The sequence below is a fragment of the Bacteroidia bacterium genome (genome assembly GCA_023228875.1).
Taxonomy (GTDB): domain Bacteria; phylum Bacteroidota; class Bacteroidia; order NS11-12g; family UBA955; genus JALOAG01.
Map to the genome: position 1 here is coordinate 1 of JALOAG010000008.1, position 110,320 is coordinate 110,320.

Below are 110,320 nucleotides of genomic sequence, written 5' to 3' on the forward strand. Positions count from 1 at the left end.
ATTGGTCGAGTCCCTGATAGTCCATTCGTGCTGATAGGTACCTTTATACCAGAAAGTATCTTCTGGCACACTTTCAAGTTTCCATTTACCGCAATCACCCTCGATGAGTTTACGTTCTGCATAAGCTTTACGCTTTACTCTGACAGAATACCCACGAGAAGTTACAGCATTTCTCGGACACGCTTTGTCTCTGGCTGTGATAGTGAAAAGATACGGAGCCTCCCGACCATCCCCAACTTTGGTTTGCCAACATATTTCAACTTCCCTGACGGCAGTTAATACACCATTTTGGAAAGTAAAATAGGGTGTCCCGACTTTAAAAGAAGCACCGGGCAATCCATTATTCCATGATAAATCAATGGTGTCTTTCCAGGGTTGAGAACCACTACTCCCGGAGAATTCTTCATCTTCAGCGGTGAATTGCATGCAAATCTTATCTCCTTCACATACAGATTGACTCTGCATGTCATTCAAAAACGGAGGGTTGTTATTGCTGCAATTTACTACCCTGATTTGCATGTCGCGTTTGGTGTATCCGATATACAACCACTTTGAAGCGGTCGAATCTAAACGGAATTGTTCCATCTTGATACAAAGGATTCCTGATTCATCGCAATCAATAGGGCGAAAAGAAAGGTCACCTGTTTCAGGGTCAAAACAAATACCTTCTGTGGGTCTATTGGTATTGCCTACTCTACAATTGCAAGGTGCTGTTTTTTTACAAAAACCTGTCATTGGCCATGTAGTAGGATTAAACGGAGAGTTGTATTTTACGCTAACTCCTACTTGTTGTTGACACATAACAAGTGAAAAAGCTATAGAGTCACCATCTGCATCAATAACTCCATTGTTAAAGTAAAATTCTTGGTTACAACAAATAAAGCTGATTGGAGGGTTTTTTAATGAAGGACTGTCATCACATCCATTCTTGATTGAATTATCAATATTGCAAATGTCAATTTCTGCATCAGTTGTAAAGTCGTTCCAAGAACCACCGGTTGTAATATAATCACTCCTGCAACATTCGTTGAAAACAAATCTGAACCTACAACAACCGGCATCGCGCATTGTCTTTAATGTGCCTGAATTAAAATCTACTATTCCTGTAAATATATGTTCTTCTGTACCCTTGCCTGTGTATGCAGTATTAGGGGGCGAACAAGGACCTTTTACATCAGCACAATTAGGTGTTACATCTCTAATGGAAACTCCGTTTAGATTGAAAGAAGCAGTTCCGCTGCCACCTTTTGAACACTCAATTCTGATTGTTTTAGAACCGGATACTGAAATACCCATACAGTCCCTATAAAAGACTAATGAAACTTCATACTTATAATTACCTACACATTTCCACACCAAATCAGAGCCCATTACGTGGTCTGCTTTTGACCGCTGAAAAGTTAGGAGTGTAATGATGAGGGTGAGTCCCAAAAAGACTATCCTCTTAGTGATCAAGCGATGAAGGTGATAAATGATATTCATTAATTTGTTGGACTTGCAATCTCTATAAATAGACAACACATAGCCTGTCAATGTTGCCTTACAAACTAAAGTTATTTTCCTTGAAGTGCGTTGGTTTCTTTTGACTTTTTGTCGAATGTCTAAGTTTTATGGAAGTTCAAACAACTCATAAAAACAAAATTTTTAAATAAATATCGCTAATATTTGATTGATATAGTGCCACTTTGCACTTCACTTTACTTAAAATTGTTCCAGAGTTGTGCTTGCGGATAGGGTGCTCGTACTTTTACAACTTCTTCTTTTGTAGGATGGCTAAATTCAATAGAACGTGCATGCAGACATATTGATTTGTCAGGATTGGGTTTCTTTGCACCGTATTTTAAATCTCCGATGATGTAATTTCCATTCTTAAAAAGTTGTGCTCGGATTTGATGAAATCTCCCTGTTTCGAGTCTTATTTCTAACAAACTGTAAGTGTTAATATGACCTAAGAGTTTATAATGCAGAATAGCTGGTTTTGTGTTGCCCTTAGGAACATTACTTAAAATGGCTATATGTTTTACCCCATCTTTCCGATGATGGTGAGAGAGCGTGCCTTCTTCGCCATTGGGTATGCCATTGACAATAGCATGGTATATTTTTTTGATTTGCCTTTCCTTAAACATGACAGTAAGCCGGGTCAATGCCTTGCTTGTTTTTGCTAATACTACGATACCTGATACAGGTCTATCCAGTCTGTGGACTAATCCCAGAAAGACATTGCCGGGTTTTGAATCACGTTCTTTTATAAACTCTTTTACAATATCTAAGAGACATTCATCACCGGTTTTATCTGATTGAACAGGAACGCCTGAAGGCTTATTGAAAACAATAAGATGATTATCCTCATACAAGATTCGTTTCTTTATTTCTTTGAATTCCATAGGTTAAATAATGTTTACCTCCGGATGAATCTCTATTCCAAATTTGTCTTTTACGGACTGTTTAATTTGTAAGGCAAGAGCATAAATTTCATTGCCGTTTGCGCCTCCATAGTTAACCAGAACCAAAGGTTGGCGAATATGACTACCACAATTTCCAACTCTTTTTCCTTTCCATCCACATTGCTCAATTAGCCAAGCAGCAGGAACTTTAACGAGTTCGTCTTCAACCGGAAACCCTTTGATATCAGGATATTTGCTTTGAAGTTCGTTGAAATGCTGTTGGGTTATATAAGGATTTTTAAAAAAACTACCGGAATTTCCTAACTCACTAGGATTGGGAAGTTTTGATTTTCTAATGGTTATTACAGCATCACTGACTGCTTTTGTAGTGAGATTGTTTTGATTTACTCCCATTTCAGCTAAAACTTGCTGTATGTCCCCGTATTGTGTATTGAAATGAGGTTGCTTGTTAAGTTTAAGAGTTACTGAATAAATGAAGTATTGGTTTTTATGTGTGTTCTTAAAAATGCTTTCTCTATATCCGAATTTACATTGTTCTTTATTAAAATTCTCAATCTTTCCTGTTGCCAATTCAATCGCCTCAAGAGATTCAAACACATCTTTTAGTTCAACGCCATAAGCACCAATGTTTTGCATAGGAGCCGCACCAATCGTGCCTGGAATTAATGACATGTTTTCTATTCCTGACCAACCTTGTGTAATTGTCCAGAGTACTGATTCATGCCAGACTTCTCCTGATAAAAATTTCACCCATACATGTTCGTTGTCTTCATGTATGATTTCCTTTCCTTTTATCCGGTTAATTATGACTAATCCTAGAAAGTCTTTTGTAAACAAAACATTGCTCCCTCCACCCAGTATTAGTTTGGGTTGTTCTTGGAATGCAGGATTTTGCCATGCTGATAGAAATTCTTCTTTAGTTGAAACCTTTGTCAATGCCTTTGTGGTTACATCTATACCAAATGTTTGATAGGATTTCAGAGAAGCATTGAGTTCGGTTTTCATGTTAGCAAAGATGTATGTTATTTGTGTTTTTTTAATGATGAGTCGCGTTGTAATTGTTCAATTGCTTTGGCAATTCTTCGCATTCGGGTTTCTTGCTTTTTTGCACTTTCAATCCATTCTAAATATGCTGATTTATGAGAAGGCGGCAACATTTCAAAAAAGGCATTTGCTTCAGGTGAGAGTTGTAATTGCTCGTTTAAATCAGAAGGAATATTGATTGAATTCATTTTTGAATAATGTTACAGCTTTTAATAAACATTGCTGTTATATTACATTTAACCAAAACGATGTTCTGTTTTATACAGATCTTCTTTGCTAAGTGTCTTAAAATATTCAAATGTGCGTTTTAACCCTTCAGAACGGTGAATAGTAGGTTCCCAATTGAGTAGTTTCTTAGCTAATGTTATATCGGGTCTTCGTTGTTTAGGGTCATTTTCAGGGAGCGGTTTGTACACTATTTTGTTTTGTGCTCCTGTTAATGCAATAATTTCTTGAGCAAAATCATTAATCGTAATCTCATCAGGATTGCCAATGTTGACAGGAGAAGCGTAGTTACTCATTAAGAGTCTGTATATGCCTTCTACCAAGTCGCTAACATAACAGAAAGAGCGAGTCTGAGTGCCATCCCCAAAAGCAGTTAAATCTTCGCCTCTTAATGCTTGTCCGATAAAGGCGGGCAATACTCTGCCATCATTAAGCCTCATCCTTGGACCATAAGTGTTAAAAATACGGACAATACGTGTTTCAACTCCATGAAAAGTATGATATGCCATAGTGATTGCTTCTTGAAATCTCTTTGCTTCATCATACACTCCTCTTGGACCAACGGGATTAACATTTCCATAATAGTCTTCAGTCTGAGGATGTACCATCGGGTCGCCATATACTTCAGAAGTAGAGGCAACCAGAATACGTGCATTCTTTGCTTTTGCTAATCCAACAAGATTATGAGTGCCTAATGAGCCTACCTTAAGCGTCTGAATAGGAATTTTTAAATAGTCTATTGGACTTGCAGGTGAGGCAAAATGCAATATGTAATGAAGTTCTCCGGGCACATAAACGAATTTTGACACGTCATGATGATAGAATTCAAAGTTGGGTAATTTGAACAGATGTTCAATATTGCGTAAGTCGCCTGTAATTAAATTGTCCATGCCAATGACATGATAGTCTTCTTGGATAAAACGATCGCACAGATGTGAACCCAAAAAGCCGGCAGCTCCGGTGATTAATACTCTTTTACGATTCATTTTGATGCTTGATTTTTTGATACAACTTCGCGTCTTCCAATGGAGTAGTAGCTAAATCCAAGTTCTTCCATTTTGTCAACATCAAACACATTGCGACCATCAAAAATAAGATGTCTGTTGAGTGAGGACTTAATTTTGTCAAAATCAGGATTCCTAAATTCTGACCATTCCGTTGCAATTACTAACACATCTGCATTTGTCAATGCTTCATACATGTTAGATGCAAATTTTATTTTGTCTCCTGCAATGCGTTGTACATTAGCCATAGCTTCAGGATCAAAAGCAGCAACTTGTGCATTGCGCTGTAAGAATTGCTCAATTAATACTAAAGCAGGAGCTTCGCGTATGTCGTCAGTATTGGGTTTGAATGCAAGACCCCAGAGTGCTATTTTGAGTCCTGACCAATCACGTCCAAGAACTGCATCCATTTTGGGTAATAAAATCTTTTTCTGTATTGCATTTACTTCTTCAACTGCATTTAAAATTTTGAAGTCATAATGAATCTCTTTGGAAGATTTAATAAGTGCTTTTACGTCTTTTGGGAAGCAGCTGCCGCCATAGCCTATACCGGGGAATAAGAAACGTTTCCCGATACGACTGTCAGAGCCCATTCCTATACGAACCATATCAACATCCGCTCCCAGTAAGTCGCACAGTCGGGAAATTTCATTCATAAAAGAAATTTTTGTAGCTAAAAAGGAATTGGCTGCATATTTGGTGAGCTCTGCAGATTTTTCATCCATATAAATAATGGGGTTTCCTTGTCTTACAAATGGAGCATAAAGCTCTCCCATAACTTTTCGTGCCCGTTCGCTGCTAACGCCAATCACCACACGATCCGGTTTCATAAAGTCATCTACCGCCACTCCTTCGCGCAGAAACTCGGGATTACTTACTATGTCAAATTCAACTTTTGCGTTCTTAGCAACAGCAGCCCTTACTTTTTCGGCAGTGCCAACAGGAACAGTACTTTTATCAACGATGACTTTGTAATTGGTGATTATTTTTCCTAATTGTTCTGCAACTCCCAGAACGTATGAGAGGTCTGCAGAACCGTCTTCGCCAGGAGGTGTTGGCAATGCAAGGAAAATTACTTCTGCTTTGTTTATTGCATAACCTAAGTCTGTGGTAAAATGGAGACGACCATCTTTTAAGTTTCGTTGAAATAATAACTCCAATCCGGGTTCATAAATGGTAATCTTGCCATTTTTAAGACTGGTAACTTTATTTTCATCAATATCTACACATATTACATTGTTGCCTGATTCTGCAAAACAGGTGCCTGAAACAAGCCCAACGTATCCTGTACCTACTACTGCTATTTCCATTCGAGTTGAATTTTAGCCTGCAAAAGTAACTTTGTCAGAATGATTATACAAATGATGATTTGTTGCTTTTTGAATGGTTGAAAAGTTTATTATTTTTTTATCCGAATTATTTTGCGTTTTGTGGAAGAAATTTATTTTTGCAATGATAATTTAGAGTGGTTCTGTTTCAATCTTGTTCTTGTTTTCAGTGAGCATATCTTCAAAAATACGCAGAATGTCTTATTGTGAAACAAGCCGGATGATTGCACTTTTGCCACTTTAAACTAAAAAACCAATTTATAAATATAAAATGAAAAAGAAACTATTAATGCTTGTATTTGCTTTTATTGCAATGTCAACCGCTGTGAAAGCTCAAGTAACTTTTACTTGTTACTATCGTGAGTATTGCGACTGGAACTCTTATTCCTCAAAATTCGAGAATTGTAAGGGCTATGAGGAATCTTCGATGTTTGTGATGAACGAAAAAGAAACGATGTTTACACACACTATCGAGAGTATGAAATCTACTTATTACGTGGATAGTAAAGAGTATGACTCTAAAAATGATGTTTATACCTATGAAGTAACCAGCGATGTAGGTAATAAATATTATTATGTTTTTGACCCAAAGAACAAAGAAATTAGAGCTTTGTATGTAAAGGACGGTGAAACTGTGATGATCCGTTTTTATGTTAAAGCAATGTTCTAATCTAATTAGCAACAAAATATTTTGAAAAGACAGCATGTGTACTCATGCTGTCTTTTTTTATGTTCTCTCATTGATTCCGTATGATGTATTTTGATGTTTATTTGCAACAGTAGATTTTCAATTATTAGCACTTGAAACAACTTGTTGTACATACTAAATTCATTGCTCCAAGGCTACATTATATTGTTGTGCAGTTGTTTGAAAAATGGTATGGACTTAAAGTTGATTTTATTGAGAGCCAAAACATAGCCCCTGATGAATATGCGCTCTATAATCATGAAGGGTTACTGCTGTGCAGCAATAAAAGTAAAATACTATTTTCAACTGAAATTCAACATCATGTTGAATTTGACTGGACAAGAATCAGAAAATTTGACTTTAATGTGGATTGGTTAGGTGCTGCTTTTTTTCTGCTCTCTCGAATGGAAGAATATTATACCCCTAAAGATGCTCACGGACGTTTTCGATATAATAACAGTGTTGCATTTCAAGAAGGATTCCTTCGAGAACCGTTAGTAGATAAAGTGGTATTCCAATTTGTTAAACAATATTTTCCTGAGAAAATTTCTTATTTCAATAAACTTCAGATTATCCCAACGCTTGATATTGATATGACACATGCATTCTTAGGTCGAAATGTTTTCAGGCAATGTGGTGCGATTGTGAAAGATTGGCTTAATGGAACGGTCAAAGAGAGAATGAATGTTTTACAAGAAAAGGAGGAAGATCCCTACAATAATTTTGATTATCAACTTGAGGTATTAGAACGTAACCGATTGCAAGCACAGTATTTTTTTCAAGTGGGCAGATATGGTAAATTTGATAAAAATATTTCTCCTTCCCATCCTCTCTTTATAGAAGTGCTCAACCGGGTTAAGGACTGTAAAATCGGGCTGCATCCTTCTTATAATACTATGATAACCCCGAAGCTTTTGGCACAAGAGAAAGCAATTTTGGAAAAACTTATTCCGCATCCGGTAACTGTTTCACGTCAACATTTTTTAAGATTCTCTTTGCCGGACACTTATCGTTCATTGATAAATATAGGCATAAAAGAGGAGCACAGTATGGGCTTTTCAGAAATAACCGGATTTAGAGCAGGAACAAGCAGGTCTTTTTTATGGTTTGATTTAGGAAGCAATAGTGTAAGCAATTTGTTGATTCAACCTTTTGCAGTGATGGACGTTGCGTTGGAGTATTTTCAGCATTATTCGGTTGAACAAGCCATACTTGAGATTAGAACAATCAAGGAAGAATTGCGAATACTCAATGGTACATTTGCTTTCTGTTTTCATAATGAGTCTTTGAGTGAACGCAATCAGTGGAAAGGGTGGCGAGTCGTTTTTGAAGAGGCATGTAAGCAAAATAAATGAAAATTCGCTTTATCAAATATCGCAAAATTGACCGTGTGAAATGGGATGCACTCATCAGACAAAGTCCTCAGGCTTTGTTTTATGGTCTCAGTATTGTGTATGATACGATGTGTAAGCGATGGGGCGCATTGGTCTTAGGGGATTATGAAGCAGTGATGCCTCTGCCGTATAGGCGCAAGTTTGAAATGTTGCCCTATATATATCAACCTTACTTTGTCCAACAAAGTGGCGTTTTTGCAAAAAGTGAAATCAGTAGGGAATTGCTTGAAAAATTTATCAAAAGAATTCCTAAAAGGTTTGTCAGAGTAAATTATCACTTGAACTATGGCAATAGCCTTGAGGGTACAAATAAAGATTGGATTATTACCCAACGAAAAAGTTATCAAATTGATTTAAGTAGTGGATATGAAGTTATTAGAAGTCATTATAGCAAGGATTGTATTAAGAATTTGAAGAAGATTGATAACCCTGAAATTATTGTTACAGACGATATCCAAATAGAGCAAGTAATTTCTACATACAAAGAAGCTTATGGGCAGTTAAATGAAAAAATTTCTGATAATAAATATGAACGTTTTGCACTGTTAGTCGGGTTGTTAGAAAAACTCCAAAAGGTGGAAAAACTTGCCATTTATCATCAACAGACATTACTTGCGTGTGGTATATTTGTGAAAGCTTTCGGAAGGATTCATTATTGTTTAGGTGCGCCAACAAAAGAGGGAAGAGCATGGAGCGCTACGCATTTGTTGATAGATGCTATGATTAGAAAATACGCTTCTCAAAATTTCTATTTTGACTTTGAAGGGTCTGAGATTCCGAATGTGGCTGCATTTTATAAAAAATTTGGTCCTGAAGAAAATCACTTTACTATGATAGAGAAGGGAATAGTCTGATTTTATTCCATCTGTACTTCTAAAATGCCAAATTTATTGTTTATCAATTTTGCTTTCATGTTTTGAGGAACAGAATCAAGCAGCATAGGTTGCAACATAAAGATCTTGTCGCCCTTCTCCCATTGGTTCGCACGTTTTCTTGTTACTGTCTGCCCTTGTTCTCGTTTGAGTTTTTCAATGTAAAATAAGGGAGTTGCGTAATATTTAAAGCCGGTCGCCCAAGCATAGCCTGAGAAATCACGTCCTTCTTGTATCCCCGAATTGACTAATTCTCCAAAATGATTTGACTCAATACAATATTCGCAAGTGGGAATGGGGGTGTTCATAATTCTGATGATTTTAACACTTGATATTACCACAATGAATACCAAGGCTAATGTTACATATTTCTTATTGCGATAAGGAAATCTGCGTGAAGTATAATGTCTGGAAATGCCCGCAAACAATAAGCCTAAGGTAAATGCAATCAGAGGAAACATTGGAAAGTCATACCATTCAATCTTTGTTTTAGCAGTACTGATAAAGAATAACCAACAGATTGTAAGTAATGAGAAGTACAAAATGGGTTTAGAAAAAATTCTGTCTGTACGCAATTTATAAACCCAAAACAAGAGCCCTAAAGGATATAGAAGAATCCAAGGTGAAGCGCGGTTGGAAAATAATGCCGAAATATAGTAATTCCATTCTCCCCTGTGCCCTTCTACTACCTTGCCAAATCGGCCCCCGAGTTCATTGTCATAAACTGCAAGTAAATAGCCGGGGTTGTGAATGTTTCTGTACAAATAATAGAGCAAAATTGTTGATGCGCTCACCAAAATAGTTGCCCAAAAGCGTTGTGAAGATAGAATCCTCAATAATTTACCTTCTAATGCTAAATATATAGCCAATCCGGGTGCAAACATGAGTCCGGCCACACCTTTACTTAGTACGGTAAGCACCAGAAACAACCCAAACCAATGAAGGTATTTTTGATTGTTTGATTCAACATAAAGAAAAAATGCAATGAGGTAAGCCGTTGAAAATAATGCTAAGAATCCTTCAAAGTCCCCTGTGCGAACGCCATGATAGCCATTATAACCACTAAAAGACAGTAAGACAAATACCGCAACAATTCCACCCAAAACACTTTTGAATTGAGAAACAAAAAAATGGAAAATGAATAAACAAAGTATTACTGCTGACAATGCTGTGGGTAGCCTAAGCGCAAATTCATTAATGCCAAATATTCGCATGGAGAGTGCTTGTGTTGCTGCCAACAATGAAGGCTTGGTGTTCCACAAATCAACTTCCCCCTCAAAAGTAGTAATTAAAGGGTTGCCGTGGTCGCTCATTTCAATTGCGTTTATGGCTTGTCTGCTCTCATCCCAGCAGGCTAATGGACTTGAACCTAAGTTGTAGAAAACAGAAAATGAAGCAGCCAAAAGAACAATGAAATAAGAGACAGAAAGTGCAAAAGTAGTCTTCATTTTATTCACAGCAATATTATGAAGTTTATGCTGAAATAAGCATTGGTTCTATGTCAATCATTCTTAATAAAGATTAACTTTGCCACCCTTAGAACAAGCAAATAATATGTCAGATAGTAAATTACAGCAGGATGCGTTGAATTATCATTCAGAAGGTCGTCCCGGAAAAATTGAAGTTATACCGACAAAACCATATTCTACAAAGAGAGACCTAAGTTTGGCATATTCACCTGGTGTTGCCGAACCTTGTATAAGAATAGCAGAAAATACGGAAGATGTATATAAATACACAGCCAAGGGTAACTTAGTTGCTGTGATTTCAAACGGAACTGCTGTTTTGGGTTTAGGTAATATTGGTGCAGAAGCATCTAAACCGGTGATGGAAGGAAAGGGGCTTCTCTTTAAAATTTTTGCAGATATTGATGTGTTCGATATTGAACTGAACGTAAATTCTATAGATGAATTTGTTAACTGTGTCAAAGCTATGGAGCCAACGTTTGGTGGAATCAATCTGGAAGATATTAAATCGCCCGAATGTTTTGAAATTGAACGCAGACTACGCAAAGAACTCAATATTCCAATAATGCATGATGATCAGCACGGGACTGCAATAATCTCAGGCGCAGGCTTGCTTAATGCACTTAAGATTGTAAATAAGGATATTGACAAAGTCAGAATGGTAGTAAATGGTGCGGGTGCATCTGCTATTTCTTGTTCTAAATTGTTTGTGTCTTTAGGTGTTAACAAAGAAAATTTGATTATGTTGGACAGCAAAGGCGTAATACGAAAAGATAGATCAGACTTGGATGAAAACAAACTCTACTTTGCAACCGATCAAAACTTTAATCATCTCGAAGATGCATTGGTAGGTGCAGATGTTTTTGTTGGATTATCCAAGGGCAATATTCTGACTCCTGAAATGGTGCTGAGTATGGCTAAAGACCCGATTGTTTTTGCATTGGCAAATCCTGAACCGGAAATAGACTATGAACTTGCCGTCAACACCCGTGCAGATATTGTAATGGCAACAGGTAGGAGCGATTATCCTAATCAAGTAAATAATGTTTTGGGTTTTCCTTTTATCTTTAGAGGTGCACTCGATGTTAGAGCTACAGAAATCAATGAAGAAATGAAGTTGGCTGCTGTTCGTGCATTAGCAGCACTCACTTTAGAGCCTGTGCCGGAGGCTGTAAGTATTGCTTATAAACAAGAGGGGCTGTCTTTTGGACGTAATTACATCATTCCCAAACCGTTGGATCCGCGATTGATTGAAGTGGTAGCACCCGCTGTTGCACAAGCAGCAATGGATAGTGGGGTTGCTAAACGACCTATTACCAACATGGAAAGGTATAAACAAGAGTTGAGAGATAGATTAGGCTTGGATAATAAGTTTATGAGAAGAGTAAACTCTATGGCACGTAAGAACCCTAAAACTGTTGTTTTTGTTGAAGCAGATAACTTTAAAATATTGAAAGCTGCTCAAATCAGCTTGGAAGAAGGAATTGCGCGCCCAATTTTATTAGGCGATAAAGTAAAGATTAATTCACTTATTGAAGAATATAAATTAGACTTACAAGGGGTGCAAATGATAGACCCTTGGGAAGAAAGTGCAAAGCGTAGTCAATATGGTGAAATTCTATATGCAAAACGTCAACGTAAAGGACTGACGCTCAATGAAGCTAAGAAGTTAATGAAAGATCGTAATTACTATGGAATGATGATGTTGGAAACAGGCGCAGCCGATGCGGTAATCTCCGGTTTGACAAAAAATTATTCTAATACCATACGTCCGGCATTGCAAGTAATAGGTAAGGAGGAAGGTTATTCGCAGGTTTCTGGCATGTATATTATGATGACCAAGAAAGGACCGTTCTTCTTTGCAGATACAACAGTCAATATCAATCCAAACTGGGAAGAACTTGTTGAGATTACAAGGCAAGTGCATAAGAAGGTGCTTGATTTTGGAATAGAGCCAAAGATTGCAATGCTCTCTTATTCAAACTTCGGTTCTTCTAATGGCGAAATACCAAGTAAAATGCAAAAGGCAGTCGCTTATCTACATAAAAATCACCCTGAAATAAACGTAGATGGCGAAATGCAAGCAACATTCGCGCTCAACCGTGAATTGCTGTCAGAAAACTTTCCTTTTAGCACATTGGCAAATAAAGAAGTAAATACCTTTATTTTCCCTGAACTGGCTTCAGGCAATATAGCTTATAATTTTGCCAAAAGCTTTGGAAAGGCTGAAACAATGGGACCAATTTTAATGGGACTTAAAAGGTCTGTACATATTCTGCAGTTAGCAAGTAGTGTTCGAGAAATTGTGAACATGGTAGCTGTTGCTGTTATTGATGCACAAGGCAAAAGCGGTGCAACTTCGCAAGTTGTTTCTCGTAGTGCCGGAGAATAAGCCTACTACGTTCGGGTTTGGCAAAGGATATGATTTTTAAAACAAATGTTGATGTGGAGCACTAAATCTCCATTATTGCAACACCGGTGTAGCTGTTGTAACAATCTCCTCTAAAATCCTGATCAACCAAGCTTTTAGTTAAAAAATGACTTCAAAAGATGCCGTGATTGGAGAGGAGGGAGATAGTGTGGGGGTAAAGAAAGAAATAAAAAATCGTTATTCATCGTTTTTACCTCTTTTTACCACCTTTACAGCCTGCATTCTTGATGTAACGTGTAACTTGCTGTATATTTTAGTAACGTTATTTCTAACAGTATTCGGGCTTAAACCCAATTCCTGTGCTATTTCTTTATATTCCAATCCGTCCACCAATAACGTTAAAATATCTTTTTCCCTTTCAGTAAGGTTGTATTCGTTTTCCTGTTCGGATTTTACTTCTTTGTTGAATTTATGTTCCGTATTCGTGAGCAAATTCAAAACTTTTCTTGCAATGCTTGGCGATAATGGCGCACTTTCGCCATTCATTAAACTGTCAATCGCTTCTTTAATTTTTTCAACAGGTTCGTCTTTCAGCAAATAACCGTCTGCGCCTGCTTTTATGGCGTTGAATATTTTTTCGTCCTCGTCAAAAATCGTCAGCATCAGGTAACGTGTTTTCGGGAAACGTAATTTGCCCTCTGCCACAGCTTCAATGCCGTTCATTATTGGCATATCAATATCCATTAACACCACATCAGGCTCAATGGCGTTTCTTGCTTCCCGCATTTCTTTCAGAAAATCTTTTCCGTTTTCAGCAGTAAACAGTACTTCATAATTGGGGACATTATTGAGTTTATCCTTTAATGTAAGACAAATATTTTTTTTATCATCAACGATAGCAATGTAAATCATCTTTTCAATTTTCTTTCAAAAATATAACCGAAAAAAGCGCAGTGAAATAGTACACTTATACTAACAACACATACTTTGTTCCTCTGTTTATTTCCGTTTCCAACGTAAGCGTTACGCCAAACTCTGTCGCACGTTTTTTAATGTTTTGCAGTCCGTATTGTTCCTTGCCATGCGGTGAGTCTGTCGAATCGTTTTTTTGTGCGGCATCAAAGCCAACGCCATTATCGCTAATCATTATCAACAGTTTTTCTTCTTCGCACTGTACGTCAATTTTTACTTCGGTGGCAGCAGCATATTTGAAAGCGTTGTTTAGAATTTCCTGACATATACGGTAAAGGCTCAGACCTAACAAAGCATTGAGTTCTTTTTTAGAGGTAATGTTTTCGGTAAAACTGATTTTTGTGCTGCTGTGCTTAAACAAATCTCTTGCAAACACTTTCAGCTTATCCGAAAAATCCTGTACGTTGATATTTGCATCGCTGATTGCCCAAATCGTTTCACGCAGACTACTAATAACACTTTTTACAGATTGGTTGATACTTTCTGTTACTTCACTGCGCTTTTCTTTGTCCTCATCATTTATGCCGTCCAATGAATAAATAATATACGAAAGCTGCCCGCCAACATTATCGTGCAAATCTCTTGCTATTCGTTCTTTATCTTTTTGCAAGGTTTGCAGCATCTGTAGTTCTTGTTGTTTTTTCTTTAAACGATTTCTGTTGAATAACCACAATGCCACTGCAACGAAAAGCAGGAATACGATTACGACAATCACAAGTATCAACTTATGTTGTTCGTTTTTCTCATGCAAAATTTTGTTCTCGGCTTCTTTCTTCTCGGTTTCATAGAGTGTTTCAAATTTTGCGATGTTCTCTGCTTTCTCTTTTTGCAATATTGAATCTTTGAAGTGAAACCATTTCCACATATACGTTCGTGCAGAAGTATCTCCTAACATAATCAAACATTCTGCTTTGCCTCTGTAAGCGTTTAAAATTGCTTCGCTGTTTCCCGTTTCCAAATAGAGTTTTTCAGCTACGTTGATATGCTCTAACGCCTCTTTGTAATCCTTTTTAAAGAAGAAAGCATAATTGTAACGTTTGCTTTTTGCAAAAGCCAGCATACCTTTGTCATTTGACAATTCGGCATACTTTTCGGCTTCGGCTATCATCTTTTCAATTTTCGCAGGATTTTTTGAAGTGTTCAAGTACAGTTCGGCAAGAGTGGAATAAGTTTGCGATAAATGAGCAAAGTCGTTTTCCTTTTGCATTAGCTCAATCGCTTTGAAAGCATATTTTTCGGCAGAATCAACCTTTTCGTCTTCGATGTACAAAACACCCAAAAAGTAATATGCCTGAGAAAGCAAGGTGTCAAGATGATTTTTTTCAGCAATATACAAAGCATTGTAAGACCATTTGAAAGAAGCAGTATGGTCGTACAAAAAGTAATGACATCGGGCAAGTGATAGTGAAGCACGAGCCATAGCAGTAGGATTGTTTTCCTTTTCTGCCTGCTTCAAAGCCTGTAAATATTTTTCCTGTGCAAGCGGATAGTTATTCTGTTCGTAAAGTTGTTTGGCTTGTTGCAGTGTTGTTTCAATTGATTGGCAATATGAATTTGCTGCACTAAGTATGCACAAGCAAAGAAAATAAAATTTACGTAGTTTCTTATTCATATTATGGACTTACAAAACTATCAATATCTGTCATCACAACGCTTAGTACATCTGTACTATTACTTGCCTAAAAACCTGTTGCTATGAACTTAAAAACTCGTGGGCGGGAACAAGTTTGATACTGAAACCGTCTTTTCCAAATTCATCTTTTTGCTCCATTGTTACGATTGTTCCTTCCTTTTTGCCGAAAAATTTCATCGCTTCCAACAAACCGTTATATTCTCGTTCAAAGTTTTGGTCATTGATGTGGTAACACACCTGCATAAGTTGCTGAATTTTGCCATTTTCAAAAACCACAAAATCACATTCGCCTTTTTCTTTGAAAAAAAATAATTCCTTGTATTTCCTTCTCAAGTACAGATAAATCATATTTTCGAATTTGTGTCTGTTATCTTCCGAAAAGGAAAGCGAAACCGCATTGATAAAGCCCGTGTCAATAGCATATACTTTTTTGGGATTTCGTGCCTGAGCTTTCAGCGAATAACTGAATTGAGGCAAAAAATCAACTAAGTAACTATCGCGGCAGTAAGCGAAATATTCCAGCATTGTTGTAGCAGATTTTATACCAAACATTCCCGTGAGCTTATTTGCCGACAGTGGTTTCCCTACATTCGACATCAAATACACCACTAATTGCTTTAAAGGGTAGGTGTCGCGTATATTATGCCTTACGGCTATGTCGCGTATCACAATATCTTCCGTCAAAGCATTCAGAATAAGCGGCTGTTTGTTTTTTACAAATTCAGGCATTTCGCCACTTTGCAGATATGCAGCTACGGTATTTTTTGATGCTTTTATTTTGTTATACCTCAAAAATTCCGGGTATGAGAAAGGAAATAATTCCATAGAAAGATGCCTGCCCGTGAGGTGCGTTCCCATTTCCCTGCTCAGTAGCGAAGCATTGGAACCGGTTACAAAAACTGTATAATTTTCGTTCAACAGTTGATGTATAAAAATTTCCCATTTTTCAACCAATTGTATTTTGTCAAAAAAAAGTGCCTTTTGCTTTTGACGGTCTATTTCATTTTTCAGGCGGACAAAATCAGAATGCTCAAAACCCGTAAGGCGGATGTCTTCAAAATTGAGATACAAGGCGCTTTTGTAATTTTTTTTGAGCAACTGCAACAACAAGGTGCTTTTGCCGCATCGCCTGATGCCGGTTATGATAGTGGCAAAATTTCTTGCTATGGGCATATCTGCCAAAGCAGTTCGCAACAGGGATAAATCTTTAGTTGAAAAGCTTTCCTTTTGTGCAGCTATTACTACCTGTTTTTGCTCCTGACGAAGCTTCTCCTTAGAATTTTTACGCTGAAAGTATAAAATATTATCCATTGATAACGAAAATCTTTATCCATCTTCAATGAAAAATATACATCTTATGGTACACCTGTACTATTTCCTGCCTCAAAACGATTGGTGAGTTATGCACCATTAAAAACGTAAAAGTTATGAGAAAAAAAATACTAAAAACAATCGCAATCGTAGCAAGTGTTATGGTTGCTGTAAATGTAAGTGCGCAAACTCCTACTTGGACCTGGATAGGTAGTGGAAGCACAGTTGGAGGAACTACTGTTCAAGCTGACCATATTAAGGTTGACGCAGCCGGTAATAGTTATGTTGCCGTAAGACATGATGCAAAAATAGGAATCCAAAAATATTCACCCGGTGGTACTATGATTTGACATACCTATTCTGTGGAAGGAAAAGCAACAAACAGTATTGCAGATTTAGTTATAGATAGCGAAGGAAACTCGTATATTGTTGGAACATTCTACGATACCTGCACTTTTGGTTCTACCACCTTAGTTGCCGAATCGGGCATTGCAGCTTATTTTGCAAAGATTGATTCTGCTGGAAATCAAATTTGGATTACACAATCAGAGGAATATGCGGTGGGCACTGCTATTGCAGTTTCTACAACAGGGGATATCATAGTAGGAGGTTATACATTAGGCGATCCGGGTACACCTTTTAGTATTGGATCTGTAACTTTAACCCGACCAAATTCCAACAAACATTATTTTTTGTCTAAACTAGATGCTTCAGGAACCGCACAATGGATTAAAATGTATGAGACGGCTTACCATTTCTCTACCAAAGCATAGATTAAGGGCTTGTCAGTTGATGCCTCAGGCAATATATATGGTACAGGATTGGTTAATACCGGTAGTTCAGGGTCGCTCGATTTTGGCGGAATATCCTTGCCTTCAAATGGTTCCGGTTCGGGTGAATCTGCAATTACTTTTAAAGCAGATAGTAATGGCAATATGATTTGGGTAAAACAAAGCAGCAATTCAAATCTTAATGAAAATATTAGTGGTTATGGTATTGGGTTAGACGATTCAGGTAATGTATACTCATTCGGATGGGTGCGGGACAGTCTTATGTTTGGATTATTCACGGTGAGCACCAATGCCAGCCAGTATCTATATGGAGAATCTGATCTATATGTAGTAAAATACGACAATTTAGGAAACGAATTATGGGCGAAAACTATAGTGCCTGCACAAGCTGATAAAAATTCCATTTTGTATAATAAGATGGGGATGGCAGTATCTAATGATGGAGCTATTTATTTGACAGGAACCTGTAAGCCCTATGGAATTCCTACGATTGATTTTGGAAACGGAGTAACCGTAAGTACCAGTCCTACTAGTAATAATCTTTATGTAATCAAGTTAAATACAAACGGAATTGCCCAATGGGCAAAATGGACAAGCCCAAGTTTTAGCTTCGATAATTTTTATGATGTAGATATTGATCCAGCAGGAAATTGTTATGTTGCCGGGTATTGGATAACCGGTACCGGTTTCGATGGCTTACCTGCACCAACCGGAGGTAAAAATTTTGTGTTAATATTAGGGAACAGCCCTTTATCGGGTATAATGGATTTGAGCAATAGTGCTTTCCAATTCGATTTTTATTCTAATCCTGCTCAAGAGAACGTAACAATCAGTAATCTGCCAAGCGGCTCAACCCTAAACATTGCAGACATTACAGGAAAAGTTGTTTACAGTTCAGTATTCAATAAAGAGCAAACCACAATTAATACCACCGATTTTGTAAACGGAGTTTACATCATTCGGGTTGAGAATAATGGCACAGTAGCTAACAGGAAACTGGTGATAAGCAAGTAACACATCTCACAATCATCATACAAAAGAGTCAAAATGTTTTCCTTTTCCCTTTTAAATTTTTCGGCAGACACGCAACGAATCAAGACAGACAGTGCACGACTAAAAGCCGCTTGCCACTAACAAAGGTAACTATTGTACAACTTCTTCCAACACTCTGTCAAACCAAGTTGTTAGGTAAAAAATAACTTCAATATATGTCATAAGTAGGGAAGAGATAGGGCCGAATACTCTAAATATTCCTACGTAAAATTATTGAATTTTCTTTTCATTTGTCGTTGTGCGTTGGTAATCTTAGTGTTGCCAATAACAAATTTATGAAGATGTTTCTATAACAATTTATCTGCAATCTTTCTGTCGTTGCTAAGGCGCGGTAATTTGTTTTGACCACCTAGCTTGCCTTCTTTTTTCATGTATTCAACAAATGTGTTGGGAGTCAGGCTCTTGATGACCAATGGTTTTAAAATGTTTCCTGTGATTAAATCTTTGTAGTAAACATTTTTGTGTTGAAGGTTTAAATCAATCTCTTGGGCAAATGCTTCTAAGTTTTCAGGGACTTGCTCAAATTCTATAAACCATTCGTGATAGGGTAGTCCTTCTTTAGGGTTGACTTGGGGTGCAACGGTAAACTCACTGATGCGGCAAGGGTGTTTTGCTACCGCTTCTCTCAAAGCCGCTTCAACCTCTTCTCCAATTACATGCTCTCCAAAAGCAGAGATGAAATGTTTAATCCTGCCCGTTACCACAATTCTGTGAGGATATTTACTTACAAATTTGACAGTATCTCCAATGGAGTAACCCCATAAACCTGCATTTGAATTGATTATAACTGCATAATTCTTATTGAGTTCTACATCATGAATGGAAAGGCGAGGAGGATTGTTGTCAAAGTAGTTTTCAGCAGGAATAAATTCATAAAAAATTCCGTGATTCAGTACCATGAGTAATCCTTCACCTGCTTCTCCGTCTTGATAGGCGATAAAACCTTCTGATGCAGGATATGTTTCTATGCTATCTACTTTTCTCCCAATGCTGTTTTCGATTTTAGCGCGATAAGGTTCATAGTTAACACCGCCATAAATAAAGAGGTTGAAATCGGGGAAAATCTCTTTGATATTTTGTTTTCCTGAACTTTCTATCAGTTTTTCAAAGTACATCTGAACCCAAGGCGGAATGCCACTAATTAATGTCATTCTTTGGTTCAGTGTTTCGTGTGCAATTTGGGTTACTTTTTCTTCCCAATCTTCAATACAATTGACTTCCCATGAAGGCATGCGATTTTTCAGCAAATATTGAGGGACATGATGAGCCACAATTCCTGAAAGTCGTCCGGTATTGATACCTGACTTTTGAGTCAAAATGGGGCTGCCTTGTAGAAAAATCATTTTCCCATCTACAAAATCTGTTTTGCCGGTTCGGTTGATATAGGTCAAGATGGCGTTTCGTGCTGAGTCAATATGATTGGAAATGGAGTCTTTTGTGATAGGAATGTATTTGGCTCCTGAAGTTGTGCCCGATGTTTTAGCTAAGTAAATAGGCTTCCCTTTCCATAATACATCTTGTTCGCCCATTACAACCCTTTCAATCCAAGGTTTTAAATCTTCATAGTCTCGGATTGGAATATTTTTTTTGAAATCTTCGTATGTGTGAATTTGGTCAGCGTGATGTTCAATGCCGAATTTTGTTTGCCTTAGCCCTTTGATTAGCTGCTGAAAAACAATGTTTTGTGTTTTTTCGGGTTCAACACTCCATTTCTTTATTTTGTTGACGATAAATCTGGCAAATGGTTTAGATAAGGCTTTTTTAATTGACATGCTTGCTCACTCTCTTGCTATGAGGGCAAATGTATGTTTTTATGATTAATTTCAGAAACTCAGTCAATCTAACTCCTGAAATGTTTAGCATAGTTTTTTTAGCATTTAATTGACTCTTATACTGCATGAACAAGGTGTAGCACTTTAGAAGTTTTTTGCTCTAACACTATGTTTTTACCATTTGTTAAAGAAGGAGGAATCCCGCTGTCAGCATGGTTGTATATACTAATCAGTCTTAGGTGGTTGAGCAACTTGACTTCAAAACTATAGCTCAAATCTTTTTCAATGTTCGTGAGTTTTCTTTCATCACAATCTACAATGGCTTTGAAACTGATTGCCGAGTTTTGCATTACGTTTACACGTACTTTATTTGCGGCAAGGATTCTGAAAATTTCTTGGAGGTTATTCTCGGCAACAAAAGAAAAGTCGCGAGTTTTGAGCGTAAGCAAGCATTGGTTCTCTTTGAAAATGTAGCATGTTTTTTCTGTTTTGTTTTCAGAACCTTCGCTTACTATTGTGCCGGGCTTGGAAGGGTCGATAAATGATTTTACGAATAATGGAATTCCTTTGCTCTTGAGCGGTTGTATTGTTTTTGGATGTATAACGCTTGCTCCGTAATAAGCTAACTCTATGGCTTGGTCAAAGCTGAGAGAGTCTATTTTTTCTGCATCATTAAATTTCTTTGGATCTGCGTTCATCACTCCGGCAACGTCTTTCCAAATGGTAACGGATTCAGCGTTTAGACACCATGCAAATATAGCTGCGCTGTAATCCGAACCTTCTCTCCCTAATGTGGTTGTGGCATTATTCCTGTCTTTGCCAATAAAACCTTGGGTGATAACCATGCTTCTTTCTGCAAATGGCTTGAGTTTTGAAACAATAATATGCTCGGTTTCTGTCCAGTTTACGTTTGCTTCTCTAAAATTGCTGTTTGTAAAAATGAAATTACGTGCGTCAACCCATTTGTTCTTGATTCCTTGTGAGAGTAAATATGCACTAATGATTTTTGTAGAAATCAATTCTCCTAAACTTACAATTTGATCATACACAAAATCAAAATCATCCTTCACTTCTTTCTCTGTCATACATTCTAATTCAAGAAAAAGATTGTCAAGCTCATTGAAAATCGGGTGGTTAGTATCTGCAAATAAGTCCTTACAAATTTTTATATGAAATGTTGCAAATTCTTTGATGGTATCATTCAAATCAGATTTTTTATTTAAAAAAGAATCTACTACGTGTTCTAATAAATTGGTTGTCTTTGCCATAGCAGAAATGACAACCAAGACTCTTTCTGAGGCGTAGATATTAAGAATGTTTGCTACGTTTCTAACTGAAGCAGCATCTTTCACAGAAGCTCCTCCGAATTTGAATATTTTCATCTGATTTTGTTCCAAATACTATTGTTATTTTTGAGGCGCGAAAATACAACAGAATTAGATGAAAAATGCAGTAACAACATTAGGTCAATTTATAATTGACAGACAAGAAGAAGTTCATGATGCTAAAGGAGCATTTTCAGATATTTTCAGAGCCATAGAACTTGCTTCAAAAATTGTCAATAGAGATGTGCGCAAAGCCGGATTGGTGGACATATTAGGCTATCATGGCTCAACAAATATTCAAGGTGAAGAGGTGAAAAAGTTAGATATGATTGCTAATGAGGTTTTTAAAAGTCATATAGAAAAGACAGGAGAAGTCTGTGCCATTATTTCGGAGGAAGAAGATGATGTGTATTGGTGTATCGATGCAAAAAATGCTAAGTATATATTTTGTATGGACCCTTTGGATGGGTCTTCAAATATTGATGTAAATGCTTCAATCGGAACCATTTTTTCTTTGTACAAAAGACAAGATTTGACTCAACCTTGTTCATTGAACGACATCTTGCGTCCGGGACATGAAATTGTTGCAGCAGGTTATATTATTTATGGCTCAAGCACTATGCTTGTTTATTCTGCCGGAAATGGCGTAAATGGTTTTACACTTGATGATTCAATACATGAATTTTGTCTTTCGCATCCCAATATTATCACACCTGAAAACGGCAGTATTTTGTCTGTTAATGAAGGAAATTTGCATGACTTTGAAGACAGGGTTCAGCAGTATATTCATCTATGCAAGGAACAACGTTTTAGTGCGAGATATATAGGCTCCTTGATAGCTGATTTTCATAGAAATCTTCTAAAGGGAGGAATTTACATTTATCCGGCTACCGAAAAAGCACCTAAAGGGAAGTTGCGCTTGTTGTACGAGTGTAATCCAATGGCGTTCTTAGTTGAAAATGCAGGAGGAAAAGCTTCTGACGGCACGCAAAGAATTTTGGACATTCTTCCTGAAAAATTGCACCAAAGAACCCCGCTGTATATTGGCTCGGCTAAAATGGTTGAAACGCTGTTAGGGTAGGGCTAAGTTTGTTTATATTTTGCCTGAATAGTGTTTTCGATACTTTTGGTTGTATTTTTGCAATCATAGAAATATGCGCTTAGCAACTCTCTTTATTATTATTATTTGTATGTTGTTTTATGGATTTGGAGTGAATCATACTACACAGATATTTGTGGAATTTCATAGATTGAAGGTAAGTAATGTTGTGTGCTTTTCTGCTGATAATCTTGGGAATATTTATACAGCAAATTCCAACGGAGATATTGTGAAATATGATAAAGAAGGGACTAAGACAGCTGTCGCAAATAATAAATTATTAGGGAATGTGTTCTCAATAGATGCCTCAAATCCGTTTGAAATCTATGTGTTTTACAAAGAACAGAATAAAGTAATATACTATGACAACCAGCTAAACATGCTTGGACAATCAAACTTGGAAGAAGGCGGATTCTTAATGTTAAGCACGTTGGCAAGAAGTTATGATGGAAAAATTTGGCTCTTTGATCAAAGTGATATGAAGTTGAAAAAGGTTAAGAAAGATCTAAACCTTGAATTAAGTAGTGGCAATGTACGTGATTATGCTAACAATCCGCAATTTGCACCTGTTTACATTGGGGATATGAATAATGCGATTTATTTGTTTGACAGCACCTCGGGACTTTACGAATTTGACAATTTCGGCAATTTTGTGAGAACAATTGAACTTACAAACGCCTCGCAATTTTTTGTTATGTCGGGCAAAATGTATTTCTTGAAAAATAACGCAATCTATTTATTGGATAAGACTTTTTTGCAAGAGAAATCTATCCCAATAGAGAACAAGCCGGAGCAAATTGCTGCCTTTACGCTTTCTCCGGACAGGATGGTGTTGCAAAGCGGAAATGAATTAATTTTGTACGCCCTTACAAATAAAAATAAATAATGCTCGATAAGTTAGAGGCGATTGAAGCGCGGTTTAAAGATCTTGAAATCTTATTATCAAGTCCTGAGGTAATTTCTGATATGAAGAAATTTACCCAACTCAATAAAGAGTATAGTGATTTACGCGAAGTAGTGGATGTAATAAAAAAATATAAGGTCTATTACAAAAACCGTGAACAAGCGAGAGAGATTCTAAAAAACGAAAAAGATATTGAATTAAAAGAGCTTGCCAAAGATGAGTTAGATGAAGCAGAATCAAAGTTGCCTGAACTGGAAGAGACTCTAAGAATCATGATGTTGCCCAAGGATCCACAAGATGAGCGCAATGCAATCATTGAAATCAGGGCAGGTACCGGAGGTGATGAGGCCGCAATTTTTGTAGGCGAGTTGGGTAGGATGTACATGAGATATTGCGAAGGCAGAGGGTGGAAAACAGAAATCATCGAATCCAATGAAAATGAAGCCGGAGGTTTTAGTAGGTTGTCTATATCTGTTGAAGGGAAAGACGTTTATGGGACATTAAAATTTGAGTCAGGAGTGCATAGGGTGCAGCGAGTGCCTGTTACCGAGTCGCAGGGGCGCGTACACACTTCTGCCGTATCAGTAGCTGTGCTGCCCGAGGCTGATGAGGTGGAGATTGAAATTAAGGATTCTGATTTGAAATATGAAACAGCGCGCAGTGGTGGTGCCGGAGGTCAGAATGTAAACAAAGTTGAAACGAAAGTGCATTTAACCCATTTACCTACCGGTATCGTGGTTACGTGCCAAGTTGAAAGAACACAGTTAGGTAATAAAATGCTTGCACTAAAGATGTTGCGTACTAAGCTTTTTGAAGACGCAGTCAGAAAACAAGAAGAAGCCATTGCATCACAAAGAAAAACTTTGGTTTCTACCGGAGATAGGAGTGCAAAAGTAAGGACATATAATTTCCCTCAAAGCCGTATGACAGATCATAGAATCGGCTTGACACTCTATAACCTTGCGGATGTAATGAATGGTGATATTGGTGAGATTATCAATAAGCTGCAACTTGCTGAGAACACTGAAAGGATGAAAAATCAGGAGCTAGCCTAAGTACACTATTTAAACTTTTCTAACTTTGCACAATAATATTAACTGAATCTCTTATGAAAAAACTATGGATTATGACTGCATTTGGTGCTTTGGGCATCATCTTAGCATGTAACAACAGACCACAACCTGTTACGGTTGATGAACCGCAAATTAACCAAGACTCTTTATTAATGGACTTAGCTAAGTCAACTTTTGGCACACTGCCGGAAAGAGCTGAAAACCCTGACAATGAAATTACTAATGACAAAGTTCTGTTAGGCAGGGTGTTGTTTTTTGATTCAAGACTTTCTAAGAAAGGGAATATTAGTTGTAACTCTTGCCATTCTTTGGATAAGTTCGGAGTGGATAATGAGCCTACCTCTCCGGGTGATGATGGAGTAAGAGGTGGTAGAAATTCTCCAACTGTGTTGAATGCAGCTTTGCATTTTATGCAATTTTGGGATGGCAGAGCACAGGATGTAGAAGAGCAAGCCGGTGGTCCTATTTTGAACCCTGTTGAACACAATATCCCTGATTCCGGATTTTTAATTAAGAAATTAAGCAAAATACCCATGTATCAGGATTTGTTTGCAAAAGCATTTCCCAATGAAAAAACTCCTATTACCTATGCAAATTTAACGAGAGCAATTGGAGCTTTTGAAAGAATTTTGATTACACCTTCGAGAGTAGATAAATTTATTGCCGGAGATGCAAACGCACTTACGCAAGAGGAGAAGGCAGGATTCCAAGTCTTTATGGATGCAGGATGTAATACTTGCCATAACGGACCTGCAGCCGGTGGTATGATTTTGCAAAAATTTGGTATTTATACAGACTATTGGAATGAAACAAAATGCGCGAAAGTAGATTCCGGACGCTATGATATTACAAAGAATGAGAATGATAAATACTTCTTTAAAGTGCCAACTTTGAGAAATGTTGAAAAGACATTTCCTTATTTCCATGATGGCGGTGTCACAGATTTGGGAGAGGCGGTTCGCATTATGGGTAAAGTACAGTTAAATAAAGACTTGACTCCTGAACAAATCGCGTCAATTGTAACATTCCTCAAAGCCTTTACAGCAGACATACCTGACGAATTAAAACATGCTCCGGAAGGATATTTATAAACTCAAATCTTTGTGTTTTCATTAACCCGAAATAATGGTTTAATTTGCACCGAAATTTTTACAATTCAATAATAACAGATATGAAATTTGATGTAGTAGTATTAGGAAGTGGTCCCGGTGGTTATGTGGCAGCAATCAGAGCTTCACAACTTGGACTTAAGACAGCCATAGTAGAAAGAGCCGAATTGGGCGGAATTTGCTTGAATTGGGGTTGTATCCCAACAAAAGCCTTGTTAAAATCTGCACAAGTGTTTGAATATATTCATAATGCCAAAGATTTTGGTATTACTGTAAAAGATTCAAAAGAGGATTTTGATGCTGTTATAAAGCGTTCCCGAGGCGTTGCCGGCACCATGAGTAAAGGAATTGAATTTTTGCTTAAAAAGAATAAAATAACAGTAGTAAACGGTTTTGGTAAGTTAGTTGCAAAAGGTAAATTAGAGGTTGATAACAATGGTAAGAAAGAGACTGTAGAAGGTACACACATTATTTTAGCAACAGGTGCTCGTTCTAAAGAATTGCCAAATATTAAGATTGATGGCAAGAAAGTCATTGGATACCGTGAAGCCATGGTGCTTGACAAAAAACCGGAGAGTATGTTAATCATCGGTTCCGGGGCAATCGGAATGGAGTTTGGATATTTCTATTCTACTATGGGAACTAAAGTTACTATTGTAGAATTTATGGACAGGGTGATGCCTGTTGAGGATGAGGAAGTATCAAAGGCTATCGAGAAGATATATAAGAAGAATGGCGTTGATATTATGACTTCCAGTGCTGTAGAAAAAGTTGAATCTACTGCCAAAGGTTGTAAAGTGAGTATCAAAACGGCAAAAGGTGTTGAAACTGTTGAATGTGATATCGTTTTGTCAGCAGCCGGTGTACAAACAAACATTGAAAATATTGGTATAGAAACGCTGGGTGTAAAGACTGAGAAAGGTAAGGTAATGGTAGATGAGTACTATAGAACAAATGTTGAAGGTGTTTATGCAATTGGAGATATAGTTCCCGGCCAAGCACTTGCCCACGTTGCCTCAGCTGAAGGTATTATTTGCGTTGAGAAAATCGCAGGTATGAATCCAGAACCTCTTGATTATGGTAACATACCGGGATGTACATACTGCCATCCTGAAGTTGCTTCAGTTGGGCTAACAGAAGCACAAGCAAAAGAAAAAGGATATGAAATTAAAGTTGGTAAATTCCCATTCTCTGCATCAGGAAAGGCTAATGCAAATGGGAGCAGAGAAGGATTTGTTAAAGTGATTTTTGATGCTAAATATGGTGAATGGCTTGGTTGTCACATGATTGGCGAAGGTGTTACAGATATGATAGCAGAGGCGGTTGTAGCTAGGAAACTTGAGACGACAGGACATGAAATTATAAAAGCTGTTCATCCGCACCCTACTATGAGTGAAGCTGTAATGGAAGCAGCGGCACAAGCTTATGGCGAGTGTATTCACTTGTAATAAAGAATAAAAGATAATTGGAAAGGGCTGCATTTTGCAGCCCTTTTTTGTTGTCTGTATTGATTGATTTTAGGATATTTTACTCCAGAAGTTGTCTTTGCTGTGAGCCAATAGATATTTTTTGAGTAAGACATTCTCCGGTTTGCTCAATGTGGGATCTTCTCGCAACACATAAGAAGCAGCTTGTGAGCCTAAAAATATGATATATTCATCATTTACCAAGTTTAAAAATTTGAAATCAGGTAAACCACTTTGTTTAGTCCCCAAAATATCTCCGGGACCTCTTTGTTTTAAATCAATTTTTGCAATCTCAAATCCGTCAACGTGTTTCACCATTGCATTCATTCTTTCTTTTGCAGTTTTGCTAATTTCATTTTCAGTCATTAAAATGCAATAGCTCTGCTCCGCACCTCTGCCCACCCTGCCTCTAAGTTGATGAAGTTGAGAAAGCCCGAATCTGTCAGCATTCTCAATGACCATCACACTTGCATTGGGAACGTTAACACCTACTTCAATCACAGTGGTTGCAACCATAATATGTGCAATTCCATTCTTAAAACGCAACATCTCTTTTTCTTTCTCTTCAGGACGCATTTGCCCGTGAACAATGGATAATCGGTATTCAGGTGTTGGAAAGAAACTTTCAACCATGTCATATCCATCCATTAAGTTTTTTAAATCTAAAGATTCACTTTCATTGATTAATGGGAATACAAAATATACTTGTCTCCCTTTTGTGATTTCATTTTTTATGAATGACATGAGCGCGATTCTGTTCTTTTCTTCTTTATGAGCAGTAACTATAGGCTTGCGTCCTGCAGGTAGTTCATCCAAAATACTGTGGTCGGATTCTCCATGTGCCGTCATTGCTAATGTACGGGGGATTGGCGTTGCTGTCATCACTAACATGTGAGGAGCGGGGTTCGATTTGAGCCAGAGTTTTGCCCTTTGTGCAACTCCAAAACGATGTTGTTCGTCAATGATAACTAAGCCTAATTTTTGAAAAACGACCCTGTCCTCTAAAATTGCATGTGTGCCGGTTATCAATGAAAGTTTGCCGGAGGCTAAGTCTTCGAGAATCAAATCGCGTTCTTTGGCAGGAGTGGAGCCGGTGAGCAGTGCTACTCGCAAGCCAAGCGGTGTTGCCCATTCTTGTAATGATTCATAATGTTGTTGGCAAAGTATTTCTGTTGGTGCAATCAGACAAGTCTGAAACCCATTGTCAATTGCCAAAAGAATTGAGATAAAGGCAATAATTGTTTTTCCGCTTCCTACATCGCCTTGCAACAATCGATTCATTTGTGAGCCATTTTTCATATCCGCCCATATTTCTTTAATTACTCTTTTTTGAGCTTCGGTTAATGAAAAGGGTAGGTGTTTACTATAAAATAAATTGAAAAAATAGCCCGGCTTGGTGATTTTTGGTCCAATTGAATTAGATATTCTTGTCAATCGGGTTCTTTCGCTGCGCAATTTGAAAAGAAATATTTCTTCGAATTTAAAACGTTCATTGGCTTTGCTTGCTTGGTCTAATTTGGTTGGGAAATGGATGTCAGCATAAGCTTTTGCGCGTAATGGGAATCCTGTTTTTTCAAGAATGCGTGCAGGTAGAAATTCAGGCATATCAAAGTTTACATGCTCTAATGCCGTTTTTGTTAATTCTGCTATAAACTTTGAATCTATTTTAGATGCTTTGAGTTTTTCAGTTAGAGGGTAAACCGGAATGTATCCCAACACTTCTTGCTGTTTTGCAGGATCATAAATTTGAAGTTCAGGATGTGAAATTGAAAAGACAGTTTTGAACTCACTGACTCTGCCAAATGCTGTATAGAACTGACCCACTGTGATTGTTTTTTTTACCCAAGGAATTGAGCGAAACCAAACAAGTTCCATGCAGCCGGTGTCATCACAAAATACAGCTTTGAGTCTTTGAGTATTACGCACTCCTAAAACTTCAATTGATTCAATTTTTCCACGCACTTGCACTTGTCCTGAATTGGGTTGAAGCTCTGCAATATTGATGTTGGCAGTCTTGTCAAGATACCGAATCGGAGTATGATTGAGTAAATCACCAATAGTGAGGATTCCCAATTCATTCTCAAGAAGTTTCAGGCGTGCATTACTAAAATTTCCGAGCGCACTAATACCTAATTTTTCAAATTCCGACAAGTCAGATTTCACGGTCTAAAATTATGAATAAACTTTCTATTGATAACCTGCAAACTAAATTACTCTGAACACAAATTATCCCTATTTTTGCGCTGCAAACAAAACATACTTTTTAAGAGTAAATACACATGGCGTTAGAAATAAAAGTCCCTTCTCCGGGTGAGTCCATCAGCGAAGTTACAATCTCCAAATTGCTTGTTAATGTTGGTGATTATATTGAATTAGACCAACCTATTATTGAGGTGGAGTCAGAAAAAGCAACACTCGAAATCAATGCAGAAAAAGCAGGTGTGCTTGAAAAATTTACTGCATCAGAAGGTGATTCTGTTAAGGTAGGGGATGTTGTTGCGCTGATTGATACTACTGCAAAAGCACCTGCAAATACAGTTAAAAAGGAAGAGAAAGCTGAAGCTCCAAAGTCTGCACCGGCTGTTGCAAAGCTAGAAGTGGCTCCGGTGAAGGAAACACCCAAAACAGAGACAAGTGCTAAACAAAGTGCTCCTTCTGTTCAACAAAATTATTCTGCGAGTCCATTGGCAGAACAGTTGTTGAAAGAGTATGGATTAAATCCTGATAAGGTGAAAGGAAGCGGTTTGAATGGCAGAATTACTAAAATGGATGTTTTGCAAGCGGCAGTTGAACAAGGTGGAAGCGGAAAAGGTGCCGGCTACTTGAAAGGAAGCGGAAGTAGAGAAGAAAAAAGAGAAAAAATGTCAAACCTGCGCAAAACCATTGCAAAACGGTTGGTAATGGCAAAAAATGAGACGGCAATGTTGACTACGTTTAATGAAGTAAACATGAAGCCAATCATGGATTTGCGTGCAAAGTATAAAGATACATTTAAAGAAAAACATGGAGTGGGGCTTGGTTTTATGTCATTCTTTACTCGTGCATGTGTATTAGCACTTCAAAAGTGGCCTGCAGTTAACTCTTTTATTGATGGAGAGGAAATTGTGATGAATGATTATTGCGATATTTCTATTGCTGTTTCCGGTCCACGTGGATTAGTTGTGCCTGTAATTAGAAATGCAGAGACTTTGTCACTTGCTGAGATTGAGAATGAGGTTAAAAGACTCGCAATCAAAGCTAGAGACAATAAATTGTCAATTGAAGAGATGACCGGTGGTACATTCACGATTACCAATGGTGGAGTGTTTGGCTCTATGATGTCTACACCGATTATCAATCCGCCTCAGTCTGCGATTCTTGGTATGCACAATATTGTTGAAAGACCTTGGGTAGAAAATGGTAAAATTGAGGTTAGACCTGTTATGTATATAGCCTTGTCTTATGACCACCGTGTTATAGATGGCAGAGAGTCTGTAAGTTTCTTATTTATGGTGAAAACATTGTTGGAGAATCCGGAAATGTTGCTTAATGGAACAAGCTCAGCAGAAAGTTTATTGGATTTATAATTTAATAAGATAGTTCTATAAAAAAGGCGAGTCTGAATGACTCGCCTTTTTTATGATTGGGACTCTTTAGTATTTTGCGTTGGCAGCAACAGGGATTCCCCACTTGTGCATGTCTGCATATTGGAAATCTAACTTGTATTTTTCAGGGATGATGCCTTCAGCCATAGAACCTTCTTTTATTGAAGGGAAAATTTCTTCATAAGTAAGCATTTCGTTTAAAGAAATACGTCTGTAAATATGTGAACGAGTAATGTTTTTAGCTTCATCTAAACCGGAAGCACCTAAAATTTCAACAAACGCTTTTACTGTTTCTTCATGATAGTTTGCTAAACGAACTTTCTTATCTGCCACATCAAGTCCCGCAGTTAATTGAGGATCATGAGTGGTAATACCTGTAGGACAGCGGTTTGTATTACACAATAAAGATTGGATGCAACCAATGGCAATCATCATTGCACGGGCAGAATTACACACATCCGCACCCAAAGCCATTGCTCTTGCAATATGGAAGCCTGTAGCAACTTTACCTGAAGCAATCAACTTAATATGTTTACGAATACCCAGTCCGGTCAAAATATTATGAACAAAATCAAGCCCGTCTAACAAAGGTGCACCAATATAGTTAGAGAATTCTTGAGGCGCAGCACCAGTACCGCCTTCGCCTCCATCAATAGTAATAAAGTCAGGATATGTATCCTGTTCAATCATTGCTTTACATATTGCAATGAATTCATTTTTGTGCCCTATACAGATTTTAAAACCAATTGGTTTGCCACCGGATAAATCTCTTAGTTGTTTAAGGAACTGCACCATCTCATACGGAGTATTAAATGCAGAATGGTAAGGTGGAGATGCAATCTTGGTGTGAGGTTGAACGTGTCTTATTGCTGCGATTTCTGCAGTGTTTTTAATAGCCGGCAAAATACCGCCATGTCCTGGCTTAGCACCTTGTGATAGTTTTAATTCTATCATCTTGACTTGGGGCAGTTTTGATTTTTCAGCAAAAAGTACAGGGTCGAATTTCCCGTCTTTGTCTCTGCAACCAAAGTACCCTGTTCCTATTTGCCAGATCAAATCTCCTCCTTGTCTTAGATGATAAGGACTGATACCTCCTTCTCCGGTGTTTTGCGCAAAATTACCAATCTTGGCACCACCGTTCATTGCTTCAACTGCTTGGGCACTCAATGCACCATAACTCATTGCAGAAACATTAAGGATGCTTGCTGAATATGGGTGTTTACAGTCTTTATTTCCAACAGTTACACGTGGGTCGTGATTGAGATGCTCAAAATCTTTAGGAGAGATAGAGTGACACATCCATTCGTACCCTTCAGCATATACATCTAGCTGAGTTCCAAAAGGAATTGTCTGAAGAGTCTTCTTGGAACGTTGGTATATGGTTGAACGATCTACTCTGTGGTAGGGGTGTCCATTGATGTCAGATTCGACAAAATATTGATAGAGCTTGGGTCTGAGATCTTCCATTAAATAACGAAGTCTGCCCAATAGTGGAAAGTTTCTTCTGATTGCATGTTTAGTTTGAACCATGTCCTGATAGCCCATAATGGTAAATACTAACAGAATGGCAAATAATACAAACCAATTATACCCAAGAAACCATGCTAATCCAAAGGTTACAATTAAAGTAATACTCGAGATAATTACAAATTTTCTACGCATTGCTAATGAAATTAAGATGTTTAGATTGTTGAGGAATTAAAAAACAAGGGTTGAAAGGATGGCAGAATTGTTTGCTTAGAAAGTTCCGTGTTTATTATATCAATGTTTAAAAGATACATAATCATTTCTTGCTTCTTTGACCTTGTTTCGGGGGCAAATGTACAAGTTAATTAATAAATTCAAAGACCAATAATCCACTATTTGGACAAGAATATGACTATTAAAAATGAATCAATCTGAATCTCGTTTTTGTAATACTTTGTTTATGGTGTAAAAAAGTACGTTCCTCAATTATTAATCATGTATTAGCCATAATATGCTTTTTATTTCCTTTTTTCGTACCCCTTTAATATGAGTATGAAATCAGGGTTGAGATCTGTTGTACTATTGCTATCATTATTGTTGGTACATGGTGTAAAGGCTCAAGATAAGGGGGAGGTGAAAGGGATAGTCCGAGATGGGGAAAAAGGAGATGCCATCATTTCTGCAAGTATATATGTCGTGGAAACAGGTACCGGTGCTGTAACCGACTTTGATGGGTTTTATACTATCAACAATCTGGCGTCCGGTGTCTATACATTGATCTGTACCTATGTAGGATATGATTCTACACAGTTTAAGGTTACAGTAAAATCGGGCCAAGCAACCGTGCAGAATATTTTCTTAAAAAGTACTGCAAGCACTCTCACCACTGCGGAAGTAAGCGGCAAAAAAAATGATAGAAGCATAGATCCTACGACTTCTAAAGTAACTGTGCATGCTAGAGATATCAAACGCCTTCCTTCAATGGGTGGCTCGCCAGACCTTGCGCAGTATTTGCAAGTGTTGCCCGGTGTGATTTTTACCGGAGATCAAGGTGGGCAGCTTTATATTAGAGGAGGTTCACCGGTGATGAATAAAATTTTGTTGGATGGGATAACTATTTATAACCCATTTCATTCTATTGGTTTGTTTTCGGTTTTTGATGCAGACTTAATTCAAACTGCTGATGTATATTCTGCAGGATTTGGAGCAGAGTATGGAGATAGGATTTCAGCTATTGTGGATATTAAAACAAGAGATGGAAATAAAACCAGACATGGAGGAAGCGTGAATGTTGGTCCTTTCTTATCTAAAATTTCTGTTGAAGGTCCTTTCAAAGCATTTGAACAAGGGTCAGGAAGTAGTTCGTATGTGATTTCAATTAAAAAGTCTTATTTAGAACAAAGTGCCCCCTTGTTCTATTCGTATACGAACTCCGAGAAGTTGCCTTATAATTTCACAGATATTTATGCTAAGACTTCCTTTCATTCTTCTAATGGAAGTAGTATAAAATTGTTTGGTTTTAGGTTTGACGATCAAGTTAATTTCCCGCAAAGTACTAATTATCATTGGGTTTCGAATGGTTTCGGCAGTAGATTCGTATTTATTCCCGAGTCAAGTAAAACAAAAATAGATGGTTTTTTAGCATATTCTGATTATTTGATGTCGCAAGAGGAGTCTGATGATAAGCCCAGAAAGAGTGGAATAGGAGGGTTTAATCTGGGGATAAATTTTACCTCATATATGAAGAGGGATGAATTTAGATATGGGCTTGAAGTAAATGGTTTTACTACTGATTTTGAGCTGTATAATTCAAATAATAGAAGAATAGTACAGAATAACATTAATACTGAGATTGCCGGTTATGTTTTGTATAAATACATCCGTCATAGATTCCTTTTTGATTTAGGATTGCGTTTTCAGGAATATGCCTCTTTAGGCAGCCGTACAGCAGAACCGCGTGTTTCTGCAAAATATAATTTCACAAGAAAAATTAGGCTGAAGGCTGCAGCTGGTATGTATTCACAGAATTTGTTAAGTGCAATTTCTGATAGAGATGTTGTGAATCTGTTTTATGGATTTTTATCCGGACCGGACAATCTTCCCGGTGAGTTTAATGGTAAATATGTAACCTCCAGGTTGCAGAAATCATGGCATTTTGTGTCCGGATTTGAGTTTGATTTATCAAACAAGGTGGAAGTGAATTTGGAGTTTTTCTATAAAGGATTTCCCCAACTTACAAATGTCAACCGAGATAAACTTTTTGATGATATCCCTGCATATTCTGATAAGCCGGATCGCGAGAAAAAGGATTTTATTATTGAATCAGGAAGTGCTTTTGGTGGAGATTTCTCTTTTAAATATGAAGATAAAAGGCTGTATATATGGGCTGTCTATTCGCTCTCTTGGGTAGATAGATTTGATGGAATTAATCATTACCCTACACATTGGGATAGGCGACATAATGTTAATACTTTGATTGCTTACACACTTGATAAGAAAAAGACGTGGAATATGAATCTGCGTTGGAATTTAGGCTCAGGATTCCCATTTACACAGTCTGCAGGATTTTATGAGAAGCTGGACTTTCAATCCCAAGGAATTGGCTCTGATTACCTTTCTGCAAACGGCACATTGGGCATTGTTTATGGACCATTAAACGGTGGTCGTCTGCCTTATTATCACAGATTAGATTTTTCGGCTGAAAAGGTTTTTTATAAAACTAAGAACACAAAGTTCTGGGCTGTATTCTCGCTCACCAATGTTTATAATCGCAACAATGTTTTTTACTTTGACAGAGTGCGCTTTACACGTGTTGATCAACTGCCGGTGTTACCTTCTCTAAGTATAAATGCGCAGTTCTAAGCGTTTGATTTTATTAAATTAAGAGTTTTTTTGTTTGCCAATGTGCTTATTTTTGAGGCGAAAAATAAGTGCATAACTCTATGAAAACTAATTACTCATTTCTGAAATTTCGCTCAGTATGCAAAGTGTTCTTAACTTTGATGTTTTTTCCGGTAATGCAAACACAAGCACAGTTGACAGCCGGTATCGGTTATACACTGGATAACACTACTGCTGCCAGTGCAACAAATTACACAAACTTACAATCTTTCTTTAATGATATATCGTCCGGCACAAGGTCGGATGGCGGACCGGTTCAAGGACCCGGAGTTACGGGCAGTGGGGATATAGTTCTAAATATTCTGAACTCTGTTGTCAACGAACAAATTGTGGTGCTGCCTCATCCTTCTCTGAATGTAAACAGACGTGTGGTGGTAAAAGGTAAGTATCCCTATTGGTATTACAATCCAAATGCTTCTTCAAAATATGTTTTATGGCTAAAAGGTGCGGATCATTTTGTTTTTGATAGTTTGCAAATTGTGAATTGGAATGCTTCCTGGTGTGAAACTGTGATTTTGTCAAATAATGCTGACTCAAATATTTTTCGTAATTGTAGTATCACAAATGATAATTATGATTATAACAAGATAACAGTGAATACAAGTCATACAGCAGATGAGTCTGTTGATAGGTCTAACTATGGGGATGCGGGTGCAATCATTGTTTTTGGCAATTCAATCAATAGTTTAAAACACAATGTCAGGGGTGCAAACGGGAGAGGGAATCTTTTTGAAAATAATAAGATTATCTGTGTGCTTGATGGGAATGGAAGAAGAGGTGCAACCTATGGAATATTTGAATTAGGTGATGGCACAGCCAACTCAGGTGGTAATATGTTTATTGGTAACAGAATCGTCAATCCTACAGGAGTCGGAATATATTCTTATGCATCCGGTGGAGGAAAGTATAACTATAACACAATCCTGCGCTCTACCACTGCTGCAATACAAGATGATAATGACCAAACTTGTCTCTATGGAATTCAACTGTATTATCCTTATTTATCTGCTTATCCTGATAAAGATATAGAGGTAATAGGTAATACAATTCGAAATATGGGTGATAGTTCCAGAACGAATAATGCAAAAACATTTTATGGTATTGCTATTTCAAGGAGTGAGGGTATTACATCGGACGCACATGCAGGCTATGCAGGAACTAATGTGATTAGGGTCGAAGGGAACAATGTCTACAATAATTATGCAGGAAATAAATATGATAACAAAGCCTATGTGTATCCTTTTGCTGCGTACTTAGCTCAAAATGTATTTTTAGTAAATAATGTGTTTGCCAACAATGTGGCTTATCCATCCATTTTGAATCCTATACGCGAAGCAAGAAGCTATATTGAATGGCAATATTCAACTGGCGATGTTGTAAATAATACTTTTTATAGGTCTTTTGATTATTCATTACATTCAGGTACTGTCAATGCTTATGACTATTTGAATGTATCTGGTTCTAAAATTGTTGCAGGTAATCCCAGTATTACCAGACAGATTCAAACCAATTTTTATAATAACATCTCTTATTATGATGTGAAAGCGACCAATTCATATAATAATGGACCCGGGTTTCTTTATTTGTATGATATAAAGAATAATTCTTTTTTCTATGATTCAATTCGTTCAAATAATAAAGCAGACATCAACTCAGTCAATTATTTAAGAGGTGTAAATAATCCACTCACTGCCATCAGTGTGGCTGATTTGAATAACCTGGGTGGTGCAGATAGCAACATTGTTGCAAACCCGGCATTTGTTAATCCTAATAAAAACAATTTCGCTTACCTCAATCCCGCTCTTAATGGTATGGGAAATTATTATACTTCATTCGCATATCCACATGGGATAACTAAAGACAAGTCAGGTTATGACAGAGATTCTACACACCCTGATATAGGAGCTGTAGAAGTCGATTTTGATTTTAAATTAGGTGGAGACTTCAATCAAGGTGATTATGATGTTTGTTCGAGTGTTCCAGCAAAATTTCAAGGCTATGTTATAAGCAAGTTTAATTTTGACTATCAATCCGGTCAAATTGGGTATGTGTTGAATAATCAACAGCCGGTTTTGATTGACTTTGATACAATACACGCTAATGATACCACTTTTTTTGAAATTGATAACCTGAATTTTAAGGGAGCCCCGGATAATTCCCGTTTCACAGTATTCATTGCCCATTTTGATGACAACCATGCTAACGACACTTTGCAATTTAATTTGAATGTTCATAGAGGTATAACCAATTCAAGTATTGGTGCTAACATCACGAGTAAGGGCTTGGAACTGGATTCCTCAAGAAGTTATTGGGTAACTATTCCAAATGATTCTATTGTGTTTGAAGTCCAATTTGCTTCACCTCCTCCAGCAATGGTGGTGAGCACAGTTGTTCTTTCAGCATCAGGAGATACGTTGCCGTTTGCAAGTTATTATCAACCGGTCAATACAGGATTTTGGATAATAAATCCAACCGATGACTATATAGATAGTATGGTGGAAGCGAGACTGATTCTGCATAACTCGCTCACAGGATGCGATTCGGTTATTGTGCGTAATGTTTTAGTTTCACCGTATGGCAGACCTGATTTTCTTGTAAAGAAAGCCTGTGTGGGAAAAGAGGTAGTTTTTGAAAATAAATCAACAGTTAAAAGCGGTAAAATTAAGTATGAATGGAATTTTGGTGATGGACAAACCAGTACCGCTGTCAATCCTAAGCATACTTATGCCTTGCCGGGATATTATCAAGTTACCTTGAAAACTACCACAGATTCGTTTGGATTTATAAAATCACTCACAAAGTCTGTAAAGGTTAGCAGTTTTCCGAATGCTGATTTTGCAGTAAGCAATCTATGTTTCGGACTCCCTATTTCCATCCAAAACAATACAACAAGCAGTTCAGATACCGTTTTGTATAGCTGGGATTTTGGAGATGGTAACACTGCAACTGATGCTGTGCCAACTCCTGTTTATCAGGATGCAGGCAATTATTCAATCAGATTGATTGCTGCATCAGAAGGAGATTGTGCTGATACCATTGTGCGACCTATTTCTTTGTATCCTACACCTAAAGCTGACTTCGTTTATACTTCACCCGCTTGCTTTGGTTCTCCTGTTGGATTTACTAATAAGACTACGATCCCATTTTCAACTTGGAATTGTGAATGGCAATTTGGGCAAGGAGAAAGCAAATCTCTTCAAACTAGCCCTAATTATATATTTCAATCCGTAGGAAGTAAGGATGTAAAGTTAGTAGCTTACACCAACGAAGGGTGTAGTGATTCAGTTGTTAAAACATTAGAGGTAAATCTTGCTCCGCAAATTTCTATTACTCATTCTGATGCTTGTATCGGATTACCTACAATCTTTAACAGCAATGTTGTGGTTCCATCGGGAAATACGGCTACCTACAAATGGGTGATAGAAAGCAAAACAATTATTGATTCTGTTCCCAAAGTTACATTTGCAACTATAGGATTGAAAACTATTTCACTGCAAGTAATTTTTTCATCAGGCTGTGCTAACAATGCTACAATCCAAGTTGGGACGGGGCATAAACCCAATGCTCAATTTACGCTCAATGATATGGTTTGTACAAAAGAGGTTCTTAAAATTACCAATACATCAACCATTAGTTTCGGAAGTGCAAAGTACAACTGGAACATGGGTGATACTGTTTACAATGATGTGTTTGTACCAAATCATGTTTACAAAACTAATGCGTCACAGAACTATCAAGTGATGTTAGTTGCTTTTGCTTCTACCGGTGTATGTTCAGATACAGCAGAGCAAAACGTTCGTGTTGGTGTTACTCCGGTTTGTGATTTTGTAATCAACCCTATATGGATACCCGGACATAGAGGCTATGAATTTGAAGTTGATGATTTTGATGCAACATACAAATGGGATTTTGGAGATGGAGAAGTTTCAAGTGATAAAAACCCTCAACACCAATTTAAAGAAGATGGTAAATATGATGTGAAGCTGTCTATAAGTACGGTTGAAGGATGCGAATGTGTAAAGACTGTTTCTCACACTGTAACCAACCTTAATGTCCGTGACGGTTTAAATGCGGCTTCATTCAAATTGTATCCTAACCCAACAACAGGCTTCATTACAGTCAAATTGCAGAATGTAAATGACAACGGAATAATAGAGGTGATTGATATGAAAGGAGCACGAGTGCTTTCTGTTTCTCATGCTGAACTTACAAGCAATGGCAATGTATTAGACTTGACTAATCAACAAGCAGGAATTTATATCATTCGCTATATCTCAGGAGCAGCAATAGCAATAGGAAAAGTCGAGCTTGTTAATTAAAGTCTGCAAGCGTTATGCTGCATGCAATTGTTTTTAATTGCATGCAGTTTAGTATCTGTATGCTTCGGATTTATAAGGTCCTTGTTGAGACACTCCTATATATTCTGCTTGCTCCGGTGTTAGTTTTTCTAACTTAGCACCAATATGCTCCAAATGTAACGCAGCTACTTTTTCATCAAGGTTTTTAGGTAAGGTATATACTTTGTTTACGTATTTATCCGCATGATTCCAAAGTTCAATTTGGGCAAGAGTTTGGTTTGAGAATGAATTACTCATTACAAAAGAAGGGTGTCCCATTGCACAGCCAAGATTAACTAAACGTCCTTCTGCCAAAATGATAACATCATGTCCGTCAACATCATAAATATCTACTTGTGGTTTGATATTTGTCTTTTTATGACCGTAATTTTTGTTTAGCCAAGCCATATCAATTTCATTGTCAAAATGTCCAATGTTACACACAATTGACTTGTCTTTCATATTCTTAAAATGTCTGTCCACAATGATTTTCATGTTTCCGGTTGCAGTAACAAAAATATTTGCTCTCTTAACCGCATCGTCCATGGTAACTACTTCAAAACCGTCCATGGCAGCTTGCAATGCACAAATAGGATCGATTTCAGTTACTAAAACTCGGCATCCTGCACCACTCAAGGATTGCGCACTTCCTTTTCCTACATCTCCATAACCTGCAACGACTGCTACTTTGCCCGCAAGCATTAAGTCTGTTGCACGTCTGATTGCATCAACCAATGACTCTTTGCAGCCATATTTGTTGTCAAATTTTGATTTAGTAACTGAGTCGTTTACATTAATTGCAGGGATTGGCAATGTGCCTTTTTGCTCTCTCTGGTGTAAACGCATTACTCCGGTAGTAGTTTCTTCACTGAGTCCTTTAATTCCTTTTGCTAATTCAGGGTATCGGTCAAAAACCATATTGGTTAAGTCACCGCCATCATCCAAAATCATATTTAACGGTTTACGTTCTTCACCAAAAAATAAAGTTTGTTCAATACACCAATCAAACTCTTCTTCTGTCATACCTTTCCAAGCATATACGGGGATTCCTTTTGCTGCAATTGCTGCCGCTGCATGGTCTTGAGTAGAAAAAATATTGCAAGAAGACCAAGTAACTTCTGCGCCAAGCTCAACCAAGGTTTCAATTAAAACAGCTGTTTGAATGGTCATATGCAGACAACCTGCAATACGTGCACCTTTCAGAGGTTGTTGATGCCCAAATTCTTTGCGAATGGACATTAATCCCGGCATTTCTGCTTCTGCAAGGTTGATTTCTTTGCGTCCCCATTCTGCTAAGGAAATGTCTTTAACTTTGTAAGGAATATAGGTGCTTGTACTTGTCATGTTCTGTTAATTTTATGAGGTGCAAAAATAAGATTTAATTATGAATTAAAAATAAGTAGCAGACGCAAGTAGTTTTAGTTATTAAGGATTGGTGAAGGAGTGGGTACTATCGTTTTTATTATAGCTTTGCAGGATTCAACATGCAAAATAAAATCACAGCACTTTTTGGCATCAAATATCCGATAGTTCAAGGGGGGATGATATGGAACAGCGGTTGGAGATTGGCTTCGGCAGTAAGTAATCATGGAGGGCTTGGGTTAATCGGTGCCGGGTCAATGTACCCTCATATTTTAGAAGAACATATTCAAAAATGTAAAAAAGCAACGGACAAGCCATTTGGTGTCAATTTGCCCTTGATTTATCCTCAAGTGGACGAACATATTGATATCATTATAAGAGAAAAAATTCAAGTTGTTTTTAGCTCAGCAGGCAACCCGGGCAAATGGACTCCCTTGTTAAAAGAACATGGTATCAAAGTAGTGCATGTTGTAGCGAATACAAAGTTTGCTCAGAAAAGTGAGCAATGTGGAGTAGATGCAATTGTGGCAGAAGGGTTTGAAGCAGGCGGACACAATGGTAGGGAGGAAACCACTACAATGGTGCTGATTCCTTTAGTAAAGAAAGTATGTTCGCTTCCGGTGATAGCAGCCGGTGGTATTGGAAGCGGTAGGGCAATGGCTGCTGCTATGGCTCTTGGCGCAGATGGTGTGCAGGTAGGTTCGCGGTTTGCTGCAAGTGTAGAATCTTCTTCTCATATCAATTTTAAAGAAAGAATTGTTGCATCAAGTGACGGGGATACAACATTGACATTGAAGGAATTGATTCCTGTAAGATTGTTGCATAACGGCTTTTTTGATCGTGTACAAGAAGCGTATAGAAATGGTGCAACACAAGAACAACTGGCAGAATTGCTGGGTAGAGGCAGAGCAAAGAAAGGTATGTTTGAAGGAGATTTAGAAGAAGGAGAACTTGAGATTGGACAGATTGCTGCCTATTTTGACAGTATTGAATCTGTTGAAACTATTATGCAATCTTTTGTGAGAGAATATAATAACGCAATAGGTGAATTACAGTCAAAAACTTTTTAATAAAGCGAGTAGGATAGAGGTGTTGGGTGAAAGTTTGATTTTCAAAACACTCTCAAATGGACTAAAGGTATTATACAAAAAAGTGGCACATTCTCATGTGGCACACTGTGGACTAGTAATCAATGCCGGCTCTCGTGATGATGATGGGTATATGGGTGCTGCGCATTGTATGGAACACATGCTTTTTAAAGGCACACAAAAGCGAAAATCTTTTCATATTCTTAATCGCATTGATTCTGTTGGTGGGGAAATCAATGCATATACAACCAAAGAAGTTACTGTACTTTATTCTACTGTTTATGAAGTATTCTTAGATAGAGCCGTGGAACTGCTTTTTGACGTTGCTTACCATTCAACTTTTCCTGTCAAAGAGTTGGCAAAAGAGCGCAAAGTCATCAAGGATGAAATCAGAATGTATGAAGATTCTCCTGATGACAATATCTTTGATGAATTTCAAGAACTCATATTCAAAGATAATCCACTTGCAGGGAATATTTTAGGCACTGAAAAGAGCTTAGATACCATTACTTCAAAAACATTGCGTGACTTTACTTCGGTTTATTATAAACCTGAAAATATGGTTTTTGTGGTGGTTTCAGATTTGCCTTCAGAAAAGATATTTAGAAAGATTGAAAAATATGCACTCCAACCGCCTTTAAAATCCGACAATAAATCAGGATTTAATCCCATTAGAAAAAAGAATCAAGATTTTAATGTGCAAACAGTGATTAAAGAAACAGACCATGTTCAAAGTTATGTGGTAATTGGCGGACAAGCGTCTCAATCGAATTCACCTGATAGATTAAAGGAAACATTGCTTCTCAATATTTTAGGTGGACCTGCGCTTAATTCACGTTTAAGTTTAGCAATCAGAGAGAAATATGGGTTTACTTATAATATTGAAGCAGGTACAACTCATTTTACCGATACTGGATTCTTCCATTGTTTTGCAGGTACTGATAATGCTCATCATAAAAAGACAATTGCGCTCATTCATAAGGAACTTGAGAAATTAAAAAACAAGAAATTAGGAGCACTTCAAATGCACAATGCACTCAATCAATTTACCGGTCAAATCATGCTTGCCGAAGAAAATAAACTTTCATCCGTTATTGCAATGGGCAGGCAGTGGGCACAAGGAGAAAAAGTGCTTACCCTGAGAGAAATTCTTGAATATGTCAATTCTATTACGGCAGTGCAATTGTTAGAGGTAGCAAACAGGTTATTCGAAAAAGACAAGTTAAGTTTGCTGTCCTATATTCCGTCCAAAGACTAAATAGTTTGAGATATTTTCATTCATTATTTGTTTCGGATTTTCTATAAATCCAATAAAATACTTGTGGCAGAACTTTTCTTAATTAATCCCATTTTACTCATCTTGTTGAAGCGTTCTTTACCTACTTTGTGATATTGTTTCTGTAGCACAACAAAAATGGATTTCACAATGACTAATGTTCCTTCTAATAAGAGTCCGAAGTCTAAGGTACCCATAGAAATAAGGTTTGCCGGCAACCCTTGGATTCTCAGCATTACTAAGGCAAATAAGAATGCAAGCGGGATGACTGTTGCTACAATCAGGGTGGTGCGCCAGTTGAATAAGAATATGAATACAATGAGTGAAACCAATTCGATTCCGGTGATTAAGTTTTCACTAACTGTCTTTACAGTGGTTCCGACTAATTCTGTTCTATCTATAAAGGGTTCAATATTGACATCTTTTGGTAAAATTCTGTTATTTAATTCATGGATTTTGTCTTTAACCCTAGCGATTACTTCATTTGGGTTTTCTCCCCTTAACATAATAACAATTCCTTCTATCAAATCATCTTCGTCTTGCAGTCCTACAATACCTAAACGGGGTTTGGCTGTAACTTTCACTTCTGCAATATGTTTTACTAATATTGGTGTAGTTCCTCTTATCTGGATTACAATATTCTCAATGTCAGCAACGCTTTCTAGCAAGCCAACTCCTCTGACAACATATGCTTGGTCGCCTTTTTCAATAACATCACCACCTACATTGACATTGCTTTTTGAAACAGCTTCAAATGCTTCTAAAGGTGAGAGGTTGTAATTTGCTAGTTCTGTTGGATTAATCTTGATTTCATAGATTTTTTCTTCTCCTCCAAAACTCACCACATCTGCCACGCCAGGCACCGCAGTCAGTTCCCTCTCAATAACCCAATCTTGAATAGCTGTTAGTTCTTTGATTGGTTTTTTACTTTTGATAACATAACGAAAAATTTCTCCTGTTGCCCCACTTGGTGGTTCAATGCTCGTTTGTACACCTTCTGGTAGGGGTATCCCATGCAAACGATTAGAAGTGTATTGCTGAGCATAGAAGTCTGAAACATCATCGTCAAAGATTACCGAAACTATAGATAGACCAAATAATGAAATTGAGCGAACGTTAGATTTCTTTGGTATAGTGCTGACTGCTTGAGTGATAGGGAGGGTTACAAATTTCTCAACCTCTTCTGCACTTCTTCCAGGCCATTGTGTAATAATTCTTGCGCGAACATTGGTAACATCAGGAAATGCTTCTATTGGGGTATGTATATAACTGACTATCCCTGCAACTAGTAATAATGCTGTTAAAAAGAATATTATAATATGATTCTTGAGAGAAAAGGCAACTATTTTTAGCACTAATCTTTTCATATTCAATTGGTAATTACTTCTAGTTAATTAATGCAAAAAGTTTTTTATTTCTTCATAAACCAATAACTGATTACGGGTAATTACCTTTTCACCTTCTTGTAATCCATGTGCAATAAAGGTTGTTCCGCTATATTGAGATAGAGTTTCAATTTTTCTAATTTCAATATCTGTTTGTGAGCGATACACTACCACGAAACTTTGGTTGTCATCAAACACAATAGCATCACTCGGAATACAGAGTTTTTCTGTGTTTACTTTGTTAAAAGCAATTGCCTCAATCATCATTCCCGGCTTTAGTTTCATATCAATGTTAGGTAGCACTACTCTCGCTTTTAATACTTTGGCTTGTTGGTGGTAGGCATCGGTGAGTTTTTTTATTTCAACTATTTGATTCTGATAAATATCGACCATACGCTCAAGATATGTTTGAGAATAAAGTAGTTTTCGAAATTGTAACTTTAGCGAACGTATCAGGTCTGCAAATCCTTCTTTTGTTTTATTCAGCTTTGCTTCCTCCATAGCCATGTTTTTCCATCTTTTTCCGGCAGTTATAATGAGTTGTTCAAAAGATAGACTCGCATTTTGATATTTTCCCACATGCCCCTTACCCCATGATGGAAGCTCTTGAGCAAAAACAGCCCTTTGTTTGGCTTCTGGATTCCAGAGATTTACATCTTCAATACTCAGCAAAGGGTTGGGCCATAACTTCGCTTGAATCAAATCCGCTTCTGCTTTGGAAATCTCGAATTGATGTGCCATTAACAGCAGATTCTCGTTTATAAACTTGGCTTCGCATTGATTATATGTGAGAGTCAGGGTATCATTTGCGTTTGTTTTTGTAATGGAAATAATAGAAATGATGATAAGCAGGGTATGCTTAAAAAATTGCTGTATTGCACTCATATTCAAAGTGCAAAGTTTCCTACTACTACCTTAAAATAACCTTAAAGTGATTAAATTTTGTCTTAGTGTTTAAAGCGTATGATTTTGTTTTTCAAATTCAATCGAAAAAACATTGAGCCCAGGAGTAGGTGCAGCATAAGAGATATTCCCATTGTGGAGGATAATTATTTTTTGGGATAATACCAGCCCTAATCCAAACCCGCTATGTTGTTTGCTGTTTGCTCCTCTGAAAAAATGTTGGAAAAGAAACTTTACTTCTTCCGGTGCCAGCGTTTTGCCGGAGTTTGTAATGTCAATTTTCAGTGAGTGATAATTTGTGCAGTCAATGGTAATCTGTGCTTTTTTGTTGTTAGAATATCGAATAGCATTTAACAGTATATTCAACAATGCTTGCTTAAGCAATTGCTCATTTGCCTTGATAATGAGGTCTGATTCTTTAAAAGAGTCAGGTTTGTATTGAAGTTCGAAACTAAAATCAGTATATAAGACTTTCAACTCATCCATTATGTCGAATAAGCACTCATCCATTCTGACATCTTTTTGAATTGTGGCTTGCCCTGCCTCCACTTTTGATATTTCAAGTAATGTGTTAATAATATCACCTAGCGATTTAGCTCGACATACTTGTTCGCCAAGTTGTTCATGTAGTTTCACATCTGAACTGATATTTTTGATGCGTTCTAGTTCAGATACTAAGACTGCAATGGGTGTCTTTAACTCATGTGAAATATGTTGAACCGCATTTTTCTGAAAAACGAAAGATTCATGGGTGCGAGTGAGCAATTCCTTAAATTGTTCTTGTAGGTAATCGATTTCTGTTGATGTTGTTCTGGTATTGCTTAATTCAAAGTGAGTTTTATTAATATTGATTTTTTTCATTTGGTCAGCCAATGCAGTTATTGGTTTTGAAATTATATTGGCGAGAAACAAGGAACCTAGAATCATGATTCCGGCTATTACAATAAAAATAATAATCAGCACATTCCGCAAATATTGCAGTTTTGAGTAACCAAATTCATCATACGCTTTTAGCACTGCATAAAATGCTTCTTTGTTTTTTTTCTATATAAACTCCAATCAAGTCATAATCCCCGTCCTTGGTCTCAATCCAGCGATTTGATGGTGAGAGTTGATTCGTAATTTCGTTTGCACTCTTGATAGGCAGGTCATTTATGCTTGAAAAAACTAGCTTCTTTTTGCTATCAAATACCAAAAGTTTTTCATCATAAAAGTCGTGGATATTTTGTTTGTCAATCAAATCCAATAGTTCTCTATTGCGTACTTGGTAATCTCCGATTAGCTCGATAGAATAATTTACTTTTTCGTTCATCCTCTCTTGAAATTCCTCTTCTCGGTATTCTGCAAAGAGAATGTAAATGGCTGAGAGGGTAAGAGCCGCTAAAATGATGATGGTAGTTGAAAAGTAAATGAGTATTTTATTTCTGATTTTCATTGCACCTCAATGTAGTAGCCATATCCCACCTTAGTCTTTATGCTTTTTTTGTTAAAAGGTTTGTCTATCTTGTTTCTAAGAAAGTTAATGTAAACCTCTATTGTATTTGTATTTGCATCAAAGGAGCGCCCCCAGATTTCTTTTATTAATTCAGCTTTTGACACAAGCTCTCCCGTAGTTCTGCTTAACCTAAGAAGTATTTGATATTCTCTTGGTGTTAAATTGATTTCATTTCCTTGTCTGGACACGGTTTTAGATAAAGTATTGATTGAAATATCTCCAACAATAAGCAATGCTTTTTCTGATTGCGCTGTTGGTGCTAATCCTGCTCGTTTTGATAAGGCATTGATGCGTATTATCAACTCTCTCATAAAGAATGGTTTTGTGAGATAGTCATCTGCACCACAGTCAAAGCCTTTGATTTTATCCTCTAATTCGCTAAATGCCGTAAGCATTAATACAGGTGTGGTGGTATCAAATGTTCTGAAATTTTGACAAAGAGTATAGCCGTTCATACCAGGCAGGTTAATGTCCAATACAACACAATCAAAATTTTCTCTTTTTAAGATTTTTTCTGCAAGTAAACCATCGTAAACGCTAGTAGGATAGGCTCCATCTGCTGTTAGTGCCTCGCAAATATTTCTCATGAGTTGGGTCGTCTTCGACAATCAAGACCTTCATAGTTGCAAAAGTAGAAAGTTATTCTTGGATAATCCGATATTGTCAGGAATTTACTCAATAATCAATTAATTTTGCGATTTCAAATTTCAACATGAGCGATTCTATCAAACACGAATGTGGTATTGCATTCATTCGACTGCTTAAACCTCTTGAATACTATAAAGAAAAATACAATGAGCCATTATGGGGCTTGTCTCGAATGAGACTCTTAATGGTTAAACAACTCAATCGCGGTCAAGATGGTGCAGGATTGGGGGTCGTAAAGCTCAATCCGGAATTTGGTAATAGATATTTAGCACGTAAACGCTCTATTTCTAAGGGAGCTGTCGCAGAAATATTTGAACAAATACATGAACAGTACAAGGCTTTTCCTGCGGATAAACAAGAAGATATTGATTGGCTAAAGGTAAATTTCCCTTATGCCGGAGAAGTGTTGCTTGGTCATTTGCGTTATGGTACAAGCGGGGGGAATAATATAGAGAACTTGCATCCCTTCTTGAGACAAAATAACTGGATGAGTCGTAATCTCATGATGGCAGGTAATCACAATTTGACTAATGTGGATGAATTGTTTGAGACTTTGATTCAGTTGGGACAACAGCCTAAGGAGATGAGCGACAATGTTACCATTTTGGAAAAAATCGGACATTTTTTGGATGAAGAAAATCAAGAGATTTTTAGAAAGTACAAGGACTTAGGTTTAACTAATGTTGAAATTACGGAGAAGATTAAACAAGAACTGAACCTTGTCAAGATTCTGAAAAGAAGTGTCAAAGATTTTGATGGGGCATACAACCTTGTGGGGATTGTAGGTCATGGAGATTCATTCATTATTAGAGACCCGAATGGTATCAGACCGTCTTACTATTATGCAAATGATGAATTTATTGTAGGAGCCTCAGAAAGAGCTGCAATTTGCACCGTTTTTAATCTTCAACCGGATGATGTGCAAGAGCTGGAACCGGGTCATGCATTAATTATCAAAGCAGACAAAAGTTGGATGATTGATGAAATTATTCCTGCCGGTGAAAAGAAAAGCTGTTCATTTGAAAGAATATACTTCTCCAGAGGAAATGACCGCGATATCTATAAAGAGCGGAGAATGTTGGGGCAGCTGTTAGCACCCGAAATATTGAAAAAGCTGAATTATGATTTTGAAAATACTGTTGTTTCTTATGTGCCCAATACGGCTGCTACTTGTTTTTATGGCTTAATTGACGGTATTAATGAGTGTAGAAAGGAACTGGAAATTGAAGAAATTCTAAAGAATAAGGAAACGCTGACTAAAGAATATCTTAAAAATGTTTTTAGAAACAATGTCAGAAGAGAAAAAGTGCTTATAAAAGACACCAAGATTCGCACATTCATTACAACTGAAAAAGATCGTGGAAACTTGGTAGGCTCAGTTTATGATATTACTTATAACTCCATAAGACCCCAAGTGGATAACCTTGTCATTGTAGATGATTCTATTGTTAGAGGGACCACCATGCGCGATAGTATTTTAAGTATTTTAGGCAGATTGAATCCTAAGAAGGTGATTGTTGTGTCTTCTTGCCCACAAATCCGCTATCCTGATTGTTACGGTATTGACATGAGCCGTATGAAAGAGTTTGTGGCATTTAATGCAGTATTGGAAGTGTTAAAAGATAAGAAAATGACACACAAATTGGATGAAATTTATCAGAACTGTAAAGCAGAAAACGAAAAACCTTTACATCAAATTCAGAATAGATTAAAAGACTTATATGCGTTGGTGAGTGAAGAAGAAATTGTTGCAAAAATTGCACAACTGCTTACTCCAAAAGATTATTCATCTGAAGTTGAGTTTGTGTTTCAGTCAATAGAGGGATTGCATAAAGCATGTCCAGATAATTTGGGTGATTGGTATTTCTCAGGCGATTATCCTACTCCGGGAGGTAATAGGGTTGCAAACCGCTCCTTCTGCTATTTTTACGAAAAAAATCCAGCCAGAGCTTATTAAGCGCAATGTTCAATGGTTGCATTTTCGTTGTCGAAAAAGAAATATCCCTCCAGTTTGTTCATGTGTGTTTGTGAAGGTGGCTAATAAATAGAATGTTTGGTTTGTTTTTAGTGGAAATGTGGATGAAACTAATGTTAAGTTTATATACTGTTGCCATTACTTCGCAGGGTGTTGAGGGTGCGAATGTCATTGAGTAACAATTCTAACCCTGTTTACCACGTTAAACTTATTTAATGCGGAATATCTTAAAACCAAGTGCGATCTGTTTAGTATTTGCTGTTGTAGCGATTTCATGGAGTGCTTGTAAAAATCGAAAGCAAATAGTTTCCGAAGATTTGTCTATTATTACTGCGGATAACTATGTGAAAGTATTGCAAGCAAAAGCATCAGGATGGACATTGTTTTCAAGTAAACTTAAGGTAGAATATATTGATGGTGGCTCAAGTATGACAGCCAATGCCTCATTGCGTATGAAACGCGATAGTTTGATTTGGATGTCTGTGTCTGTATTGGGATTTGAGGCTGCTCGAGTGCTTATTACACAGGATTCTTTTTTTATTATGCAAAAAATGCCGCAAAAGCATATAGAGGCAAATAGTATTGATGTGTTAGGTAATTATATTGGTACTTCTGTTTCATTGACTCAATTACAAAATTTATTACTTGGAAATACAATTTTAGAACCGCGCCAATATCGTTGGAGCGACTCACCGGATGAAGGTATATTTTACCTAAAGGGGCGTAAAGATTCAATCGAAGTTACGCATCGATATTATTTTAAAAACATTGTACCCATAGATGCCGTTATACGTAGTTTAACAGTGTATAACAAGGCTACCATTACTTACCAAGGCACACAGAAAACCAATCTTAAGGATGTGCCAGCTAAGTGTTCTTTCAAAATCGAATACTCACCGGAGAGTCAGCCGATTTCAGTAAATATTGACTTTCAATCACCGGAGTTCCCGAATAATTTAACATTCCCATTCTCTAAACCTACAAACAATGAATAATTTCTTCCTTAAGTATATTTTGCTTGTGTTTGTTGCAGTATTTGTCATTAATACAGCCCAAGCTCAAGATAGGAAAACGCTTGAAAGAAAGAAAATTGCGGCTCAAAAAGAAATTGATTTAACAAAGAAAATTCTTTTGCAAACCGGCAAACAAAAAACAGATAATCTGCACGCCTTAATGGCTATCAAAAATCTTATCAAAGCAAGAGAAAAACTCATTTATACGTTATCACAACAAGTAGATGAAGTTGCTAATGAGCTTGAAATTCAAAAGGAAGAATTAATTGTTCTGGAAAGTAGATTAGAAGCTGAAAAAGGTAATTATGCGAAACTCATTGTAAATACTTATAAAACACGCGGCACATACAATGAAGTTGCTTTTATTTTTTCATCAACAGGGTTCTTCAATGCTCTGACCCGTTTGAAATATCTAAAGATGTTCAGCAATGAACAAGACAGGCTGGTTCACTCAATTGAAGAAAAAAAGGTTCAGATACATGATGCCATTGTACGACTGGAAAAACTGAAAATTGAATTAGAATCTTTATTAGGACAAAGAGTTCAGGAGCGAGACAAACTGGAAGGTGATAAAGTTCAAAAGGATGAAATGGTAAAATCTTTGTCAAATAGAGAAAAAGAACTCAACGAAAAACTAAAAAAGCAACAAGCCGCTTATAACGAACTTGACAGGCAGATAAAGATTGCGATACAACGAGAAATAGAGGAGGCACGCAAGAAACGAGAAGCCGAGAATAAGAAGAAAGGTAAAACGGAAGAAAATAAGTCCAATGTGAATATTCTTACACCTGAAGCACAAGCTTTGTCTAATGAGTTTGCGGGTAACCGATTAAAACTGCCATGGCCCACAGAAACAGGATTTATAACCCAAAAGTTTGGAAATAATGCACATCCCACGCTTGCAGGCATTTACATCGAAAATAACGGAGTAGATATTGCCACACAAAAAGGAACAAAAGCCAGAGCAGTGTTCAAAGGTGAGGTTGTTACAATTTTTCAAGTGCCGGGTATGGGAAAAGCAATACTCATCAATCACGGTGAATATTATTCTGTTTATGCGCGTTTGGATGAGATTTTTGTAAAACAAGGACAGAAAGTGAATACCAAAGAATCTCTGGGAATTATTTTTACGGATGATAGCGGTAAAACCGAATTACATTTTGAAATTTGGAAAAACACAGACAAGCTGAATCCCGAGCAGTGGTTAATGAAAAGATAAATAGGTAGGTAAATTGTGAAAAAGAAGAAGTTCGACATTGTTCCTGCTGTAACCATAGAGCGTGCGGGTGGAGAAGGCAAGGCAATCGCCCATTTAGATGGGAAGGTGGCTTTTGTGAAGTATGCTGCAGTTGGCGATGTGGTAGATTTACGTTTGACCAAGGTCAAAGGGAAGTTTATAGAGGCTGAAATTCATAAATTAATTACACCGGGAAGTGCCAGGCTACAGCCTTTTTGCGAGCATTTCGGTACTTGTGGAGGATGTCAATGGCAACATGTGAGCTATCAAGAGCAACTTGCAATCAAAAATCAATGGGCTTTAGACTGTTTGAACAGGATTGGCAAGGTAGATATTGCAGAGGTTTTACAACCTATGGCTGCACCTGATTTAATTGCATATAGAAACAAAGTTGAATTTACGTTTTCTGATAAATGTTGGGAAGAACATTTTGATAAAAACAACCCTAAAGGCTTGAAAGGGCTTGGGTTTCACGTGCCAGGCAGGTGGGATAAGGTGCTGGATATTCGTTACTGTCATATTGCATCTGATTTAATGAACCAAGTACAGAACAGAATCAAAGCGATTGCAAAACAGCATGAGTTTGAGTTTTGGAAAACGCGAGAACAAGTAGGATGGTTGCGTAACTTGTTAATCAGAACTTCATCAACAGGCGATAACATGGTAATCTTGTCTGTGTTTGATGAGCGACCGGAAAGTATAACACTCATTTTTGATACATTAGCTTCTGAGTTTCCGCAGGTAAATTCTTGGCTCTATACAATCAATGACAAACGAAATGACAGTTGGACTGGGCTGGAACCTATTGTGTATAGAGGCAAAGGTTATATGGAGGAGCGAATGGAGGATTTGGTATTTAAAATCCGACCTTTTTCTTTCTTTCAAACTAATTTTAAACAAGCTTTAAATCTTTACAAACTTGCGCGGGATTGGGCGCAAATAACTTCTCAAGATACTGTCTATGACCTTTATTCAGGTACCGGAACTATTGCATTATTTGTGGCTAAGTTGGCAAAAAAAGTGATTGGATTGGAATATGTTGAGAGTGCTGTTTCAGATGCAAAAGACAATGCAATTGCAAATGGTCTTGATAATACGTTTTTTCAATCCGGAGATATGAAGGATTTGCTCAACACTTCCTTTTTTGAAATCCATGGCGTACCGGATATCATCATCACCGACCCACCCAGAGACGGAATGCATCCGGATGTCATTCAGGCAATATTGTCAGCATCCCCGAGGCGTATTGTTTATGTGAGCTGCAACCCTGCAACGCAGGCAAGAGATTTGACCCTGCTGTCAACAAAATATGATGTGATTAAGTCTCAAGCGGTAGATATGTTTCCGCATACAGCACATATAGAGAATGTTGCAATGTTAGAGCTGCGATAATTTCAGTTTTATTGAATAATATGTTGTAATCTCTGATTTGATTATCTTTGGACTGAGAATCATGAGATACTCTTTTTCTTTTTTGGAATTTAAAATAATACTTGTTTCCCTTATGTTGAGTGTATCATCATGTAGTAAAGAAATTAGAATAAAGAATGATCTTGTCGGCTTGTGGAATTTAGATATTGTTTATCAAAAAGGACGAGATGTTACCAAGCAGTTTTATGAATTTAATTATACCCTGTTATTAGAAAGCAATCAGCACTTTACTCTTTATATGGATAGCCAAAAGATTTTGGGTGAATGGCAATACAGCCGTTCAAAGAATCAAGTGTTTTTGACCAATGAAAACGGATTTGAGAAGACTTTCAATTTTGTGAATATTGATGCGTATGAGTTAGTGCTTAGCGAAATTGTTGATGACAATCTTCTCACAGTCATGTATTTTGTCAGACGCAGTTAAGCCCATTTTTTTAATCAAGAAAACTATTGCATTAATTTGAGTCTGTCTCCATAGTTACACTTTAGTATCTTTGCCGCCACAAATGAGTTTGCTTGAAAAGATAAATTCTCCTTCCGACTTAAAAAAATTAACCCAAGATGAATTGCAAAGCTATGCTGATGAATTACGAGGGTTTGTTATTGATACAGTCAGTAAAACCGGAGGACACTTAGCTGCGAACTTGGGTGCAGTTGAGTTGGCAGTAGCTATTCACTATGTGTTTAATACTCCTGAAGATAAGGTTGTCTGGGATGTTGGACACCAAGCATATCCTCATAAAATTATTACAGGAAGAAGAGAAGTCTTTAGCCAACTCAGACAGTTTCAAGGTATTTCTGGTTTTCCCAAAATGAATGAAAGTCAATATGACGCTTTTGGAACAGGACATTCATCCACATCCATATCCGCGGTTGTTGGAATGGCACAAGCAGACAAATTATTAGGAAAATCAAATTGCCATATTGCCGTTATCGGAGATGGTGCATTGTCTGCCGGACAAGCGTTTGAAGGATTAAACAATCTTGGCTTTTTGAAATTACCGGTCATTGTAATTTTGAATGATAACCATATAGGAATTGACCCGGTGGCGGGTGCACTCAATAATTATTTAAAGTCATTGGAAGAGGGGCAACCTAATTTGTTCACCCGACTTGGTTTTGCATACAAAGGCGGGATTGACGGACACAATTTAGCACAACTTATCAGTGTCTTGTCAGAAGCAAAAAATACTACGATTCCGATTCTGCTGCATGTAAAAACAGTGAAAGGCAAAGGGTTTGAACCTGCAGAGCGTGAACAAACACGTTGGCACTCTACCAGCGGATTTGATAAAATTAATCCATTGGGGCAACATGCGGTTAAAGCAGGGATGAAATACCAAGATGTTGCCGGCAAAAAGTTGCTTCAACTTGCGCAATTACACCAAGATGTAGTAGCAGTTACACCTGCTATGATTAGTGGTAGTTCTTTGCATTTCATGCAGCAAGCGTTTCCTGAAAGGGTATTTGACGTAGCCATTGCAGAACAGCACGCTGTAACGTTTTCCGCAGGCATGGCAGCAAGCGGATTAAAACCATTTTGCTTTCTCTATTCTACTTTTATGCAAAGAGCAATGGATCAAATCATTCATGATGTTTGCTTGCAGCATTTACCTGTTGTTTTTTGCATAGACAGGGCAGGATTGGTTGGGGAAGATGGTGCTACTCATCATGGTGTTTTTGATTTGAGTTTGCTACATGCTATTCCGAATACCGTGATTTGTACTCCATCTTCGGTTCAAGATTTGGAAACAATGATGGAGTTTGCTTACTCTTATTCGCACGGTCCGGTCTTTATTCGATATCCGCGCGGTACGGGTAAGGAGACTGAACTTGATAGTGCACTTTTCGAGTTGGGTAAAGCGCAGATTGTTCGGCAGGGGGAAGATATTGCATTACTTTCCTTCGGAACAATTCGCGACCGTGTAGATGCGGTTGCAGAGAATTTATTAATGAATGGAATAAATCCTACCATTGTTGATATGAAGTTTCTCAAACCCTTGGATACCGAAATGCTGACAAGACTACTGTCTGACCACAAATTGTTTTGTACATTTGAGGATGGTGCTGTTGTAGGCGGTGCCGGTTCAGCAGTTAGTTTATGGTTGCACCAAAATGGTTTAGAAAACAAAATGTACTGTTTTGGGATTCCTGATGAGTTTGTTACACAAGGCAAAACTGAGCTGTTATTTGATTACTATGGTCTGAAAGTGGAAGAGATGAGCAGGCACATTCTTAAATTTGTGCAACAAAATCAATAAATATTTTTGAATGAAAGCAACGATGAAAGTAGAGATATGGAGTGATGTGATGTGTCCTTTTTGTTACATTGGTAAGAGGTACTTTGAGGCAGCACTGAAACAATTTACTCATCAACAAGAGTTAGAGGTGGTATGGAAAAGTTTTCAACTGGATCCTACCATTCCTGAAGTTATTGAACATAAGCAGAATGTTTACGAATATCTTGCACAAAGTAAAGGAATAAGCGTTGAACAGTCAGTCTCAATGCATGAAAGAGTGCGGGAAATGGCAGCAAATGCCGGATTGCACTATAATTTTGATAAATTGGTAGTTGCCAATTCTTTCAAAATTCATCGTATGATTCAATATGCAAAAACACATGGGCTTGGGGACACGGCTGAGGAGGTGTTTTTTGAGGCTTATTTTATTAACGGAAAAGATTTGGCAGACACTCAAACACTGATATCCTTAGGAGAACAGATTGGTTTGACAAAGGCGCAAGTCAATGAAGCACTTACAAATGATGAATTTGCTTATGCAGTTAAGCAAGATATCATGGAAGCACAGAGCTTGGGTATTAGCAGTGTTCCTTTCTTTGTCTTTGATAGGAAATATGGAATTGCAGGAGCGCAACCCATTGAATCATTTATTCAGACTCTCAATCAGTCTTATGAAGAATGGGCAAAGACCAATCACATTGCCAATCTCAAAGTACAAAATGGTCCGGCATGTTCAACAGACGGACACTGCGAGTAAGTATTACTTGTATTTATTTATCAACTCTGTCAGTTGCTCATAGCTGTGTAAACCGGCTTGATTATAAAGAACCTCGTTGTTTTTGAACAATATCAGCGTTGGGATTGCTGAAATTTGATATTTCTCGGCTAATGCTTGCTCATTATCAGTATTGATTTTTAATACAGTAACGTCATCAGTTCTTTCTTTTTTGATGCGGTTAACATCGGGTTCCATGATTTTGCAAGGTCTGCACCAGTCAGCATAGAAATCAACCATGACAAGTTTGTCTCCTTTAATCTCTTCATAAAATTTCTCGGATGCAGAAAGCCTTTTTTCGCCTGTTTGAGGGTCTGTATTGGCAGTTGGTAAACCTGCATTTCTCCAACCTAATAGACCTTGGTTCAGTTCTTTTACTTTGAAGCCTAATTTTGATAATCTATTACCAGCGTCTTTGCTTCTTGACCCGGAAAGACAATACACATAAATGGTTTTGTTTTTGTCTAAACTTGAAACTTGATTTTCAAATTCGGGACTGTTAACGTCTATGTTTTGTGCGCCTTCAATCCTGCTAACATTGTATTCTTGTGGAGTACGCACATCAAGTAAAATTGCATTACCCGATTCATTTTGATACTGTGTTTGAAACTCTTGAGGGGATAAGCTGGCAATCTCACTGTTTTGTGAACATGAACTGATTGTTAAGATTGCGAAAAAAAGTGAAAATAAATAAGTGGTTTGCTTGATCATATTACTTGGGTTGTTTAGTACAAAATTAGAATAGTAATTCTCTTTCATTACTCTTTATCTATAAAAGTCGGATTGTTTAGATTGAAAATTAAAGCCCTAAGCCGCCTGCAATACCTGCAAACTCACCCTTTAACTGCGTGCTGAGTTCATCTTGTGCAGCATTAATCACTAATGCGAGCATCTCTTCAATTTCTTGTTTGCTTTTGTTTGTAAAAAAATCATCTGCAAAGGTGATACTTTCTACTTTGTTTAATCCGCTAAGAACAACCTTGATTCCAAGGTTTTCTTTTACTACTCTCATCTGACCTAATTTGGTTTTCATCTCTTCCGCTTGTTTCTTTAGTTCAAGCATTTTGCTAATGTTTCCGAACATAATGTTAAGTTTTTTCGGTTGCAAAGATAGCCAAGCCGTAATTATGGTAATACATTGTATTTTTCAATTTCTTTGCAAACGCAAAATGGGAAAGGGAAAACTCCAAAAATTTGCTGAATACAATGCAATGGAACATGCTTTTGATGCAAAAGATACGCATCTGAAAGGAAAGTGGAGTAAAGAGGTGTTTAACAATCAAAACCCGATAGTGCTTGAATTAGCGTGCGGCAGGGGTGAATATTCAGTAGGGCTGGCAGCAATGCATTCTGATAAAAATTTTATTGGAGTAGATATCAAAGGAGCACGACTGTGGAAAGGTGCTACCCAAGCATTGGAAAGAGGTTTTCATAATGTTGCATTCTTGCGCATTCAGATTGAGCAGATAGAGAGTTTCTTTGAAGAGAATGAAGTGGATGAAATTTGGATCATTTTTCCCGACCCTCAACCTCAAGAAAGTAGAATAAAGAAAAGGCTTACATCGCCACGTTTTTTAGATATTTATAGGAAAATTGCTAAACACAATACAGTGATTCACCTCAAAACGGATTCCCCTTTATTGTATGATTATACTAAAGAAGTGATTGCAGAACAAGGATTAACAGTCTTGGATGATATCTCCAATATCAATAAAACGCAGACCATTCCTGATTATTTGCAAATTCAAACCTATTATGAAAAGTTGTGGCTCAAAGAAAAGCGTGTGATTAGATTCTTGAAATTTGAGTTGAATAAGTAGAAAATGTCATATTGGTTTTATAAATAACCTATTACTTTGCCCGAGCCTGTGAAAAAGCATTTTTGCATATTGATTTTCTTGCTGCTACTTGTCTCGGTATTGGATATCTTGTTTGGTTCCAGTCGTTTGACATGGCAAGAACTCAAGGAAGGGTTGTTTTTGAATCAGTCTGACAGTGCAGTAAACTTTGTCATATGGAAATATAGAATCCCAAAACTAATTACCGCAATGCTTGCCGGTGCCGGATTGGCTGTGAGCGGGCTTTTAATGCAGACCTTGTTTAGAAATCCATTGGCCGGTCCTTATGTGTTAGGCATTAGTTCCGGTGCAGCATTTGGAGTGAGCTTTGTCATGTTAGGGACAAGTTTTTTACCGCAATATGTAGCCAACTTTCTTAGGCATGATGTAGGGATAAGTATGGCTGCTTTGTCGGGTACTTTTTTTGTGATGCTGCTGATGATTTGGGTGGCAGGAAGGGTGGGCGGTAATTTTACGATTCTGATTATGGGTTTAATAATCGGACAGATATTGGGGGCGTTACAAGGTTTGACAAATTTTCTTGCAAATCCGGAAACACTCAAAGAGTTTGTTTTGTGGGGGTTGGGAAGTTTTACCCAAACAAATAATTTTCAGAATCTTATTATGCTGTTTGCAGTATTTTTATCGTTATTTGTTGCTATTGTGTATTCAGGAAAACTGAATACATACTTATTGGGTGACTTATATGCCAAGTCATTGGGTATTGATTTGAGAAGTTTTAGAAGGGTCGTAATTATTATTACCTGTATTGCTGCTGGAATTATAACCGCATTCTGTGGACCTATTGCATTTGTAGGGCTTGCCGTACCTCATCTGGCAAGGCATTTGTTTAAGACGTATAAGCATAGTATGCTCTTGCCGGCTTCTGCTTTGCTAGGAGCCATTCTTACGGTTGTGTGTGATTTAATTTCACACGTGTTCATAGAGGGCTATATTATTCCGATTAATGTTATTTCTGCCATATTTGGCGGTCCTGTGGTAGTATGGGTGATTGTCAAACAAAGAGCCAAAATGTATGAAGGATAAGCACGTTCTTAAAATCGAAAACTTGGTATGGGGCTATGATGCTAAGGGGCTTGTCAATCAGCCGGTTTCAATTGAAGTGAGCACCCCATCTTTTATATTGTTGTTGGGTGCAAACGGAACCGGAAAATCTACCTTGCTCAAAACGATTGGTGCGGTGTTAAGACCTGTCAAAGGAGCCTTGTTTTTTAATGGTGAAAGTATTGAAAAGTACAAAAAGCGCGGTGGTTTTGTTTCATTTGTCTTTGCACAAAGACCTCAAGTAGATTTTATGAAAGTCAGTGATTTGGTTTTGTCAGGATTGTATTTGCATCAAAACCCTTTTCTAAAAATCAGTCCGGAGCAAATGCAGCGTTATGATTTTGCAGTAAAGGTTACAAGGATTGAGCATTTACAACATCATTTTGTGAATAAGATTAGCGATGGGGAGTTTCAGAAAGTAATGATTGCACGTGCTCTTGTGCAAGATACACCCTTGATTTTGCTGGATGAGCCTACAGCTTTTATTGATTACAGGAGTAAGAGGGAGTTGTTTTCCTTACTTGCAGAAATTAGCCGACAAGAAAATAAAATAATCATTGCATCTACACATGACCCGGATTTGGCACAAGAAAAGGGCGAGGATTTTTGGTTAATAAAAGACCATACATTACATCAGCTAAATCATACCAACTTAGCCTACAAAAAGTTGAAGGAAGAATTAATGTAAGGCATTGTATCGTACCTTTGCACCACCTTTTTTAACATGGAAGAAATTAAGCTAAATACAATAGAAGAAGCTATTGAAGATATTAAAGCAGGCAAAGTAATTATCGTGGTAGATGACGAAGACCGCGAAAATGAGGGTGATTTTTTAACTGCTGCACGCAATGTAACACCTGAGGTCATTAACTTTATGGCTAAGGAAGGTCGTGGGTTGATTTGTGCCCCAATATCCGAAGAAATTTCTAATAGACTTGAATTAGAGTTAATGGTCGGTAAAAACACCGCGCTTTTTGACACCCCGTTTACTATTTCAGTGGATTTGATTGGTGACGGGTGTACCACAGGGATTTCCGCTCATGATAGGGCTAAATGTATTCAGCGATTAATCCATCCTGATGCTAAACCGGAAGACTTTGCGCGTCCGGGACATATTTTTCCTTTGAAAGCCAGAACGGAAGGCGTACTTAGAAGAGCCGGACATACGGAAGCAGCCATTGACCTTGCACAGCTTGCAGGATTTGAACCCGCAGGATGTTTGGTTGAAATTATGAATGAAGATGGAACAATGGCACGCTTGCCTGATTTAATGAAAGTGGCTAAGAAGTTTAATCTTAAAATTGTTTCAATCGAAGATTTGATTAAGTACAGAATCAAGAATGAAAGCTTGATTAAAAAAGAAGTAACAGTGAAACTGCCCACCGCACACGGGGATTTTATGCTTACTGCTTATACACAAATCAATACAGGGGAAGTGCATTTGGCTTTAGTTAAAGGTGAAATTAAACCTAATGAGCCGGTCTTGGTAAGAGTTCATTCAAGTTGTGTAACCGGTGATATTTTTGCTTCATTCAGATGTGATTGCGGTGATCAATTGCATCATGCAATGGAAATGATTGAACACGAAGGAAAAGGAGTTGTTGTCTATATGAACCAAGAGGGCAGGGGCATTGGGTTAATTAATAAACTCAAAGCATATAAACTTCAGGAACAAGGAATGGATACAGTAGAAGCCAATATTGAATTAGGGTTCAAACCTGATCAGCGTGATTATGGTGTGGGTGCGCAAATCTTGAGAGATTTGGGAGTGAGTAAAATGCGCCTGATGTCTAACAATCCCAAAAAACGCACAGGGCTGATTGGTTATGGTTTGGAGATTGTAGAGAATGTGCCTATTAAGATTCATTCAAATCCTCATAACGCTTGTTACTTGGAAACCAAGAAAGAAAAAATGGGACACGAACTAGATTAAAGGTTCTTCGTGTTAATCTTTACATGAGCATTGATATCTTCTAATCCTCTCAACAATTTCTTGCTTAAGGCTACTTTATATTTGTCAGTTCTTGTTTGCAATTTGTAGCCAGTTGCCGAAAAATATAAGTTAACAGGGAAATCTCCTTTGTGTGTTTTGAGTAATAAAATTAATTGGTTCAATCTTTCATTATCGGTACTCTGCACAGGGAAAGTAACTGTTAAACTGCTTATTTTTTGCTTACTCAGGTCTTGCAACATTCCAAATTCGAAATATTTAGTTCTGATAAAAGACTTTCCTTCTCCTGCTTTATTTGCATATTCATTTTTTACAAACTCCATTGACATAAAGACTGCTGTTTTTGGCGTAAAAAATTTAGCATAATTCACAAAGTCTTGGTCATATAGGCGAAAAGTGTAAGCGTCAGATTTGTCTTCTGCTTCAACAATCAAAAATGGTTTGTTGTTTTTGCCAATTAATTGTTTCACGCTCAAAACATAAAATGCAAGTAAAAGCTTTTTACCAATGAGTTTATGATTGTCGCGAAGTGCATATAATGGTGTAACCTTGGTTGCCTGTATTTCTACCTCATATAAATCTAATGGATGGCTAGAAAGAAACAGTCCGGTAATTTTTCGTTCTTCTTCTAACAATGTAAAGTTGGGCAGTGGCTCTACATCGGGGAGCTTAGGTTTGCCTATTCCGCTTTGAGCCCCTTCTGTACTTCCAAACAATGACACTTGAGATGATTGCTCGGCTTCTTGAGCCGCAGTGCCGTATTTTATTAATAGTTCAATACCGGTTAGCTCACCTTGATTCGAAATAAAATATTGGCTACGGTGATGTTTTTTGTCAAAATCAAATGCTCCTGAGCGTGCCAAACTGTCTAAGACTCTCTTGTTGAGCTGTTTTGACTTCACTCTTTTGACCAAGTCAAAGGCATCAGCGTAATTGCCGTTAGATTCTCTTTCTGTAACTATTGCTTCTGCAGCTCCTTCACCTACACCGCTCAGTCCACTTAAGCCAAATCGAATTGCTCCTTTTTTGTTTACCGAAAATTTTACATCACTTTCGTTGATGTCAGGTCCTAATACGTCTATATTCATTGACTTACATTCATCCATAAAGAAGGAGAGTTTTGACAAGTCATTTAAGTTGTGGGACAACACCGTAGCCATGTATTCTGCGGGATAGTGGGCTTTGAGATAGGCTGTTTGATAGGCGACAATAGCATAACATGTTGAGTGGGATTTGTTAAATGCGTACTGAGCAAATTTTTTCCAATCGTTCCAAATTTTTACACAAGGCTCTTTGTCTAAACCGTTTGCAGCACATCCTTTGATGAATTTTTCCTCCATCTTATTGATGGTATCAATGTTCTTTTTACCCATTGCTTTTCGCAAATTGTCAGCTTCTCCCTTAGTAAATCCTGCTAATTTTTGACTTAACAACATTACCTGCTCCTGATAAACCGTAATTCCATAGGTCTCCGCCAGATATTCTTCCATTTCCGGCAAATCATACACTATGGGTTCTTTGCCTCGTTTGCGTGCTATAAAAGAACTGATATACTGCATCGGACCCGGTCGGTAAAGCGCGTTCATTGCAATCAAATCCTCAAGTCTGTCCGGTTTGAGTTCGCGCAAATATTTTTGCATAGGTGGACTTTCAAATTGAAAAGTTCCTATTGTGTGCCCTTGTTTGTATAGTTCAAAAGTCTTTTTATCTGTCAAAGGTATTGTGTCAAGATCAATCTCAACCCCATGTTTAGACTTGATGAGTTGGATTGCGTCTCTTAATATTGACAAGGTTTTTAAGCCAAGGAAGTCCATTTTGATAACTCCGGCTGACTCAATAACGGTACCTTCATATTGGGTTACATACAATTCTGCATCCTTAGCCACTGCAACGGGTAGAATGTCAGAAATGTCGCGAGGTGCAATGATAACGCCTGCTGCATGAACTCCTGTGTTACGCGCTGTCCCTTCCAGTTTGCGTGCCTCTATTAAAACTTTTGTTTTTAAATCGTCCGGATCCCCTAAAATAATTGCCCGCAGTATTTTTATTTTGTTTAAATCATCAGCAGAAACGCCTTTGGTTTCTAAACTGTCAATCTGCTCGTCATTACCTGTGAGAGGTCGTTCATACAAATCGTAAAATTTTAACCCTGTCGGGCGGTCAGGAATAAGTTTAGCCAAATAGTCAGACTCTTTCAAATCTAAGTCCATCACCCGTGCAGTATCTCTAATGCTGGTTTTGGCAGCCATTGTGCCATAAGTAATAATGTTGGCTACCTGATTCTTGCCATACTTTTCTGACACATAACGCAACACGCGTTCCCGTCCCTCATCATCAAAATCTGTATCAATATCGGGCATGCTGGCTCTGTCCGGATTAAGAAAACGCTCAAACAGCAACTCGTATTTAATCGGGTCGATGTTGGTGATCCCAATGCAGTATGCAACCACGCTTCCTGCTGCCGACCCTCTGCCGGGTCCAATAAATACACCGTTATTTTTTCCCCAAACAATAAAATCCGAAACAATCAAGAAATACCCTGCAAACCCCATTGTTTTAATGGTGTGTAATTCAAAGTCAATTCGCTCTTTGACTTTGTCTTCTAAGGAGCCATATCTTTTTTGTGCCCCCTCGTAAGTCAAGTGTTTGAGGTATTCCCATTGGTTCAGTACCCCCGCCTCAATCTTTTTATCGTTTATAATCTCCCCTTGAGTGTAGATTTTAAACTCATCGGGAATAGGGAAGTCCGGCAACATGATGTCTTTGGTTAAACTCAGCGCTTCAACCTTATCTACGATTTCATTTGTATTGTCAATTGCTTCAGGAATGTCCTTGAACAAAGCAATCATTTCGTCCTGCTTTTTAAAATAAAACTCATCATTAGCGAATGCAAAACGACCGGACTTGCTAACTCCATCTTCTGCAAAACTAGTTGCTTTTGGGTCGCTAACTTTAGAACCTGTATTGATACAAAGCAAAATGTCATGTGCGCTTGCATCCTCGCGTTCTGTGTAGTGACTGTCATTGGATGCAATGGTTTTGAGATTGTATTTTTTTGCAAACCTGAGCAGTACTTCATTCACTTTGATTTGATCAGGAATGTTATGTCTTTGTATTTCAATATAAAAATCCTCGCCAAAAAGGTTGAGCCACCATTTTAATAACTCTTCTGCCTCTTCTTCGCCTTTGCGCAGAATGGTTCTGGGAATTTCGGCAGCCAAACAACAACTGGTAGCAATTAATCCTTCATGGTATTTTTCAACCAGTTCCTTGTCAATACGCGGGTACTTGCTGTAATAGCCTTCTATATAACCGAGAGAGCAGAGTTTTGTGAGATTGCGGTATCCAACTTCATTCTTTGCCAACATAAGCTGATGGCAGCGTTGGTCTCTGTCTTCCTTTGTAAATGTCTTGCGATGTCGATCTTCCACCAAATAGAACTCACAACCGATGATCGGTTTCACCTTGGGTTTTCCTTGTGCATCTTTGTGGTTCCATGCTTCTGCTACAAACTCAAATACTCCAAACATGTTGCCATGGTCTGTAATTGCCACAGCAGGCATGTTGTCCGAAAGTGCTTTCTTATAAATATCCTTAATCTTAGCAGCACCATCGAGCAAAGAATATTGTGTATGTACGTGTAAATGAGAAAATTTAGGCATATTAAAGGGACAAAATGTGCAAACAAAAATAGAGGTCTAAACTTCCAAAACCGCTATAGAAAAGTTTTTTTTATAGAGAAGTAATCAACAGCGAAATTGGATAAGTTGTCAGCAATTACTATTCATTTGATTCCGTACCCTATAGAAAACAAAAAAGGTTGTTCCGTACGGAACAACCTTTTTGTATAAGCAATGAATAATCCTTATTTGCCGAAATAATAATTTACGCCAAGAGTAGGAGTAAGTCCAAGCCCAATGTTGAATTGGCTGCTTGATGTTGAACTAGAACCGTTGTTATTAGGTGTTTGAGAAGTTGACTTCATAGAAGTATATCCAATAATATTGTTTAATGAAAAGTCAACACCCCAATTGTTGCTAAAGAAGTAAGTTAATCCGGGAGTAATATTCACTCCAATGATGTTGTTCTTTATTTTGTTTCCATCAATAATGTCTGAAGGGTGAAGAATATCCGGAGTTCTGTTTTGAGTAGTACCTGAATTGTAACCTACAGAAACTTGTCCAAACAAATAAAGTCCGTTACCTACTTCTTTGTAGTATCTAGAAAAAACGCCTGCACCTAAGTTAACGGTATTCACTGTTTCTTCTTTCTTTCCATCTATAGAAGCGACCCTTCCAAAAAAACTGCTGCCGACATTTAAATTAAGTCCTACAACAATATTGTCGCTAATAAAATAGCCTGCGGTTGGGCTAACATTCCAATTTAAATTACCTTTAGTCTCGGTTGAAGTGGCATTGCCTGAGGGAGGGGTAACTTTGTTTACAGTTTTGCCTGCTAAATTTACGTTTAATCCACCGCCAATCATGATAGATCCTTTACCGGTCTGAGCATTGGCAACCATACAAGTTGAGATTGCTGCTACGAAAGTTAAAACTACTTTTTTCATAAATATTTGATTTAAAAAATGTACTTGCAAATGTATGGATAACATAATCAATGCCGTAGGTTGAAGTTCTCCACAAATTGAGTGGTTGGTCTAAGAAAATGTAGTGTTGGTTAGAATTTATTCAGCATTTCTTGCAGATGACGGCTTCTTTCTATACAGATTTTTTTCAATGTTGTGATTTGCTTACAGTTCTTATCTTTGATGTGGTCATAAACAATGAACAAAGCCCTATACCGGCACGAACACAAGTTGTGATTTGCTTACAGTTCTTATCTTTGATGTGGTCATAAACAATATTTAAAAACAAAAGAAGACAGAGACGTAGTTGTGATTTGCTTACAGTTCTTATCTTTGATGTGGTCATAAACAATAATGGGATACATGGAGAAGTACAGACATAATGAAAGAAGCCCTCAAAAAGAAGGCTCCTTAGTTCCTTACATTGCGAAGTCTATAAGATTAAGCAGTCCAGAACAACTGCAAATATACAACAATAATTTAAACCTAAGAATAAAAACTAAAAATTAGAAGATATGGCACAAGGCGGATTAGAATATGTAATAGACCTGATAGACGGTTCTTTTGGCAAGAACATTCAGAAGGCGCAGCAGCAGACAAGTAAGCTGGACGGCTTGGTTAAGCGCGTGGGGGCTGGCGTTGCAGCTGTGTTTACTGTGCAAAAAGTGTGGGGATTGGTGGAAGAGAGCACCAAAGTGCGGGCAGAGATGGAAGCTCTGGACACCAAGATTAAAATAGTGAGTGGTTCGACAGAACAATACACCCGCTACACTCAAGCGTTGGGTAGCATGATTGACAACCTTGCACTGCCTATCAAAGAGACAACAGAGTTGTGATTTGCTTACAGTTCTTATCTTTGATGTGGTCATAAACAATTGCCTGCTGAATAGGCTTCTTGGTATGCATTGTTGTGATTTGCTTACAGTTCTTATCTTTGATGTGGTCATAAACAATGACAAAAACCGTTACAATCCGAATCAATTTGTTGTGATTTGCTTACAGTTCTTATCTTTGATGTGGTCATAAACAATTAGACTGTTGGTCTTTTCGTTCAAATACCTGTTGTGATTTGCTTACAGTTCTTATCTTTGATGTGGTCATAAACAATTTCTTACAACGTACTTGTATGGTCTTACCCGTTGTGATTTGCTTACAGTTCTTATCTTTGATGTGGTCATAAACAATCCGAATACAACAGGTGGAAAATAATGGGTAGTTGTGATTTGCTTACAGTTCTTATCTTTGATGTGGTCATAAACAATGACAAGGGCAACGATAGTGAGCAGCCAATAGTTGTGATTTGCTTACAGTTCTTATCTTTGATGTGGTCATAAACAATCAACTTTTCTTCCTCAACTCGTTTTCTTCTGTTGTGATTTGCTTACAGTTCTTATCTTTGATGTGGTCATAAACAATAAAAGTAAATGTCTTTGACTTTGTTGGGTAGTTGTGATTTGCTTACAGTTCTTATCTTTGATGTGGTCATAAACAATGTTGGCGAAGGGTAGGTCTGTGTCTGTTTCGTTGTGATTTGCTTACAGTTCTTATCTTTGATGTGGTCATAAACAATCTTATTGTTCTCATTATAAGCATTCTCAGGTTGTGATTTGCTTACAGTTCTTATCTTTGATGTGGTCATAAACAATTAGATAGTTACTTGATTGCATTATTCCAAAGTTGTGATTTGCTTACAGTTCTTATCTTTGATGTGGTCATAAACAATTTTAAGGCTCTGGATGTGCCTAATGTGGAGTGTTGTGATTTGCTTACAGTTCTTATCTTTGATGTGGTCATAAACAATAAATTGCCCTGCGTTTGCATCAATCTGCTTGTTGTGATTTGCTTACAGTTCTTATCTTTGATGTGGTCATAAACAATTGCTCAACTATTAGGTGGTAATGTATGCTAGTTGTGATTTGCTTACAGTTCTTATCTTTGATGTGGTCATAAACAATACAGGTTCTAGTTCCTTAAAGGTGTACAAAGTTGTGATTTGCTTACAGTTCTTATCTTTGATGTGGTCATAAACAATTTGCTTACTTTGACATGTAGTAATTGTCCAGTTGTGATTTGCTTACAGTTCTTATCTTTGATGTGGTCATAAACAATTCTCAATCTTATTCTAAATTTTACTCTTTGGTTGTGATTTGCTTACAGTTCTTATCTTTGATGTGGTCATAAACAATAAGTCATCTATTTATATACACTTGTATAGCGTTGTGATTTGCTTACAGTTCTTATCTTTGATGTGGTCATAAACAATTTTTCAATTACAAATCATTAATAAGTGCATGTTGTGATTTGCTTACAGTTCTTATCTTTGATGTGGTCATAAACAATAGGGCATCCAGCTTCAATCATTCGCTTTACGTTGTGATTTGCTTACAGTTCTTATCTTTGATGTGGTCATAAACAATGCCGGCAAATGAGTATAACGGCAAAACAGAGTTGTGATTTGCTTACAGTTCTTATCTTTGATGTGGTCATAAACAATTGCCAACATTCCAACGGCTGCCAACCTTTCGTTGTGATTTGCTTACAGTTCTTATCTTTGATGTGGTCATAAACAATTGTAAGAGTGGCAAGCACTACAGTTGAAGCGTTGTGATTTGCTTACAGTTCTTATCTTTGATGTGGTCATAAACAATAGATAGGTCGTCGCCCCCTTTTCGTTTTTAGTTGTGATTTGCTTACAGTTCTTATCTTTGATGTGGTCATAAACAATGTCTCTCTCGTAGTTAAAATCGTCAGGGAGGTTGTGATTTGCTTACAGTTCTTATCTTTGATGTGGTCATAAACAATTTAACTCTCTTTTGAAAAACGCAGTAGGGGGTTGTGATTTGCTTACAGTTCTTATCTTTGATGTGGTCATAAACAATGATTTTGCAGTAGAGAATTTAGAGAAACAAGTTGTGATTTGCTTACAGTTCTTATCTTTGATGTGGTCATAAACAATTATATTTGAGTAGCTTATTGACGGGTTTAGTTGTGATTTGCTTACAGTTCTTATCTTTGATGTGGTCATAAACAATTAGCAGACGGAAATGGGAAAATAGTAATGAGTTGTGATTTGCTTACAGTTCTTATCTTTGATGTGGTCATAAACAATCTTCTAAAGAATTTCCTATTTGTTTTATGTGTTGTGATTTGCTTACAGTTCTTATCTTTGATGTGGTCATAAACAATATACCCTACTTGTATCTATTGATAGTTCAAGGATGTCGTGGGATATGACACAAAGAAAAAAATGAAATGACCAAGGAGGATTTATTTAGTAAATCCTCCTTTTTTTTAAAACATTTGTAATTGCTGTACGACTACATGTGGATTTTCTTGTGCTTTTGTGCCATTAAAAATTTCTATATCGCCAAATTGTTTATCGGTGATACAGAGTATGCCGATATGTCCAAATTCCGGCAGGCTCTTTTTAACCCTTTTTATGTGTACATCCGCATTCTCTCTGCTCGGGCAGTGTCGAAGATAAATGCTGAACTGAAACATGGTATAGCCGTCTTCTAATAACTTTTTGCGAAATTCGGCATATCGCTTTCTGTCTTTTTTTGATTCTGTCGGTAAATCAAAAAACACTAATACCCACATAATTCTGTATGCGCTTAATCTTTCTTGTGTAGCCATTGTTTTTCATACTTTTCAGAGGTTCATGGCTGGATAGGGGATTTTGTTTGCTTTGCCCTCAAAACATTTCACTAAACCGGCTGTGGTTCTTTGCAACGCAACCATTAAGGGGCTTTTGTTATTATCAATTTCAACATCTATTGCTGGTATGATTAACAACTCTTTCTTGATTTCTGTGGTTAATTCACCTTCAGTTTTTGGGAACTTGTGTAAAAGTCCACAAATCAGTTCATCCACAAATGGGCGATAAGGTTCCATAATATCATCTGCCAGACAATATGAGTTGTATTGATTGCGATGATGAATCCCCAATGTTGGCAAGAGTCCGCTTCCAACCAATGAACGTGCCACGCAAGCACGTAAGATAGAGTAGCCATAGTTCAGCCAAGTATTCGGTTTGTTGCCTTCGCGATCTCGAATGAAATTTGACTCGACTCCGAAAATATGTTGCCAATAGTAGGCTGCCGCCCTGCCTTCAAAGTTTTCAGGGTCTCCACTACGTACTTGTTTTGCCATGTTATACAGCATTTGTGCATCCCCTTGCCTTTGTTTTTCGAGCAAGATTCCTTGATTGTTTATTTTTTGTTTGACGGTTTGTTGCCATAGTTGTTTCTTTAGCGGAAGCGAGCTTTCAATCTGTGCCATAAAACGTTTTGCTTGCAGCGTGTTTCCGTCTAAATTAAGCATCATGCCGCATGGGTGGTGGGTTGAGTTACAGGTAATTAATGCCACATTGTTTTCTAATAGTTCACTCATCAGTGCTTGTGTCAATGTGATACGACTATGGTCTAAAATTAATAATCCGATGTCTTCAATGGGAATTGAAGCAATCGCTTCTTTTTTAACCTGCTCCGGCATATTCGCGTCTTGTTCAATCTCAGGCAGTTTTACAACCAATTGTTTAAGATTCAGACTTAAATAAGCCGGATTACCAAAATAGAGCGTGCGTTTAATCATAGGCTAAAGAGTTAATTCATTTTCAATTTGCACGTATTCTTCAAACTGCTTTTCTTTTAGCGAGTGCTGTTCTTTATAGTTTTCCATGTTGTTAAACAAATGCTCAGCTAATTCGGTGTTACGGCTGTAAAAGCCGGTGTTGTTCGTCCATTCCCAATCGTTTATATCAGTAGTGAAATTGTGTTTTATCGGGTTGAGGTGAATATAGAGAATAATTGCTCGGAGGTAGTCATCGTCTTTGATTTCCTTCCGTTTGAAATTTTTAAGAAAAAGAGAACCGCGTCTTTGATAAACCTTATTAAAGGATTGGGTGTAACTGCTAAACAGATTAGCAAATTGTTTGCTGAGAAACTTTCCATCAATGGTTGGGATGGGGTTAGACTTTTCAACTGGTTTAAACTTTTCCAAAGTTCTAAACTTTGGAAAAGTTTGGAGTTGGTTAGGGAAGGTTGAGTTTGACGAAGTTTCCTCTATATTTGGTATATCGTTACTAAGCAGTACCTCTACTTCCCCTTTTAAAATCTTTTTAATTTCCTCCTTGCTTCTGATTTTGACTAAAAAATGAAAATGATTAGGCATCAGACACCAAGTCAGGGTCTCGGCTATGGGGCTGATATGCCGATTCCATTTGCTCAAGAAAAACAGATGGTTCTTTCTCTCAACAAATAGATTATCCGTTCCGTTTGCATGGTTGAAAATGTGGTAGTATGTCTCAAAATTAAGCATCTGCTATTATTTTTTAGTCATTAAACTTTATGAAGTCTTGTTTCTTTTAATATTCTCCAATACTTACAATATCGCCCAAATGATTGATGCGTACTTTGACAATCCCTTCAAAATTGGGTAAACTTTTAATATTTTTGAAAGTGATGTCTTTTAGTTCTTTCCTATCATCTATTGTTGTTTCTAAATGATGCCTAAAAACATATTCTCTCACAGCTGAATTGCCATAAATAAGTTTTGAAAATTTCTGCACCCTAAACAAATTTTGACTGATTTCCTTTTTATTTTTCGGGTCTAACAAATCAATTTCATTGGGGTTAAATCCTGTTTTTTCATTTGGGAAAACAAACATTTCATTTTGTTTCAAGGTAAATAGAAACTGCCAGCCTAAATGTTGGTTATATGTTTTATCAATTATTGGTAATCCTTGATTAGAGCGAGCAACAGCTTCATAGAACGAAACCACATTTTCTTGTAAATTTCCTTTCTCATCTCTGTAAACTGCTACGTGGTGATTGTTTCCAGTGCTAACATAATCAACAGGAATTTTCATCCCATTTTCATCCAACATAAAATTACCAAAATGGTCTTTTTTGTAGTGCAAAGGTTCAGCATTGCTAACACCGCTAATTGTAACACGTTTTATTGAAATTCCCTTTTCTTTATTGAGCCAAATCGGGTTTTTGTCTAAATCAGAAAATGCTTTTTTGGGATCTCCTCCGTATTCTTTTAAGCGATTTCTCATTATCGTTTTAATTCCCTCATCAACAATTTTACCTATTAATTTATCATCTTTAAAATTTTCCGGGGTAATATCTTTTCTAATTGAAAAATCTTCTGTCAGCCATACTAGTTTTACAATTTCAGGAAGTGCTTTTGATTTTGCTTCATCCAAGTAAATCGGATTTTTGCTCAAAGCATTTTTTCCTGCAAAAACTTTCATCGGGTCATTGCCATTTTCTGATAATCTTTGTAATAAAAACTTTCTATAAAGAGGGTTAGCCACTTTATTTATGGTTTCAACGTCAAATTTTGTGCTTACTTTTTCTTCTTTACTTTCGTAATAATGGTATTTACCGTAAACAGTTTCTTTGTGCAACTGTCCTCTTGGAGTTAACGTTTCTTGAGCTTTGTCTTTGCCCGAAATTTTATTTTTATTTTTCGTAACTACCTTATTTTTTGCTTTATGCGAAATCAATACATTTTCCAAATGCTCTTTGGCTACCTGACGGAAGTTTGGTATTGGTTCTTTAAAAACACGCTTTTTGTTTCCGTCATTATCCACTTTTATTTCGGTTTCCAAATTCTCAATGGCAACTATATTGCTGTGCAATTTATGATTTTCGTTTTTCCGTGCATTCAGGTAATTCAAATACTGAATATGATTATGTTTGGTAAATGCAACCGTCAAAGCGTCCATAGCGTGATGACGGTGGTCGTTCCGTTTTGTCCAGTCTTTAATAACTTCTACTTGCTTTCCAAATTTCCGTTCTTGCATTTCAGTCAACCCTAAACTTCTGTATTTCGGCAGATTAAGCTCTTTCATTACATTAACCAAGTCCCAATCTTCACGAAGTCTGTCTGTAATACTTCCCGAAGTGGAAACTACTGAACGGGTAATTTTAAACAGCATTTCTTTTGCCTTTTTGGCAATGTATTGCGTTTCTCTTAAATCACGCTCTATAAATCCGTCCCCGATTTCAGACTCTTTTTTGAATAATTTTTGATATTTAGCTTTTGAAATCTTCTTTTCCATGTACAAAATTTCGACTACTGATTCATACTTAGAAAAATCACCTTCGCCTTTTGTGCTCATATAATCAAATGCTGTCTTGTTTCCCTTATCCAAATTTGCTTGTCTCGGTACTAAAACTTTATTTGAAAAACTGTCATCAAACAAACGGGATTGAGGAATGATATGGTCTATATCATATTCTTTTCCAAATAACTTATGATAATCAATTTTGGTATTTGTATATAAATCTTTATAAGCATTAAAGGCTAATTCCTCATATAGTTTATATCTTATAATATCATTTTTTGTTGGATTCTGAACACTTGGAAAATCTCTCTTTATGATCGCTCTTATTTTATCATTCTCCAATTTTGCAGCATTGATATTCGTAGTCATTTCTGCTCTTTCCTGTGCATTTTTCTTTAATTCACGAGCCAATTCTATACGGATTTCGTCAAATCGGAAATCGGGATTTCCTTTTCTATTTTTCTCAATCAATGTGTTTACCACATTGACCATTTGATTAAGAATTTTCTCCACCACAGGTTGACGTAAACTGTTCTTTTTCAACAACTCCAATTTATCCTCCAATGGTCTATTGTCTATTTCCTCTTTGGTCAAAGAATGCTTGGAATGACGATAACCTGCCAATTCGCAAGCCGTACTATAATTGTTTTCCTTAATAAACGGATAAACTTTTCGCATCGCTTTGGAAGAAAGATTTCCGTAATCATCAGATAAGGAAATATTAGCCAAAATCTGACTATGTTCTTTTTTGAAGCCGAATTTCTTTTCTAACAGTTCATACAATTTTTCGTTTCCACTTTGGGAATTATCGCCTTCATACGAATACAATAAATGCCACAATTGATAAGATAGCTGTTCTTCAAACGCTGTTCCGTCCAGCTCTGCATCAAATTCCAAAATCTTCGTATCAATTTCCAATGTCTGAAAAATATCCCTGACCATCTTCTTGATTTCAATGGCAGGAACATTCAAATCGTCCAGTTCAACCTCATCTTTGTTGGATTTTACTTTCAGTAAATCTTTTACGTCATACCCCTCTATATCCAAAATTTTCAGATAGGCTTCATAAAGTGCTTTATTGGTTCGATTGCCCTCCAATTCAGAATAATTGATTTCCCAATCAGTAGGTTTGTACCCTAATAGTTCAATGATTTTATTGGCTTTTAAATTGCCTTTAAAGTTCAATTCATCAAACAAATGTTGCTTTGTTTCTAAATCGAGCGTAAATATTTCCTTTTCTTCTTCAAAAAGACTATCCTGATTGTCTTGTTTTGCTGTACGTTTCTTACTTCCTTTTTTTCGGATTAAAATATTGTTCAAGTTTTGCCAAATCTTAAACTCCTGAAATAAAGGCGAAGATTTTGGTGCAACACGCAAGCCAATTGTTTTTTTCTTTCCGTTTAATTCAACTTCCTTACTCTCAAATTCGCAAAAGCTGATTAAGCCTTTTTGAGATTTCAGTTTTCTTTGGTAAAAGATGATGATGTCCCGAATTTCTGTTTTGAGTTCTTCTGTTAATTCTGAATGATAGTTAGATTGAACTTCCCAAATTTTCTCAAACTCGTCCAAATAATCCTGACGATAAAACACTTGATTTTTCAATCGTGTATGACGGTTTTCCTTGATTTGCTGATACAAATATTGACCGACCGTCTGCTTGCTAAAATACAACTCCTTACTTCGATCTGAAATTGCACCAAGATAACCGCTCGAATTATTAAGGTTGTTGTTTATCTCTGTCAGAACAAAAGCGACCTCATCTTTTTCCAATTGTTTGGAAATTGCTTCACTTCGCCATTTGTAAGCCTGTATCTTTTTTTCTTCTCTTGTTCCTTTGTTTTCGGCTGTATTGAATTGATATTTTGTCCAAAACAAAGTGGAAGTTGCTCGTTGTCCTTTTCCTTTTAATTCTTTATAAAATTCATCGGTAAGGATTTCAGGATAGAATTGTCTTTGAAAATCCCACACTTTGTCAAATTCAGCCTGCAAATCCGACCTGTAAAAATCAGGTATTGACTTTTTGCCTTCTTTCAAAAGCTGATAAACCAACTGGCCGGGCGTTATCTGTTCATCATACAACCGTTTCGCAACAGCCATTCCATCAATCGCCTGACCTTCATCTTCGTTCTTAGCTTTTCTACTGCTTTTATAACCTCGTTTTTTATTGATAGCTAAAAAAACACGTGCCAATTCATCTTTATCAATTTTCTCATAAGCGGCTTTTGATCGTAACATCCAAGTTGAAAAAGTGGTTTGTTTGCCATCTTCATTTAAAATAGAATTATTGTTAATGATATTAGCATTAACCAGTGCTTCAATTAAATTTTTACGTCTGATTTTAAAACGGTCTAAATTTCTTCTAGCTCCACGTTTTAAGGTTCTTTCTTTATTAATCGAAAAAGATTTGCCTTTTTCAAAATTGGTTTGTTCATCTACAGTTAGTGAAATAATTCTAACACCTATTTGATTAATTTCAGAGTTTTTTAGTTTTTCATCTTCCAAGATGTGTGCAAAACCTATTGAGGATACTCCTAAATCCAGTCCAAGTATATTTTTTTTTGCCATTGTGAAAAATTAATAATTAATGGCATGCAAGTAATAACTTTATTCTTATATTTGCAACACTGTAAGCAAATCACAATAAGGATTATTTCCGTTGTGAAAACATTTAAGGCGGGGTAACTCGCCTTTTTTTATCCAAATCTATAACGCATTTTTTCAACTTTACCTACTACCTTTGCAGCCTTCAAACAAAAATCCAAATGAACAGGTCTGTCGCTTTTTATACTTTGGGTTGTAAGCTCAATTACTCCGAATCTTCTTCGCTCAACCAACAGCTTGAGAAAATTGGATATACAACTAAGGACTTTACTGAAGGACCTGATGTTTATGTGATTAATACTTGTTCAGTTACAGACCATGCGGATAAAAAGTGTAAGAAGATAGTGAGAGAGGCGTTGAAGTATAATCCCAACGCTTTTGTTGCGGTGATTGGTTGCTATGCGCAGTTGAAGCCCGGTGAAATTGCTACAATTGAAGGGGTTGATTTGGTGTTGGGTGCTGCTGAAAAGTTCAATCTGACACAACATTTGGATAATATCACCAAGAAAGAAAAAGCTGAAATCGCCCATTCTAATATCAAAAAAGTAGTGGACTTTGTGCCCGGATTTTCCGGAGATGACAGAACAAGGTCTTTTTTAAAAGTTCAAGACGGCTGTGATTATTTCTGTTCCTTCTGCACAATCCCATTGGCAAGAGGCAGTAGCCGCAGTCTCAATGTGAGTGATACGTTGAAAGTAGCTCGCACACTTGCAGCTACTGACGTGAAAGAAGTCGTGCTGACCGGATGTAATCTGGGAGACTTTGGTGTCAATCACGATGAGAGTTTTCTGGATTTAATTAGAGAATTGGATAAAGTAGATGGGATTATGCGTTATCGTATTTCCTCTATTGAGCCAAATTTGTTGAAAGATGAAATCATTGATTTTGTTGCCAATTCAAATAAATTTCTACCCCATTTTCATATTCCGCTTCAAAGTGGATCGAACACTATTCTCAAAGCAATGCGCAGACGTTATTTGAGAGAGTTATATGAAGAAAAAATCAACAAGATTAAAGTAGTTATGCCTGATTGTGCCATTGGAGTTGATGTTATTGTTGGTTTTCCGGGCGAAACCCACGAGGAGTTTTTAAAGACATATAATTTTTTAAATGGCTTAGATGTTAGCTACTTTCACGTATTTCCGTATTCTGAACGACCCAATACCACTGCTTGGAAAATGTCTGATATTGTGCCTGTAAAGGTAAGAGGGGAGAGGACGCAGCAGTTGATGAATCTTTCTGAAAAGAAAAGACAATTTTTCTATCGCTCATGTTTAGGCAAAACCTATCCTGTATTATTTGAAAAAGAGGAAAGAGAAGGCAAGATGTATGGGTTTACTCCCAACTACATTCGTGTTGAGGCAGACTATGACCCTATGTTAATCAACGAGATTGTGGATGTGAAATTGGAAAGTATCAATACCGAAACAATGCATGTTGTGGGCACTGTTTCGGAGTATTCAGCCACAGCACTTAAATTCAGTTGATTCTAAAAATACAGAATGTATCCTACCTTATATGACATGTTTGCAGATTTGTTTGGAGTTCATCTCCCATTTCTGCGTGTAGTTCAATCCTTTGGTTTTTTTGTTGCCATCTCTTTTTTGCTCGCTCATTATACGATGTCTCTTGAGTTGAAGCGCAAAGAAAAAGCAGGGGTGTTGAGTGGAAAAAAGATTAAAGTAATTATTGGAAAACCCTATGCTGTGTCCGAGTATGTATTGAGCGGTTTTCTCGGTTTTTTGTTGGGATTTAAACTGTTACCAATCTTCTTTTTCAGCAGCGATATGGCAGATCCGCGTTCTTTTCTTTTGTCAGCAGAAGGAAATTGGTTGTTGGGAGGATTGAGTGCTGTTGCTGTTGTTTTATATAAAAAATACGAAGACAAGAAGCAGCGTAAAAATCCTCCTGTGGAGCAAGAGGTTTTGGAACGTCCTTATCAAATAATGGGGAATATGACGGTTATTGCGGCTGTTGCAGGCTTGATTGGAGCTAAACTGTTTCATAATCTCGAAAACTGGGATCATTTTGTTGCAGACCCTATTGGCTCTTTGCTATCATTTAGCGGGCTTACATTTTTTGGAGGATTAATATGTGGTGGTGCTGCTGTTCTTTGGTATGCAAACAAAAAAGGAGTAAAACCCTTACACATGCTTGACGTTGGAGGACCTGCTATGATGTTGGCTTATGCATCCGGTAGAATCGGGTGTCATATTTCAGGTGATGGCGATTGGGGGATTGTGAATACGGCTCCAATGCCGGCTTGGTTGTCTTGGCTTCCTGAATGGGTCTGGGCTTATAATTATCCTAACAATGTGAATGGTGAATGTAATCCATACACGATTGGAACTCCTGAGTATTTGGCAAATCTGAATTGTGATTTTTCTGAAACTCCTTATTTGGTTGCTAATGTTTTTCCAACTCCTTTATACGAAATCATCGTTTGTGGTATTTTCTTTTTTGTATTGTGGTCTTTGCGTAAACGGATTCATACTCCGGGAGTTTTATTTGGAATTTATATGATCATGGCAGGTTTTGAACGCTTTTGGATTGAAAAAATCAGGGTAAACACTATTATACACTTTTTAGGAATGAAAGTTACCCAAGCCGAAATCATCTCTGTTATACTAATGTTGGGAGGCGTTGCATTGATTGTGTATGCAAAACGAAAAAATAAGATTCAAACAGCCCTTTTATAACTGTTGTTGTATTTGTTAGTTCAGTTCGTCTGTCTGACAATATCGATTTTTATAGAGAACAATGTGTGGCAATTGCATATTTACAGTTAATTCGTACATTCAAAAAAACTTATATATGAAACATAAAGTATTACTAAGTCTGTTGATTATTCTTTCTTTCATCTCCTTCAATGTGTATGCAGTTGTGAACCAAACCAAGGTGAAGAATGAGAATAAGTACAAAAATTTGAAAGTGCTTCCCCAAGATATTTCTGAAGAAGAACTCAAAGCAACCATGAAATTTTTTAATACTTCTTTGGGTGTTAAATGTAGCTTTTGCCATGTCGCCAATCCTGATAATCCTAAAGATTTAGACTTCGCAAGTGATGACAATCATAAAAAGCTGGCTGCACGTTATATGATGAAAATGACGCAGGAAATCAATGATACACACTTCAAGCCATTTCTCGGTCAAGATGGCAACACCATAGTTCCTGATCATATTAACTGTATGACTTGTCATAATGGACAGCAAAAACCAATTACTACTCCTGCGGTTCCTATACCTGATGTGAACAATGGTAAGTAATGTTATTTTTAAACGCGAATACACGCTTCTAACTTTATTTTCAGACTCTTACCAAAGATGATTTAACTGAGATTATCTTTGCTGCGTGAAAAATGCTTTGAGATCCATTGCGGTGTCGCTTTTGATTGTTGTCTATGCCTTTGCAGTAGGGCATAGCAGTTTACATAGCGATTTGCATCAAAGCAAAACTCACACAGATGAGTCAAGTACTTTTAAAAATATTGTCGATAGCTGGCTTAGTTCTGCAAGTGGCAATGAAAGCTCATACAGTAATAGCCTTAGATTCTATTTTTCAGGGGAGAAGAATCTGAATACGGATTTTGTGATTTTATTAAAAAAAGCAGCCCGTTACTTTCAGACCTATTTTATTCAATATACATTCTTTGAAAAGAATCTCATTGAGAGACTGTTTCCACAGGATATCATTTTCCCTTTCCATTATTTTTGGTAAAAGCAGAGGTTTCATGCAGTTTTAACGGATACCTTTCTCTCCGTCAATGTTGACGGGATCAAAAAATTATTAACCAAAAAAAATAAAAATTAATAAAATGTTTTCAGGAACAACAATCATAGGGTTGATTATAGTGTTGCTATGTATCATTCCCATAGTGCTGATGTTTGTCAGCAGCAAAAAGAAAAAAGCAAGAGCGCTAAACGCTTTAAAGGAGCTGGCAACTGAGTCAAATAAGAAGGTTGCACAATTTGACCAATGGAAAGAAAATGCAATCGGAACTGACGAAGCCCATACCATGATTTTTGCTGTACGCAAAATGAAAGATAGTGTGTTGAAATATGCTATTAATCTGAGTGGTGTCAGGTCTTGCAAAGTCATCAATAGGAGCAGGACAGTGAAATTTGAAGGAGGGAATACCACATTAATAGAACAATTGTCTTTGCAATTTGAATATAAAGACCCATCAAAAGGAGAAATGGTACTTGATTTTTATCACAATGGCTATGATACAGTAGCGATTGCAGATGAACTTCTACTCATACAGAAATGGGAAATACTCATTCAGGATGCCTTAAACAAAAACTAAAGGTTTTGGACTTGTTAAAAAGCCTCGCTCAAAAGCGAGGTTTTTTTTTGTCTTTTTATGATTTGAGTAAGACATCTACTATTTCTTGAGCAGCATTTCCGTTGCCATAAAGCCCTTCTTTTGCTTCAAAAGGCTTGTTGTAGATTTGATTGAAATAGGATATGATTTTGTCTTCATTGGCACCTGCCACAAAATTTACATTGTGTTGCACTAATTCTATCCATTCGGTTTCATCTCGCATGGTGATACAGTATTTCTTTTTAAGATAAGCCTCCTTTTGCAGTCCACCGCTGTCGGTGAGGACGAAACTACAATTTTCTAATAAGCCCAACATGGTGAGATAACCAACAGGGTCAATGATTTTAAAATTTGGAACGATATTTAAAGTTTCAAAAAATTGACGAGTGCGCGGATGTAGGGGTAGTATAATCTCAACTTCCTTAGAAATTGTGTTCAATGCATTAACAATTGCGCGAAGGCGATCGGGATTGTCAGTGTTTTCTGCGCGATGTATGGTACAGAGGGTATATTTCTTTTGTTCAGTTATGGGAGACAAGGACTCAGCATCAGGGGCATAGTTAGAAAAGAATTTAAGTGCATCATACATAATGTCTCCGGTGCGGATTACTTGACAGGGGTAATCTTTAAACCCTTCTTTACTAAGATTTTCAATAGCGCTATCGGTAGGGCAGAATAGGAAGTCCGAAATGCGGTCAGTCAATATTCGGTTTACTTCTTCCGGCATTTTCATGTTGAAACTTCGCAAACCTGCCTCCACATGAGCCACCTTCACATGCAGTTTTTTTGCAGCTAATGCCCCTGCAAGAGTGGAGTTTGTATCTCCATACACAAGCACAAAGTCGGGTTTTTCTTTCAGTATAATTTTTTCAATTTCTTCCAACATGCGACCTGTCATAGCACCATGTCCTAAACTGTGAATATCAAGTTTGTATGAGGGAGCAGGGATTTTCATTTCAGAAAAGAAAATGTCACTCATGTTGGAATCAAAGTGTTGTCCCGTATGAACCAATATTTCGGTAATACCATTGGTCTCAGCTATTTTTCTGCTTAGAGGAGCAGCCTTTATAAACTGCGGACGTGCTCCGATGATGGTCAAAATCTTCATGAAGGCTGCGAAGTTAATTCAAATACTTCTTTTGAACTTGTCTTTTCATCTAAGTAATATAGGTGCGCTTGCTACGTTCCATTCTCTCACAAGGTTTGATAACAATACTTTTCCGGTTACTGCTTGGGGTTCAGGTATAAGTAGTGCGATGGATAGCGGTTTCTTGTATGGAGTGCGCTATCAATTTTAAACCTTTAGTTTTGACAATTCAAAACTAAACAATCATTACTCAACATTCTTGCCTACATTTGCGCCACTCAATAAAATAATGACTCAAATTAAATTTACTTCAAAACCTGACTTCTTTCTCATACTCAGAAACAGAATTGACGGTTACTTTAAGGATAACAATCTGAATAAAACCGGAGATTTCCGACTGTATTCAAAATCTATCATATTGTTTAGTGCATTGGTTGCACTCTATGTTATATTGGTGTTTTTTACACCCTCAACCTGGTTGGCACTCTTGCTTTGTGTGTTGATGGGGGTTACTTTAGCCGCCATTGGTTTTAACGTAATGCACGATGGAGCACATGGGTGTTATTCTTCAAATCCAACGATTAATGCAATCATGGGTTTTTCTTTAAATGTAATGGGGGGGAATGTGTATATCTGGAAACAAAAACATAACGTGAATCACCACTCTTTTACGAATATCGAAGGAATGGATGATGATATTGACATCAAACCTTTTATTCGCGTTCATACTGCGCAAAAGAAGAATTTTCTCCACCCTTTACAACATTTCTATTGGGTTTTGCTTTATGGTACAACTTATATCTTTTGGGTGTTTTATAATGATTTTAAAAAGTATTTCAGTGGTAAAATCTCTGAATATACCCCCATTCCTAAGATGAGTATCAAAGAACAGCTGAATTTCTGGTCCTCAAAAATATTCTATGTTTTCTTGTTCATCGTACTTCCGGGAATAATGGTTGGATGGATTCCAATGTTAGTTGGCTATTTAGTGATTTGTTATGTTACAGGCTTGTTGATTGCTGTTGTCTTTCAATTGGCGCATGTAGTAGAGAAGGCTGACTTTGTTGACCCTGTGTCTTCAGGTTTTAGTGTGGAGGATGAATGGGCAATACATCAATTAAAGACTACTGCAAATTTTGGAACCGGCAGTAAATTTCTGAATTGGTTGTTGGGTGGGTTAAATTTTCAGGTTGAACATCATTTGTTTCCAAGAATCAGTCATGTGCATTATGCTAAGATGAATGAGATTGTGAAAGAAACTTGTAAAGAGTATAATGTTGAATACAAAGAGTATAGAACTATGTATCAAGCACTCAAATCTCATGTCATGCACTTAAAAGCAGTAGGACAGGCAGCTTAATGTTGCATTGTTCGTTGTGTAATAAATTCTGCAACCCTGTCTGACGCTCCGTTCCCACCAACTCGGATTCTAAGGGCAGCATATCCATTCATAATTTCTGTTCTTCTGTCAGTCTCCAAGAGTGCTTTTAATTCTTTTTTAATATTCAACTCAGTTAATTCGTCCTGAATCAGTTCTTTGACGAGCGGGCTATTGAGAATGAGGTTTACTAAGGAGATATATTTGATTTTCATCAATGGCTTTACAATCAAATATGAGATTTTGGAAAATTTGTAACAAACTACTTGTGGAACTTGCCAAAGTGCGGTCTCTAAGGTTGCAGTGCCGCTTGTTACCAATGCAGCCTTAGCGCAAGCGAGAATTTCGTATGTTTTGCCTCTTAAAATTTCAATCCCGTATTGTTGAGACAATGAATGTAGCTCTTCTTGCGAGAAGGAGTCCGAACCAGCCATCACAAATCGATAGTCAGGAAAGTGTTTTGGAATGGTTGCCATAATCGGTAAGATGTTGGCAAGCTCCATTTTTCTACTGCCGGGTAGCAATGCAATTACCGGTTTCCCATCTTTAAGTTGTTGAATGGTGGCGGTATCTTGTTTGTATTCCGAAATTAAGTCTACTAATGGATTGCCTACATAATCTGATGTGATCTGATGTTGCAGAAAAAACTCAGGTTCAAATGGTAGAATTGTGTAGAGATAATTCACAAAAGCCTTGATTTTTGTGATTCTCTTGCGATTCCATGCCCAGACTTTGGGAGCGATATAATAATGAACAGGTACCCCTAACTCTTTGGCTATGGGTGCAATGCGAAGATTAAACCCCGGATAGTCAATCAAAATAAGTGCATCGGGTTTGTTTTGGATAAAATCTTGCTTAAAAAGAGTAAGGTTTTGTTTGATGGTTCTCAGATTTTTAATCACTTCCCAAATACCCATAAAAGCTCGTTCTTTGATATGAGAAATTTGGACACCGCCTTCTTTTTCCATTTTGTCGCCTCCCCAAATTCTAAACTCGGCATGTGGGTCAAGTTGATTGATTTTTTGCATCACCCTTGCGCCATACATGTCACCGCTTGGTTCACCTGCAACAAGATAGTATTTCATGGTTTATTTGAAAAAATGGATAAAGAATATGTATGCACCAATCAACAAGGTGCCAATGACAACGCCTCGTGCAAATTTTTGATTTTTGTATCGGTTTAGAGCAATTAGAAAAATTGGAAGGTTGATGAGCATTGAGGCTTTGATAATTGGCAGTGCGGTTTTGTCATTGCCCAACCAAAGGTTTAGAACGTATTCAAAATTCATGTATTGCGGAAAACGAGCAAATAATACAAGTATGCAACAGATTAATGGTGCTGCAATTCCAATGATGATACCGATTCCGAGATGTTTATTTTTCATTGAGTTTCCAGTTGTTTACAAGTGAAATGCTTTTATAATCAGTCAGGTCGTATTGTGTAGGCACTATGGAAATATAATCCTGTGAGAGAGCATACACGTCTGTATCTTGACCATCGTCCACATTTACAAAATTACCAATCATCCAATAGTATTTGCGTCCATAAGGGTCAATACGCTCTTCAAAACTCTCTTCCCACTTTGCATGAGCTTGACGGCAAATTTTTATTCCTTTGATGTGTTCAGTAGTAGGAATATTCACATTAAGCAAAGAGTTTGGGGGTAATTGTTTTTCTAAAAGACTCAGAATGATTTTTTCAATATAAGGTTTGCCGGGCTCAAAATTGGCGTGATAGCTATAATCAGTGAGAGAAAATCCAATAGATGGGATGCCGTTGATTGCGCCTTCAACAGCAGCACTCATAGTGCCGGAGTATATTACATTGATAGAAGAATTGTTTCCGTGGTTAATACCTGAAAGCAATAAGTCAGGTTTAGCAATCAGCAATTTGTCAATTGCTAATTTCACACAGTCAACCGGAGTGCCCGTTGTTTGAAAAGCTTCCACTCCTTCGAAGATATCCATTTGTTCAACTCTCAAAGGTTGGTTTACGGTAATGGCGTGTCCCATTCCACTCTGAGGACCATCAGGGGCTACAACGATTACTCTTCCAATCTTCTTTGCTATTTCAACCAATACTCTCAGTCCGGGTGCTGTAATTCCGTCATCATTGCTCACTAATATCAGAGGTTTTGTCATTGCCGCAAAAGTAAGAAAACTTTAATGCTTATTTGGATATTGAAAAGTGGTGTTTACAGAAACTCTCAGCATCGCAGCATGAATATTTACTACCTTTGTAACATGTTGTCACAAAAGGAAACTGTTTTGATAACCGGTTCCGGTGGTATGGTTGCTCAAGCACTTGTAGGGCAGTTGATTGAAGAATATGAAGTACGCTTCTTGTCCACACATCAACGCAATAATCAAACATTCCATTGGGATATTGATAAACATTATATAGATGAAAGAGTGTTTGACAGTGTCAGACACATTATACATCTTGCAGGTGCCAATGTAATGGCAAAAAGGTGGACTAGTGAGTATAAAGCCGAGATTTTTGCCAGTCGTGTAAAGTCTGCGGATTTGTTGTTAGAGTACCTGAGTAAAAGAAAACAAAATATTCAAACATTTATCTCTGCTTCGGCAATTGGGTTTTATGGTGATGAGACTTCTGAAAGGGTTTTTACGGAAGAGGATGTAAAAGGAGAAGGGTTTTTGAGTGATGTAGTTTTACGATGGGAACAAGCCGCAGATAATTTTGAAAAAGAGGCAATTGCATCCAGGGTTGTGAAACTAAGGACGGGGGTAGTGTTGTCTGATAAAGGCGGAGCACTTAAGAAAATGGCTGCTCCTATACGATTTGGTTTAGGAGCTGCGGCAGGTAGTGGTAAGCAATATATGCCTTGGATTCATATTGCAGACCTGTGTGCAATGTATAAATTTGCATTGGATAGTGAAAAAGTGAGTGGAGTGTATAATGCGGTAGCTCCGCAAAAGATAAACAACAAGGAGTTTTTAGGAGCTATTGCGCAAACATTGCATAAGCCATTTTGGATGCCCAATGTACCAAGTTTTTTATTTAAAATAGCTTTAGGAGAAAGTGCTGCAGTCGTGTTGAATGGTAGTCATGTGTCCTGTGAAAAAATTCAACATTCAGGTTTTGATTTTCAATATCAAACACTTTCAAACGCATTAATAAATTTATTTCAAAGATCTCCAAACTGAAGCAAGATTGTTAAATAGCATATCATTACAGACATTCCTTACTGAATTTCCAAGGTCAATAACTGCAATTGTAAGACTTTTCTATTTGTAATATTGTTTCGGGTAATTTCAGGACATAGGATGATATTTATACTGTTCGGTAAATGCTGGACGTGATTCGCATAGATTTCTTAGAGGCAATGGTGGAAGCGGTCGTTTTAGTGTGGTATGTTCGTTTTTGCCGCTTGAGTGAGGTTCTACATGGTTACTTGTGCGTTTTATTACGAAGATTATAAATTGCTGCTCCCGGTTTTAATACTTTTGTTGTTTCTCAGAGGTGTGAGGAAAGCCATGTTATTCAGTATTTTTATACGAGTTCTCGAGTTTATAATTTCGATAAGATACAATTTGACCAAACGTATAGCCATATGAACAGGATTCTAATTTTTGATAATGCCAGTAAGTCTTTTAACAAAGCATATACGCATATAGGATGGAGGTTTGACATATCTATGGCTCCGCCTCGTACTGTTTTTTGGCATCCGTTAAAAAATAATTATACATTCTTAGAAGGGATTAGAATAGAACCCAAATGGAATAGTGACATTGGGATTGCTGTTATGGATACCCTTGTACCTAAATACCCGATAGCAGTTGAAGAAGTACAACCGGAAGATTTGTTGATAACAGTATTTCCTAACCCTTCAGAGAACAATTTCTTTGTTGTAAAAAACCACAAACAGAAAAGTGAATGTGTGATATATTCAATTGAAATGAGAGAGTGTGAAAGGTTCGTTGTTGAGCCAGGTGAGACTTATGAATTGAAATCTCTTATGGCTTCGGGTTTATATTTAATCCAAGCTTTTAACAATGCAGGAGTCAAACAAACTATCAAAATAATAAAGCCATAAGTATCTTTCATAGACTTGAAAAGGTATTATTTATTTCAAATTTTACACACTTTGGTGTACATCTGCCAACAGGTAATATGTCTTCTAAATGTTGTTGAGTTAAAAAAAGTGCGTTTTTCCTTTGTTTATAATTTGTAAAGAAGTACGAAGAAAGATAGGGATGTCAGCGATGATTAAGGCTTAGTTTTGCACCACGAATAAAGACATATAAAATTGGAATTCATGAATATTCAAAATGCACTTATATCAGTGTTTTACAAAGATGGTTTAGAGGTGTTGGTAAATATACTTCGCGAAAAGAATATCGGCATCTATTCAACAGGAGGTACTGCAAAATTTATTGAAGAAAGCGGAGGAAGTGTTCACCATGTGGAAGACCTTACAGGCTTTCCTTCAATTTTTGGTGGTCGTGTAAAAACACTGCATCCTGCAGTCTTTGGAGGCATTTTGTATAGAAGAGAAAATGTAGAGGATGTTGCGCAAGCAAAAGAATTCAATATACCCGCCTTAGATTTGATTGTAGTTGATTTATATCCTTTTGAAGAGACCTTGAAATCCGGAGGCAGTCCGCAAGAAATTATCGAGAAAATTGATATTGGAGGCGTGTCACTGATTCGCGCAGCAGCAAAAAACTTTGCCTCAACCTTAGTCGTTTGTGACAAAGCAGATTATGCAAAAGCGGCTGAATTAATCGCGCAAAACAAGGTGGACATTGCTACTCGTAAAGCATTTGCAGCAAAAGCGTTTAAAGTTACTCAGGCTTATGATGAATTAATCGGTGCATATTTGGCAGGTGAGCAAGAGTATAGCTTAAGGTATGGAGAAAACCCACATCAGAAAGCTAGTTTTAGAGGCAACATGGATGAAAACTTTACGCAGATACAAGGTAAGGAAATTTCATACAATAACCTTTTGGATATTGAAGCTGCCATGGCATTAGTTGGGGATTTTGATGCAAATAATGGTGCAACATTCGCAATTATTAAACATAATAATGCTTGTGGAATTGCCACGCGCTCTAAGGTAGAGGATGCATATAGCGCAGCACTCGCAGCCGATCCGGTTTCTGCGTTTGGCGGTATTATGATTTGCAATCATCCCATTGACTTGCCTACTGCTCATCAAATTGATAAGATATTTTTTGAAATATTATTAGCTCCCGAATTCGGTGCAGGAGTAACAGAGTTGTTTGCAAAAAAGGCGAATCGTATTTTACTAAAGATTCATTCTTTTTCAATGTCAGCTATTCAAAAAAGGACGCTGTTAAATGGTCAATTAATTCAGGAACGTGATACGTTGATGGAAAAATCATCATCCTTCCGTCCGGTTACATTACTTACAGCTTCTCAATCGCAACTATCTGATTTAGAGTTTGCCCTGAAAGTTGTAAAACATACCAAGTCAAATGCGATTGTTTTGGTCAAAGACGGTCAGTTGCTGGCTTCGGGAACAGGACAAACTTCACGAGTGGATGCTTTAAATCAAGCCATTGCAAAAGCCGGACATTTTGGTTTTGACTTAAATGGGAGTGTAATGGCTTCGGATGCTTTTTTCCCTTTCCCTGACTGTGTTGAGATTGGTGCTGCAGCAGGAGTCAAAGCGATTGTACAACCCGGAGGCTCTGTTAAAGATCACCTATCAATAGATGCGGCTAATAAATTGGGTGTTGCTATGGTGTTTACAGGAAACAGACATTTTAAGCATTGAGATTGTCTTGTCTTAAAATAGGTTTACATCAAAACCTTTAAACATGGACAAGTAAAGTCATTTCAGGGCGATACATTTCTTGTATAAATTTTTCTAAAATTTATTTTGAACTACAAAGCAACTATCGCAAATTATTTTCCCTTATTTTGCACCTCTTTTCAGACGGATAAAAACAATGGGACTTTTCAGCTTTTTTACACAAGAACTTGCCATAGACTTAGGTACAGCCAATACATTAATCATTTACAAAGATCAGGTTGTGGTGGATGAGCCTTCTATTATTGCAATAGAACGCTCTACAAACGAAGTGCTTGCAGTTGGACATGAGGCAATGCAGATGCAGGGTAAGGAAAATGAAAATATCAAGACAATTAAACCTTTGAAAGATGGCGTTATCGCAGACTTTTTGGCTGCTGAACACATGATTAGAGGGATGATTAAGAAAATAAATGTGGGAAGGACTTTCTCACCGCAATTGCGTATGGTTATTTGTGTGCCGTCAGGCATCACAGAGGTTGAAAGACGTGCTGTAAAAGATTCAGCAGAACGTTCAGGAGGTAAGGAGGTGTTTATGATACATGAGCCAATGGCTGCAGCTGTTGGTATTGGAATTGACGTTACAGAGCCAATGGGTAACATGATTATTGACATAGGGGGAGGAACGTCAGAGATTGCGGTTATTGCCTTAGGAGGTATTGTGTGTGATGAATCTATTACCGTTGGAGGAAATGAATTTAACTCTGATATTGTTGATTATATGCGTAGAGAGCATAGCCTTCAAATCGGGGAACGTACTGCGGAAAGAATAAAAATTAATGTAGGATCTGCATTGGCAGAATTGGAAAACCCTCCTGCAGATTTCCCTGTACAAGGAAGAGATTTAGTGTCAGGTATTCCCAAGCAGGTTATGGTTTCTTATTCAGAGGTTGCATTAGCGCTGGATAAATCTATTACAAAGATGGAAGAAGCCGTGTTGAGAGCATTAGAGCGCACTCCACCTGAACTTGCCGCTGATATTTATCAAACAGGTCTTTATCTTACCGGTGGTGGAGCTTTGCTGAGAGGGTTAGACAAAAGAATTTCAAATATTACCAAATTGCCGGTAACTATTGCCGAAGACCCGCTTAGAGCCGTGGTTAGAGGGACAGGAATTGCACTTAGAAATATTGGTAGATTTAAGTTTTTAATGCAATAGATAAGGAGAGTATGCTATGGGTTCTGTTATACAGTTCATCAAGACCTATCTCCACCTGATTCTTTTTATAATCTTTCAGGTTTTTTCGCTTACGCTGGTTGTAAGATTTCATGCGTATCATAAAATTTTCTTTTTTAATACTTCCAATGATGTCATTGGCGTTGTGAAAACTTTCTTTAATAATGTGAACGAGTATCGCAATTTGAGAGATGTAAACCGTTCATTGGTTAATGAGAATATTTATCTCAGAGGATTCTTAAAAGAGAATTTTTATATTCAAACCAAGGATACATTTTATGTGAATGATACACTCTATAAACAATATTATGTTTATGAACCTGCAAACGTGATAGGAAATAGTGTTGACAAGGAAAACAATTTTTTGACTCTGAATAAAGGCAAACTCTCCGGCATTGAAAAGGGGATGGGAGTTTTTGGACCTGATGGTATTGTTGGGGTAGTTGAGGATGTGTCTGAGAATTTTTGTTTGGTAATGAGCGTGCTTAACTCTAAGGCTATTGTGTCGCCCAAGATTAAAGAATTAAATTTATCTCAAGGCAGATTGGTTTGGGGTAATCGCAGCCCTTATTATGCTTATTTGTCGGGCGTAAATCGATATGAGAAAGTGAAGGCAGGCCAACTTGTTGTTACAAGCCCATATTCTAAAAACTTTCCTGAAAATATTCCTATCGGAGTGGTAGAAGAAGTTAAAGAAATTGATGGTAGTTTTTTAACGGCAAAAGTGAGATTGAGCACGTCATTTAGCCAATTGCGTGAGGTATATATCGTAAAGGATTTATTTAAGGAAGAATTAGAGAAGTTTAACACTATCGTTGAGGAACAGAACTAAATGAAAGACTGGCAATTATTTTTTCTGATTTTGATTTATTGCTTTTTAGTCCAAGTATTGATTTTGGAAAATATCAATGTGGGATTTTGGTTTCACCCTTTTGTGTATTTGTTTTTCCTCTTGTATTTGCCACCTGATTTGCCTAAATGGTTGTCTGTTCTTGTTTTCTTTTTTGTCGGATTCGTTTTTGATATTTTTCTAAATTCATTTGGTATTCATGCCTCTGCATGTCTTATTTTGGGTTTGCTCAAACCTTTTATTGCTGCCGACAACCTGAGTGTTGCGCCTACGCGCGATGAGGAAAAAGGCAGTTGGTTAAATAAAGGCAAACGCAGTTTCAAGATTGTATTCTTACTTTCATTTATTTTAGTACATCATTTCTGGGTATTTTTGTTAGAGTCTATGGGGCATGATTTTTTTACGGTACTTGTGCCTACTTGGTTAGCCAGCTCCGCTATCACTTACTTGTTTTTGATTTTGTCGGAAGAGTTATTTTATAAAACGTTCAAGTTTGAGAAATGAAAAAACAAAGTGGTTATTATGCTCAGATTTTCTATGTACTTTTAGTCATAGTAGGAGTAGTCTTTCTTGCCAAAATTGCTTTTCTTCAACTCGGAGGAGATGACTATCTAAAACAAGCGCTTCGCAACAGCTCAACCGAAATTACTTTGCACCCCGTCCGAGGTACAATCTATGACCGCAACGGGAAGTTAATTGTGTATAATGACTATGTATATGACCTGGTTGTGGTTCCAATCAAAACAGAAGCGTTTGATACCTTAGAGTTATGCAGAATCTTGGAAATGGATACCGCGGAATTCAAAAAAAGGATGCTAAAAGCGCGGGACTATTCGCGAAGAAAACCTACCGTTATTGCAAAAAATCTAAGCACTCCGTCTTATTCCGTATTGCAAGAAAACCTTTTTAGATTTCCCGGATTTCTTATAGAAAATAAAACCGATAGAAAATACAAAGTCAAAGGCATGGCACATGTATTGGGTTATACGAGTGAAGTTAACCGTACAGATATTGAGAATGATCCTTATTACAAGCCGGGAGATTTTATTGGTGTTACAGGAATAGAAAAGAGTTATGAAAAGGAATTGAGGGGAAATAACGGTGTACGTGTAATGATTGTGGATAAGCACAATATTGAGAAAGGAAATTTTGCCGATGGAGTTTATGATGTCAAACCTATTCCGGGAGAAGATATTTTTACTTCCATAGATTTAGACTTACAGGAATTAGCAGAAGAGTTTTTGGCGAACAAAACCGGAAGCATTGTAGCCATTAATCCCAAAACCGGTGAAATTCTTTGTCTTGCCAATAGTCCGGCTTATGACCCCAATGAATTAACAGGTCCTGAACGGAATAAAAATTTTCATAAATTGTTGATAGACCCTAAGAAACCACTTTTTAACAGGGCTTTAAAAGCGCCTTATCCTCCCGGCTCTACCTTTAAACCAATTCAAGCATTGATTGGGTTAGCAGAAGGTGTGATAACTCCACAAACATCATTTTCGTGTTACCGCGGATACTTGTTAGGAAACCGCAAGGTGGGTTGTCATGCTCATGCCAGCCCTGTGAATTTGAAATATTCTATCCAAACTTCTTGTAACGCCTACTACTGTCATGTGTTTAGAGATATTGTGGACAATCCCAAATACAAAAACGTGTCGGAGGGGCTTGAGACTTGGCTTGATTATTTGCACACATTTGCAATCGGTTCATATACTGGAATTGATATTCCCGGAGAATCAAAAGGGATTTTGCCCAGTGTTAAACTGTATTCGAAAGTGTTCGGGAAAAATTGGCGTTCTTCCAATGTCATTTCTGTTGCAATAGGACAGGGGGAGGTAGGAGTTACCCCTTTGCAAATGGCGAATTATACAGCTATCATCGCCAATGGGGGCTATTATGTCAGACCGCATGTTGTGAAATATATTGGCAGAGATAAAAAACACGTTCCGTCAAACTTGAAACGCCACTATGTATCTGTTGATACTTCCTATTTTCCTCTCATTATTGAAGCAATGAGTTTGGTTTATCAACCCGGAGGGACTGCATTTTGGGCTTCAATTCCGGGCATTAATCTTTGCGGCAAAACCGGAACAGCACAGAACCCACATGGGAAAGATCATTCAATTTTTGTAGGCTTTGGTCCTAAGGAAGATCCGCAAATTGCAGTTGCCGTTTTGATTGAAAACGGAGGGTTTGGAGCGACATGGGCTGCGCCTATGGCTTCTCTTCTTATGGAACGATATCTCAAACAAAATAAAGAAACCGCAAAGCCCGATATGTATAAAAGGATGCTGAACCCTGTAAATCCGATAGTTCCACCTCCAAATAAGGTGGAGTAATTTAGTTATTTATTTTAGCCAATAACCACAAATCTGCTAATACAAGCCATGTCAGAGCTCTCACAATTGGGACTGCGCGTGGAACTACACAAGGGTCGTGTCGTCCTTTTGCCTGCAAAATTGTGGACTCGCCTTCAGTATTGATTGTTTGTTGAGGTTTGCCAATGGTTGCAGTTGGTTTAAAAGCAACATCAAAATTGATAGGCATGCCGTTGCTGATTCCGCCTTGCAACCCACCGGAGTTATTTGTTTTTGTTTGAAATGAGGAACCGCTTAATATCCATTCATCATTTACTTCTGAGCCTTTTTTGCTACTCATGTTAAAACCACCGCCAAATTGCAGTCCTTTTACAGCATTCAATGAAAATATAGCCTGCCCAATTTTTGCTTGAAATTTGCCAAAAACAGGTTCTCCCAATCCAATCGGACAATTAAATATTTGCGTAGCAACAATACCACCTATACTGTCTTTTTCTACAACAGCTTGTTCTATTGCTTGTTGCATGAGTAGTGCGGTTTCAGGATGGGGGCAGTACAAAGGATTTTGAATTTGTTTGAGTTGGTCTAAACTCAAGTTTTCAGGAATTTGATGTGTGAAAAGTTGTTTTACATAACTAAGCACTTCTATATGGGTATGTTTTAGTAAACATTCTGCAACTGCACCGGCTGCCACCCAAGCAGCGGTAATTCGTGCAGAAGCTCTACCTCCACCTCTGTGATCTCTATTACCATATTTGTGATGATAAGTAAAATCAGCGTGAGAAGGACGAAACACTTGTTGAAGTGCATTGTAATCTTCCGGTTTTTGATTTGTGTTAGGAATCCAAATAGTCATGGGAGCACCGGTTGATTTTTCTTCAAAAATACCGGAGAGAAATTGAAACTTATCATCCTCTTTTCTGGGACTGACTAAGCCGGAACTGCCGGGTTTCCTTTCATCTAATCGTTGTTGTATAAGCGTAACGTCAATGCTAATCCCCGCAGGGATTCCGTCAATTACTACCCCTATGCCGCTACCGTGTGATTCTCCAAAAGAGGTGATTCGAAAAATGTCTCCAAAGCTATTTGATGCCATTACAAGGGCAAATGTAGGATTTGTAAGGAATTTATTGGGTTCAAAAAAGTTTCTTTAAAAGCGTATCTTAATACAATCTGCGATGAATTAAACCGTACAGTGATAAAAAAATGAGGCTGGTAGTATATTTTCACAGCCTCATTGGTGCGGAGAGACGGGGATTCGAACCCCGGGTACCGTGAAGTACACTTGCTTTCCAGGCAAGCCCGTTCGACCGCTCCGGCATCTCTCCTTGGGAGGATAAGGGGTGCAAAATTAATCAAATACAAAGATTGGCAAAATCTATTTTGCCCTTTTAAATAGCTGTAAAGCATTTTTAGAAGTGATAGCTCCAATCTCTTCTACACTCATTCCTTTGATTGTAGCTAATGTTTCTGCTACATGTAAAATGAATGCGCTTTCATTGCGTTTCCCTCGCATAGGAACCGGTGCTAAATAAGGTGAGTCTGTTTCAAGGATGATGTTGTCTAAACTCAATTGTTGAATTACAGAATCTAATCCTGATTTTTTGTATGTGAGTACTCCTCCAATTCCTAAATAGAACCCTAAGTTAATGATTTGATTCGCTTGTTGAAAATCGCCCGTGAAACAATGGAAAACACCTGTAACACCTCGATTTTGAGGCTTTTGCAATAGTGTGATAATTTCATTGATTGAATCTCTTGCATGTATGACTATGGGCAACCCGGTTTGTTGACTCCATCTGATATGTCTTTCAAAGGATGCAGTCTGTTGGTGAAAAGTTGACTTATCCCAATAAAGATCTATACCGGTCTCGCCAATGCCAATGTATTGTTCAGTGTTGTGCAGGAGTTCGTGTTCTATCTGTTGTAAAGTTTCCTCATAATCCTCTTTTACATCGCAAGGGTGCAGTGCCAGCATGGAATAACACAAGCCTTGATATTTTTCAGACAAATCATTCATTGGTTTGATTGTGTTCAAATCAATATTAGGTAGAAAGATTTTCTCAACTCCGACAGCTTTAGCACGTGCAATCATCAAATCCCTATCCACATCAAATTCTTTCACAAAAAGATGGGAGTGGGTATCTATCAGTTTCACCATTCTATGTTTTCTTTGTTTAAAAATGAGGCAATACCGCGTTTGCAGTCATCTGTAGCACGAGCTTTTGCGTTTGTTAAGGCTGCATATTCCAGTGCCTCAGTGTAGTTTGAAGGCATGTTAAACATCATTTCTTTAATGAGGCGCATTGAATCTGCTGAGTTTTTGGTAATGAGTTTAGTTGCGAAGTCTGAGACATAAGTGTCAAGATTGTTTTTTTCAATTACTTTGGAAATCAACCCCATTTCATGAGCTTCTGCTGCATGTATTAGTCTTCCGGACAGCAATAAGTCACGGGCTTTCCCTTCTCCAATTTTTTTACTTAAAAAGACCATTACGATTGCGGGAACAAAACCGATTTTGACTTCTGTATAAGCAAAAGTGCTATCCGGCTCAGCAAAACAAAAATCACAGACTGTAGCCAATCCGCAGCCCCCTGCAATGGCAGCACCGGATACTTTTGCGATCACCACTTTCGGAAATGATAGAATGGTTTTGAATAATTCCATCAGTTTTGTGGAATCAACGTGGTTTTCTTCAAAAGAATTTTTCTGCAATTTTTGCAAGTATGCGAGGTCTGCACCGGCACAAAAAGCAGTGCCCGAGCCTTCTAATATTACGACTTTAACTTGTTTGTTGTTTATTACAGATGTAAAAGCATTGCTCAGTTCAGCAACCATTTCATCATTGAGTGCGTTGCGCTTTTCAGGTCTGTTCATAATCACACGGGCAATGCGATTGTCAATTTCTAATTGTATCAATCCTGACATAATGCGCGAAAATAAGTCATATTTGAGCTATTGAAGCAAATAATTTGTTACATTCAAGAGGTGTTTCTTGTACCAAAGTTAATGATTAATTAGGGTGTACACTAACAAACCTTTCAATATTCCGCGACATTTCAATTCTTGTAATAAAAGATTTTACAATCCTCTCGTATAATGCATCACCTAGAATTTTGTCTTCTACTCCTCCGTCTATATTGGGGTTGTCATTGACCTCAATTACATATACCTGATTGTTTACCACTTTCAAATCAACACCATATAAACCGTCTCCCATTAAGGCAGATGCTTTGAGGGCTGCATTCAGAACGTTTGAAGGGACTTGTTCAATTGGATAGCATTGAAACGCGCCCTCATGGTCTTTCTGTTTGGAGTTCCAATTTATAATTTGCCAATGATTTTTTGCCATAAAATACTTACAAGCATAGAGTGGTTGGTTGTCAAGTACGCCTATCCGCCAGTCAAAGTCGGTTGGCAAATATTCTTGAACTAATATTAAGTCTGATTTTTTGAAAAGGTTTTCAAGACTGCTTTCCAATTCATGTAAACTGTTGACTTTGGACACACCGATTGAAAACGAGCCATCAGGACTTTTGAGTATCATTGGAAAGTCAAATTCTATCAACTCTTTTTTTATTTTGCTGTATTTGTTGAGTATAGCGGTTTTGGGTGTACCCAGATTGTTATGTGAGAGTCTTTCAAATAAAAAAATCTTGTTGGAGCAACGAAGAATAGACCATGGGTCATCGATCACCACCAAGCCTTCAGCGTATGCTTTTCTGGCAAAATGATAGGTGTAGTTGTTTACATCGGTGGTCTCGCGAATAAAGAGTGCGTCAAATTCACTCAGTCTGTTGTTGTCCTCGTATGTAATAAATTCACAATATACATTACATTCTTCGGCTGCATTTTTTAGCCGTTTCAATGCGAGCTTGTTGGATGGAGGATGGGTTTCTTTAGGGTTGATTAATATCGCCAGACAGTAAGTGTAATTTTTGAGTTTTGCAATGGAGAATCTCTTTGTTTTGAAGTATTCTTTTGCAAAAGATTGTACTAACTCAAAGTCTCCGGGAGGAATCTCTTTGAGTGCCAGTGGTTTGAGTTTTTTGATTTGCCATTTATCATGAACAAAAGCAAATTGAACATGGAACAAAGGTGCCTCAAACATTTGGTATAATTTTCTTGCAAGCAGTTTGTTGCGATTATCCATTGTTTGACCAAAATATACATTGAATCCGTGCAGTAGAGCATCGCATTTTGTCAATTCTTTTTGAATAAGCTCATTCAGGTCATCGGCAACCGTACGAATCAGGTGTAAATCCTTAAAGTCCCGAAGGGTGGTTACTGTAGGAATAACGCGTTGGTCTCTTGCTGCAGCAAGTAGTGAAACATAATAACCCAAACTTTGATAGCGATAAATGTTGGAAAGGTTAAATATCCTTGCCCTTATATCCGCCACATTGCCTATATTATGAATAAAATCAGTGGTTGACATAATCTCAACATCCTCTATTTGGAGAATCCATTTTTTGGGGTTGTCAACAATAATAATATTAGTGAGTTTGTTATTGTTATGTTTGGAGATTTTGAGGATTAACTTCAAAGCATCTCTCCCTTTTGAGTAGTAGTTTGGGATTTTTTTTAGTAACTCAAATCCAAATTTTTCATAGAAAAACCAAAGTCTCTTGTTGTCGGCATCCATTTCCAGTGAAATGAGTTGTACCCCTCTAGAATGAGCAATGTTGATCACATGTGCCATCAATCTCTCGCCAATCCCCATACCTTGAAATTGTATGATTACACCAATGGAATAAAGTCGTAAACTGTTTTTATGGTAATGAAGTATGATGCTGCCAATTTGTGTAATCTTATTTTCCTTCGTTATTTCTGCAATCCATACTTCTTGAACAGGACTTTTAATACTCCAAGTGATTTGTCTTCTATTGCTTTGCTGAAATGCTGGAAATGCAGATTTTTCTATGGATTCCAGAAGGTCGATATCATTTTTGTCTGCCCTTCTAATTGAGACATTCATGCCGGGTGTATTCTTTATTGAAAGTGCAATAGTAGGGTATAATCGTGTTCGTGTTGGATGAGGTTGTGAAGTTGTTTACAAATATTTGTATAAGATGAGGGTTGATGTCAAATAACGAAAATAAAGTGAATTAAAACCAATTGAATGATGCGGTGAATGTTATACATCTATTTTTGTCCCATCATGCAAGAGCAAGTTTTTTCAATCAGTACAATCAAAGCAGAAGGATTGTTTTATGCACTTTTTATCATTGCTGCATTCTTGGGCTTTATTAGTTTATTTGCGTATGGATTGTTTGCTCTCGTTGCACTGGGGGTGGTGTTGTCAATTGCTTTCTTAATATTGCGCAAGAGGCTGGCAGGCAATTATTATATAAAAGTTAATGATCAGGGGGTTGAATTTAGAATGAGTATTTTTACCAAACCTGCATTTCTTTCTTGGGATATCGTGGACAGAGTAAATTTCCATTTGTATGAAATTAATTTTCGTTTGAGAGATAGTAACAGAATTATCAATTTCCAAACAAACTATTTAAAATCAGCAGATGTTGAAACCTTTACAGCCTTAGTAAAGGAACAGTTCAAGCGTGTGAGTGCTTGTGATGAAGTTAAAGCATAATTCAATGTCTTTGGACGACTAAGGACTTTCATTTCCAATCTTTACGATTACTTTTGCCTGAAATTTTTGATACAATGAAATACGCACAACTTGATAGTTCAATCTTTATTGAAAATAGAAAACGTTTTACAGAGAAACTCAAACCCGGCAGTATAGCCATTCTTACTTCCAACTATGAATATCTGTGGAATGGAGATGCAACACATAAGTTTAAACAAAATTCAGATTTGTTTTGGCTAACCGGCATAGATCAAGAAGACACCTATTTAGTGCTCTTTCCCGATTGCCCTGTAAGTGATTACAAGGAAGCCTTGTTTTTGGTAGAGACTAATGCTGATATTGCTACATGGAACGGACACAAATACACAGTTCAAGAGGCATTTAACACATCAGGAATAAAAAATATTTTTTGGAATACACACTTTTATGAACAGATAAGAGCCATTATCAATATGGCGGAATATATTTATTTGTCAACAAATGAAAATGATCGCTATACCTATAATTCACCGTACAAATCACTAGATTTTGCATACAGTATCCAAAAGTCATTTCCGTTACATAAGTATGAAAGAGCTGCCCCTATTTTGCAACGATTGCGCTCAATGAAGTCTGAAAAAGAGTTGGCTCTTATGCGTCATGCAGTAGAGATTCATAAAAAGGCATTGTTGCGTGTATTAAAGTTTGTGAAACCCGGAGTAGGAGAATGGGAAATCGAAGCGGAAATGATACATGAATTTCTGCGTAATAGAGGTACAGGACATTCGTTTTCGCCTATTGTAGCCAGTGGTCCTTCTGCATGTGTATTGCACTATGTTGAAAATAACAAAGTGTGTGAAGATGGGCATTTGTTGTTACTTGACACCGGTTGCGATTATGCAAATTATGCCAGTGATATGACCCGTTGTATGCCTGTTAATGGTCGTTTTTCGCCAAGACAAAAACAAGTTTATAATGCAGTACTTACAGTGATGAGACAAGCCAGAGAGATGCTTGTTCCCGGTACTATGCTCATGGAATACCAAGAAAGAGTGGGGCTTTTAATGGAAGAACAGTTAGTAAACTTAGGATTATTAACCATGAATGATATTCATAATCAGAATCCCAAAAATCCTGCATATAAAAAATATTTTATGCATGGGACCTCGCATTTTATAGGCATTGATGTACATGATGTAGGCATGCGTTATGAGCCTATGCAAGCAGGGATGACTTTTAGTTGCGAACCCGGTATTTATATCAAAGATGAAGGAATAGGGGTGAGAATTGAAAATGAAATTTTGATTGGTAAAAATCATTTTATTGACTTAATGGATGAAGCACAAATGCCTATTGATGTAGATGAAATTGAGGCATTGATGAATAGCTAATTGCCTTGTAATCAGTGAGATTGTTGAGATAAAAAAACAAACGGGACAATCCGTAATTTTCTATATATTTGCACGTTTTATAACAGATGCCCTTGCGCCTAATCCTAAATAAGTCTTTATTGTTCATTTTGTCTTTGTCTTCATTGATTATAGTCGGCTGTTCGGCAAATAATAAAATTGCAAAATCAGGTACTCCTGATGAGAAATATGAGTTAGCTAAGTTATATTATAAAAAAGGTTCTTATGAAAGAGCACTGCCTGTATTTCAGGATTTAATGGGTAAGTACAGGGAGTCCAACAAAGTAGAAGAAATATACTATTACGTTGCCTATTGCTATTATGGAATGGGAGATTATGAAATGGCTGCAAGTCATTTTTACAACTTTACTGAATCGTTTTACAACAGCAAGAAAACAGAAGAATGTTTCTATATGTATTGCTTATGCCAATTCTATGCTTCTGACCCGCCTTATTTAGATCAGGATCTTACCAAGAGAGCCATAGACAATTTTCAACTCTTTTTGAATTTGTTTCCCGGAAGTTCTTACCAAACACAAGTAAATACACACATAGACGAATTGCGTAGGAAATTGAAAGTCAAAGCATATAATAATGCAATGATTTACTATCAAATGGATGATTTCAAAGCAGCGATTGTAGCTTTGACCGTATGCTTAGAAACCTATCCGGATATTGAAGAAAAAGAGGAAATAGAGTTCCTTATCTTTAAAAGTGCATATAAATATGCAACACTGAGTGTGAGGGATAAACAAGTTGAACGTTTTAATGAAGCCTTAAAATACTATCAAGAATATGTTGATGACTATCCTGCGGGTAGTGGCGTATATTCTAAAGAAGCAAGCCAATTGCAAAAGAAAATAATTGAAAATATTAATAATTTAAATAAAACAAAATGAGCTTATCAGAAATTCAAAAAAGATCAAGAGAGAATGCAGAAGCATGGGATACTCGTGTACTTGACAAAGACACAGGGAATATCTACAAAACTCTCGCTATCGTTTCTAAAAGATCAAACCAATTAACTGTTCAAATTAAAGAAGAGTTAACAAAGAAGTTGGAAGATTTTGCATCTGACCATGATAACTTGGAAGAGATTTTTGAAAACAGAGAACAAATCGAAATCTCTACGTATTATGAAAAATTACCTAAGCCAACATTAATGGCATTAGAAGAATTTGTAGAAGATAAAATCTACTACAGAGAGCCGGAAAATAACCCTGATGCACACTAAAGGGAAACGCATATTAATTGGAGTTACATCAAGTATAGCCGCCTATAAAGCGGCTTTTCTCGTTAGGGAACTTGTTAAATCAGGGGCAGAAATCCAAGTTATTATGACAAAAGATGCAACTGCTTTCGTTACACCACTTACTTTGTCAACGCTTTCCAAGCGTCCTGTACTAATTGAGTTTATTGATAGCAGTACTGGCAAATGGACTAATCATGTCGAATTAGCTCTTTGGGCAGATTTAATGCTGATTGCACCGACAACAGCCAATACGCTTGCAAAAATGGCTTCAGGTATATGCGACAATTTGTTAATGGCAATATATCTTTCAGCAAAATGTCCTGTGTTCTTTGCACCCGCAATGGATTTGGATATGTATGCCCATCCAACTACCAAGTCGAATATAAAAACAATTGTTGACAATGGTGGATTTTTTATACCTGCCGGTTCGGGTGAGTTGGCAAGTGGACTCTATGGAGAAGGGCGAATGGCTGAGGTTGAGGTTATTTTAGAAACTATCAATCGTTTTTTTTTACCAAGACTTAAAGGTAAGCAAGTGTTAATTACAGCCGGTCCTACTTATGAGAAAATTGACCCTGTAAGGTTTATTGGGAATTTTTCAACTGGAAAAATGGGTTTTTCCTTAGCTCAAGCCTTTGCAGAACAAGGTGCTACTGTTCAGCTTGTTTCAGGAGTAACTCAGCAAGAAGCAAATCATCCGCTTATAAAAGTGCATCCCGTTGTTTCAGCTGATGAAATGTATCAACAGTGTATGAAGTTTTTTGATAAATCGGATTTTGTCGTGATGTCTGCTGCAGTTGCTGATTTTAAACCCCAATCAGTCGCTAAAAGCAAAATTAAAAAAGAGGTGAGTAAAATGGAGTCAATTGCGCTTGAACCTAATATAGATATTTTGTTTGAAATGGGTAAGAAGAAAAAACATCAAACCTTAGTGGGCTTTGCATTAGAAGATAGCCATGAGATACAAAACGCTCAGAGGAAAGTCGAGAAAAAGAATCTTGATTTTATTGTACTCAACTCCATGAATGATAAAGGAGCAGGCTTTGGTTCAGATACCAATAAGGTAACGCTTATAGATAAAAAGTTTCAAGCAATAGAATTACCTTTGGCAAGTAAGATTGAAATTGCAAAACAACTCGTTGAACTAATTACTAAATGAAGCAATTTGTTATAAAAATAGTGCTTTTGACGGCTTTAAGCCTCTCTTTCGCTTTGCATGCGCAGGATATGAATTTTAATGTGAATGTGATTTCTAATCAAGTGCAACTCTCAGACAAAAGCATTTTTACGAGTTTGCAAAATTCGGTCATTCAGTTTATGAATGGACGTAAATGGAGCAAAGACCGTTTCTTGCAGCAAGAGCGTATCATGGTCAATATGATTATAGAAGTTACAGCGTATGACCCAAGTTCTAATGCTATCATGGCAAATTTTCAATTTCAGAGTTTACGCCCTGTATATAAATCAGGCTATACTACCATGATGACCAATTTTAGAGAAGAAGGTATTTCTTTTGAGTACCAAGCGTTTCAGTCAATGGACTTTCAAGAAAATAACAATGTATATAATTTAACGGGGGTCTTGGCATTTTATGCGTATGTAATCATGGGTATTGACTATGACAGCTACGGAGAGTTAGCCGGAACTCAATATTATCAACAAGCTAAAAGTATTTTAGATGCATCGCAGAATTTCCAAGGATGGCGACCCAATGATGGGCAACGTGATAAAAACCGCTTTTACTTGTTGGACAATCTGCTCAGTGACCGTTTTAAACCTTTGAGAAGCACAATTTATCAATACCATAGAAAAGGTTTGGATATTATGTATAAGGATGTGGTAGAGGGTAGGAAAGTGATTGAAGAATCTCTCAAAAATATTCAAGAATTGTGTAGAACACAACCAAATTCAATGATGGTGCGTAATTTCTTTTTGGTAAAACACAACGAAATAATCGAAATATACAAAGAAGCAACTGTGGCTGAGAAAAACAGAATCATAGAAATGCTCAAAAAGATGGATGTTGCCAATGCCGGAGAGTATGACAAAATAAGGCAGTCATGACCAATTCCGCAGACTTAGATTCCATACATTATTTTAATTCGGTTCCTGATATAATTTCTTTTATCAAGGAATACCAAGCCTCTCAGATTATTTTTCTATGTGATTTCAATACCCGTATTCATTGCTTCGAACCTTATTTTACATCTTTGGGATTCTCTCTTATTGGAATTCCGGATGGGGATATGCATAAGAATATGGAGAATGTCGCTTATATCTGTGAAAAACTGCTGATGATGCAAGCAGACAGAGACACCTTGCTGGTAAATTTGGGAGGAGGAATGATTTGTGACATAGGCGGATTTGTGGCTTCAGTTTTCAAACGCGGAATTCGTTTTGTGAATATTCCGACCACCACTTTGGCTATGGCGGATGCGGCTTTTGGAGGAAAAACCGCGGTTAATCTCGGACAAGTCAAGAATGCAATAGGGACATTTAAAGCTGCTGAGTCAGTGTGTATCTGCCCTGATTTTATTAAGACTTTGCCTAAAAGAGAACAAAAATCCGGCTTTGCGGAGTTGGTTAAAATGGCGCTCTTGTTTGACGCAGGGGAATGGAATCTGCTTTCTCAATTTTCAAAAATTCCTGCACCCGGAAGTCCGGAACTCACGGAGGCTATTCGCTTTGCATTGCAAGCAAAGAAGAAAGTTGTGATGCAAGATCTTTATGAAAAAGATTTGCGCAAATCGCTCAACTACGGGCACAGCATTGGACATGCCATTGAAGCGGTGTATAATCAGTCCGGAGAAAAAATGCTGCACGGAGAAGCTGTTTTCTGGGGAATGCAACTTGAGAATCTGATTGGAGTTCGTGTTGGAATTATGGAAGAAACAGAAAGACAGAAGATAGCTGCGGTGTTGAATGTCTTTCATCCCTTGCCGGAGAGTTTGCAGGAAGTGGATGCTATCATGGAAAGCCTGCTAAACGATAAGAAAAATAAATCGGGTAAAATTTTAATGACTTTACTTGAAAAACCGGGTAAATTTATTCTCAATGCGGAAGTAAGCCCCGAAACAGTATTTGAGGTTCTTACTAATTTCAACCGATTATGAAGTCTTGCAGCCTGAAATATAAAAGCATAGGCGAAGCAGAAGTTGAGATAGAAGCACCGTCCTCAAAGAGTATTCACAATCGCTTGCTGATTCTCAAAAAACTATACTTCCCCAATCTGAACTTGCTGAACGAATCCATGGCAGGAGACAGTGTTCTATTAAAGGAAATTATTCAACAACCTTTTACCCACACAACTCTTGATGCGCTGGATGCCGGCACCTGCTTCAGGTTTATGACCGCGTTATTGTCGGTAACAACTTCACATTGTGTTTTGACAGGAACTAAGCGTATGAAAGAAAGACCTGTCAAAGGATTGGTGGATATGCTCAGACAAGCCGGTGCGGATATTACCTATACCGAAAAAGAAGGATTTCCGCCTTTGAAAATAAAGGGAAAAGCATTGGAAGGCGGTGTTGTTATTCATTCTGAATCAAATGTGAGCAGCCAGTTTTTTTCAGCTATGGCAATGGTTGCACCTTCATTCAGCAAAGGCTTAACCCTGATATTGCCCGATAATCTCGGCTCTAAGCCTTATTGGCAAATGACTCTTGACTGCATGTGTCAGTTGGGTATTCCTTATGAAAAGCAAACCGATACCCGATATTATTTTCCGCACTTTCAGCCGGTGAATGAACACAAGGAATTCAAGATAGAACAGGATTGGAGCGGAGCGTCTTATTTTGTGCTGCTCCCTTTGTTAATACAAGATTTGACCATAATTCTAAAAGGTTTTTCTCTTAACAGCATTCAAGGAGATGCCGCATTTCTTAAAAAGATTGCACCCCAACTCGCACTTAAACTGACCGAAACACGTGAAGGGGTTTGTATAACTAAACTTCGGCAAAACACAGCATTGCCCGAGCGCATTGATTTTAAATCTGCTCCCGATTTAAGTCTGAATTTTATTGTGATGATGGCTTTGCTCAGACATGATATTGTCTTCACCGGGCTGGAATCTCTGGCTGTCAAGGAAAGCGACCGAACCCTTGCCATTCAACAGGAATTGCAAAAAGTTGGAGTGCAGTTTTTCAACCAAGAAAATGCTTGGCATCTCAAGACTCAAGGATTCTCTCTTTCATCTACGATTGAATTCAGTACTTATAAAGATCACCGGGTTGCAATGGCTTTGAGTTATTTCGGACTATTTACTCAAGCAATTATTCACGAGCCGGAATCCGTATCTAAATCCTTTCCCGATTTCTGGAATCAGCTTTCAAAAACAGGAATTTTTTGCAATATATAGGACTTTTTGTCCTTTTTTGATGCGGGTTTCAGCCGTTTTGTCTCTCTTTTTGAAATGGAATGAATTTCGATTGTTAGCTATCAAATAAAACATTATAATACTATGGCACTCATTAAATTTAACAACCCCGATTTATTCCCATCTTTCAATTCTGTATGGGATGATTTCTTCAGTAACGACTTCTTTAACAAAGGAGTAAAATTAGGAACCACAATTCCCGCTGTTAACGTAAAAGAAACAGACAAGGATTATCAGCTTGAAGTAGCTATTCCCGGTCTTAAGAAAGATGACTTTAAGGTTCATGTAGAAAACGGAATCTTGAATATCTCTTCCGAGAGCAAGCAGGAAAAAGAAGAGAAGGACGGTGAAAAAGTTACTCGCAGAGAGTTTAGCTATTCTTCATTCAGCAGAAGTTTCTCCTTGCCTGAAAACGCAGACGAAAACAATGTTAATGCTGCCTACAATGACGGAATTCTGAAAATTGATATTCAGAAAAAAGTTCTTGCTCCTGCAAATGGCAAACGTACCATCGAAATCAAGTAATTAGTTTTTTCATATTAGTTTAGTTTTAAAGTTAAAGGGGTTCGGAGTTTCTGAGCCCTTTTTCTTGAAAACTAAAAACCCGCTTCCTGTTTTGAGAGTGGAGAGTTGATAGTTAAAAGTGGAAAATGGAGAGCTGAAAGTGTTGAAGTGGAAAGCCCGACAGAAGGAACCTGCCCGACCTTCGGGCAGGCGAATAGATTTGTGATAATAATATTACATTTTTTCAGATTCATTCATCGTTAATTTCTTTACTCCTTTTTTTAATACTTAACCTACCTCAGCACCCTCACATATTGGTTATATACGGAATTTCCTGTCATTACTCTGACAATATAGATACCCTCTGCCAATTCTTGTGTAGAGATTTCCCAATGTCCCGAGTTGAGAGAACCTTTTGCCAGCTTCTTACCCTGAACATCATACAGTTCAACGGACTTAATAGTATTTTTCTCCGGATCATCAATGCCTGTCGGGTTGAGTTTATCCTGAGCCGTTTCTATAACTAAGATGTCATTAACAGGGTTGGGGTAGAGAATAAAAGCCGTTTGTGGTTGCGGTTTTGGATTCCCGTCTTCGGGCATTGTGCGCGAGAGGGGTATATACCATATTGTGTTTTCCGGATCCTCATAACACTGACTATTTACATTGGCGAGGATGTCGCCATGTAATTTTATAGTGGTCAAATGCGGTGGTGGTGCACCGCTGTAGTTCCCGATACTGAAATAATCTGCACCTCCGGAAATAATATCTGAGCCGGGAGGCGAAGGATACCAATAGTTATCGGTAGCATCAATATTTGCCGTAATGTTGTCCGGGATAGTTCCCGTAACAAAGTGATAGGGCGGGCTGCCTCCTGTGGACGGTTCCCCTATGAAGTTATTGTATCCGTCTTCCAGATACAGCAGGGCTGTATTCAGCCGGATGGAGTTGCCATTTACCCAGAATGAATTGTTGCCTCCGTAATAGTAGGGTGCAGTACCCGAAGCTGTGCTTGTACTTAAGTTTATTTCCGTATTCACTCCGGCTTCGATTCCAACCGCGTTTGAATACAGTTTAGTACAAGCAAGAACAAGTGTTCCTCCGTCATCTTGCTCTGCGTTAAAGGAAATTCCGGTACCACTGTTAGCATTCAAAATAATGGTTTCTTCAATGTACAAAAGTCCATTACCTGCCTGAGCCACAGCAGTTGCATTGAATCCGAACATTGAGTTTGTGATTTCCGACTCAGCAGCCGGTGATTGAATCAGCACTCCCTGATTGTTATAATAAAAACTACAGTTGTCAAGAATGAGGCTGCTTTGATCGGATACTATTCCTGCGTAAGAATTATTTTTAAACAAGATGTCTAAAAATTCCATTCTGTCTGAATATACATTGATAACCTGAATCCCTGTTGCCAATTCTCTGAAATCGGTATTGAGGAACGAATAGTTGGATTGCCCGCACAGCACAAGTCCTGCACCGCCCCCTCGGGTGCGCACATTTTCGTAGGCAATGTCTGAACCACATTTCAGACTGCTTCCTTGCGACACCACAATGAGTCCGTCTGTAACAGCCACAGAGGCAACATAATTGCCCGGATTGGAGGCGGGGTGTGGTATCTGAAGCTCTCCGCCCTCTACTTTGAGCAAAAGGTTGTTTTTGCCCGAGCCGGTCAATTGGATTGAGGAGGTATTACCCTCGGCTACAATCTGATTGCCGGTAAAGCCGGAGGGTCTTATGAAATGAACATATCCTACATGAGAGGCGCTGCCCTTTTGGGGATTGAAAACGGCTCCGTTTTGAAGCCTTAGTTTCCCGAGAATCTCAATCTTAGCATCTTCTCCTTCCAAAAGAATGATTGCCCCCTGATGAATAACTAACTCTGCTCCTTCTTCGATTACAAGCTTGGAACCATTGTTAATCCTGAGAGTTCCTCCTGTTTCTATGGTAAGGATACTCTCATCTGTCATATAGACAATACCTTTATTATTATTTGCTCCATTGTTATCTCCGATGATAAAGTTGCCACCATTATCCACCACTACGTTGTTGTTACAACCACGTTTGACAACAGACATTGTGCTACCCTGTTCAGGCACATAGACGGTGCTACCAGAACCATCTCCTGTAGCATAGTTTCCGTTGATTTGTACCACAGCCCCAGAACCAATATACACACCCGGCAATCTGTCTTTGAGTGGTTCTCCAAAATTATATGTACCTGCAAAAGGATATGCCATTCCAATATCGTTTTTGGCTAACTCACCCACTAACCATGCTATATTTGCAGGGCTTATATAGACATGCTTCTGGTTATTGTCAGGAGCATAATAGGCTTGGAAAGGGAATTTGTCAGGATAGGGTCTGTCAAAATTAGGCAAGTTCCCCTTTATATCATAAAAATAGTCTGAAGTGTTGATATCCAAAGAACTGATGGTAGGGATGAAACATTCTTTGTCATTATAGGTCTTGATTTTGCCGAGATAAAATACCTTATAAATAAGTTGATATCCAGCCTGACTTTTTATATCTTCTCTATATCCACCCGGCACATGGTCGGTAGAGACACAGTTACTCGGTTTTAGTTTTGTTCGGCTGTACCAGTTAATTCCAATAATACCAATAAAGCTTTTAATAACACCATTAAAGATAATTCTATCCCAATATCCACTCCCAAAGTCGATCTCCTTTCCGCAAAGTGCATAAATATCAACATCTACCCCGTAATTAACTACCCAACCACGATGATGCCAACTAAGTAATCTGTCGCCCGGATTAAAGCCCATGTCTTGCCCTATACGGCTCCCATTAGCAATAGCAATATTTCTGCAAAGTGTTGGATAGTTCCCCACATCATTAAGTCTTTGCATAAACTCCGTACGTAAATTATCAGCACTACCATTCTCCCTATCACAATGATTGAGCAGAAGCTGACGAGTTGCAGGTCTCTGTAGTTTATTTTTGTAATTGTGTTTTGCTTCCGATTGTAATCCTTTAAAAAACTTTGCAAGATGCTGAAACCCCAAAGGGACATTTGCCCCTTTATGTGGAGAATCAAAGGAGACATAAGTTCTTACGCAGTGAGGCATATTATTATGTTCCATATAGCTTAGCGCATATTTGGCTACCTGCCCTCCCATACTCACACCAGCCACTAGAATTTCTTCATTACTGCATTTCCACTGGTTTATGTGCTGAATGAGTTTGACAAGTACCATTGCATTATCTTCCATATATGTAGCTCCGTCTTCAAAATCCAAGTAAATAATATCATATCCAGCAGCTTCTAATGTAGCTATCAGAAGAGGACCATTCTCAAATTCGGGATATTTTTCGACATTTTTTTCTCCGTTTAGAATATCAACCAAACCTATTTCTCCGCATTTTCCATTACGACAGCCTGTTGGATGTTCTTTTGTACCAAAGTCTATTCCTTCCACTATAATCAGGGGCTTTGTTAGGCAGGTATGCTTTGTCCCATATTTGTCTTTACCAAATTTAATAGGCGCGTATCCTTTAGCAGGAGTGTCTCCTACAATGGCTCTGTCTGCAACAATAGTAGTAATTTCTGCATCATATTCGTCTGCACGTATAACTCCAATATTAAATTTGGAATTGAGTATAAATCCCTGGTAAACATATATTCTTAGATTGATTTCAAAATCTTGTTTTTCCCCTATTTCAGCTATTTCTCCTATACCCATTATCAATATTTCCGAATTAAAATCCATTTGTTGCCACTCTCCTCCGTTGATACTTATTTCCATGTGATCAATACCGTCAACTCTATTAGTAAAAAAAAGTTCAGAAGGAAAAATCAGTTTTAAAGTATCAGAAAAGGCATAAGTATCATCTATGGGTGAGGCTATAGAAAATAAAGAGTCCGTAAGAAAGGGATTGGCTATTCCCGTAGTAAAGACTTGCCCACCAGAGGTATCTACCCATCCGCTGTCAAATGCTTCCGGATGAAGATGGTTGTAGTCAAACCACAGTCCCATGAGCGGTATATAGCCATTGTCAATATAGGAACCCGCAAGGGAATACACGTTTTCTATTGGAACTATACTGGTGTCTTTGTCAACTTGTGCATTATAACTGTTGTAATACAACTGATACCATCCAGAAGAAAAAGAAAGGCTGTCAGTTGCCAATCCTCGATACCAAAAGAGGGAGGAGTCCATTAACCCCTTATCCATTAACAAACCTGTGGTGATAAAATGTGATGTGTCCAAAGGGGCATACATCCATTCAAGCATTTCTTTAAGACCAGAAGTACTGTCAGGTGGTGTCTGCGCCTTTGCGCTGTAAGAGCCTACTAATAGCAGGCAAATTGCTAAAATGTGTCTTAATTTTTTCATATCTTTTGTTTTTTAGTTGGTTAAAATTCGATTAAATAAAAGGCGGTATCGGGGGGGGAAGGAGTATTTATATTAAGAGTATCTTTATAAATCAAATTGCCATATATTGTACTTGTACCCATACCGTCATATACACTATAATAAAATAGTGTCTCTTTATTAGGCTCTTTATGAAAAGTAATAGAAGTATCAACCCCTCGCCTAAATTGAGAATATTCAATACTCATAAAAGCCCCCCCCTTATTCCCTTTAATATGTAAAGTCAAATATCCATAAGGCATAAGAGTAACATTCATCGTGCTTTTGCCTTTGCTGTTAAAGGTAATACGCGGGAAGCTGGATTTTTCAAAATACTTCTGGTTTTC

General features: G+C 37.5%; 89 protein-coding genes, 1 tRNA gene and 2 pseudogenes. 52 read left to right on the forward strand and 40 right to left on the reverse strand.

The annotated features are described in order from the left end of the window. The 6 genes from M0R38_08745 to M0R38_08770 all read right to left on the reverse strand — a co-directional run. A partial coding sequence (locus tag M0R38_08745; GenBank protein MCK9481830.1) for a hypothetical protein occupies positions 1-1,431 on the reverse strand: 1,431 nt, incomplete at its 3' end. A 266-nt stretch (positions 1,432-1,697) separates the two neighbouring features. Further along, positions 1,698-2,384, reverse strand: a complete 687-nt coding sequence (locus M0R38_08750) for an RluA family pseudouridine synthase (GenBank protein ID MCK9481831.1) — start codon at positions 2,382-2,384, stop codon at positions 1,698-1,700. Positions 2,385-2,387: 3 nt separating this feature from the next. Next, entirely contained in the window at positions 2,388-3,410 is a 1,023-nt protein-coding gene (gene murB / locus M0R38_08755) for a UDP-N-acetylmuramate dehydrogenase (protein ID MCK9481832.1), read from the reverse strand. A gap of 17 nt (positions 3,411-3,427) precedes the next feature. Continuing rightward, positions 3,428-3,637, reverse strand: a complete 210-nt coding sequence (locus M0R38_08760; protein MCK9481833.1) for a YdeI/OmpD-associated family protein — start codon at positions 3,635-3,637, stop codon at positions 3,428-3,430. 48 nt (positions 3,638-3,685) lie between these two features. Then, positions 3,686-4,660, reverse strand: a complete 975-nt coding sequence (locus M0R38_08765) for an SDR family oxidoreductase (protein MCK9481834.1) — start codon at positions 4,658-4,660, stop codon at positions 3,686-3,688. Then, complete coding sequence (locus M0R38_08770; GenBank protein MCK9481835.1) at positions 4,657-5,988, reverse strand: UDP-glucose/GDP-mannose dehydrogenase family protein; 1,332 nt, start codon at positions 5,986-5,988, stop codon at positions 4,657-4,659. Before M0R38_08770 ends, M0R38_08765 begins: the two co-directional genes overlap by 4 nt. A 289-nt stretch (positions 5,989-6,277) precedes the next feature. Here M0R38_08770 and M0R38_08775 point away from each other — a divergent pair, with 289 nt between their 5' ends. The 3 genes from M0R38_08775 to M0R38_08785 all read left to right on the forward strand — a co-directional run bounded on the left by M0R38_08775 (position 6,278) and on the right by M0R38_08785 (position 8,942). After that, a complete protein-coding gene (locus tag M0R38_08775) occupies positions 6,278-6,676 on the forward strand; it encodes a hypothetical protein (GenBank protein ID MCK9481836.1) in 399 nt (132 codons plus the stop codon). A 131-nt stretch (positions 6,677-6,807) separates the two neighbouring features. Further along, positions 6,808-8,049: a polysaccharide deacetylase family protein gene (locus M0R38_08780; protein ID MCK9481837.1), complete on the forward strand. Its 1,242-nt coding sequence runs from the start codon at positions 6,808-6,810 to the stop codon at positions 8,047-8,049. After that, on the forward strand, positions 8,046-8,942 hold the full coding sequence (locus M0R38_08785) for a GNAT family N-acetyltransferase (protein ID MCK9481838.1): 897 nt from the start codon (positions 8,046-8,048) through the stop codon (positions 8,940-8,942). The genes M0R38_08780 and M0R38_08785 overlap by 4 nt, the downstream gene beginning before the upstream one ends. A 2-nt stretch (positions 8,943-8,944) precedes the next feature. Here M0R38_08785 and M0R38_08790 read toward each other — a convergent pair whose 3' ends face one another. After that, positions 8,945-10,408, reverse strand: coding sequence for a glycosyltransferase family 39 protein (locus M0R38_08790; GenBank protein MCK9481839.1), 1,464 nt, complete (start codon positions 10,406-10,408; stop codon positions 8,945-8,947). Between the two features lie 106 nt (positions 10,409-10,514). Between M0R38_08790 and M0R38_08795 the strand changes: the two genes are divergently transcribed. After that, a complete protein-coding gene (locus M0R38_08795) occupies positions 10,515-12,818 on the forward strand; it encodes an NADP-dependent malic enzyme (GenBank protein MCK9481840.1) in 2,304 nt (767 codons plus the stop codon). Positions 12,819-13,034: 216 nt separating this feature from the next. Here the strand turns inward: M0R38_08795 and M0R38_08800 are convergent, their stop codons facing one another. The 3 genes from M0R38_08800 to M0R38_08810 form a co-directional block, all read right to left on the reverse strand. After that, positions 13,035-13,709 carry a response regulator transcription factor gene (locus tag M0R38_08800; GenBank protein MCK9481841.1) on the reverse strand — a complete coding sequence of 225 codons (675 nt, stop codon included), beginning with the start codon at positions 13,707-13,709 and terminating at the stop codon, positions 13,035-13,037. Between the two features lie 55 nt (positions 13,710-13,764). Next, the gene (locus M0R38_08805) at positions 13,765-15,381 is read right to left on the reverse strand and encodes a histidine kinase (protein ID MCK9481842.1); all 1,617 of its coding nucleotides are present in this window, start codon (positions 15,379-15,381) and stop codon (positions 13,765-13,767) included. An 81-nt stretch (positions 15,382-15,462) separates the two neighbouring features. Further along, on the reverse strand, positions 15,463-16,713 hold the full coding sequence (locus M0R38_08810) for an ATP-binding protein (GenBank protein ID MCK9481843.1): 1,251 nt from the start codon (positions 16,711-16,713) through the stop codon (positions 15,463-15,465). Positions 16,714-16,829: 116 nt separating this feature from the next. Between M0R38_08810 and M0R38_08815 the strand changes: the two genes are divergently transcribed. From M0R38_08815 to M0R38_08825, 3 genes are read left to right on the forward strand one after another with little or no spacing between them, the layout of a single operon-like run. Next, entirely contained in the window at positions 16,830-17,063 is a 234-nt protein-coding gene (locus M0R38_08815) for a hypothetical protein (protein MCK9481844.1), read from the forward strand. Positions 17,064-17,075: 12 nt separating this feature from the next. Then, positions 17,076-17,486, forward strand: coding sequence for a hypothetical protein (locus M0R38_08820; GenBank protein ID MCK9481845.1), 411 nt, complete (start codon positions 17,076-17,078; stop codon positions 17,484-17,486). A gap of 9 nt (positions 17,487-17,495) precedes the next feature. Next, positions 17,496-18,518, forward strand: a complete 1,023-nt coding sequence (locus tag M0R38_08825) for a T9SS type A sorting domain-containing protein (GenBank protein MCK9481846.1) — start codon at positions 17,496-17,498, stop codon at positions 18,516-18,518. 326 nt (positions 18,519-18,844) lie between these two features. Here M0R38_08825 and M0R38_08830 read toward each other — a convergent pair whose 3' ends face one another. Together M0R38_08830 and M0R38_08835 are read right to left on the reverse strand one after the other, a co-directional pair. Continuing rightward, the gene (locus M0R38_08830) at positions 18,845-20,329 is read right to left on the reverse strand and encodes a GH3 auxin-responsive promoter family protein (protein ID MCK9481847.1); all 1,485 of its coding nucleotides are present in this window, start codon (positions 20,327-20,329) and stop codon (positions 18,845-18,847) included. Between the two features lie 116 nt (positions 20,330-20,445). After that, positions 20,446-21,711, reverse strand: a complete 1,266-nt coding sequence (locus tag M0R38_08835; GenBank protein MCK9481848.1) for an aspartate kinase — start codon at positions 21,709-21,711, stop codon at positions 20,446-20,448. Positions 21,712-21,769: 58 nt separating this feature from the next. Between M0R38_08835 and fbp the strand changes: the two genes are divergently transcribed. The 5 genes from fbp (at position 21,770) to lpdA (ending at position 27,287) form a co-directional block, all read left to right on the forward strand. After that, complete coding sequence (gene fbp / locus M0R38_08840) at positions 21,770-22,735, forward strand: class 1 fructose-bisphosphatase (protein MCK9481849.1); 966 nt, start codon at positions 21,770-21,772, stop codon at positions 22,733-22,735. Between the two features lie 73 nt (positions 22,736-22,808). Next, positions 22,809-23,639: a hypothetical protein gene (locus M0R38_08845; protein MCK9481850.1), complete on the forward strand. Its 831-nt coding sequence runs from the start codon at positions 22,809-22,811 to the stop codon at positions 23,637-23,639. Next, positions 23,639-24,712 (forward strand): peptide chain release factor 1, encoded by a 1,074-nt coding sequence (prfA, locus tag M0R38_08850; GenBank protein ID MCK9481851.1) that lies wholly within the window; start codon positions 23,639-23,641, stop codon positions 24,710-24,712. Before M0R38_08845 ends, prfA begins: the two co-directional genes overlap by 1 nt. 53 nt (positions 24,713-24,765) lie before the next feature. After that, the gene (locus tag M0R38_08855) at positions 24,766-25,821 is read left to right on the forward strand and encodes a cytochrome-c peroxidase (protein MCK9481852.1); all 1,056 of its coding nucleotides are present in this window, start codon (positions 24,766-24,768) and stop codon (positions 25,819-25,821) included. 80 nt (positions 25,822-25,901) lie between these two features. Continuing rightward, positions 25,902-27,287, forward strand: coding sequence for a dihydrolipoyl dehydrogenase (gene lpdA / locus M0R38_08860; GenBank protein ID MCK9481853.1), 1,386 nt, complete (start codon positions 25,902-25,904; stop codon positions 27,285-27,287). A gap of 69 nt (positions 27,288-27,356) precedes the next feature. Here lpdA and recG read toward each other — a convergent pair whose 3' ends face one another. After that, positions 27,357-29,468 (reverse strand): ATP-dependent DNA helicase RecG, encoded by a 2,112-nt coding sequence (gene recG, locus M0R38_08865; protein MCK9481854.1) that lies wholly within the window; start codon positions 29,466-29,468, stop codon positions 27,357-27,359. Between the two features lie 116 nt (positions 29,469-29,584). Between recG and odhB the strand changes: the two genes are divergently transcribed. After that, positions 29,585-30,871, forward strand: a complete 1,287-nt coding sequence (odhB, locus tag M0R38_08870; protein MCK9481855.1) for a 2-oxoglutarate dehydrogenase complex dihydrolipoyllysine-residue succinyltransferase — start codon at positions 29,585-29,587, stop codon at positions 30,869-30,871. 66 nt (positions 30,872-30,937) lie between these two features. On the opposite strand, the gene M0R38_08875 is transcribed toward odhB, so the two are convergent. After that, positions 30,938-32,551 carry an FMN-binding glutamate synthase family protein gene (locus tag M0R38_08875; protein MCK9481856.1) on the reverse strand — a complete coding sequence of 538 codons (1,614 nt, stop codon included), beginning with the start codon at positions 32,549-32,551 and terminating at the stop codon, positions 30,938-30,940. A 351-nt stretch (positions 32,552-32,902) separates the two neighbouring features. Here M0R38_08875 and M0R38_08880 point away from each other — a divergent pair, with 351 nt between their 5' ends. Next, complete coding sequence (locus tag M0R38_08880; protein MCK9481857.1) at positions 32,903-35,218, forward strand: TonB-dependent receptor; 2,316 nt, start codon at positions 32,903-32,905, stop codon at positions 35,216-35,218. Between the two features lie 80 nt (positions 35,219-35,298). After that, positions 35,299-39,576: a PKD domain-containing protein gene (locus M0R38_08885; protein ID MCK9481858.1), complete on the forward strand. Its 4,278-nt coding sequence runs from the start codon at positions 35,299-35,301 to the stop codon at positions 39,574-39,576. Positions 39,577-39,624: 48 nt separating this feature from the next. Here M0R38_08885 and ahcY read toward each other — a convergent pair whose 3' ends face one another. Further along, positions 39,625-40,938, reverse strand: a complete 1,314-nt coding sequence (gene ahcY, locus M0R38_08890; GenBank protein ID MCK9481859.1) for an adenosylhomocysteinase — start codon at positions 40,936-40,938, stop codon at positions 39,625-39,627. Between the two features lie 140 nt (positions 40,939-41,078). On the opposite strand from ahcY, the gene M0R38_08895 reads away from it, so the two are divergent. Continuing rightward, complete coding sequence (locus tag M0R38_08895) at positions 41,079-42,026, forward strand: nitronate monooxygenase (GenBank protein ID MCK9481860.1); 948 nt, start codon at positions 41,079-41,081, stop codon at positions 42,024-42,026. Beyond that, positions 42,001-43,302: an insulinase family protein gene (locus M0R38_08900; protein ID MCK9481861.1), complete on the forward strand. Its 1,302-nt coding sequence runs from the start codon at positions 42,001-42,003 to the stop codon at positions 43,300-43,302. The genes M0R38_08895 and M0R38_08900 overlap by 26 nt, the downstream gene beginning before the upstream one ends. Positions 43,303-43,373: 71 nt before the next feature. On the opposite strand, the pseudogene M0R38_08905 reads toward M0R38_08900, so the two are convergent. From M0R38_08905 to M0R38_08925, 5 genes and pseudogenes are all read right to left on the reverse strand, one after another. Next, positions 43,374-44,687: pseudogene (locus M0R38_08905) on the reverse strand (efflux RND transporter permease subunit). A 27-nt stretch (positions 44,688-44,714) separates the two neighbouring features. Beyond that, a complete protein-coding gene (locus tag M0R38_08910) occupies positions 44,715-45,590 on the reverse strand; it encodes a TolC family protein (GenBank protein MCK9481862.1) in 876 nt (291 codons plus the stop codon). A 69-nt stretch (positions 45,591-45,659) separates the two neighbouring features. Beyond that, positions 45,660-46,625 (reverse strand): HAMP domain-containing histidine kinase, encoded by a 966-nt coding sequence (locus tag M0R38_08915; protein ID MCK9481863.1) that lies wholly within the window; start codon positions 46,623-46,625, stop codon positions 45,660-45,662. Continuing rightward, positions 46,609-47,043, reverse strand: a complete 435-nt coding sequence (locus M0R38_08920) for a hypothetical protein (GenBank protein ID MCK9481864.1) — start codon at positions 47,041-47,043, stop codon at positions 46,609-46,611. The genes M0R38_08915 and M0R38_08920 overlap by 17 nt, the downstream gene beginning before the upstream one ends. Further along, positions 47,040-47,724, reverse strand: a pseudogene (locus M0R38_08925) (response regulator transcription factor). Before M0R38_08925 ends, M0R38_08920 begins: the two are co-directional and overlap by 4 nt. Before the next feature lie 91 nt (positions 47,725-47,815). Between M0R38_08925 and M0R38_08930 the strand changes: the two are divergent. From M0R38_08930 to M0R38_08960, 7 genes are all read left to right on the forward strand, one after another. Beyond that, a complete protein-coding gene (locus tag M0R38_08930) occupies positions 47,816-49,708 on the forward strand; it encodes an amidophosphoribosyltransferase (protein MCK9481865.1) in 1,893 nt (630 codons plus the stop codon). A gap of 233 nt (positions 49,709-49,941) precedes the next feature. Continuing rightward, the gene (locus M0R38_08935) at positions 49,942-50,721 is read left to right on the forward strand and encodes a DUF4292 domain-containing protein (GenBank protein ID MCK9481866.1); all 780 of its coding nucleotides are present in this window, start codon (positions 49,942-49,944) and stop codon (positions 50,719-50,721) included. Then, entirely contained in the window at positions 50,714-51,958 is a 1,245-nt protein-coding gene (locus tag M0R38_08940) for a peptidoglycan DD-metalloendopeptidase family protein (GenBank protein ID MCK9481867.1), read from the forward strand. Before M0R38_08935 ends, M0R38_08940 begins: the two co-directional genes overlap by 8 nt. A 12-nt stretch (positions 51,959-51,970) precedes the next feature. Further along, positions 51,971-53,368 (forward strand): 23S rRNA (uracil(1939)-C(5))-methyltransferase RlmD, encoded by a 1,398-nt coding sequence (rlmD, locus tag M0R38_08945; GenBank protein MCK9481868.1) that lies wholly within the window; start codon positions 51,971-51,973, stop codon positions 53,366-53,368. A gap of 61 nt (positions 53,369-53,429) precedes the next feature. Then, positions 53,430-53,831, forward strand: coding sequence for a hypothetical protein (locus tag M0R38_08950; GenBank protein ID MCK9481869.1), 402 nt, complete (start codon positions 53,430-53,432; stop codon positions 53,829-53,831). Between the two features lie 82 nt (positions 53,832-53,913). Beyond that, positions 53,914-55,668, forward strand: coding sequence for a 1-deoxy-D-xylulose-5-phosphate synthase (locus M0R38_08955; GenBank protein MCK9481870.1), 1,755 nt, complete (start codon positions 53,914-53,916; stop codon positions 55,666-55,668). Positions 55,669-55,690: 22 nt separating this feature from the next. After that, positions 55,691-56,404, forward strand: coding sequence for a DsbA family oxidoreductase (locus tag M0R38_08960; protein ID MCK9481871.1), 714 nt, complete (start codon positions 55,691-55,693; stop codon positions 56,402-56,404). A gap of 3 nt (positions 56,405-56,407) precedes the next feature. Here the strand turns inward: M0R38_08960 and trxA are convergent, their stop codons facing one another. Both trxA and M0R38_08970 read right to left on the reverse strand, forming a co-directional pair. Beyond that, the gene (gene trxA, locus M0R38_08965; GenBank protein MCK9481872.1) at positions 56,408-57,181 is read right to left on the reverse strand and encodes a thioredoxin; all 774 of its coding nucleotides are present in this window, start codon (positions 57,179-57,181) and stop codon (positions 56,408-56,410) included. A gap of 40 nt (positions 57,182-57,221) precedes the next feature. Continuing rightward, positions 57,222-57,506: a YbaB/EbfC family nucleoid-associated protein gene (locus tag M0R38_08970; protein MCK9481873.1), complete on the reverse strand. Its 285-nt coding sequence runs from the start codon at positions 57,504-57,506 to the stop codon at positions 57,222-57,224. Positions 57,507-57,591: 85 nt separating this feature from the next. On the opposite strand from M0R38_08970, the gene trmB reads away from it, so the two are divergent. The 4 genes from trmB to M0R38_08990 are packed head-to-tail and all read left to right on the forward strand — an operon-like array spanning position 57,592 to position 61,258. Beyond that, positions 57,592-58,242: a tRNA (guanosine(46)-N7)-methyltransferase TrmB gene (trmB, locus tag M0R38_08975; protein ID MCK9481874.1), complete on the forward strand. Its 651-nt coding sequence runs from the start codon at positions 57,592-57,594 to the stop codon at positions 58,240-58,242. A 48-nt stretch (positions 58,243-58,290) separates the two neighbouring features. Next, positions 58,291-59,307, forward strand: coding sequence for an iron ABC transporter permease (locus tag M0R38_08980; protein ID MCK9481875.1), 1,017 nt, complete (start codon positions 58,291-58,293; stop codon positions 59,305-59,307). Beyond that, positions 59,297-60,013, forward strand: coding sequence for an ABC transporter ATP-binding protein (locus M0R38_08985; protein MCK9481876.1), 717 nt, complete (start codon positions 59,297-59,299; stop codon positions 60,011-60,013). Before M0R38_08980 ends, M0R38_08985 begins: the two co-directional genes overlap by 11 nt. A 36-nt stretch (positions 60,014-60,049) precedes the next feature. Beyond that, a complete protein-coding gene (locus M0R38_08990) occupies positions 60,050-61,258 on the forward strand; it encodes a bifunctional 3,4-dihydroxy-2-butanone-4-phosphate synthase/GTP cyclohydrolase II (GenBank protein ID MCK9481877.1) in 1,209 nt (402 codons plus the stop codon). Here the strand turns inward: M0R38_08990 and dnaE are convergent. Continuing rightward, positions 61,255-64,938, reverse strand: coding sequence for a DNA polymerase III subunit alpha (gene dnaE / locus M0R38_08995; protein MCK9481878.1), 3,684 nt, complete (start codon positions 64,936-64,938; stop codon positions 61,255-61,257). The two genes, M0R38_08990 and dnaE, sit on opposite strands and share 4 nt — an antisense overlap. A 203-nt stretch (positions 64,939-65,141) precedes the next feature. Next, the gene (locus M0R38_09000; protein MCK9481879.1) at positions 65,142-65,843 is read right to left on the reverse strand and encodes a porin family protein; all 702 of its coding nucleotides are present in this window, start codon (positions 65,841-65,843) and stop codon (positions 65,142-65,144) included. A 533-nt stretch (positions 65,844-66,376) separates the two neighbouring features. On the opposite strand from M0R38_09000, the gene M0R38_09005 reads away from it, so the two are divergent. Beyond that, positions 66,377-66,697 (forward strand): hypothetical protein, encoded by a 321-nt coding sequence (locus tag M0R38_09005; GenBank protein MCK9481880.1) that lies wholly within the window; start codon positions 66,377-66,379, stop codon positions 66,695-66,697. A 569-nt stretch (positions 66,698-67,266) separates the two neighbouring features. Here M0R38_09005 and M0R38_09010 read toward each other — a convergent pair. From M0R38_09010 to cas9, 5 genes are all read right to left on the reverse strand, one after another. Continuing rightward, the gene (locus tag M0R38_09010) at positions 67,267-67,500 is read right to left on the reverse strand and encodes a hypothetical protein (protein ID MCK9481881.1); all 234 of its coding nucleotides are present in this window, start codon (positions 67,498-67,500) and stop codon (positions 67,267-67,269) included. A gap of 1,652 nt (positions 67,501-69,152) precedes the next feature. After that, entirely contained in the window at positions 69,153-69,497 is a 345-nt protein-coding gene (gene cas2, locus M0R38_09015) for a CRISPR-associated endonuclease Cas2 (GenBank protein ID MCK9481882.1), read from the reverse strand. A gap of 15 nt (positions 69,498-69,512) precedes the next feature. Beyond that, on the reverse strand, positions 69,513-70,454 hold the full coding sequence (gene cas1 / locus M0R38_09020) for a type II CRISPR-associated endonuclease Cas1 (GenBank protein ID MCK9481883.1): 942 nt from the start codon (positions 70,452-70,454) through the stop codon (positions 69,513-69,515). A 3-nt stretch (positions 70,455-70,457) separates the two neighbouring features. Next, positions 70,458-71,180, reverse strand: a complete 723-nt coding sequence (locus M0R38_09025) for a transposase (protein MCK9481884.1) — start codon at positions 71,178-71,180, stop codon at positions 70,458-70,460. Positions 71,181-71,226: 46 nt separating this feature from the next. Then, on the reverse strand, positions 71,227-75,504 hold the full coding sequence (gene cas9 / locus M0R38_09030) for a type II CRISPR RNA-guided endonuclease Cas9 (protein MCK9481885.1): 4,278 nt from the start codon (positions 75,502-75,504) through the stop codon (positions 71,227-71,229). 197 nt (positions 75,505-75,701) lie between these two features. Here cas9 and mtaB point away from each other — a divergent pair, with 197 nt between their 5' ends. From mtaB to M0R38_09055, 5 genes are all read left to right on the forward strand, one after another. After that, entirely contained in the window at positions 75,702-77,027 is a 1,326-nt protein-coding gene (gene mtaB / locus M0R38_09035; protein MCK9481886.1) for a tRNA (N(6)-L-threonylcarbamoyladenosine(37)-C(2))-methylthiotransferase MtaB, read from the forward strand. Between the two features lie 15 nt (positions 77,028-77,042). Beyond that, positions 77,043-78,239, forward strand: coding sequence for a prolipoprotein diacylglyceryl transferase (locus tag M0R38_09040; protein MCK9481887.1), 1,197 nt, complete (start codon positions 77,043-77,045; stop codon positions 78,237-78,239). Positions 78,240-78,354: 115 nt separating this feature from the next. Then, positions 78,355-78,807, forward strand: coding sequence for a c-type cytochrome (locus M0R38_09045; protein ID MCK9481888.1), 453 nt, complete (start codon positions 78,355-78,357; stop codon positions 78,805-78,807). A gap of 85 nt (positions 78,808-78,892) precedes the next feature. Continuing rightward, complete coding sequence (locus tag M0R38_09050; protein ID MCK9481889.1) at positions 78,893-79,258, forward strand: hypothetical protein; 366 nt, start codon at positions 78,893-78,895, stop codon at positions 79,256-79,258. Positions 79,259-79,355: 97 nt separating this feature from the next. Beyond that, positions 79,356-79,847 carry a hypothetical protein gene (locus tag M0R38_09055; protein ID MCK9481890.1) on the forward strand — a complete coding sequence of 164 codons (492 nt, stop codon included), beginning with the start codon at positions 79,356-79,358 and terminating at the stop codon, positions 79,845-79,847. A gap of 55 nt (positions 79,848-79,902) precedes the next feature. Here M0R38_09055 and wecB read toward each other — a convergent pair whose 3' ends face one another. Continuing rightward, positions 79,903-80,973 carry a UDP-N-acetylglucosamine 2-epimerase (non-hydrolyzing) gene (gene wecB, locus M0R38_09060; protein MCK9481891.1) on the reverse strand — a complete coding sequence of 357 codons (1,071 nt, stop codon included), beginning with the start codon at positions 80,971-80,973 and terminating at the stop codon, positions 79,903-79,905. On the opposite strand from wecB, the gene M0R38_09065 reads away from it, so the two are divergent. Then, complete coding sequence (locus tag M0R38_09065) at positions 80,972-81,163, forward strand: hypothetical protein (protein MCK9481892.1); 192 nt, start codon at positions 80,972-80,974, stop codon at positions 81,161-81,163. The two genes, wecB and M0R38_09065, sit on opposite strands and share 2 nt — an antisense overlap. Positions 81,164-81,241: 78 nt before the next feature. Then, positions 81,242-82,312, forward strand: a complete 1,071-nt coding sequence (locus M0R38_09070) for an acyl-CoA desaturase (protein ID MCK9481893.1) — start codon at positions 81,242-81,244, stop codon at positions 82,310-82,312. Here M0R38_09070 and lpxB read toward each other — a convergent pair. The 3 genes from lpxB to surE are packed head-to-tail and all read right to left on the reverse strand — an operon-like array spanning position 82,309 to position 84,472. Further along, positions 82,309-83,415 carry a lipid-A-disaccharide synthase gene (lpxB, locus tag M0R38_09075; protein MCK9481894.1) on the reverse strand — a complete coding sequence of 369 codons (1,107 nt, stop codon included), beginning with the start codon at positions 83,413-83,415 and terminating at the stop codon, positions 82,309-82,311. The genes M0R38_09070 and lpxB overlap by 4 nt on opposite strands. Before the next feature lie 3 nt (positions 83,416-83,418). Further along, positions 83,419-83,715 carry a hypothetical protein gene (locus M0R38_09080; protein MCK9481895.1) on the reverse strand — a complete coding sequence of 99 codons (297 nt, stop codon included), beginning with the start codon at positions 83,713-83,715 and terminating at the stop codon, positions 83,419-83,421. Then, entirely contained in the window at positions 83,705-84,472 is a 768-nt protein-coding gene (gene surE / locus M0R38_09085) for a 5'/3'-nucleotidase SurE (GenBank protein MCK9481896.1), read from the reverse strand. The genes M0R38_09080 and surE overlap by 11 nt, the downstream gene beginning before the upstream one ends. A 102-nt stretch (positions 84,473-84,574) precedes the next feature. Between surE and M0R38_09090 the strand changes: the two genes are divergently transcribed. The 7 genes from M0R38_09090 to mrdA all read left to right on the forward strand — a co-directional run bounded on the left by M0R38_09090 (position 84,575) and on the right by mrdA (position 92,500). Beyond that, positions 84,575-85,498 (forward strand): TIGR01777 family oxidoreductase, encoded by a 924-nt coding sequence (locus M0R38_09090; protein MCK9481897.1) that lies wholly within the window; start codon positions 84,575-84,577, stop codon positions 85,496-85,498. 407 nt (positions 85,499-85,905) lie between these two features. Next, the gene (locus M0R38_09095) at positions 85,906-86,388 is read left to right on the forward strand and encodes a T9SS type A sorting domain-containing protein (GenBank protein ID MCK9481898.1); all 483 of its coding nucleotides are present in this window, start codon (positions 85,906-85,908) and stop codon (positions 86,386-86,388) included. 222 nt (positions 86,389-86,610) lie between these two features. Beyond that, entirely contained in the window at positions 86,611-88,095 is a 1,485-nt protein-coding gene (gene purH, locus M0R38_09100; GenBank protein MCK9481899.1) for a bifunctional phosphoribosylaminoimidazolecarboxamide formyltransferase/IMP cyclohydrolase, read from the forward strand. 175 nt (positions 88,096-88,270) lie between these two features. Beyond that, the gene (locus M0R38_09105) at positions 88,271-89,290 is read left to right on the forward strand and encodes a rod shape-determining protein (GenBank protein ID MCK9481900.1); all 1,020 of its coding nucleotides are present in this window, start codon (positions 88,271-88,273) and stop codon (positions 89,288-89,290) included. A gap of 16 nt (positions 89,291-89,306) precedes the next feature. Continuing rightward, positions 89,307-90,140 carry a rod shape-determining protein MreC gene (locus M0R38_09110; GenBank protein MCK9481901.1) on the forward strand — a complete coding sequence of 278 codons (834 nt, stop codon included), beginning with the start codon at positions 89,307-89,309 and terminating at the stop codon, positions 90,138-90,140. Further along, complete coding sequence (gene mreD / locus M0R38_09115; protein MCK9481902.1) at positions 90,141-90,662, forward strand: rod shape-determining protein MreD; 522 nt, start codon at positions 90,141-90,143, stop codon at positions 90,660-90,662. Then, positions 90,659-92,500 (forward strand): penicillin-binding protein 2, encoded by a 1,842-nt coding sequence (gene mrdA, locus M0R38_09120; GenBank protein ID MCK9481903.1) that lies wholly within the window; start codon positions 90,659-90,661, stop codon positions 92,498-92,500. The genes mreD and mrdA overlap by 4 nt, the downstream gene beginning before the upstream one ends. Position 92,501: 1 nt before the next feature. Here mrdA and aroC read toward each other — a convergent pair whose 3' ends face one another. From aroC to M0R38_09145, 5 genes are all read right to left on the reverse strand, one after another. Then, positions 92,502-93,575 carry a chorismate synthase gene (gene aroC / locus M0R38_09125; protein MCK9481904.1) on the reverse strand — a complete coding sequence of 358 codons (1,074 nt, stop codon included), beginning with the start codon at positions 93,573-93,575 and terminating at the stop codon, positions 92,502-92,504. 147 nt (positions 93,576-93,722) lie between these two features. Beyond that, positions 93,723-93,807: transfer RNA gene (locus M0R38_09130), tRNA-Ser, on the reverse strand. Positions 93,808-93,857: 50 nt separating this feature from the next. Further along, positions 93,858-94,640: a TatD family hydrolase gene (locus M0R38_09135; GenBank protein MCK9481905.1), complete on the reverse strand. Its 783-nt coding sequence runs from the start codon at positions 94,638-94,640 to the stop codon at positions 93,858-93,860. After that, on the reverse strand, positions 94,634-95,407 hold the full coding sequence (locus tag M0R38_09140) for an enoyl-CoA hydratase/isomerase family protein (protein MCK9481906.1): 774 nt from the start codon (positions 95,405-95,407) through the stop codon (positions 94,634-94,636). The genes M0R38_09135 and M0R38_09140 overlap by 7 nt, the downstream gene beginning before the upstream one ends. Before the next feature lie 85 nt (positions 95,408-95,492). Further along, positions 95,493-97,457 carry a GNAT family N-acetyltransferase gene (locus M0R38_09145; protein ID MCK9481907.1) on the reverse strand — a complete coding sequence of 655 codons (1,965 nt, stop codon included), beginning with the start codon at positions 97,455-97,457 and terminating at the stop codon, positions 95,493-95,495. A gap of 183 nt (positions 97,458-97,640) precedes the next feature. On the opposite strand from M0R38_09145, the gene M0R38_09150 reads away from it, so the two are divergent. From M0R38_09150 to M0R38_09190, 9 genes are all read left to right on the forward strand, one after another. Continuing rightward, entirely contained in the window at positions 97,641-98,075 is a 435-nt protein-coding gene (locus tag M0R38_09150) for a hypothetical protein (protein MCK9481908.1), read from the forward strand. Between the two features lie 74 nt (positions 98,076-98,149). Beyond that, positions 98,150-99,445, forward strand: a complete 1,296-nt coding sequence (locus M0R38_09155; protein ID MCK9481909.1) for a Xaa-Pro aminopeptidase — start codon at positions 98,150-98,152, stop codon at positions 99,443-99,445. A gap of 134 nt (positions 99,446-99,579) precedes the next feature. Further along, on the forward strand, positions 99,580-100,362 hold the full coding sequence (gene bamD, locus M0R38_09160) for an outer membrane protein assembly factor BamD (protein MCK9481910.1): 783 nt from the start codon (positions 99,580-99,582) through the stop codon (positions 100,360-100,362). Further along, positions 100,359-100,697 carry a DNA-directed RNA polymerase subunit omega gene (locus tag M0R38_09165; protein MCK9481911.1) on the forward strand — a complete coding sequence of 113 codons (339 nt, stop codon included), beginning with the start codon at positions 100,359-100,361 and terminating at the stop codon, positions 100,695-100,697. The genes bamD and M0R38_09165 overlap by 4 nt, the downstream gene beginning before the upstream one ends. Then, a complete protein-coding gene (gene coaBC / locus M0R38_09170; protein ID MCK9481912.1) occupies positions 100,687-101,874 on the forward strand; it encodes a bifunctional phosphopantothenoylcysteine decarboxylase/phosphopantothenate--cysteine ligase CoaBC in 1,188 nt (395 codons plus the stop codon). The genes M0R38_09165 and coaBC overlap by 11 nt, the downstream gene beginning before the upstream one ends. After that, complete coding sequence (locus M0R38_09175; protein ID MCK9481913.1) at positions 101,871-102,779, forward strand: DUF4835 family protein; 909 nt, start codon at positions 101,871-101,873, stop codon at positions 102,777-102,779. The genes coaBC and M0R38_09175 overlap by 4 nt, the downstream gene beginning before the upstream one ends. After that, positions 102,776-103,828: a 3-dehydroquinate synthase gene (locus tag M0R38_09180; protein MCK9481914.1), complete on the forward strand. Its 1,053-nt coding sequence runs from the start codon at positions 102,776-102,778 to the stop codon at positions 103,826-103,828. Before M0R38_09175 ends, M0R38_09180 begins: the two co-directional genes overlap by 4 nt. Further along, positions 103,825-105,072, forward strand: a complete 1,248-nt coding sequence (locus tag M0R38_09185) for a 3-phosphoshikimate 1-carboxyvinyltransferase (GenBank protein MCK9481915.1) — start codon at positions 103,825-103,827, stop codon at positions 105,070-105,072. Before M0R38_09180 ends, M0R38_09185 begins: the two co-directional genes overlap by 4 nt. Positions 105,073-105,174: 102 nt before the next feature. Further along, on the forward strand, positions 105,175-105,615 hold the full coding sequence (locus tag M0R38_09190; protein MCK9481916.1) for an Hsp20/alpha crystallin family protein: 441 nt from the start codon (positions 105,175-105,177) through the stop codon (positions 105,613-105,615). Positions 105,616-105,887: 272 nt separating this feature from the next. Here M0R38_09190 and M0R38_09195 read toward each other — a convergent pair whose 3' ends face one another. Both M0R38_09195 and M0R38_09200 read right to left on the reverse strand, forming a co-directional pair. Beyond that, positions 105,888-109,955 (reverse strand): T9SS type A sorting domain-containing protein, encoded by a 4,068-nt coding sequence (locus M0R38_09195; protein MCK9481917.1) that lies wholly within the window; start codon positions 109,953-109,955, stop codon positions 105,888-105,890. A gap of 20 nt (positions 109,956-109,975) precedes the next feature. After that, the coding region (locus M0R38_09200) for a hypothetical protein (GenBank protein ID MCK9481918.1) at positions 109,976-110,320 on the reverse strand (345 nt) is incomplete at its 5' end.

Coding starts and splice junctions, on each gene's coding strand:
- M0R38_08775 (MCK9481836.1), top strand. CDS start 6,278: ATGAAAAAGAAACTATTAATGCTTGTATTTGCTTTTATTGCAATGTCA.
- M0R38_09165 (MCK9481911.1), top strand. CDS start 100,359: ATGAGCTTATCAGAAATTCAAAAAAGATCAAGAGAGAATGCAGAAGCA.
- M0R38_08885 (MCK9481858.1), top strand. CDS start 35,299: ATGAAAACTAATTACTCATTTCTGAAATTTCGCTCAGTATGCAAAGTG.
- M0R38_09045 (MCK9481888.1), top strand. CDS start 78,355: ATGAAACATAAAGTATTACTAAGTCTGTTGATTATTCTTTCTTTCATC.
- M0R38_08880 (MCK9481857.1), top strand. CDS start 32,903: ATGAGTATGAAATCAGGGTTGAGATCTGTTGTACTATTGCTATCATTA.
- M0R38_08790 (MCK9481839.1), bottom strand. CDS start 10,408: ATGAAGACTACTTTTGCACTTTCTGTCTCTTATTTCATTGTTCTTTTG.
- M0R38_09195 (MCK9481917.1), bottom strand. CDS start 109,955: ATGAAAAAATTAAGACACATTTTAGCAATTTGCCTGCTATTAGTAGGC.
- M0R38_08875 (MCK9481856.1), bottom strand. CDS start 32,551: ATGCGTAGAAAATTTGTAATTATCTCGAGTATTACTTTAATTGTAACC.
- M0R38_08930 (MCK9481865.1), top strand. CDS start 47,816: ATGAGCGATTCTATCAAACACGAATGTGGTATTGCATTCATTCGACTG.
- M0R38_08785 (MCK9481838.1), top strand. CDS start 8,046: ATGAAAATTCGCTTTATCAAATATCGCAAAATTGACCGTGTGAAATGG.
- M0R38_09010 (MCK9481881.1), bottom strand. CDS start 67,500: ATGACCACATCAAAGATAAGAACTGTAAGCAAATCACAACCTGAGAAT.
- M0R38_09000 (MCK9481879.1), bottom strand. CDS start 65,843: ATGAAAAAAGTAGTTTTAACTTTCGTAGCAGCAATCTCAACTTGTATG.
- M0R38_09005 (MCK9481880.1), top strand. CDS start 66,377: ATGGCACAAGGCGGATTAGAATATGTAATAGACCTGATAGACGGTTCT.
- M0R38_09185 (MCK9481915.1), top strand. CDS start 103,825: ATGAAGTCTTGCAGCCTGAAATATAAAAGCATAGGCGAAGCAGAAGTT.
- mrdA (MCK9481903.1), top strand. CDS start 90,659: ATGAAAAAACAAAGTGGTTATTATGCTCAGATTTTCTATGTACTTTTA.
- wecB (MCK9481891.1), bottom strand. CDS start 80,973: ATGAAGATTTTGACCATCATCGGAGCACGTCCGCAGTTTATAAAGGCT.
- M0R38_08815 (MCK9481844.1), top strand. CDS start 16,830: ATGAGAAAAAAAATACTAAAAACAATCGCAATCGTAGCAAGTGTTATG.
- lpdA (MCK9481853.1), top strand. CDS start 25,902: ATGAAATTTGATGTAGTAGTATTAGGAAGTGGTCCCGGTGGTTATGTG.
- M0R38_08770 (MCK9481835.1), bottom strand. CDS start 5,988: ATGGAAATAGCAGTAGTAGGTACAGGATACGTTGGGCTTGTTTCAGGC.
- prfA (MCK9481851.1), top strand. CDS start 23,639: ATGCTCGATAAGTTAGAGGCGATTGAAGCGCGGTTTAAAGATCTTGAA.
- M0R38_09110 (MCK9481901.1), top strand. CDS start 89,307: ATGGGTTCTGTTATACAGTTCATCAAGACCTATCTCCACCTGATTCTT.
- M0R38_08970 (MCK9481873.1), bottom strand. CDS start 57,506: ATGTTCGGAAACATTAGCAAAATGCTTGAACTAAAGAAACAAGCGGAA.
- aroC (MCK9481904.1), bottom strand. CDS start 93,575: ATGGCATCAAATAGCTTTGGAGACATTTTTCGAATCACCTCTTTTGGA.
- murB (MCK9481832.1), bottom strand. CDS start 3,410: ATGAAAACCGAACTCAATGCTTCTCTGAAATCCTATCAAACATTTGGT.
- M0R38_09040 (MCK9481887.1), top strand. CDS start 77,043: ATGTATCCTACCTTATATGACATGTTTGCAGATTTGTTTGGAGTTCAT.
- trmB (MCK9481874.1), top strand. CDS start 57,592: ATGGGAAAGGGAAAACTCCAAAAATTTGCTGAATACAATGCAATGGAA.
- fbp (MCK9481849.1), top strand. CDS start 21,770: ATGAAAAATGCAGTAACAACATTAGGTCAATTTATAATTGACAGACAA.
- M0R38_09055 (MCK9481890.1), top strand. CDS start 79,356: ATGTTTTCAGGAACAACAATCATAGGGTTGATTATAGTGTTGCTATGT.
- surE (MCK9481896.1), bottom strand. CDS start 84,472: ATGACAAAACCTCTGATATTAGTGAGCAATGATGACGGAATTACAGCA.
- coaBC (MCK9481912.1), top strand. CDS start 100,687: ATGCACACTAAAGGGAAACGCATATTAATTGGAGTTACATCAAGTATA.
- M0R38_08920 (MCK9481864.1), bottom strand. CDS start 47,043: ATGAAAATCAGAAATAAAATACTCATTTACTTTTCAACTACCATCATC.
- M0R38_08750 (MCK9481831.1), bottom strand. CDS start 2,384: ATGGAATTCAAAGAAATAAAGAAACGAATCTTGTATGAGGATAATCAT.
- M0R38_09155 (MCK9481909.1), top strand. CDS start 98,150: ATGAAATACGCACAACTTGATAGTTCAATCTTTATTGAAAATAGAAAA.
- M0R38_09065 (MCK9481892.1), top strand. CDS start 80,972: ATGAAGGCTGCGAAGTTAATTCAAATACTTCTTTTGAACTTGTCTTTT.
- M0R38_08810 (MCK9481843.1), bottom strand. CDS start 16,713: ATGGATAATATTTTATACTTTCAGCGTAAAAATTCTAAGGAGAAGCTT.
- M0R38_08835 (MCK9481848.1), bottom strand. CDS start 21,711: ATGAAAATATTCAAATTCGGAGGAGCTTCTGTGAAAGATGCTGCTTCA.
- M0R38_08765 (MCK9481834.1), bottom strand. CDS start 4,660: ATGAATCGTAAAAGAGTATTAATCACCGGAGCTGCCGGCTTTTTGGGT.
- M0R38_08985 (MCK9481876.1), top strand. CDS start 59,297: ATGAAGGATAAGCACGTTCTTAAAATCGAAAACTTGGTATGGGGCTAT.
- purH (MCK9481899.1), top strand. CDS start 86,611: ATGAATATTCAAAATGCACTTATATCAGTGTTTTACAAAGATGGTTTA.
- M0R38_08800 (MCK9481841.1), bottom strand. CDS start 13,709: ATGATTTACATTGCTATCGTTGATGATAAAAAAAATATTTGTCTTACA.
- M0R38_09095 (MCK9481898.1), top strand. CDS start 85,906: ATGAACAGGATTCTAATTTTTGATAATGCCAGTAAGTCTTTTAACAAA.
- M0R38_09080 (MCK9481895.1), bottom strand. CDS start 83,715: ATGAAAAATAAACATCTCGGAATCGGTATCATCATTGGAATTGCAGCA.
- M0R38_09180 (MCK9481914.1), top strand. CDS start 102,776: ATGACCAATTCCGCAGACTTAGATTCCATACATTATTTTAATTCGGTT.
- M0R38_08855 (MCK9481852.1), top strand. CDS start 24,766: ATGAAAAAACTATGGATTATGACTGCATTTGGTGCTTTGGGCATCATC.
- M0R38_08830 (MCK9481847.1), bottom strand. CDS start 20,329: ATGTCAATTAAAAAAGCCTTATCTAAACCATTTGCCAGATTTATCGTC.
- M0R38_08895 (MCK9481860.1), top strand. CDS start 41,079: ATGCAAAATAAAATCACAGCACTTTTTGGCATCAAATATCCGATAGTT.
- M0R38_09135 (MCK9481905.1), bottom strand. CDS start 94,640: ATGGTGAAACTGATAGATACCCACTCCCATCTTTTTGTGAAAGAATTT.
- M0R38_09190 (MCK9481916.1), top strand. CDS start 105,175: ATGGCACTCATTAAATTTAACAACCCCGATTTATTCCCATCTTTCAAT.
- ahcY (MCK9481859.1), bottom strand. CDS start 40,938: ATGACAAGTACAAGCACCTATATTCCTTACAAAGTTAAAGACATTTCC.
- M0R38_08990 (MCK9481877.1), top strand. CDS start 60,050: ATGGAAGAAATTAAGCTAAATACAATAGAAGAAGCTATTGAAGATATT.
- M0R38_09140 (MCK9481906.1), bottom strand. CDS start 95,407: ATGTCAGGATTGATACAATTAGAAATTGACAATCGCATTGCCCGTGTG.
- cas2 (MCK9481882.1), bottom strand. CDS start 69,497: ATGGCTACACAAGAAAGATTAAGCGCATACAGAATTATGTGGGTATTA.
- M0R38_08950 (MCK9481869.1), top strand. CDS start 53,430: ATGAGATACTCTTTTTCTTTTTTGGAATTTAAAATAATACTTGTTTCC.
- M0R38_08935 (MCK9481866.1), top strand. CDS start 49,942: ATGCGGAATATCTTAAAACCAAGTGCGATCTGTTTAGTATTTGCTGTT.
- M0R38_09070 (MCK9481893.1), top strand. CDS start 81,242: ATGACTCAAATTAAATTTACTTCAAAACCTGACTTCTTTCTCATACTC.
- mreD (MCK9481902.1), top strand. CDS start 90,141: ATGAAAGACTGGCAATTATTTTTTCTGATTTTGATTTATTGCTTTTTA.
- M0R38_09150 (MCK9481908.1), top strand. CDS start 97,641: ATGCAAGAGCAAGTTTTTTCAATCAGTACAATCAAAGCAGAAGGATTG.
- M0R38_09025 (MCK9481884.1), bottom strand. CDS start 71,180: ATGCTTAATTTTGAGACATACTACCACATTTTCAACCATGCAAACGGA.
- mtaB (MCK9481886.1), top strand. CDS start 75,702: ATGAACAGGTCTGTCGCTTTTTATACTTTGGGTTGTAAGCTCAATTAC.
- M0R38_09145 (MCK9481907.1), bottom strand. CDS start 97,457: ATGAATGTCTCAATTAGAAGGGCAGACAAAAATGATATCGACCTTCTG.
- cas1 (MCK9481883.1), bottom strand. CDS start 70,454: ATGATTAAACGCACGCTCTATTTTGGTAATCCGGCTTATTTAAGTCTG.
- M0R38_09175 (MCK9481913.1), top strand. CDS start 101,871: ATGAAGCAATTTGTTATAAAAATAGTGCTTTTGACGGCTTTAAGCCTC.
- cas9 (MCK9481885.1), bottom strand. CDS start 75,504: ATGGCAAAAAAAAATATACTTGGACTGGATTTAGGAGTATCCTCAATA.
- M0R38_08795 (MCK9481840.1), top strand. CDS start 10,515: ATGTCAGATAGTAAATTACAGCAGGATGCGTTGAATTATCATTCAGAA.
- odhB (MCK9481855.1), top strand. CDS start 29,585: ATGGCGTTAGAAATAAAAGTCCCTTCTCCGGGTGAGTCCATCAGCGAA.
- M0R38_08845 (MCK9481850.1), top strand. CDS start 22,809: ATGCGCTTAGCAACTCTCTTTATTATTATTATTTGTATGTTGTTTTAT.
- M0R38_09090 (MCK9481897.1), top strand. CDS start 84,575: ATGTTGTCACAAAAGGAAACTGTTTTGATAACCGGTTCCGGTGGTATG.
- lpxB (MCK9481894.1), bottom strand. CDS start 83,415: ATGAAATACTATCTTGTTGCAGGTGAACCAAGCGGTGACATGTATGGC.
- M0R38_08955 (MCK9481870.1), top strand. CDS start 53,914: ATGAGTTTGCTTGAAAAGATAAATTCTCCTTCCGACTTAAAAAAATTA.
- dnaE (MCK9481878.1), bottom strand. CDS start 64,938: ATGCCTAAATTTTCTCATTTACACGTACATACACAATATTCTTTGCTC.
- M0R38_08910 (MCK9481862.1), bottom strand. CDS start 45,590: ATGAGTGCAATACAGCAATTTTTTAAGCATACCCTGCTTATCATCATT.
- trxA (MCK9481872.1), bottom strand. CDS start 57,181: ATGAAAGAGAATTACTATTCTAATTTTGTACTAAACAACCCAAGTAAT.
- M0R38_09105 (MCK9481900.1), top strand. CDS start 88,271: ATGGGACTTTTCAGCTTTTTTACACAAGAACTTGCCATAGACTTAGGT.
- M0R38_08940 (MCK9481867.1), top strand. CDS start 50,714: ATGAATAATTTCTTCCTTAAGTATATTTTGCTTGTGTTTGTTGCAGTA.
- M0R38_08960 (MCK9481871.1), top strand. CDS start 55,691: ATGAAAGTAGAGATATGGAGTGATGTGATGTGTCCTTTTTGTTACATT.
- M0R38_08805 (MCK9481842.1), bottom strand. CDS start 15,381: ATGAATAAGAAACTACGTAAATTTTATTTTCTTTGCTTGTGCATACTT.
- M0R38_08760 (MCK9481833.1), bottom strand. CDS start 3,637: ATGAATTCAATCAATATTCCTTCTGATTTAAACGAGCAATTACAACTC.